The sequence below is a fragment of the Streptomyces sp. NPDC002787 genome (genome assembly GCF_053592095.1).
This window is the reverse complement of sequence record NZ_JBSFVC010000015.1, coordinates 112606-226326: the sequence shown is the minus strand read 5'-3', so window position 1 is coordinate 226326 and position 113721 is coordinate 112606. Positions and strand designations below refer to the sequence as shown.

Here is a 113721-nt window from a genome sequence, read left to right as displayed (position 1 = left end):
GCGCAGACCCGGCCGGAGCGGGCCGCCGCCACCCGGCGGGCGTGCCGCGCCTCCTCCAGGGCGCCGCGCAGCCCCTCCGCCGAGTGCACGGCCGCGCTGACGCCCAGGGTGAGCCGTCCGTCGTCGTCGAGGCCGGCCGTCAGGGGGTCCCGTACGGCCGCGAGGAGCGCGTCGGCGTGGATGCCGGACTCGGAGCCGTCGTGCTCGGAGGAGACCGCCGGGAGGGGGACGAGGGCGATGGCCTCCTCACCCGTGTGGGCTACGGCGATACGGTCCGAGGGCTCGGGGCCCGTCGCCAGGGGATCGACGAGGATCTCCTCCAGGAGCGCCTGCGTGACGGGGCCGCTGTCGGTCTCGCCGCCCTCCCACTCGACCCGGGCCACGACCACCTGCCAGTGCGGCGCCGCCCCGAGGCCGGGCAGCAGCACCGGTGCGGCGACCCGCAGCCGGGCCGCGATCTCGGCCGGGGCCGCACCCGCCTGCACCAGCTCCAGGACCTCCTGGGCGAGCCGTCGCCGTACCGTGCGGGCCGCCTCGCGCCGGTCCCGCTCGACCGCGATCAGCTGGGTGACGCCGTGGAGCAGGTCGAGCCGCGCGGCGGGCCAGTCCCCGGCGTCGGCCTCGACCGCGAGGAGCCAGTCCGACAGCACCGTCTCGCGTACGTCACGGGCCCCGCCCGGCGCGCGGCCCGTGCTGCTGATCGGGAAGAGCGAGTACGTCGTGGTGCCGACGGCCACACGGTGCGGGCCGCGTCGCCCCGTGCGCGTCGCCGCCAGGTGCTCGGCGGCCAGCCGGGCGCACAGCTCGGCGGGCAGGGCGGGGCCGGCGACCTTGGGGCCCGCGATGAGCCGGCCGGCGGGGGAGAGCACCCAGGCCCTGAGGTCCAGGTCGGAGCCGAGCAGGTCCAGCACGACGTCCGGGCCGCCGCCCGCCGGGCCGGAGGTCATCATCCGGCGGTGCCGGTCCACCACGGCCGCCAGATCCCCGGCGCGCTCCCCGGAGACCTGCCGTACGACGTGCTCGGTGATGGTCGCGAAGGCCACCGACTCGTTGACCGCGAACAGCGGCAGCCGGTGCCGGGCGCAGGCCACCACCAGGTCCTCCGGGATGTCGCCCAGCTCGGCCTCCCCGGCGGCCAGCGCGGTGACCCCGGCGCCGGCCAGGAGCCGTACGAACGGCTCGGAGTCGGCGGCGTCACGACGCCAGGCGAGGCCGGTGAGCACCAGCTCGCCGCCGGAGAGGTAGCGGCTGGGGTCCCTGAGGTCGGTGGTCATCACACCACGCACGGTGCGGTCCAGCTCGTCCTCGCCGCCGAGCAGCCGCAGACCCAGCGCGTCGGTGTCCAGTAGTGCGCGCAGGCGCATTCTCGTCGCCGCCGTTCTTGTCTAGAAAACAACGTTCGGTTCTGCCCGGGAGGCGTGCCCGTGACGTCTGGAGGAGGGTGGTCGTGGAGGCCGCGGGCCCCCGCGTGTGTGCGGGATGTTTCCAGCCGAAAACGAAGAGGTTGCTGATGGCCTCCGTTCATACGAATCTACAAGATGAGCCCCCTGGCCAGCCAACTCCTTCATGGTTTCCGTGACTGACCGGGGTGGAGGAGTGCGCTGTGTACTGAAGCTCGACCCACGTGAACAGCGCATGAACGAGCCGGGCCCGCCGCACACGATCTGGCTCGAACAGAACGACTCGAGACGAAGAAGAGAGCCGGTCAGATGGACTTCCTTCGCCCCGCCAGCTGGGAGGAGGCGCTCGCCGCGAAGGCCGAGCACCCCACCGCTGTGCCGATCGCCGGCGGCACCGATGTGATGGTCGAGATCAACTTCGACCACCGTCGGCCCGAGTATCTGCTCGACCTGAACCGCATCGGCGAACTCTCCGAGTGGGAGGTCGGCGAGGACACGGTCCGCCTGGGTGCGTCCGTCCCGTACACCCGGATCATGGAGAACCTCCGTCCCGAGCTGCCCGGCCTCGCCCTGGCCTCGCACACGGTCGCCTCCCCGCAGATCCGCAACCGCGGCGGCGTCGGCGGCAACCTCGGCACCGCCTCACCGGCCGGCGACGCACACCCGGCCCTGCTCGCGGCGGGCGCCCAGGTCGAGACGGAGTCCGTACGGGGCTCCCGGCTCATCCCCATCGACGACTTCTACACCGGAGTCAAGCGCAACGCCCTCGCGCCGGACGAGCTGATCCGGGCCGTGCACATCGACAAGGCGGACGGCCCGCAGCAGTACTCGAAGGTCGGCACCCGCAACGCCATGGTCATCGCCGTCTGCGCCTTCGGGCTCGCCCTGCACCCGACCTCGCGCACCGTCCGGACCGGCATCGGCTCGGCCGCGCCGACCCCCGTCCGGGCCAAGGCCGCCGAGGAGTTCCTGAACGCGGCGCTCGACGAGGGCGGCTTCTGGGACAACGGCAGGATCATCACCCCGTCGGTCGCCAAGCAGTTCGCGGACCTGTGCGCCGGCGCGTGCAACCCGATCGACGACGTACGCGGCACCGCGAGCTACCGCCGCCACGCGGTCGGCGTCATGGCCCGCCGGACGCTGATGTGGACCTGGGAGTCGTACCGCGGCACCGACCGTGCCTCGCGTGAGAAGGGGAGTGCCGCGTAATGCGCGTCAATTTCACGGTCAACGGCCGTCCGCAGGAAGCCGACGACGTGTGGGAGGGGGAGTCCCTGCTGTACGTGCTGCGGGAGCGGATGGGGCTTCCGGGCTCCAAGAACGCCTGTGAGCAGGGCGAGTGCGGATCCTGCACCGTCCGACTGGACGGCGTGCCGGTGTGTTCGTGTCTGGTGGCCGCCGGACAGGTGGAGGGCCGCGAGGTCGTCACCGTCGAGGGACTGGCGGACTTCGCCCAGCAGCGTGCGCAGCTCGGCGGCTGCGCGTCGGGTGCGTGTGGCACGGCCGACGCGGAGGCCGGGACCTCGCTCGACGAGGCCCAGCGGTGGGCCGCCAAGGGCACCGACTCACAGACGGGTGAGGGAGGCGAACTCGCCCCGATCCAGAAGGCGTTCATCGACGCCGGTGCCGTCCAGTGCGGGTTCTGCACGCCCGGACTGCTCGTCGCCGCCGACGAGATGCTGGAGCGCCACCCGAACCCGAGCGACGCGGACATCCGCGAGGCGCTGTCGGGCAACCTGTGCCGCTGCACGGGCTACGAGAAGATCATGGACGCGGTCCGCCTCGCGGCCGCCCGGCAGTCCGAGGGGCTCTGATCATGGGAACCACCGGCCTGCCCACCAACATCACCCAGGGCTCCCGCACCAAGGGCGGCATCGGCGAGTCCACCCTCCGCCCGGACGGCACCCTCAAGGTCACCGGCGAGTTCGCGTACTCCTCCGACATGTGGCACGAGGACATGCTCTGGGGCCAGATCCTGCGCTCCACGGTCGCCCACGCGGAGATCGTCTCCATCGACACGGCCGAGGCCCTCGCCACCCCCGGTGTGTACGCCGTGATGACGTACGACGACCTGCCGACCGAGGTGAGGCACTACGGCCTGGAGATCCAGGACACCCCGGTCCTCGCCCACGGCAAGGTCCGCCACCACGGCGAGCCCGTCGCGATCGTCGCCGCCGACCACCCGGAGACCGCCCGCCGCGCCGCCGCCAAGATCAAGGTGGACTACCGGGAACTGCCGGTCATCACCGACGAGGCCTCCGCGACCGCGCCGGACGCGATCCTCGTCCACGAGGGCCGCGACGACCACCACGTCGGCCACGTCCCGCACCCGAACATCCTCCACCGCCAGCCCGTCATCAGGGGCGACGTGGCGGCGGCCCGCGAGCGCGCGGACGTGATCGTCGAGGGCGAGTACGTCTTCGGCATGCAGGACCAGGCCTTCCTCGGGCCGGAGTCCGGGCTGGCCGTGCCCGCCGAGGACGGGGGTGTGGACCTCTACATCGCCACCCAGTGGCTCCACTCCGACCTGCGCCAGATCGCTCCCGTGCTGGGCCTGCCCGAGGACAAGGTCCGGATGACGCTGGCCGGCGTCGGCGGTGCCTTCGGAGGACGCGAGGACCTGTCGATGCAGATCCACGCCTGCCTGCTCGCGCTGCGCACCGGCAAGCCCGTGAAGATCGTCTACAACCGCTTCGAGTCCTTCTTCGGCCACGTCCACCGCCACCCCGCGAAGCTGCACTACGAGCACGGGGCGACGCGCGACGGCAAGCTCACGCACCTCAAGGCCCGGATCGTCCTGGACGGCGGCGCCTACGCCTCCGCCTCCCCGGCCGTCGTCGGCAACGCGGCCTCCCTCGGCGCTGGCCCGTACGTCGTCGAGGACGTCGACATCGAGGCGATCGCCCTCTACACCAACAACCCGCCCTGCGGCGCCATGCGCGGCTTCGGCGCGGTCCAGGCGTGCTTCGCGTACGAGGCCCAGATGGACAAGCTGGCGGCGAGGCTGGGCATGGACCCGGTGGAGTTCCGGCAGATCAACGCGATGTCGCAGGGCACCGCCCTGCCGACCGGCCAGGTCGTCGACTCCCCGGCCCCGGTCGCCGAACTCCTGCGCCGCGTCAAGGCGATGCCCCTGCCGCCGGAGCAGCAGTGGCTCACGGCGGGCGAGGCGGCGGACGTACGACAGCTGCCGGGCGGCCTGTCCAACACCACGCACGGCGAGGGTGTCGTCCGGGGCATCGGCTACGCGGTCGGCATCAAGAACGTCGGCTTCTCCGAGGGCTTCGACGACTACTCGACGGCGCGGGTGCGGATGGAGGTCGTCGGCGGTGAGCCGGTGGCGACGGTCCACACGGCCATGGCGGAGGTCGGCCAGGGAGGCATCACCGTCCACGCGCAGATCGCCCGCACCGAGCTGGGCGTCACCCAGGTGACGATCAACCCGGCGGACACACAGGTGGGTTCGGCCGGTTCGACGTCCGCGTCCCGCCAGACGTACGTCACGGGCGGCGCGGTCAAGAACAGCTGCGAGCTGGTGCGGGAGAAGGTGTTGGAGCGGGGCCGCCGCAAGTTCGGTACGTACCATCCCGCCTGGGCCACGGCCGAGTTGGTGCTGGAGGGCGGCAAGGTCGTCACCGACGGCGGCGAGGTGCTGGCCGACCTGGTGGACGTCCTCGGCGACGAGGCCGTCGAGGTCGAGGCGGAGTGGCGTCACCGGCCGACCGAGCCGTTCGACCTCCGTACCGGGCAGGGCTTCGGCCACGTCCAGTACTCCTTCGCCGCACACCGCGCGGTCGTCGAGGTCGACACCGAGCTGGGCATGGTCAAGGTCGTCGAACTGGCCTGCGCCCAGGACGTCGGCAAGGCCCTCAACCCGCTCTCCGTGCTCGGCCAGATCCAGGGCGGCACGACCCAGGGCCTCGGCATCGCCGTCATGGAGGAGATCGTCGTCGACCCCAAGACCGCGAAGGTCCGCAACCCGTCCTTCACGGACTACCTGATCCCCACGATCCTCGACACGCCGACCATCCCCGTCGACGTGCTCGAACTCGCCGACGACCACGCGCCGTACGGGCTGCGCGGCGTCGGCGAGGCTCCCACTCTGTCGTCGACCCCGGCCGTGCTCGCGGCGATCCGCTCCGCGACGGGGCTGGAGCTGAACAGGACGCCGGTACGGCCGGAGCATCTGACCGGTACGGCGTAGGAGCCGGACCGGTACGGCGGAGGAGCCGCCGGGCGCCTATGAGCTCGGGCGGTCCGGTTCGTGGGCGGGTGCGGGTCCGGTGGGGCTTCTCGCGCAGTTCCCGGCGCCCCTGAAGGCCTGCGGCCTTCGTGCCGAAAAGCGGGGGCGAAGCCCCGGCTTTTCAGGGGCGCGGGGAACTGCGCGACCAGCCCCCACCGGACCCGCACCCGACAACGCTCCACCCGGCCCCACCCACCCGCACCCACCGCGAGTACCGTCCGTACGCGCCACCGTTGCCTGTGAGGAGACCGAGAGATGCTGGACATCGCCGAAGAGCTGCACCGGTGGGTCGGGCAGGGACGCGACTTCGCCGTGGCCACCGTGGTGGCCGTCGGCGGCAGTGCCCCCCGACAGCCCGGCGCCGCCCTCGCGGTGGACGCCGACGGCACGGCGATCGGCTCGGTCTCCGGCGGTTGCGTGGAAGGCGCCGTCTACGACCTGTGCGGGCAGGCGCTGGCCGACGGCGAACCGGTCCTCGAACGCTTCGGCTACAGCGACGAGGACGCCTTCGCCGTCGGCCTGACCTGCGGCGGAATCATCGACATCCTCGTGACGCCGGTGCGGGTCGGCGACCCCGCACGCCCGGTGGTCGCCGCCGCGCTCGCCTCCGCCGCGAGCGGGGAGGCCGCGGCGGTGGCCCGGATCGTCTCCGGCCCGGTGGACCTGCGGGGCCGCGCCCTGCTGGTCCGCCCGGACGGCTCGTACGACGGCGGCTTCGGCGCCCACCCCGAACTGGACCGCACGGTCGCGGCCGAGGCCCGCGCTCTCCTGGACGCCGGCCGCACCGGCACCCTGGAGATCGGCGAGCAGGGCTCGCGCTGCGGAGCACCGCTCACGGTCCTGGTCGAGTCGTCCGTCCCGCCGCCCCGGATGATCGTCTTCGGCGCGATCGACTTCGCCTCGGCCCTCGTCCGCGTCGGCAAGTTCCTCGGCTACCACGTCACCGTCTGCGACGCCCGCCCCGTCTTCGCTACCCGCACCCGCTTCCCGGAGGCCGACGAGATCGTCGTCGAGTGGCCCCACACGTACCTGGAGCGCACGTCGGTGGACGCCCGCACCGTCCTCTGCGTCCTCACCCACGACGCCAAGTTCGACGTCCCCCTCCTCCAGCTCGCCCTACGGCTCCCCGTCGCCTACATCGGCGCCATGGGCTCCCGCCGCACCCACCTCGACCGCAACGACCGGCTCCGCCAAGTCGGCGTCACCGAACTGGAGTTGGCGCGGCTCCGCTCACCCATCGGCCTCGACCTCGGGGCGCGCACACCGGAGGAGACGGCCCTGTCCATCGCCGCCGAGATCGTCGCCGCCCGACGCGGCGGCAGCGGGGTCTCCCTGACCGGGGCACACACGCCGATCCACCACGATGTGCCGGCGGGGGGCGTGCGGCGGATCGGGTCCGTGGCCTGAGCTTGTCCTGACCTCTGGGCCCTTGAGCTGGTCTGCGTGCGGTGGCGCGGCGTCAGCGACGCGGTGTCGTGGGCGACACCGTGTTGCTACGTGCGGCGAGGCCGTCGAACGGGGTTGTAAGATCCACTGCTCCGCGGTGATGCCGCTGGTCCGGGTGGCCCGTGCTGCTGGTTCCATGGCGACCGCCTGTCCTCGGATGTATCCGAAGAGGGTGACAGCGTGCATACGGGTCTCCGCGTCCAGCCCGAGGCCGTCCAGGGAGGTCAGGGCCCAGTCGATGTGCCGCATGCCGTGCGGCACGAGCAGGAGCCGCGTCGGCAGCGGCTCGCTCGCGAAGGCCGCGTCCACCATCAGAGCGATGAGCTGTTCCTTGTTCACGACGTGCCGGTAGAGCGACATCGTCGGCATGCCGAGCTCCGCCGCGACCCGGCGCATGGTCAGACCGCCGTCCCCTCGGCGTCGGCGGGAGGCCTGGCCGAGCGCGCCTGCGGCGCGGTGTCGGCGACCACGGTCCCGTTCCCGGAACGGCCCTCACCAGGCCGAACGGTTCGCCGCGGAGGGCTGGGAGATCCCACGCCTGCTTACGGAGATGCGGCAGGCCGAGGACTTCTGGTTCGACGCCAACGCCCAGGTGCTGATGGCTACCTGGGCCGACGGCCGAGTCGTCCTGCTCGGCGACGCCGGTTACAGCGCGGGCCCCACCGGGGCGCGGCACGGTAGGACGGGCCGGCCGCCACCGCGGCCGGGCAGGGAAGTCTCTGCGCCCTTGTACCGTTGGCCGGCCGGGGGCGGCACACTTGTCCGGTTGGAGCGCACTGGGCGTCGGTACGGCACGAGTACACCGGGGGCGGGAAGTTGGGCGGATCGACAACCGAACAGGCCGTCACCGAGGGCGAGAGCCCGGACGGCGGCGCGGGGACCGGCGAAGCCGTGGACCACGACGGCGCCGACACCCACGAAAGACGGCCTCTGTCCACGGCGGCCACCACCCTGCTGGGCCTCTTCCTCCTCGCCGACGTGGTCTTCGTCTGCGGGGCCCTCATCACTCTCTGGCCGGTGGTCCTCGCGACGGTCGAGCCCGGGGCGGACCCCACGGCCACCGCGCGCTGGTCCCCGTTCGGCCTCGGCGACTGGGCGCTGACCGCCGACGCCGCGATGCTGCTCGCCGTGGTCGTGTGCAGCGCGCTCGGCAGCTTCGTCCACGCGGCCACCTCGTTCGCGACCTATGTCGGCAACCGGCGGCTCTACGCGAGCTGGCTGTGGTGGTACGTACTGCGCGCCGGCATCGGCGTGGCCCTCGCCCTCCTCGTCTACCTCCTGCTGCGGGGAGGCCTGTTCGCCGGCAGCTCCGGCGCGGGGGCGACCAACCCGTACGGCTTCTCCGGCATCGCGGGGCTCTGCGGACTGTTCTCGAAGCAGGCCACCGACAAGCTCCGCGAGATCTGCGACACCCTCCTCAGCACGACGGGCGACGGCGACCGCGACCGCCGCGACGGCCTGGCCACGGCCCGGGACGGTGACCCGGGCGCGTCCTGACCGGGCCCCAGGCAGTGCCCGGTGGTTCACTCCGGCTTGCGCGCCAGCACATAGGCCTGCGGCGTCTTCTCCTTCGGGCCGTCGGCCTCCCGCACCAGCCGTGCCGTTTCGACGAACCCGGCGTCGCCCAGCAGCTCGGCGATCCTCTCCGGTGGGAAGCGGTAGACGTCGAGGTCGAGGGGGTGGCCGTAACCGTGCGAGAGGTGTACGGACTCGTCGCCGACCTTGTACGCCAGTGCGAGCAGTCCGCCGGGGGCCAGGACCCGGTGGAACTCGCCGAACATCACCGGGAGTTCGGCGGGCGGCGTGTGGACCGTCGAGTACCAGGCGAGGGCTCCGGCGAGGCAACCGTCCTCGAAGTCGAGCGCGGTCATCGTGCCGACGTCGAACCGGAGTCGGGGGTGGGCCCAGCGGGCCACGGCCACCATCTCCGGTGAGAGGTCGATGCCGCAGACGTCGAGCCCCAGCGAGGCCAGATGCCCGGTGACCCGCCCCGGACCGCACCCCAGGTCCGCGACGCGTCCGCCCCCGGCCGCCAGCACTCGCTCGGCGAACACACCCAGCATGGCCCGCTCGAACGGACTGTTGGCCAACTCGTCTCTCAGCAGCTTCTCGTAGTCGGCGGCGACGGTGTCGTAGGAGGCCCGAGTGGCGTGCAGGTGATGAGCGGTCATGGGGCGGGACAGTAGCCCGAGGGTCTGACATCGCCCGGGGACAGCCAGCCGGCCAAGGTCAGAGGTCCGGGCGGGCGGTCATGCCGGGGCCGGGGCCGTAACGCTCAGGACGTGCCCTGATCGTCGGCCGCCAGCAGCCCGTCCATCGCCCGCCCGAACATCCGCCGCGCCAGCCACCCCAGCGGGCGGTCGCAGCACCCCGGCAGCCATCGCACCCGCATCTCCTCGCGCCACACCACCCGGGACGCGCCGTCACCGTACGGATGGACCTCGAACTCGGCCCACCCGGTGACGAACGAACCCCGTTTGACGAGGCGGCACTTGCCCGCGCTCGCGCCCTCCGGCGGCCGCCAGACCACGACCTCCATCGGGTCGTCGAAGGCGAGCGGGCCGATACCGCTGCGGGGCACGAACACCGTGCCCTCGCCGGTCGGCGGGGGCGTGCGGACGGTGACGCGGGTCAGGGGGACGACACCGGCGTGCCGGGGCCAGTCGGTGAGGCGCCGCCAGGAGAGGTCGGCGGCGAGTGGGACGGAGCGTTCCAGGACGAAGAGGACCACGAAGGTGATCGTAAGTGAACGATCAAGGGCGGGGCGGGCGCACCGGACGGTCGTCGTGACCACCTTTCCCACAGGGGGCGAGCGAGCCCGCCGCGTTCGCGGTCCAGCCTGCCGTTCCGTGCGCACCAACGCCCCTGGCCGCTCCCGCCGCCCAACGCCCCTGGCCGCTCCCGTCGCCCAACGTCCGTGGTCGTTCCCGCCGTGCCCGACGCCCCCGGCCGCGACCGTCGCCCAACGCCCCGGCCGCTCCTCCTCGCGTCGGCGCTCACTCGTCCAGCAACTCCCGCGCCCGCACCGGTGCCCCCGTCTCCAGCGACCGGTTCGCCGCCAAGCCCGTCACCAGTGACCGTGCCCCGTCCACCGCGTCGGCCGCCCGCCCCAGCCCGTCCGGGACGCGCTCGCCGAACAGGTCGGTCAGCATGCGCACATCGCCGCCGCCGTGGCCGCCCTCACCGGTCGCCACCTTCACCTCGCGCGGCCGCTCCCAGAAGCGGCGGACCAGCAGTTCCGTCCGGCCGGCCCCGTCCTCGGCGTCCACACCGTGCAGGACCGGGCTCGCGCCGGTCGTACGGACGTGGGGACGCGTCCAGGTGGACTCCTCCACCAGCAGCTCGATGCGGCCCTCGCTGCCGTTGAAGGCGATGCGGTAACCCTCCCAGGGGGCGTACGCGGTGAGGTGGTACGTCAGGGTCGCGCCGGACGCGTAGCGGACGAGGACCGCCATGTCGTCCTCGATGGTCACACCCGGCCCGAAGACGTTCTGGTCGCGGCGGTAGCCGTCCTCCCGTTCGGCGTCCAGGTACAGCGAGGTGAGGACGGGGGAGTCCGCCAGGTGGAGGGCGAAGGGGTCGCCCTCGGCCGCCGGGGAGCCGTGGGCGCGGGTGTAGTTCCGGGCGAGGCCTCGGCGGCGGCCCGCCTCGTCGCCGTAGAAGAAGAGGCCGCCCTGGGCGAAGACGGTCTCGGGGCGGGTGCCGAGCCACCAGTTGACCAGGTCGAAGTGGTGGGTCGACTTGTGGACCAGTAGCCCGCCGGAGGCGGCCTTCTCCCGGTGCCAGCGGCGGAAGTAGTCGGCGCCGTGCCGCAGATCGAGCAGCCACTCGAAGTGCACCGAGCCGACCTCGCCGATCTCACCGGCCGCGATCAGTTCCCGTACGGCCGAATGCACCGGGTTGTAGCGGTAGTTGAAGGAGACGCGCACCTCGCGGCCCGTACGCCGCTGGGTCCGCAGGATGCGGCGGGCGCGCTCGGCGTCGGTCGTCATCGGCTTCTCGGTGACGACGTCGCAGCCCGCCTCCAGGGCGCGGACGATGTAGTGGTCGTGGGACCGGTCCACCGTGCACACCACGACCAGGTCGACCCGCTCGCGGCGCAGCATCTCCTCGAACCCCTCGGCCGCGTACGCCGGTACGGGCGCGCGGCCCGGGTGGTCGGCCGCGATCCAGGCGTTGTGGACGTCCATGCGGTGCGTGTTCGTGTCGCAGAAGCCCACCAGGTCGATCCGCTCCGAGAAGGGCCCCGTCAGCGCCTCGGTGAACATCCGGGCCCGCGCCCCGAGCCCCACCACGGCGGCGCGGCGGCGTCGTACGGAGGTGGTGCAGGGGTCTTGTCGTGACATCCGGACCTTCCCTAGGGTCATGCGGGGGGTGGAAGCGCTTTCTAGTGAAAGAGGTGACCCACTCATGCCCCGAAGCAGGACGAGGAAGTCCTGGAAACCCCGTGCGGCGGCCACCGCGCTGGCGCTCTGCGCGCTGCTCACCGGCTGCTCCGGACCGGACGGGTCGGGCGGTGTCGGCGGCCAGGTCGTCCTGCGGTACACCTGGTGGGGCAACCCGGACCGGGCGGCCAGAACCCAGACGGCCGTCGAGCTCTTCGAGAAGAACAACCCGGGGATCGACGTACAGACCTCCTTCGCGGGCTACGAGGCGTACAAGCAGAAGCTCGCCACCCAGGCCGCCGGCGGCGACGCGCCCGACGTCATGCAACTCGACTACCGGATGATCGACCAGTACGCCTCCGGGGGCGTGCTCCTCGACCTCGCGCAGCAGCGATCGGCCCTGGACACGGGCGAGTTCGAGCCCGGGCTCCTCGCCACCGGCAAGGTCGACGGCAAGCAGTACGCCGTACCGCAGGGTCGCGGCACCGAGACCATGGTGTACGACACCCAGAAGTGGAAGGCCGCAGGTCTCGAACCGCCCCGCGTGGGCTGGACGTGGAGCGAATGGGCCGACGCCATGCGGAAGGTGGCGCAGAGGACGGGAGCGCCCGGCGGCACCGACCCCGGTCAGAGCGAGGACGCCTTCGAGATCTGGCTGCGCGGTCAGGGCAAGGCCCTGTACACCGAGGACCGCCGACTCGGCTTCGACGCCGACGACCTGACCCGCTGGTGGACCTTCACCGACAGGCTGCGCCGCGAGGGCGCCGTCTCGCCCGCCGAGCAGACGACCCAGCTCGACGGCACGGTCGAGAACACCCCGCTCGGCCGGGGCAAGGCCGCCTCGGACGTCAACTGGGACGCCCCCGCGAGCGGTTACCTCGCCCTCGTCCCCACCGGGATCTCACTCGCCCCCATGCCGGCGGGCGAGGACGGCACACCCGGCCAGTACTTCAAGCCCTCCATGTTCATGGGCGTGGCCGCCGACTCCGAACACCCCGCGGAATCCGCCCGGCTCGTCGACTTCATGCTCAACGACAGGGAGGCCGCGAAGATCCTCGGCGCGACCCGGGGCATCCCCGTCAACGAGTCGATCCGCGAGGACATCGCCGCCGGCCTCAAGGACTTCGACAAGACCATCTACGACTACCAGGCCACGGTCGAAGGAAAGCTCGACCCGCCTCCCCAGGCGCCCCCTTCGGGCGACAGCGCCCTGCAGACCACCTTCCAGCGCGACTACGACCAGGTCTCCTACGAACGGATGTCCCCCCGCGAGGCCGCCGAGAACTACATCACCGAGGCGAAGGCGGAGCTGAGGTCATGACCACCACGCACGTACCGACGACCGCGAGCGGAAAGGGCGTCGCCCCGCCCGTCCGGCCCGCCCGGCCACCTCGGCGCGAGGGCGCCGCCTGGGTGTTCCTGTCCCCCTGGGTGCTCGGGGCCTGCGTCCTGACCCTGCTCCCGATGGCCGTCTCGCTCTACCTCTCCTTCACCGACTACGACCTGTTCAACGCCCCCAGCTGGGTGGGCCTGCGCAACTACACCCAGATGTTCACCGAGGACCCGCGCTACTGGCGCTCGGTGGTGACGACCCTGATGTACGTCGTCATCGCCGTACCGCTCCAACTGGGCCTGGCCCTGCTGGTGGCCCTGGCCCTGAAGAACATGAAACGCGGCCGGGCCTTCTACCGCTCCGCCTTCTACGCGCCCTCCCTGCTCGGCGCCTCCATGTCCATCGCCCTCGTCTGGCGGGCGATCTTCAACGACGGCGGCACCGTCGACAACCTCCTCGGCACCGGCGGCTGGGTCAACCGGCCCGGCTGGGCGCTGCTCGCGGTGGCCCTGCTGACGGTGTGGCAGTTCGGCGCCCCGATGGTCATCTTCCTCGCCGGACTCCAGCAGATCCCGGGGGAGTTGTACGAGGCCGCCGAGGTGGACGGCGCGAGTGCCTGGCGCCGGTTCCTGTCGATCACGGTGCCGATGCTGTCGCCCGTGATCTTCTTCAACCTGGTCCTGCAGACCATCCAGGCCTTCCAGGTCTTCACCCCGGCCTTCGCGGTCAGCGCCGGTAAGGGCGGCCCCGCCGACTCCACCCTCTTCTACACCCTCTACCTCTACGACCGGGGCTTCGTCGCCTCCCACATGGGCTACGCCTCCGCCATGGCCTGGGTCCTGCTGCTTTCCATCGGGGTGGTCACCGCGATCCTCTTCCGCACCTCCCGCTCCTGGGTCTTCTACGCCTCCGAGGGGGACCGATGACCACCACCACGCCCGCAACTCCTGCCGTTCGTAAGACAGTCGCCTGGCGACGCGTGGCCCTGCACGTCGGCTGTCTCGCCGCGCTCCTCGTGATGCTGTACCCGCTGGCCTGGCTCCTCGCGACCTCCGTCAAGCCGGCGAACGAGGTCATCGCGAGCCTCGACCTGCTGCCCGGCCGCCTGGAATGGTCCAACTACGAGACGGCGCTCGACGGCGTCAACGACGTGTCGGTCGGCCGGCTGCTCGGCAACTCCCTGCTGATCGCCGGCGGGGCCGTCGTCGGGAACGTCCTGTCCTGCTCCCTGGCGGCGTACGCCTTCGCCCGTCTGCGGTTCCGCTTCCGTGGCCCGCTCTTCGCCTTCATGATCGCGACGATCATGCTGCCGCATCACGCTGTGCTGATCCCGCAGTACATCATCTTCAACCAGCTCGGCATGGTGAACACCTACTGGCCGCTGATCCTGCCGAAATTCCTCGCCACGGAAGCCTTTTTCGTCTTCCTCATCGTGCAGTTCATGCGGGGGCTGCCCAGGGAACTGGAGGAGGCCGCCCGGATCGACGGCTGTGGACCGTTCCGGAGTTTCTTCTCGGTGATTCTTCCGCTGACCCGGCCCGCCCTGATCACCACCGCGATCTTCACCTTCATCTGGACCTGGAACGATTTCTTCACCCAGCTGATCTATCTCTTCTCACCCGAGAAGTTCACCCTCACCCTGGCCCTGAGGTCCTTCGTCGACGCGTCGAGCACCTCGGCCTTCGGCCCGATGTTCGCCATGTCGGTGATCGCCCTCCTGCCGATCGTGCTGTTCTTCCTCGCCTTCCAGCGGTTCCTGGTCGAGGGCATGGCCAACTCCGGGATCAAGGGGTGAGGGGATGAGCGCCGTGCGCACGAACAAGGAAGCGGGCGAGATCTTCGGGCCCCGGATGACGCTGTTCGCGGACGTGCTGAGCGTCGGGGTCGCCGTGGCGGTGGTGAGCCTCCCCCTGGTGACGCTGCCCGCGGCGCTCTCCACGGCCTGCGCGGTCCTGCGGGGCGTACGGGAGGATCGCCCGGCCACGGCCCGGCGGTTCCTCGCGGAGCTGCGGCGGCGGCTGCGGCCCGGCGACCTGGCCGCCGGGCTCGTGGCCCTCGCGGGCCTGGTCCTCGTCCTGGCCGATCTGGCCCTCGCCGGCGCCGGACTCCCCGGCGGGGCCGCCTTCGCCCTGGTCGCCGCCGTGATCGGCACCTGCGCCGCCGTGACCGGCCTGCGCGCCTGCGGCCGCCCCGAGTCGGTCGAGGACTGGCCCGCGGCGCTCCGGGGCGCGGCCCGGGACACGGTGCGCGATCCGGGCGGCAGCGGGCTGGTCGTACTCGCCGTCGCCACGGCCGCGTTGAGCGCCTGGATGCTGCTGCCGCTCGCGTTCCTCGTACCGGGGCTGCTGGCGATGGCGCTCACCGCCGTCGACGTACGCGGAAAAGAGGTCGCTCCTCGGGAAGGCGTGTGATGGGCTGGCGGCCCGGGTGTCTTGGCGGCCCGGGTGTCTTCGCGGAGGGTGAGCGCAACGGTGAACAGGCGGCGGCGGAAGAAGCTGTCCCGGCGGCTGGTGTGGGCAGCGATGATCGGTGACACCGCCGAGGTCGACGCGCTGCTGCGCGCCGGGGCTCCCGCGGAGACGACCGACGCCGAGGGGACGACGCCGCTGTACGCGGCGTCCGTCCACGGCGCGGCCGACACGGTCCGCCGGCTGCTGGCGGCCGGGGCCTCGCCCGACACCGAGAGCGGACACGGCGCGCAGGGCACACCGCTGTGCGGCGCCGCGTGCTGGGGGCACACCGAAACGGTGCGCGAACTGCTGGCCCACGGCGCCGACCCCGACCTCCGCGAGGACCACGGCACGGGCCGCTCCCCCCTCGACTGGGCGGCCACCGGCCCCTACCCCGAGACGACGGCTCTGCTGCTCGCGGCGGGGGCCCGGCCTTCCGGGACGTAGAGACGCTCAGAACGCGTACGGCCCGAACCGCCCCCAGGCCACCACGGCCGCCAGGACCAGCAGTACCAGGCTCGGGACCGTCTCCTTGGCCTCGTCGCGGCGGAGGTGGAAGACGACCGCGCCGAGCATCGTGACGGCGAGGCCGGTCGCCGCGAGCGGGACGAACACCGGGGCTATGTCGAGGACGGCCGGAAGGATCAGTCCGACCGCGCCCAGGCCCTCCAGCGCGCCGATGGTCTTGACCATGCCCGGGGAGAACGCGTCGACCCAGGTCATGCCCGAGGCCGCCAGCTTCTCCTTCGACTGGGCGGTCTTCATCAGGCCGGCGGCGAGGAAAACGGCCGCGAGGAGGCTCGCGATGATCCAGAGGGTGACGTTCATGGCGACTCTTCCAGACGATGAGTTGAAAGTTCAAGGGAAGTGGCGGCTTCAACGTAGGTGGTTCGACTTGAATGGTCAAGTCATCGTTCGCTTGATCACTTGAAGCGGCACGTAGAGTGGGCGCCATGGAGACACCGCAGCAGTCGCCTTGGCTGACCGATGAGGAGATGGAGACCTGGCATGCACTGGCGGGCGTGATGGTCAGACTGCCGAGCGCGCTGGACACGCAGCTGCAGCGGGACGCCGGCGTCAGTCACGTGGAGTACCTGGTGATGGCACTGCTCTCCCAGACGGAGGGACACACCCTGCGGATGAGCGACCTGGCCGGGTACGCCGGTTCCTCCCTGTCCCGGCTGTCCCACCTCGTGAAGCGGCTGGAGAGGAGCGGCTGGATACGCCGCGAGCCGGACCCCTCCGACGGGCGCTACACGCTCGCCGTCCTCACCGACGCCGGACACGCCAAGGTCGCCGAGAGCGCGCCGGGTCACGCCGACGCCGTACGGCGCTATGTGTTCGACGCGCTCAGCAAGACCCAGCAGCGGCAGCTGCGGGAGATCGGGCGGCGCATCTGGCAGACCGTCGCCCCGGACGACCACTGCCTGCCGCCGAACTGACGGCTCGCCGCCCAGGCGGACACGTGGCCCTCGACTGACGGCTCAGTGGTCCGTCGGCGGGCCCGTCGTCCCGCGGACCTCCAGGGTGGGTGTGGTCAGGACGACCTTGGCGGGACGGGCCGGATCAGCGATGCGGTCGAGCAGACACTGGGCGGCGCGGCGGCCGACGTCGTGGCTGGCGTTGTCCACGGTGGTGAGCCAGAGGTGGCGCAGACGCGAGACATAGGTGTTGTCGTAGCCGACGAGGGAGAGGTCGCGCGGCACCTTCAGGCCCAGCTCCTCGGCGGCGGACAGGGCGCCCACGCAGGCCATGTCGTTGAACGCCACGATGGCGGTGGGGCGTTCGGGAGCGCTGAGCAGCCGGACCGTGGCGCGGTAGCCGCCCTCCTCCGTGAGGTCGCCGCGCTCGACGGCCGCCGTGTCGGTCAGGCCGTGCTCGCGCATGACCGCCTCGAAGCTGCGGCGGCGCAGCGCGCCGACCACGCCTTCCCCCGCGATGTGCGCGATGCGCCGGTGCCCGAGGCCGATGAGGTGCTCGGTGGCGAGACGGGTCCCGTGCTGGTCGTCGCCCGCGACGACGTCCACATGGGGGAGGGCGGGCTCTCGGGCGCCCGCCACCACGGTCGGGATCAGACCGGCCGCCGTGCGCAGTGCCTCGGACGGCGGCAGGGTACCCACCGCGATCAGCCCGTCGACCCGGAGCTCGGTGAAGGTGCGGGTGAGGTCCTCGCCGAGGCGCCGGTTGAGATGGCCGTCGGCCAGCAGCATGCGCAGACCGTTGTCGTGCAGCCGGGAGTTGAGACCGTCCAGCAGCTCGACGAACCAGGGGTTGCGCATGTCGTTGAGGAGGACGCCGACCGTGCGGGTGCGGCGCTCGCTCAGGCTGCGCGCGGCGGCGTTCGGCCGGTAGCCCAGCTCGTCCACGGCCGTCAGCACGGCCTCCCGCTTCTCGGCGCGCACCTGGTCGGAGCCGCGCAGCACCAGGGAGACCAGGGACTTCGACACGCCGGCCCGCTCGGCGACATCCCGGATCGTCGGGGGTCTCATGGCGTGGACCGTTCCACAGGCGGCGCGCCGTTGTCAAAGGGGTTGACAGCGCTGAACACGGCCCCGCATGGTGAGCGGCGAACGTTCTGGAACGGTCCAAAACACGGGTCCGGGAATTCCAGTGAGGGTCCGAAGAAGGGCAGTCATGGTGCGTGCGCTCGGTGTCGCCGTCGTGGGGTTCGGCTGGATGGGACGGGTGCACACCCAGGCGTACGCCCGCGTGCCGCACCACTTTCCGCAGCTGCCCCTCAGGCCTGAGCTGGTCACCGTCGTCGAGGAGGTGCCCGGCCGTGCCGAGGAGGCGGCCCGGCAGTTCGGGTTCGCGACGACCGCCCGGGACTGGCGTGAGGTGGCCGCCGACCCCCGCATCCAGGCCGTCAGCATCACCGCGCCTAACTTCCTGCACCGCGAGATCGGCGTCGCCATGGCCGAGGCCGGCAAGCACATCTGGATCGAGAAGCCGGTAGGGCTCACCGCCGCCGACGCCCGCGCCGTCGCGGACGCGGTCACGGGGGCCGGCGTCCAGGGCGCCGTCGGCTTCAACTACCGCAACGCCCCCGCCGTCGACGCCGCCCGTGAACTGATCGCCGCCGGGGAGATCGGCACGGTCACCCATGTCCGCATCCGCCTCTTCAGCGACTACGCCGCTCACCCCGAGGGAGCCCTGACCTGGCGTTACGAGCGCGAGCGCGGCGGCAGCGGAGTCCTCGGCGACCTCGCCTCGCACGGCGTGGACCTCGCCCGTTTCCTGCTCGGCGACATCGCCTCCCTCACCGCCGACACGGCGATCTTCGTCCCCGAGCGGGCCCGGCCCACCGGCGCCACCGCCGGCCACACCCGCGCCTCGGGCGGCGAACTGGGCCCCGTCGAGAACGAGGACTACGTCAACTGCCTGCTCCGCTTCGCCTCCGGAGCCCGCGGCGTCCTGGAGGCCTGCCGGGTCTCCGTCGGCGAACAGAACAACTACGGCTTCGAGATCCACGGCACCGAGGGCGCGCTCTTCTGGGATTTCCGCCGCATGGGCGAACTGGGCGTCAGCAAGGGTGACGCCTACCAGGACCAGTCCGTCCACACCGTCTATGTCGGCCCCGACCACGGGACGTACGGCGCCTTCCAGCCGGGCTCCGCCAACGCCATGGGCTACGACGACCTCAAGGTGATCGAGGCGTACAACTTCCTGCGCTCCATCGCCGAGGGCACCCCGTACGGCACCACCCTGGCCGACGCCGTGCACAGCGCCACCGCGCTGGACGCCATGAGCCGCTCGGCGGACTCCGGGGCGTGGGTCACCCTCTGAACGGCTGCTGACCGGCCCTGAACGGCCCCTGGAGGGCGATCAGTTGCGGACGAGCAGCTGGAAGTCGAAGGAGTAGCGCGAGGCCCGGTAGATGTGGGTGCCGTATTCGACCGCGCGGCCGGTGTCGTCGTACGCCGTGCGCTGCATGGTGAGGAGGGCGGCGCCCTCCGGTTCGCCGAGGCGTTCGGCCTCCTCGGGGGTGGCGATCCGGGCGCCGACGCTCTGGTGGGCGCTGTGCAGGGTGATGCCGGCGTTGCGCATCATCCGGTACAGGCCCGTCGACTCCAGGCGTTCGGTGTCGAGGTCCAGCAGCCCGGCGGGGACGTGGTTGGACAGGAACGCCACCGGCTGGCCGTGGGTGAGGCGCAGCCGCTCGAAGAGGTGCACCTCCGCGCCCTCGGCGATGCCCAGCGCGGCCGCGACCTCGGCGGAGGCCTGCCGGATCTCGCTCAGCAGCACCTTGGTCGTGGGCTGCTGGCCGGCCGCCTCCAGGTCGTCGTAGAGGCTGCTCAGCTCCAGGGGCCGCTTCACCTGGCTGTGCACGACCTGTGTGCCGACGCCCCGGCGGCGTACGAGCAGGCCCTTGTCGACGAGCGACTGGATGGCCTGCCGTACGGTCGGCCGGGACAGGCCGAGGCGGCCCGCGAGCTCGATCTCGTTGCCCAGCAGACTGCCCGGACCGAGCTCACCGTGCTCGATCGCCGACTCCAGCTGGCGGGCCAGCTGGTAGTACAGCGGCACCGGGCTGCTCCGGTCGACACCGAGGCCGAGGCTCTCTGTACTCCCCGTAGTCGCGCTGGTCACGCCCATGAGGGTATCCGTCCGTCCGGATGACAGGAACCCCTGTCATCGCATTGTCCTTACATGACCTCGGGATGGGGGTAGGTCCCGACGGCTCCGCCGGGGCCGTCCCACCGACCTTCCGTCAGAGGTGACGGCGCTGCTTGGCCACCTCGCGGTCGTACGCCACCCGGGCCTCGACGGCGGCCGGGCGGGAGGCCGTCTCCGCGACCGGCACGTCCCACCACGCCTCCGCCGGGGGAGTCGTGGGCGTCGGGTCGGTCTCCACGTACACGCAGGTGGGCCGCTCCGAGACGCGGGCCGCCGCCAGGGCGTCGCGCAGTTCCTTCACGGTCTTGGCGCGGATGACGTCCATGCCGAGGCTGGCCGCGTTGGCCGCCAGGTCCACCGGGAGCGGGGCGCCGGAGAACGTGCCGTCGGCGGCGCGGTAGCGGTAGGCGGTGCCGAAGCGCTCACCGCCCACCGACTCGGAGAGACCGCCGATGGAGGCGTAGCCGTGGTTCTGGATGAGGACCAGGTTGACGGGCAGGCCCTCCTGGACGGCCGTCACGATCTCCGTCGGCATCATCAGGTACGTGCCGTCGCCGACCAGCGACCAGACGGCCGTCCCCGGCGCCGCCTGCTGGACACCGATCCCGGCCGGGATCTCATAGCCCATGCAGGAGTAGCCGTACTCCAGGTGGTACTGGCGGGGGCCGCGGGCCCGCCACAGCTTGTGCAGGTCGCCGGGGAGCGACCCGGCCGCGTTGATGACCACGTCCTCGTCGCCGACGACCGCGTCCAGGGCGCCGAGCACCTGGCTCTGGGTCGGTACGGCGTGCTCGTCGGCCGGGGTGTAGGCCGCCTCGACGATCCGCTCCCAGCGCTCCTTGCCGGCCCGGTACTCGGCCTCGTACGGCTCGCTCACCCGGTGGTCGGCGAGGGCGCCGGTGAGCGCTTCGAGACCCGCTCGCGCGTCGCAGACCACCGTCCGGGCCGCCAGCTTGTGGGCGTCGAACGCGGCGATGTTGAGGTTGACGAAACGGACGTCCGGGGTCTGGAAGAGGGTGTGGGAGGCGGTGGTGAAGTCGGTGTAGCGGGTGCCCACGCCGACGATCAGGTCGGCGGTGCGGGCGATGTCGTCGCAGACCGCCGTGCCCGTGTGGCCGATGCCGCCGAGGTCGGCCGGGTGGTCGTACCGCAGGGACCCCTTGCCCGCCTGGGTGGACGCGACCGGGATGCCCGTGGCGTCGACCAGCGCTTTCAGGGCGTCCTCGGCCTCGCTGTGGTGGATGCCGCCGCCCGCGACGATCAGGGGCCTTCGCGCGTTGCGGATGGCCCGTACGGCCTCCGCCAGCTCGACCGGGTCGGGCACGGGACGCCGTACGCCCCACACGCGCTCGGCGAAGAACTCCTCCGGCCAGTCGTACGCCTCCGCCTGGACGTCCTGCGGCAGGGCGAGGGTGACGGCGCCGGTGTCGGCCGGGTCGGCGAGGACCCGCACGGCGTTGAGGGCGGCGGGGATCAGGGCCTCGGGGCGGGTGACGCGGTCGAAGTGGCGGGAGACCGGGCGCAGGGTGTCGTTGACCGAGACGTCGGCCTCGGTCGGGTGCTCCAGCTGCTGGAGCAGCGGGTCGGCGGTGCGGGTCGCGAAGTAGTCGCCGGGCAGGAGGAGGACGGGCAGCCGGTTGATGGTGGCCAGGGCGGCGCCGGTGACCAGGTTGGTGGCGCCGGGGCCGATGGAGGTGGTGACGGCCTGGGCGGAGAGGCGGTTCAGCTGGCGGGCGTAACCGACGGCGGCGTGCACCATGGACTGCTCGTTGCGGCCCTGGTGGAACGGCATCGTCTCCTCACCGGCCTCCAGGAGGGCCTGGCCGAGCCCCGCGACATTGCCGTGGCCGAAGATGCCCCACGTCCCGGCGATCAGCCGGTGGCGCACACCGTCGCGCTCGGTGTACTGCGCGGACAGGAACCGCACCAGCGCCTGGGCGACGGTCAGACGACGGGTGGGCTGGGACATCGGGACCTCACAGGGCGAAGGGGTCGTGGCGGGGGCGGGGCTTGGGTGGGGGTGAGGCTTCTCGTGCCGGAGCCTCAGAGAGACTTCCCGGAGGGCCCGACGCGCGTGACTGGGACGCCGGTCTGCAACGGATCGAGATCGATTCCGAAACGGCCCATGGCGATCGGATCGAACGATTCGGCGGACTCGGGCATGCGCGTCGCTCCTCGGGTGGGGGATGCGGTCACCGGGAGCCCCTCGCGCACGGGGATGGGCACACTCGGGTCCGGATGTATCCCAGGTGTAGGACGCGGAGTGACCTTCTGTCAAGGATTTGTACAGACATTCGGACCTGCTCGTGAAATGATGTCTTAACAAAGTCTTGACAGGCGTGTGGGGGACGGGTTTGTATCCCGTCCCAACGAAACAGCGCAGACGGCCTACCGGCACAATGATCCGGACTTCAATGTCCGGGCCCGCGCGGGCACTCCGCCCGACGCTGTCCCGTTCCTTTCCCCCTGTCGCACAGTGAGGTGCAGGAAAGATGGACCGCACGTTTCACCCCCGCTCACGCAGAGTGGCCCCCTTCTTCGCCATGGCCGCGGCGTCCGCGCTGCTGATAGCCGGCTGCTCCAGCAGTTCCGGCGGCAAGGAGGCCGAGGAGAGCGGGGCCGACGGATCCGCGGGCAAGGCGGACACCCCGAAGATGACGGTCGCGATGGTGACCCACGCCGGCCAGGGCGACACCTTCTGGGACATCGTCCGCAAGGGTGCGCAGACGGCCGCCGACAAGGACAACGTCGAGCTGGTCTACTCCAACGACCCGAACGCGGCCAACCAGGCCAACCTCGTCCAGAACGCGATCGACCAGAAGGTCGACGGCATCGCCGTCACCCTCGCCAAGCCCGACGCGATGAAGGACGTCATCGCCAAGGCGGAGAAGGCCGGTATCCCCGTCGTGGGCCTCAACTCCGGTATGGACGTGTGGCAGGAGCAGGGGCTGCTGTCGTTCTTCGGCCAGGACGAGACCGTCTCCGGCGAGGCCTTCGGCAAGAAGCTCAACGAGACGGGCGCGAAGCACGCGGTCTGCGTCATCCACGAGCAGGGCAACGTCTCCCTGGAGGCGCGCTGCGCCGGCGTGAAGAAGACGTTCGAGGGCGAGACCGAGAACCTCTACGTCAACGGCACGGACATGCCGTCGGTGAAGTCCACCATCACCGCCAAGCTCAAGCAGGACACCTCCATCGACGAGGTCGTCACCCTCGGCGCCCCGATCGCCCTGACCGCCGTGCAGTCCGTGGACGACGCGAGCAGCAAGGCGAAGGTCGCGACGTTCGACCTCAACAAGGAGCTGACGGACGCCATCAAGGCCGGCGACATCGAGTTCGCCGTCGACCAGCAGCCCTACCTCCAGGGCTACTTGGCCGTGGACTCCCTGTGGCTCTACAAGAACAACGGCAACTACAGCGGCGGTGGCGAGGAGCCGGTGCTGACCGGTCCGGCCTTCGTGGACAAGGACAACGTCGACACGATCGCCTCGTTCGCCGCGAAGGGCACCCGGTGATCCGACCATGACCCAAGCAACGGCACCGGCGGCGGGTTCCTCCTCGCCGCCGGCTCCGCCGGCCGCCCAGAAGGACGGCCGTACCGCTGAACGCTCCCTGGGCCGACGCCTGTTGGCCCGCCCCGAGGTCGGCGCCCTCATCGCCGCGATCGGCGTCTACGCGTTCTTCTTCGCCGTCGCCCCGTCCTTCCGGGAGGCCGGCTCCCTGGCGACCGTGCTCTACCAGGCGTCGGTGATGGGCATCATGGCCCTGCCGGTGGCCCTGCTGATGATCGGCGGCGAGTTCGACCTCTCCGCCGGTGTCGCGGTCACCACCTCGGCGCTCACCGCCGCGATCATCAGCTTCCAGCTGACGGTGAACGTGTGGACCGGCGTGATCGTCGCACTGATCGTGTCGCTGGCGGTGGGCGCGTTCAACGGCTGGCTGCTCATCAAGACGGGTCTGCCGAGCTTCCTGGTGACCCTGGGCTCGTTCCTGATCCTCCAGGGCTCCAACCTCGCCGTGACGAAGATCTTCACCGGCAACGTCGCGTCCGACTCGATCGCCGACATGGACGGCTTCGACCAGGCCAAGAGCATCTTCGCCTCGGAAGTCGGCATCGGCGGCGTCGACTTCAAAATCACGATCTTCTACTGGCTGGTCTTCGCGGCCATCGCCACCTGGCTGCTGCTGCGCACCAAGTTCGGCAACTGGATCTTCGCCGTCGGCGGCAACAAGGACAGCGCGCGAGCCGTGGGCGTGCCGGTGAACTTCACGAAGGTCGCGCTGTTCATGGGCGTCGGCGCGGGCGCCTGGTTCGTGGGCATGCACCTGCTGTTCTCGTTCAACACGGTGCAGTCCAACGAGGGCGTGGGCAACGAGTTCCTGTACATCATCGCCGCGGTGATCGGCGGCTGCCTGCTGACCGGCGGCTACGGCTCCGCGATCGGCCCGGTCATCGGCGCCTTCATCTTCGGCATGGTCAACCAGGGCATCGTCTACGCCAACTGGAACCCCGACTGGTTCAAGGCCTTCCTCGGCGTGATGCTCCTGATCGCCGCCCTCGTCAACTTGTGGGTCCGCAGCCAGGCGACCCGGAGGTGAACCACCCCATGACCGACACGAACCAGACCGACGCCGCCGGCATCACCGGCACCGCGCCCGAGGGCGAGACGCCCGTGGTCGAACTGAGGAACACCGGCAAGGCCTACGGCAACGTCCGCGCCCTGCACGGCGTCAACCTCAGCGTCCATCCCGGCCGCGTCACCTGCGTCCTCGGCGACAACGGCGCCGGCAAGTCCACCCTCATCAAGATCATCTCCGGGCTGCACCAGCACACCGAGGGCGACGTCCTCATCGACGGCACCCCGGTCCGCTTCTCCACCCCCCGCGAGGCCCTCGACGCCGGCATCGCCACCGTCTACCAGGACCTGGCCACCGTGCCCCTGATGCCGGTCTGGCGCAACTTCTTCCTCGGCTCCGAGATGACGAAGGGCCCCTGGCCCGTCCGCCGCCTCGACATCGACAAGATGAAGCGGACCGCGGACGCCGAGCTGCGCAACATGGGCATCGTCCTGGACGACCTCGACCAGCCCATCGGCACCCTCTCCGGCGGCCAGCGCCAGTGCGTCGCCATCGCCCGCGCCGTCTACTTCGGCGCCCGGGTCCTCATCCTGGACGAGCCGACCGCCGCGCTCGGCGTGAAGCAGTCCGGCGTGGTGCTGAAGTACATCGCCGCCGCCCGTGACCGGGGCCTCGGCGTCATCTTCATCACCCACAACCCCCACCACGCCTACATGGTCGGCGACCACTTCAGCGTCCTGCGCCTGGGCACCCTCGAACTCTCCGCCGCCCGCGACCAGGTCAGCCTCGAAGAACTCACCAACCACATGGCCGGCGGCACCGAACTCGCCGCCCTCAAACACGAGTTGGCCCAGGTCCGTGGAGTGGACGTCGAGGAACTCCCCGAGGAGGACGACCTCACCGCACCCGCGGTCCCCTCGAAGGACGGGGCCGTGTAACGCACGGCGGCCGCTCCCCGCGGGCAGCCACGCCGCCGACGACGGCCGGGTCGTCAGGACGACTCTCCTGCCACGACGGCCCCTTCCCCGAAGGGGCGTCCAGGAGGGGCTTCCTGACGATCGCGGCCGTTCGCCGTCGCGCCTCAGCGGTGGTCGCCGCCCGGCTCGGGGCGATGCACCCCACGCGGACGGTACCCGAGGCTGTCCGATCGCCCCACCAGGTCTGCCAGGAGCCAGATGATGGCCAACCACATCTCCGTGCCCTGCAGGCCCGGTTCCGGTCCCGGGCCCGCCGTGCCCGGTCCGAAGACGAAGCCCTTTCCGTCCTGCCAGCGGGACAGGGCGGCGGTGAGCTGCTGTTCGGCCCAGGTGCGGATCTCGGCTGCCCGGTAGCTGTCGTCGCCTCCGGCGCGGCCGCCCAGCTGTCCTGTGCACAGCCAGAGCGGATGGGCGACGTCCAGGACGTTGCAGGCGTTCTCACGCCCCGCGCCGAAGTAGCGGGTGTCCCGGCTGTGGTCCAGTACGGCGTCCACGACCCGCTCCGGGTGCGGAACGGGCACCCCGAACTGCGCGAAGGAACCCCGTGTGAGCCGGTAGTAGCCGTTGACCACCTGGAGGCGGCCGGTGGTGGTCGAGGCGGTGCCCCACATGCCGGTCCAGGGGTCGGCCCGGGTGAGGAGCCAGCCGAAGAGGGCTTCCAGGGTGCCCCGGGTGAGACCGGCGGTGTCGGGGTGGCGCAGGTTCCAGTGTGCGGCTGTCGCCCAGGAGTCGATCCATGCTCCGGCGCCCCACGCGCCGTCCCGCCAGGGCAACCCCTCCAGGCGGGTGATCAATTGATCGGGCGTCATCTTGCCTACACTGGTGGGGGGTTGGGGGAAGCGTGATCCCAGGAGGTCCAGGGCGTAGCCCACCGACAGGACGTGGTACAGGGCTGGGCCCTCGCCGATGAAGCCGTCCGCGTCCGTGAGGGGCGGTTGGTCGCCGAGCTCGGGTATCAGGCCGGTTTGCCGGTCCTGGAGGGCCGTCAGGCGCTCGATGTGTTCCGCCGGGTCGAGCTGCTCGGGAGCGGACGACAGCAGCAGGTCGGCGAGCTCCACGGCGTCGCAGTGCGCTCGCACGGTGGGCGCGGCGCCGGGGCGGTCGGTGTAGTGCTCGCCGTTCCAGCGGCGGGCGATGATGTCCGCGGCCTGGGTGCGGGCGGTGTCGGCGAACCGGGTGAGGACGTCACCGCCGACCGAGGATTTCGTCTCACGCCGGTCCCGGATCCTCCTCGCCGGGTTCCCCGCCGCCACCGTCCACGCCGGCACATCCTTCGTCACCACCGCCCCGGCACCGATGACGCAGTGGTCGCCGATGGTGACGCCGTCGACGACGACCACGTGGGAGCCGATCCAGACGTCGTCGCCGACGGTGATGCCCCGGCTGGTCTGGGGCTGGCGGAAGACCGGTTCGTCGGGCGCGGTGGAGTGGTTGAAACCGAGGAGCGAGGTGTGGGCGCCGATGCGTACGCCGTTGCCCAGGGAGATCGTGCCGCGTACGACGGTGAACGGGTTGAGCGTGCAGTCCGTGCCGGTGGTCAGGTCGCCGGTGACGTAGGCGTGGGCGGCGATGTACGAGTCGTCGCCGAGGCGGAGGAGGTCGGGGAAGACCGCCGCCGACTCGGCCACGTAGCAGCGCTCGCCCACTTCGCTGTCTCCGCCGAGCGACCGTTGCCGATCCCGCTGGGTGGCTCGCTGCTCCTCCGTCGCCTCCTTCTCGAACAGCCAGGGGCAGTGGTCGAAGTGCTTCACGGGCGGCTGCTGTCGATGATCCATGACGCGCACGCTAAGCAGGCGTACGCCATAGGAGGAAGAGGGCCCTCGCGTAACGGGCGGGCGCCACGCGGCGCGTAACAGGCGGGCGTAAAAGGCGGGCGTACTGAGCCGAGCGGGTGGTGGAGGGCTGCGGGGCGGCGCGGTTGCCCTCCGAGCCGCAGTCGGCATCTCATCCTTTTGTCTCTTTAGAGGCTTTTCGTCTTCCGTTAGAGGCTTTTCGTCTTCCGCGTTCGGGATGGGTCCATGCGTATTGGTTCGAACACCGTTCCCGTCGTCGCCCCCGTCACGACTGCGGCGGCCACCAAGGCGTCGGCACTCGGTCCCGTCGCCGCCGTGGCCGGCGCCTTCACGCTGGCCCAACTCCTCCTCGTCCCACCGGGAATGGGACTCGGCTGGGACGAGTCGGTATACGTCAGTCAGGTCAGCCCGCACGCGCCGTCGGCGTTCTTCAGCGCTCCGCGCGCCCGGGGCGTGTCGCTGCTGGTCGCGCCGGTCGCCGCGTGGTCGTCGTCCACCGTGCTGCTGCGGGTGTATCTGGCGGTGCTGTCCGGGCTGGGGCTGTATCTCGCCCTGCGCGTCTGGCGGGGGCGATTCCCGGCGCGGGTGCTGGCGCTCGGCGGCGCGCTGTTCGCGTCCTTGTGGGTGACCCTCTTCTACGGACCGCAGGCCATGCCCAACTACTGGGTCGCGATCGGTGCGCTCCTCTGCGTGGGGTGCTTCCTGCGGGCGCGGAACGATCCCCTGGACCGGGCGGCGTTGTGGGGCGTCGGCGCCGGTACCGCGCTGATGGCGTGGATGCGGCCCACGGACACGGTGTGGGTGACTCTTCCGCTGTTCGTACTGCTGGTGGGCGTACGGAGCCGGCGGCGGTCGCGGCCGGCGCTCGCGATGCTGGCTGGGCTCGGCAGCGGGGCGGGGGCCTGGGTCGTCGAGGCGTATCTCCAGTACGGCGGTCTCGCGCGGCGGCTCGCCGACGCGTCGCGGATCCAGGGCGGGCTGGGCTGGAACATCGCCGTCGACGACCAGCTGCGCAGCCTCGTGGGCCGCACCCTGTGCCGCCCCTGCACCGGCGACATGCCGCACCCGGTGGTCATCGCCTGGTGGTTCGTGCTGCCGGTGCTTGCCGTGCTCGGGCTGGCCGTCGCACTCAGGGCCGGCCAGGCGGCACCCACGGTGGTGCCGTTGGCCTGTGCAGCCACGGCCGCCGTCCCCTATCTGTTCCTCATCGGGTACGCCGCGCCGCGCTTCCTGCTGCCCGCGTACGCCCTGCTCGCGCTCCCCGTCGCCGACGCCCTGCTCGACCTCGTCACTGGGCCGGGCGGGGCCTGGCGGCCGGTCGTGGGGGCGGTCGTGGCGCTCGGGCTCCTCGGACATCTGGCGGTGCAGTACGCGGTACTGGCCCGCACCGTCGAGCGCACGACCGCGTTCCATCGCGACTGGGACCGCACCGCCGCCGAACTGCGGCGCCTCGGCGTACGGCCACCCTGCTTGCTGACCGGTGACTACGCCATCCCCATCGCGTACTACGCCGGCTGCGCCTCCGCCCACACCCACGGCAACAACGCCAACATCACCCGGGACGGCATCCTGCGCACCGCCGAACGCATTCCCGTGGCCACCCTCGTCGCACCGGGCGGCGGCCCACCCGAGTACGCCCGGGCGTGGCCCGCCCACGAGGTCGCCGGGTTCCGGCTGCACGTGGCGCCGACCGGGGCTCGGGCGCCCACGGGTCCCGGGGAGGGGTGATCGGCCCCGCGGATCCCGCCGGGGAGAAGGGGCTCAGGAGACGCCCGTGACGACGGGGGGAAGGGGCTCAGGAGACGCCTGTGATGAAGCCGTCCCTGGCCTTGTCGAAGACGGGCCGGTAGGTGTCCCAGTCGGCCTCCGGGGCCGAGAGGTAGATGTCGTACTCCCGCTCGCCCGCGCGGCCGTAACCGAGGTCGATGGCGCGGAAGGCGCGGGCCCGGCCCTGGAAGGTGAACTCCCACACGGCCGCCGGCTGCCCACGGAAGGTGGTCTGCTGCATGCGCAGCCGCCGGTACGAGCCGGGATAGTTGACCTTGGTGTTGGCCTCGATGTCCTTGAAATGGGCCATGGGGTCCGAGCCGGCGGGGTCCACGATGCCGATCGTGAGCCCGGCCAGTTTCGTCTCATCGGTGTAGGTGACCGACTCGGCCGTCCGTTTGTCGGCCTTCCAGCCGTCCGGGACGGGGAAGGAGATGCCGAGGGTCCTGTCCGTGACCAGGTGGAAGCCGTCGGGGACGGGGGAGGGGGAGGAGGACGGGGTGGCGCCTGCGGAGTTGCCGCCGCCCCGGGGGGCGGCGTCCCCCTCGGGGTCGGACGTCAGGTAGAGCGTCGCCCCGGCGACCGTGGCGGCCACGGTCACGGCGACGACGAGCGGGACGAGGACACGGCGCTTTCCCCGGCCGCGACGCGCGGACCCGCCGCCTTCCGGACCCGCACCGCCCGGGGGGCCGCCCCGGGCGCCGTCTCGGCCCGCACCGCCCCGGCCAGGGTCGCGCTCCGCCTCCTGACCGGCCGCCCGCCAGGCTTCACGGTCGGTGCCACCGCCTGTGCCACCGCCTGTGCCACCGCCCCTGCTCCGGCCTACGCCCCAGTCCGCCGTCTCCGTGTACGCGCCCGAGACCGTTCCCTGGCCCTGGCTTTGGTCCGTGTGCCGACCACCGGTGTCCCGCCCGTCGTACGAGCCTTCCGCGTACGAGCCGCCGACGGCCGTGCCGCCGCCGTACGAGCCGCCCGTGGACGTGCCTCCGCTGTAGCCCCCGATGGACGCGCCCCCGGCGACCCCGCCCCCGTTGACTTCGCCCCCGGCGCCCGGCGTCGGCAGGGCGATCGTCGTCGAGCCGGACGCCACGGCCCGCAGTGCCCGTTCCGTCTGTTCGACGCAGGGGCGGTCGGCGGGGTCCTTGGCGAGGAGGGCCTCGACGAGGGGTGTCAGGGCGCCGCCCTGCTTCAGGGGCTCCAAGGGGTCCACGGCGATGGCGTACGCGGCCTCCATCGCGGTGAGGCGGCGGAACGGCGGGCGGCCCTCGACCGCCTGGTAGAGGGTCGCGCCCAGGGCCCACAGGTCCGACGCCGGGCCGGGCTTCTGTCCGCGGATCCGCTCCGGGGCCATGTAGTGGATGGACCCGACCATCTCGCCCGTCTTGGTCAGGGTCGAGGCCTCCGCGGTCATCGCGATGCCGAAGTCGGTGAGGACGATCCGGCCCTCGGCGCCGAGCAGGACGTTCCCGGGCTTGACGTCGCGGTGCAGCACCCCGGCGGCGTGCGCGGCGCGCAGCGCGGCGACCATGCCCAGACCGATACGGGCCGCCTCCTCGGGCGGGACGGTCCGGCCCTCCGAGAGGAGATCGGCGAGGGTGGGCGCCGGGACGTACTCCATGACGATGCAGGGCCGCCCGTCACCGGTGCCGCCCGCGCCGTCGTCCACGTGGTCGTCGACGACGTCATGGACGACGATCACATTCGGGTGCGCGATGCGGGCCGCGCTGCGGGCCTCGCGGCGGGTGCGCTCGTACAGGGTGACGAGGTCGTCGGCGGACAGGTGCGGCTGCACATGCAGCCGCTTCACCGCGACCTGGCGGTCGAGGACCTCGTCCCCGGCACGCCACACCGTGCCCATGCCGCCGCGGCCTATCTGCTCCGTGAGCCGGTAGCGCCCGGCGATGAGCCGCCCTACGTCCGACACCACGTGCCCTCCGCCAGCCCTGCGTACGTTCGATTCGCCTCGTCACAATAACCGGCCCGAGGTAAGGGCCGAGGAGGCGGACGGGTCACAGGGGGCGCGGTGAGCAGCCGCAAGCCGTTCTGAGCACCCGACCGGCCGGGGAAGTGAGCGGTCGGCGAAGCCCCTCGCAGTCCTGACCGTCCCCCGGGGCCGGTCCCCCGAGAGCTCAACTCCCCGAGCAGTACGCCCGCTTCCCGTACACCGGTGTGAAGGTCGATGATCCTCGCATGACCGCCACACCGTTCAACCCGCGTGCACTGCTGGCGAAGAGCCGGCTCGGCGTCCTCGCCACCCTCAAGTCCGACGGCCGCCCGCAACTGTCCCCCGTCATGCCCTTCTACGACGAAGAGGCGGGCGTCATCCACATCTCCACCACCGAGGCCACCGCCAAGACCGCCAACCTGCGCCGGGACCCGCGCGCGGCCCTGGAGGTGACCAGCTCCGACGGCATGTCCTGGGCCACCGCCGAGGGCACGGCCCACCTCGTCGGACCGGGCACGGACCCCCAGGGCCCGGAGGTCCAGGCGCTGGTGGACTACTACCGTGCCGCCGCCGGGGAACACCCGGACTGGGACGAGTACCGCTCGGTGATGGTCTCCGACCGCCGCGTCCTCATCACCCTCGCGGTCGACCATGTGTACGGTGCAGCGATCGGCTGACGGCACCGGCCCCTGATCATCGACCACCACGTGAACCGTTTCCTCCGGGGGACGGCGGACCGGGCGGGCCCACGACAGGGCGTACGCGCTTGTTCGGCGTACCGTCGTGACTGTGGACTCCACGGCTGACGGTCTTGTGTCCCGTGTCGCGCGCGAGCTCGCCTTCAGAACGGACGAGTTGATCGCCGAGGTGGAGCGGTGCCTGCGCCGTGAGGCGCCCGAACTGTGGGAGCACTCCGGCGCCATGACGTCGGAGAACGTCGCCGCACACATCGTCGCGGTGCTGAGCGGCCTCGCCCACGGGGTCGACCCGGGCGGCATCGGGGCGCCGGCCGCCGAGCTGGCCCGCGTCCGCCGGCTGGCCCGGCACGGCGTCCCCATCGGCGCCGTGCTGCGGGGCTTCCGGGTCGGCCAGAGAGTCCTCCTCGACCGCCTCCTCGAAGAGATGTCCCGGCGCACCGATGACGCGAACCTGATCAGCGAGGCCGCGCGCGGCCTGATCGTGACGGCGACGGCGTACGTCGACCGCACCTCCGAGCAGGGCGTCGTGGCGTACGAGGAGGAACGGGACCGGCGGCTGCGGTGGCGGCTGTCGATGGTGAACGAGGCGAGCATGCGTATCGGCACCACCCTCGACATCGGGCGCACCACCCAGGAGCTGGCCGACTTCGCCACCGAGAAGTTCGCCGACCTCGTCACCGTCGACCTGCTCGACTCCGCGCTCAACTCCCGCGAGGCCCCGGCGGACGACCCGCCCACCTCGCCCGTACTCCACCGGCTCGCCCAGCGCTCCGTCGTCGAACCCGACCCGGCGCCCACGAGCCCCCGCCGCCGCCCGCACACCTACCCGCCCGATTCACCCCTGGCCCACGCCCTGACGACAGGCCGACCGACCCGACACCGCCTCGACGGCGGGGCCCGGGGGCAGGAGGGGGCTGCGGGGGCGTCGGCCGGGGGGTGTGCCTGGGAGAGAGGCCGGGCCGGGGGCGGCGGAGAGGGAGAGGGTGGCGGCGCGAGTGCTGCGGATGGCGGGCGTGCCGGGGACGTCAGGGGTGATGTGCACGGTGGCGGTGGTGTCGGTGGCGGTGGTGCTGTGAGTGGTGGCGGCGCCGGGAGCGGTGGCCCTGCCGGTGGCGTCGGCCGGGTTCACTCCACGCTCGTGGTGCCGTTGCGGGCCCGGGGGGCCACGCTCGGGGTCGCGCAGTTCTGCCGGCACCGTAACCCCGACGCGTTCGACGACGAGGATCTGCTGCTCGCCCAGGAGATCGCGGCGAGGGCGGCGGTGGCCGTCGACAACGCCCGCCGCTACACGCACGCGCGCACCATCGCCCTGACCCTGCAGCGCAGCCTGCTCCCGCGCCGCACCCCGAAGCAGTCCGCCGTCGACGTCGCCTTCCGCTACCTTCCCGCCGACGCCCAGGGCGGCGTGGGCGGCGACTGGTACGACGTCATCCCGCTCTCCGGAGCGCGGGTCGCCCTCGTCGTGGGCGACGTCGTGGGCCACGGCATCCATGCCGCCGCCACGATGGGCCGCCTCCGGACCGCCGTACGGACCCTGGCCGACATCGACCTGCCGCCCGACGAACTCCTCACCCACCTGGACGACGTCGTGATCCGCCTGGCCGCCGAGGCGGAGAGCGGCACGGAGGACGAGCCCGACCCCACCCCGACCACGCCCGCCGCGCCGGCCGAGGCAGCCACCCCTCCCGACGCGACCACACCCGTCACAACGAACGGCCTCATCTACGCTTCCGACACGCCCGTCACCCCCGACATTCCCGACCCGGCCGAACCCACCCCCACATCCGAGGTCGCCGAAGGTACGGAAGGCGTCGGAGCTATCGGTGCCACCTGTCTCTACGCCGTGTACGACCCCGTCTCGCGCCGCTGCACCCTCGCTCGGGCGGGGCACGTGTTGCCCGCCATGGTGTCGAGGGACGGGCACGTCGACATTCTCGACCTGCCACCGGGCCCGCCGCTCGGCCAGGGCGGGCTGCCGTTCGAGGCGGCGGAGGTGGAGCTCCCCGAGGGCAGCCTGCTCGCGCTCTACACCGACGGACTGATCGAGGCGCGGGACCACGACATCGGCGTGGGCCTGGACCGGCTCCGCGACGCCCTGGCCCGGCCCGCGGACTCCCTGGAGGCCACCTGCGACGCCGTACTCGACGCCCTGCTGCCCGCCCGGCCACCCGACGACGTCGCGCTGCTCCTGGCCCGGACCCATGCCCTCGGCGCGGGCCAGGTCGCCACCTGGGACATGGCGGCCGAACCCGCCGCCGTCGCCCGGGCCAGGGCGAACGTCTCCCGGCAGCTGGGCGCATGGGGCCTGGGGGAGCTGGAGTTCACCGCCGAGCTGGTGGTCAGCGAACTCGTCACCAACGCCATCCGCTACGGCCGGCCCCCCATCCGGCTGCGCCTCATCCACGACCGCACCCTCATGTGCGAGGTCTCCGACTCCGGCGGCACCACCCCGCTCCTGCGCCGGGCCCGTGTCTTCGACGAGGGCGGCCGCGGCCTCCTCCTGGTCGCCCAACTCGCCGAACACTGGGGCACCCGCCGAGCCCGCCAGGGCAAAACGGTCTGGGCCGAACTGAACGACTCCACCCCCACACCGTTCCCGGACCTGGTCACCCTCTAGTCCGCCCCCGGCGACGGGCGTTCCCGAACCCCGGCTCGGTCTTCTCCGCAGCTCGGGAGCTGATTCTGAACCCCGGACCAGCGTTCTCCCCCTTCGCCCGGCTCAGCGAACCGGTCAGGCCTGGCGCAGCGGGACCGTGTCCAGGAGTTCGAGGGCCATCCGCCTGGCCGGCTCCCTGGTCTGTTCGGCGACGCGGTGGAAGGTCTCCTCGGCGGCGCGGGCGGGCCAGTCGGGGGGAAGGTGGCGGGTGGGGAGCCGGGGGTCGGTACGGATGGTCCACAGCCATTCGCTGACGAGCCGTAGCCGGGTGCCGAGTGGGTCGACACCGGTACCGGTACCGGGGCCGGGGCCGGGGCCGGGGCCGGACCCGGACGTGGAACCAGAGCCGGAAGCGCTCCCGGAGCCCGTGCCCCCGTGGGCCGTCCAGCGCTTGTCGAAGGTGACGTAGCGGGCGGCGATGCTGTCCAGGTCCCAGGTGTCGCGGATCATCAGCTCGATGTCGGTGGCGACGTTCGCCCGCGCGTGGAAGATCTTGACGTGGGCGGTGAGCCCGAGTTCCGCGACGACGGCGACGACATCGACGTCCCCGGGGGCGATCCACAGCCCGCTGTACAACGCCCCGAACCCTGACCAGGTGAGCCGGGAGCGCAGGTCGTGGCGCTGGCGCTTCCAGGCGTCGGGGAGGGAGAAGCCCAGGAGGGTCCAGGTGCCGTCCCAGTCGTCGTTGACGGCACCCTGTTTCCAGATGCGGGTGCGGCCGTCCCACAGGACACGCGTCGCCTGCGGGGTGAGGCCGAAGTACATCCTGCGCCCCTCGCGCTGGCGGCGCAGCAGACCCCGGTTGACCATGCGGGTCAGCGTGGAGCGTACGGCCTGTTCGCCCACTCCGACGCGGCCGAGCACGTCGATGACGCTGCCCGAGTACACAACCAGATCACGCTCCCCCTCCTCCAGCACGTGGTTGCCGAAGAAGGCGAGCATGAGCGACTGCGGGCGCGGCTGGCGGCCGTCCGGGGCGGCGCTGTCCGGGGTGTCCAGGATGTCGTAGTCCTCCACGGGGCAAGCGTACGGCCGCCCGCCGACGCGTCCGCGGGCGGCCGTACCAGGTCACTGGCCCCCTGACCCCCTCGCTGTCGCGAGGGCGCGTTACGACACGATGGGGACTGATGAGGAGTGATGAGGACTGTCGAGCCCCTTCCGGCAGGCCGGGCCCTCGCGAGTGACCGCCCCATGAGAAAGCAAGGACGCCATGACCACCATCGCCGTCATCGGAGCCGGGCCGGGTCTCGGCGCGGCCGTCGCCCGTCGCTTCGGTCGTGAGGGGTTCGCCGTGGCGCTCGTCGCCCGCGACCTTGAGCGGACGAAGGCACTCGCCGCCGACCTGGCCGACCAGGGCGTCACGGCCCGGGGGTTCGCCGCCGACGTACGCGATCCGGAGGCCCTGACCGCCGCACTCGTCGCGGCGGACGCGGCGCTGGGGCCCATCGAGGTCCTGCAGTACAGCCCGCTGCCGCACCGGGACTTCATGCTGCCGGTGCTGGAGACCGGCCACACCGACCTCGTCGGCCCGATCGAGTTCTCCGTCTACGGCTCGGTCGCCGCCGTACGGCAGGTGCTGCCCGGCATGCGTGCCCTCGGCCGCGGCACCATCCTCTTCGTCAACGGCGGCACGGCCGTGGTGCCGCACCCCGACCGGGCGGGTACGTCCATCGCGTTCGCGGCGGAGAGCGCCTACGGCCACCTGCTGCACGACACTCTCGCGGCCGAGGGCGTCCACGTCGCCCAACTGATCGTCCCCGGCGCCATCGTCCCGGGACACGAGAGGAAGGACCCCGCCGTCCTCGCCGACACCCTCTGGGGCCTCCACCGCGACCGCCACGGCTTCCGTCACTTCGCCGACGACCTCGACGCCTCGTAGCCGACGGGCGCCAGGGCCCACACCCGCACAGCGGCCGACGCGCGGGCGGTGAGGGTGGGTGTCACGCTGAAATCGCAGGACGAAATCACAGGATCCGCGAATGCGAAGGGGTACCCCGTGATCACCACTGACCTGACTCCCGGCTCCCCCTGCTGGCTCGACCTCGGTGCCCCCGACGTGCCGGCCGCCGCGGCCTTCTACGGCGCGGTGCTCGGGTGGGAGTACGAGCCCATGAGCGACGAGGGCGGGGGCGAGGGGGAGGACATGGAAGGGGAAGGCGGAGCCTTCCGGAAGGACGGCAAGATCATCGGCGGGCTCGGCAAACTCACCGAGGAGGGCGCGCGGTCGGCCTGGATGATCTACTACGCCGTCGAGGACGCGGACGCCACGACCCAGGCCGTGGAGCGCGCGGGCGGCACGGTGCGGGTGGCACCGAGGGACCTCGGCGACTGGGGGCGGATGGCACAGTACAGCGACCCGCTGGGCGGCCAGTTCGCCGTCTGGCAGCCGGCGCAGAACCAGGGTTTCGAGCTGGCGGACGAGCCGGGCTCGCTGTCCTGGACCGAGCTGTACACGACGGACGCCGCGGCCGCCAAGGAGTTCTACGGCGGAGTCTTCGGCTGGCAGTTCGGCGAGATGCCCCTTCCGGGCGGTGGAGGCGCGTACACCCTGATCACGCCCGCCGGACTCCCCGAGGAGCGGATGCAGGGCGGCCTCATGCAGCTCCGCGAGGAGGACCTCGCGCTGGCGAACGGCCGGCCCTACTGGCACCCGGTCTTCGCCGTCACGGACTGTGACGCCGCGGTAGCCGCGGTCACCGAGAACGGTGGCAGTGTGCAGATGGGACCGGAGGACGCGGAAGGCGTCGGCCGCCTGGCCGTCTGCCTGGACCCGTCGAACGCGGACTTCGTGGTCCTCAGGCCCGCCCAGAGCTGACGCCTGCCCAAGCTGACCCCGCGGCTGACCCGCACAGACGCGGAGCCGGCCCTCAACACCCGGAGTTGACCCGCACCGAGCCGCCCCTCGCCGCCGGCTGACCCACGTCTGGAGCCGCCCCGCGAAACCCCGCCCGCGCTGACCGTTGCGCAAAACAGGATTGGCGTCCATTATCAGGAATCCTGTTAATGGAAAGTTGTAGCGACGGGCGGGACCGATCATGTCGTTCAGTGCCAGAATCCAGGCCAGAGGGGTTCAACTGCTGCTCAGCGGCGTCATGACCCGAGTCCACGAGGACCTGCGCTTCACCGACATCCCGAAGCGGACGGAGACCCTCCGGGTGGAGACCGGCGCCGGACCGGTGTCCTGCACCGTCTACCGCCCGCCGGCCGGCACGGCCACCCCCGCTCCCGTGTACGTCAACTTCCACGGCGGCGGCTTCGTCGTGGCCCGTCCCGAGCAGGACGACCACATCTGCCGCTACATAGCCGCCGAGGCGGGCTGCGTGGTGATCAACGTGGACTACGCCGTCGCCCCGCAGCGGACGTTCCCCGTCCCCGTCACGCAGGCGTACGACGTCACCGAGTGGATCGCCGAGAACGGCGCCGCGCACGACTGGGACGGCTCACGGGTCGCCGTGGGCGGACACAGCGCGGGGGCCAACCTGACCGCCGCCGTCTGTCGTACGGCCCGCGACCGAGGGACCTTCACACCCCGGCTCCAGATCATCGACTCCGCGCCGCTCGACCAGGTCGCCGACCCGGCCACCAAGCTCTCCCGCATCGCCAAGCCGCTGCTCGGCCCCCAGCTCATGCGGATCTTCACCGCCGCCTACGTCCCGGACCCGGCCGACCTCGCCGACCCCCTGGTCTCGCCCGGACTCGCCGACGACCTCGAAGGGCTGCCGCCCGCCCTCGTCATCACCGCCGAGAACGACCGCCTGCGCGACGAGGGCGACGCCTACGCCAAGGCCCTGGAGGCAGCGGGTGTCCCGGTCACCCACCACGTCTTCGAGGGCGTCGACCACTACTTCACCCACACCGGCCCGGTCCCGGCGGGCAAGGAGGCCATAGAACTGATGGCCACCACCCTGCGCACCGCCCTCGCCCCCTGACATCGCCCACTTCGACGGGTCCATGAGGTCCCTCGACGGCCGGCTCTGACCGGCGTCATCGCCGACACGACTGGCCGATATGTCCCGAATTGGCATGTATAGGTGGCGCCCCTTCGGATACCCGGGCGCCATGATGCGGACGTTGAAACGGCACGGAGCGCATGGAACGCATGGAGCGCATCGAAGGCACGGTGGGCACGGCGCCGACCACGAGGCCGGAGCCGAGACCGAGGCGGAGGCCGCGCGGTCCTCGCATGCCGGGCCGGACGAGCAGGTGGAGCGGCGGGCGCCGGACAGCCCGACGGACCTGCCCAAACGCTCCTGGGGAACGGTGCTCAAAGGCACCCTGAAGGAGTTCAAGAAGGACGAGCTGACCGACCGGGCGGCGGCGCTGACCTACTACGGGATCCTGGCGCTCTTCCCGGCTCTCCTGGCGCTGGTGTCCCTGCTCGGGATCGTCGGGCAGACGGCGACGCAGGAGGTGCTGGACAACATCCAGAAACTCGCCCCCGGCGCCGCGCGAGACGTCCTCACCAACGCCGTCCAGCAGATGCAGGGCAACGCCGGCCTCGGCTCCGTCATGGCGATCGTGGGCTTCGTGCTCGCGATCTGGTCGGCCTCCGGCTACGTCGCCGCGTTCATCAGGAGCTCGAACGCGGTGTACGACGTCCCCGAGGGGCGCCCGGTGTGGAAGGTACTGCCCGTCCGGGTCGGCGTGACGGTCGTCCTGATGGTCATGGCCGTGATCAGCGCGCTGATCGTGGTGTTCACCGGCGGCCTCGCACAGGAGGTCGGCACCGCGCTCGGCGTCGGCGACACGGCGCTCACCGTGTGGTCCATCGCGAAGTGGCCGGTGCTGGTGCTCCTGGTCACCATGATGATCGCGATCCTGTACTGGGCCACACCGAACGCGAAGGTCCGCGGCTTCCGCTGGATCACACCGGGCAGCTTCCTCGCCCTGCTGATCTGGATGCTCGCCTCGGCCGGCTTCGCGTTCTACGTGGCGAACTTCGGCTCCTACAACAAGACCTACGGCACGCTCGCCGGTGTGATCGTGTTCCTGGTGTGGCTGTGGATCACCAACCTGGCGGTCCTGCTGGGTCTGGAGTTCGACGCGGAGCTCGCGCGCCAGCGCGCCATCGCGGGCGGCCACCCGCCGGATGAGGAGCCGTACGTCGAGCCCCGCGACACCAGCAAGTGGGACGAGGAGGACCGCCGCCGTCTCGAATCCTGAGCCGGCTGCTGCCGATTATTCGGGTGCGGGCTACGTCGGCCCACCCCTAGGCTCGCGTTCCCAGGACTGGGCCGGCGGGAGCCCGCCCGCGCACCGCGCTGCGGCCGAAGCGACAGTCGTCGGTCAGCGCATCGACGATTGGCGGGGGAATGACGTCTCACCTGTTCGCGGTCTGCTTCGACGCGAGCGAGCCGCAGGCACTCGCACGGTTCTGGTCCGGGGTCCTGGACCGGGAGCTGGTCGACGATCCGCGCGACGGCGTCATGCTCCTGCCCGGCGACGACACCGGCTTCCGTATCCGTTTCGTTCCGGCCCGGCAGGCGAAGACCGTCCCCAACCGGATGCACTTCGATCTGACGAGTACGTCCCTGGAGGACCAGCAGCAGACGGTGGCCAGGGCGCTGGCACTCGGCGCACGCCACATCGACATCGGCCAACGCCCCGAGGAGGGGCACGTGGTGCTCGCCGACCCCGACGGCAACGAGTTCTGCGTCGTCGGGCCGGGCAACAAGTTCCTCGCCGACTGCGGATTCATCGGGGCGCTGGCCTGCGACGGTTCGCAGGAGGTCGGGTACTTCTGGAGTGCGGCGCTCGGTTGGCCGCTGGTCTGGGACCAGGACCAGGAGACCGCGATCCGCTCCCCGCACGGCGGCACGAAGATCACGTGGGGCGGCCCCCCGGTGCTGCCGAAGTCAGCCGATGAGCGGGTGCGTTTCGACCTCGCTCCACCTGCCCACGCCGACCGGCAGACAGAGATCGACCGTCTCGTCTCCCTCGGGGCGACCCGCGTCGGCACCGGTCAGACCGAGGACGGCCGGGTCGTGCTGGCCGACCCCGACGGCATCGAGTTCGGTCTGCTCACGCCCCGTTGAACCGGGCGAGGTCAGGAGAGCGGCCGGGCCCGGTGGCAGGGAAGCGGCAGTTCCGTCAGCCGACGGTGGCGGGACGTGGGGTGCCCTGGAAGACCTGACGGGTGTGCCAGGCGAGGTGGTCGGCCGCGATGGGGCGTGTGCCCGGCTGGGGGCCCACGAGCGGTCGCCCCGCGAGCGCTACGACATGGTCGCGGGCAGCGGGGCTGTGGCCGACGAAGCGCTGCGAGACGAGAATCCGGTGCCCCTCCCCGACCCCGAGGACGCCCTTGTCGAAGAGCTTGTGATGCAGCGAGCACAGGCACAGCCCGTTGTCGACGACGTCCGGTCCTCCGAAGGCCCACCAGCGCACGTGCGCGGCTTCCAGCCCGACAGGCGTCACCCCGATCCTGCCGTCGTAGCCGCAGAACGCGCACCGGTACTCGTAGGCGGTCAGCACCAGATCGCGCATGCGCCTGTCCCGCTGCCGCCCCACGGTCACGAGGTGCACGGTCTTGGCCGGCTCCAGTTCCAGCCCGGCGGCTTCGCACAACTCGGTGTGGAGGGAGGGCGGGAAATGCAGGTCGAGCAGCAACCGCGCCATCCGGCCCAGCAGTTCGGGTTCACGTCGCAGCGCGGTTCGGAGTTCCGGCGCGAGCCGCCCGGTGGCACCCGTTTCCCGCAGATCGCGTACCCCGCTCCCGGGGCTGCCGTGCCCGAGGTCGGTGCGCACTTCCCACACACCGTCACTGATCAGATGGTGGAACGGGTAGGCGGGCGTCGTCCTGTGGGGCGGGCCGTACTCGTTCAGCAGACGCTGCAGGTCCCCCTCCACCAGGCTGTACCGCAGCTCGCCGTCGGGGTCCCGCTGGAACCGGCCGAGGGCGTGGAGGAGCAGCAGCGGCTTGTGCGGAGCACGCGTTCCGTTCCTGCTCCACTGCCTGAGTCCCGCGATCCGCTCCAGCCAGTCCATGGTCGATGATCGTAGTGAGGTACCGCCGGTGATGGACCGGTGACGGTGACTGGCTGATCGGCATGGGTATGGGCCCCGACCTGTACCACACCGCCTCACAGACCGGCGACGGCCGTGGTCAGCCGTCGTATCGCTTCGTCGACCGTGGAGCGTGGGCAGCCCAGATTCACCCGCATGTAGCCGTGGCCCTCGATCCCGAACTTCTGGCCCTTGTCCAGCCACAGGCGCGCCGTGGTGAGCAGGAACGAGTCGAGGGCCTCCGCGTCCATTCCCAGGCCCCGGCAGTCCATCCACGCCAGGTACAGGGAGTCGGCCGGCAGCACCCGCACCTTCGAGGTGGCGCCGTTGACCGCCTTCGCGAAGTGCTCGTGGTTGCCGCGCAGGTAGGTGAGCAGCTCTTCGAGCCAGGGCTCACCGTGGGTGTAGGCCGCCTCGGCCGCGACCGCCCCCAGCGTGTTGACCAGGGGGAACAGGTTGCGCTCGTACTGCCGGGCCAGTTCCTCGCGCAGCCCGCGGTGGGGGACGAAGACGTTCGCGCACTGCAGTCCGGGGAGGTTGAACGTCTTGCTCGGAGCCGTGCAGGTGATGCTGTTCCGGGCGAACTCCTCGCCGAGGGAGGCGAACGGGACGTGCTTCTTGGCGGGGTTGATGATCAGGTCCTGGTGGATCTCGTCGGAGACGACCAGGACGCCGTGCCGGGCGCAGATCTCGCCCATCGTCGTCAGCTCCTCCTCCGACCAGACATTGCCTGTCGGGTTGTGGGGATGGCTGAGTATGAACAGCTTGGTGTCCGGCCGTATGGCGGCTTCGAACGCCCGGGCGTCGAAGCGGTAGCCGTCCTCGGTGCGTTCCAGGGGTGCGAAGGCGAGCCGGCGTCCGTTGAGCAGGACGTCGTCGTGGAAGTGCACGTACACCGGAGGCTGGATCAGCACCGAGTCGCCGGGCGAGGAGAAGGCCTGCACCACGGTCTTGAGCGTGGTGATGATGCCGGCGGTCTGGAGCACCCACTCCCGCGATGTCTCCCAGCCGAACCGCCGGGCCTGCCAGCCGGTCACGGCGTCGAGGTAGCTGTCGGTCGCACCTCCGGGATACCCGAAGACACCGTGGTCCACGGCTTCGTGGAGGGCGTCGATCACGGCCTGGGGCGCCTTGAAGTCGGTGTCGGCGACCCACATCGGGAGCGGGTCGGCGGCCGCCTCGTCCGGAGCGAGGAAATCCCCGGCGCGGGACCACTTCATGGAGTTGGAGTGCTTCCGGTCGACGACCTCGTCGAAGACCGAGTCCTGCGGGCCGCCGGTGGAGTCCGGTGGGGTCGTGGGGAAGATGGGGGAGTCGCTGGTCATATCGGGATGCTAACCAGGACGGGCGGCGACGAGTTCGCGCGTTCTGCCCGTATCGGCGGACGGCGCCATTCGCGGCTACAGCGCTCTCGTCGACGGTGCGGCCTGGGATCTACGGGCTCGGCTCTTTCCCCGGCCGACCACCACGTGAGCTGCCGCTCAGGGGCTCCGCAGGCGGACCTCAGGATCTCCCCGCCGGAAACACCGCCCCTACCTCCCACCCGGCGCCACCCCGCGGGCCGGCGTGCAGTTCGCCGCCCAGTGCGGTCACGCGCTCCTTCAGGCCGACGAGGCCGAAGCCGCCGCCGTGCGCCGCCGGCGGGAGCTGGGTGCCGCCCCGGCCGTCGTCCGCCACCGACACCGCCAGGCGGCCGGCGTCGTCCCACAGGCGGACCTCGATGTGCGCGGCGTCGGCCGCGTGGCGACGGATGTTGGTCAGCGCCTCCTGGACGACCCGGAAGGCTGCGGCCTGCACCTCGTGGGGGAACTGGTCGGACACGGCGGGGTCACGGTGGAGGACGACCTGCTGGCCCGGCGTCGCGAAGCCCTCGATCAGTTCGGCGATGCCGTTCAGGTCGCCGACGGGGCGGCGGTCGGCCGCCTCCTCCCCGGTGTCGCGCAGCACGCCGACCGTACGGCGCATCGAGGCGAGGGCCTCGGTCGCGGCGCGTTCGATGCCGGCCAGGACAGGGTCCAGCTCCCGCGGCTGCGTGGTGGCCATCATGCGGGCGACCTGGGTCTGCACGAGGATGCCGGTGACATGGTGGGCGACGAAGTCGTGCAGGTCGGCCGCGATGGCGAGGCGTTCGCTGCGACGGGTCTCGGTGACGGCGACGGTGCGGCGGTAGTCCATGGAGCGCAGATAGCCCGCGAGTCCGGCGATGAGGCCGATCAGCAGCAGACCGACCATCGCCAGGCCGAACACGTCATCACTCGGCGACACGTCGCCGCGTACCGGCAGGGTGAGGAGCGCGCCCGCGTCGAGGGTGCCGCACACCATGGCCCAGCGCGGAGGGCAGTGCCGCACCGCGACGAAGAGCAGGCTCAGCAGGATCAGGATCTCGCCCGGGCCGAACACGAGCGGCCCCCGGATCAGGAGCGACGCGGCCGTGAGGAGGCCGGTGGCGAGAGCCGGCACGGCCGTGCGCACCTGCGGCGTGAGCCACTCGGGCCGCCGCCCGGCCGGCCACAGCACGGCGGCCAGCCCGACGAGCACCACGGCCAGGGTCGGCCAGACGGGGCCCGCCAGCGGCAGGACGCTCGTTCCGTCGGCGCCCGCGTAGAGAACGTCGACGACCGACGCGGCCAGCAGGAGGCCGACGGCGAAGCCACGGGCGCAGCCCCGGGCGGAAACGGAGTTCATGCCGAGCACCGTAGGGCAGCCCCCGGAGCGCGGGATCGGCCGAACGGTCGAGTGACCGGTCCACGATCCCGACCGTTCGGCCGAGGCGCGCGCCCGGGCCCCCGGGCGAAGGTGGGGCCCCATCCTCACCGGACGTCAGGAGTACACGATGCGGCGCAGCACATTCCTCGTCGGTGTCGTCGGCGGTGCGACCGCCGTGGTCGCGTTGGGCGGCCTCGCCACGTATCTGCTCTCCGGCACCGAGTCGACCACCGGGCTCGACGAGCACAACACGGTGTCGGTCGACGGCCACCAGGCACTCGCGGCGAACATCGTCGAGGGCCGCACCGAGGGCAAGTACCACCCGCTGCCCTGGATCGGGGAGAAGCTCTCCGGAGTCACCTGCCCGACCGGCCTCAAGGCCGTCGCCGGAACCACTCTCACCTGCGCCGGAACGAACAGCGACGGCGAACGTGTCGAGATCCCCGTCCGCGTGACCAAGGCCGACGCCAAGACGGTCACCTGGAAGTTCGAGCGCTGACTTCGTCTTCCAGTTCGGCCAGCTGCTGACGGAGCTGCCCGCCGAGGAGAACGTGGCCCTGCCTCTGATGCTGGGTTGTTCCGTTTGTTCTCCGGGGCTGGTGTGGCGGGGTCAGCGGGCCTGGGTCAGCTGCTCGACCCGGTTGTGCAGGTGTTGGACATGGTGTTCGGATTCCGGCTTCATCAGGACGCTGCGGAGGATCCGGGCGCCGTCGGTGTCTGCTGTGATCTTCGGGTGGCGGGCGGTGAACCCTTCGTGGCCTGCTTTGAGGGTGCTGAGGTAGATGGGGTCTGAGCTGGTCATGCCGTCGGCGAGGACGCGGGCGGAGGCTGCGTCGATGCCGGTGAGGGTCGCGGGGGCGACAGCGGGGAAGTAGGTGACGATGTCCAACTGCGGTGGCTGGTAGAGCTCCAGGACGTCGGACGCCTCGATCAGGTCCGCCCACTTCAGGGCCGCTCGCCGACCGGCTGCCAGGACCTGGCCCAGGCCGTCGAGGGTGGGCGGCAGGAGTTGGAGGGTGAGCCACAAGGCGGCCGCGGAGGCGCCGGCGCGGGAGCATTCCAGGCTGATCTCGCCGAGGTGGAGCTCGGTGGAGGTGAAATAGGTGTAGGGCGAGTCGTGAAGGTAGAAGCGGCCCACCTCGGGGTCGCGGAAGAGGACGGCTCCGCAGCCGTAGGGCTGCAGGCCGTGCTTGTGCGGGTCGACGACGACCGAGTCGGCCCGCGCGATGGCCCGCCAGGGCTCGGGCGGAAGCCCCTCGGGGCTGTCGGCACCGGCCAGGAGCGTGAAGAAGCCGCCGTACGCGGCGTCGACGTGGATGCGGACGCCGTACCGTTCGGCCAACGGCAGCACGTCGTGGACGGGGTCGACGGCGCCCAGTCCGGTGGTGCCGGTGGTGAGGACGACGGTGCCCACCTGTCCGGTGCGCAGTACGTCCTCCAGCGAGTCGAGGTCCAGGCGGCCTTGGCTGTCGGCGCGGACGGGGTGGCTCGTCAGGCCCAGGACGTGGCACATACGGCCGTGGGTGTAGTGGGCTTCGGCGCTGTGGGCGATACCGCGGCCGGGGTGGAGTTCTCGGGCGACGAAGAGGGCTTCGAGGTTGGCGATCGTGCCGCTGGTGGTGAGGTGGCCGAGGTGGGTGTCGTAACCGAACATGGTGGCGAGCTGCGCGACGACCTCGCGCTCCATCACGGCGGTTGCGGGGCCGCCGTCCAGGGCGTGGTTGTTGGGGTTGATCAGCATGGCGGTGAGGTAACCGACTACCGCGGCGGGGTGCGGGGGCTTGAGCATCTGGCCCGCGTAGCGCGGGTGGAAGAAGGGGTAGTTGTCCTGCAGTCTCCCGGTGAACTCCGCGAAGACCGAGGCGAACCGGTCGTCGTCCACGTGGAGGGACGGGTGCTGCTGGTAGGGGCCGAAGGTGTCGGCCCAGTTCTGTATCGCGTGGGTGGCTCGGCCGAGCCAGTGCTGCAGATCCACTGATCTCCTCTCGGTCGTGGTGTGCGACCACCATAGGATTTAATTGACGAGTCAGCAATTGATTGTTCAGCAATTGAGATGGCAGTAGGTGCGGGGGCAGTAGACTTGGCGGCGATGAACCCCACACCTCAGCACACCGAGGAGGCCGTCGCCCGCGCCGCCAACAGCCGGCTGGTGCGGGATTTCGGCCTCCTGATCAAGTCCGCCACCCGCCTCGAGCAGCGCATCGACAGCGCGCTGCGACGCGAGTGCGGGATCAGCCACACCATGCTGGAGGTGCTGATACGGCTCTGCCGCCGGCCTGGCGAGGAGGTCTCCCAGCGGCAGCTGGCCGACGACCTGACCCTCACCAGCAGTGGCACCACCCGCCTGATCGACCGCATGGAAGAAGCCGGCCTGGTCCGCCGCGTCCCGTCCCCCGAAGACCGGAGGGTGGTCCTGGTGGAACCGACCGCCGAGGGACGTACGGCGTTCCTGCGTGCGGCGGCCGTCCACGCCGAGGTGGTGGAGAAGTACTTCGTCAAGCCACTGGCAGCCGACGACTACGCGCAGTTGACCGGCGCACTGAGCGAGATCGACAAGGCACTTCGCGAAGACACCCGGTGAGAGAACCCGTCAGGGAATTGCCTGGAGGACCTGACCGGTCGACTGGGTGAGGCGGCGGGGCATCAGGGTGTGGCGGCCCAGGTGATCGGGGCCTCGCTGTGCTGCGGGAGGCGTTCGTGGTCGCGGACCGGGCAGCGGGCGTGCGTGATCCAGCCCAGGCTCCGCATCACGACCCAGCGCCGGGGTAGGACGACGAATCCGGTCGCGTCCTTGGGCCGGGAGACCGCACGAATCGTCAGGTGCGGCAGCGGCAGCCCTTTCGTGTCCAGTCCAGACGGGCCTGCTGGTCGGCGGCACACTGATGACGGTGCTGATCGCCGCCGGCATGCTGGTGTCCCAGATCGAGCAACTGTGGGAGCGCAGGCGCCTGTTGTCGGTCCTGGTGGCGTTCGGTACACGACGCTCCACACTGGCCTGGTCGGTGCTGTGGCAGACGGCCGTCCCGGTTTTCGTCAGAACTGTGCTCGCTTCCGCGGGCGGCCTGGCGCTGGGCCGTGTGATGCTCGACATGGTGGGAAAGCCGGCCCAGGACTGGTGGGTCTTCCTGCCCTGCACGGGGGTCGCCGTGGGGCTGGTCCTCCTCGTGACCGTCAGCCTGCCGCCGCGAGGGCTTGCCGCCGACCGACAGGTTTCCTTAGCGTTGTGACGTGAGCAGCGCGCGCGTGGGAAACCTGCCGGCGGCCTTCACCACGTTCGTGGGCAGGCGGGCGGACATGGCCGAGATCCGTCGCCGACTGGGCGCGGCGCGGCTGCTGACGCTCACCGGAGTGGGCGGGGTGGGCAAGACGCGCCTGGCGCTGGAGGTCGCGGCGGCCGCGCACAAGGGCTTCGCCGACGGCGTGTGGCTGGTGGACCTGGCCCCGGTGCGGGAACCGGCGGCAGTCGCGGGAGTCACCGCTACCGCCCTCGGAATCCCCGATCTCTCCGCCCGGCCCGTCGTCGAGCAACTCGTGGATCATCTGGCCGAGCGCCAGTGCCTGATCGTCCTCGACAACTGCGAGCATCTGGTCGACGCCTGCGCCGGCCTGGTGGACGCGCTGCTGTCGGCCGCTCCCGAACTGCGCGTCCTGGCGACCAGCCGGCAGACTCTCGGCATCTCCGGCGAGCACGTCTTCACCGTCGCACCCCTGTCCGTACCGGACGAGGCGGTGCGACTGCTGCGGGACCGGGCGGTCGCGAGCCGGCCGGAGTTCGAGGTCACCGATGCCAACCGGGCCGCCGTGACCCGGCTCTGCACGCGTCTGGACGGGCTGCCGCTGGCGATCGAACTGGCCGCCTCCCGGCTGCGCACCCTCACGGTCGAGCAGGTGACCGAGCGGCTGGAGGACCGCTTCGCCCTGCTCACCGGCGGCAGCCGGGCCGCCCGGCCCCGGCAGCGCACCCTGCGCGCGTTGATCGACTGGAGCTATGAACTGTGCACCCCGGCCGAGCGGCTGCTGTGGAACCGGCTGTCGGTGTTCGCGGGCGGGTTCGGCCTGGACGCGGCGGAGGGCGTGGGGGCCGGGGACGGCATCGAGCGCCGCGAGATCCTGGACCTCCTCGACCGGCTGGTGGCCCAGTCCGTGGTGCTCATCAACGAGCGCGAGGGACAGCCGCGCTACTGGATGCTGGAGACGATCCGCGAGTACGGCAAGGAACGGCTCGACGAGTCCGGCGAGGAGGAGCGGGTTCGGGCCCGGCACGGCGACTTCTACCTCCGCCTCACGGAGGGGATCGCCGACGGCTGGTACGGCCCCGGTCAGGAGGAGGGCCTGGCACGGCTGCGCGCCGAACACGGAAACCTCCGCGCGACGCTGGAGCACAGCGAGCCGCAGACCGCGCTGGCGCTGGTCACCGCGCTGCGCTTCCACTGGTGTGCCGACGGGTTCCTCGGTGAGGGCCGCCGGTGGCTCGACCGTGCCCTCGGGGCGGCCCCCGAGCCCACCGTGGCCCGGGCCAGGGCGCTGTGGGTGGCCGCGTGGGCGGCGCTGCTCCAAGCCGATCACCCGGCGGCGGACCGGTTCCTGGCCGAGGCCGGAGCGCTGGGCGCCGCGCTGGACGATGCCGTGGTGTCCGCCTACGTCGAGGGCTTCCGGGGTACCTCGGCCCTCTTCCGGGGGCACCTCACCGAGGCCGTGTCCCACTACCAGCGGGCGGTGGCCGCACACGACGCGGCCGGCGACAGCCCGGGCGCCCTGTTCTCCCTCTTCCAGCTGGCCGTGGCGCAGGCCCACACCGCCGACCCGCGCGCCGAGCGGACCGGCCGGCAGGTGGTGGCGACCGCCGAGGCTCACGGGGAGCGGTGGATCCGCTCGTACGCGCTGTGGGCGCTGGGCCATGAGGCCTGGGTGCGGGGCGATCCGGAGTCCGGAGCGGCGCTGACGCGGGACGGGCTGGACATCCAGCAGGGATTCGACGACTACGTCGGTACGGCGTTGATGATGGAGCTGCTGGCCTGGATCACCGCCTCCCGTGGTGATCACCAGCGGGCCGCGCGTCTGCTCGGGGCGGTCCGGTCCCTGTGGCGGCACGTCGGCACCACCATCGCGGCGTTCGGCCCCCATCTCGCCGAACGGCACGACCGGTGTGAGCGGTCGGTGGCGGGAAGCCTGGGCGAGGATGTGTACCGGGCGGCGCTCACCGAGGGAGAGAAGCACGACCGGCCGGTGCGGGCGATCGCCTACGCGCTGGGCACCCTGCCGGAGTCGGCGCCCGTGACCGCGGCGTCCGGGGCCGGCCCGCTGACCCGCCGCGAGCGCGAGGTGGCCGCGCTGGTGGCGCAGGGGATGAGCAACCGGAGGATCGCCGCCGCGCTGGTGCTGTCCCCGCGCACCGTGGACGGTCACGTGGAGCACATCCTGGCCAAGCTGGGCTTCAACTCCCGTACGCAGATCGCTGCCTGGGTGGCGGAGCACCAGGTACCCACCCCGTAGGAGCCGGGGAAAATCAGGTACCCACCCCGTAATTCCCCCCATGGTTCCCGGCGGGCCCCGCGCCGATGGTGGCCACATGGTGCACATCGAAGTGGACGAGGGCCGCTGTGACGGCTTCGGATTCTGCGAACAGGCCGCGCCCGAGGTCTTCGGCCTCGACGACGAGGGCGTCGTCACCGTCCTGCTGGACGACATCCCGGACGCGTTGGCCGAGAAGGCCGAGGCGGCCACCCGGGCCTGCCCGGTGGCGGCGTTGCGGATCGGCCGAAGGTGAAGCCGGTGAAGTCGGCGAGGCAGATGAGGGCGGTCGTGGTCGGCGGCTCGCTCGCCGGGGTGACCGCCGTGGACGAACTGAGGCGGCGGGGATGGGACGGTGCGATCACCCTCGTCGGTGACGAGCCGCAGGCCGCGTACGCCCGCCGCCGCTGTCCAAGGGGGTGTTGAAGGGAAGCGAGGACGCCGACTCGGTCGCGCTCCCGGAACTCGGCGGCGACATCGAGGTGCTGAGCGGCGTGCGCGCCACCGGCCTGGACACGGACGCACGCCGGGTGCGGGTCGAAGGCGGGGAGGAGATCCCGTACGACAAGCTCGTGATCGCCACCGGCGCGCGGGCCCGCACACTGGGTGACCACGCGCTCGTCCTGCGCACGCTGGACGACGCCCTGCGCCTGCGCAGCCAACTGACCACTGCTCGCAGCCTGTTGGTGATCGGCGGCGGCTTCCTGGGTATGGAGATCGCCTCCGTCGCCGCCGAACTCGGACTCCACGTCACCGTCGTCGACGTACGCGTCCCGTTCGTGACGACTCTGGGCCCCTTCCTCGCCGTGCTGTTCGAGGCAGCCGCGCGGGAACGGGGTGTGCGGATCGTCGTCGCCCCCGACGGCGTGACCCCGCTGCCGCACGGCGCCCGGCTCGCCGACGGCACACGCCTGGAGGCCGATCTCGTCGTCACCGCCGTCGGCTGCCGGCCCAACACCGACTGGCTGGAGGACTCCGGCGTGTCCCTGTTGGGCGGGGTCGTCGTCGACGAACGCTGCCGTACGACCGTCCCGGACGTCGTCGCCGTCGGCGACGTCGCCGCCTTCCCCACCGGCGACGGCCGCTTCCGGCGCACCCCGCACTGGGACGCCGCGATCGGCCAGGCCCGGGCCGGCGCCGCGGCCCTGCTGCTCGGCGACGAGGCACGGCCGTACACCTCACGGCCGTACTTCTGGACCGAGGCGTTCGGCCTGGCGATCAAGCTCGCCGGAGATCTGCCCGCGGCCGGGGAGCCGACCGTGCTGAAAGGGTCACCGGCCGAGCGCCGCGCGCTGCTCCGCTGGGACCACCCCACCCGTCCGGTCGCCGCGGCCCTCAACCACCGCATCCCGGTCGCCCGCCTACGGGCGCTCGCCGTCTGACACGGCACACCCATCGCTTCCCACCATCACGTTCCCGACGGTCGAAGGAGATCGCCATGACCACCACGACCCCCCTCAGCTCCGACGTCGACCTCTTCAGCGACGAGGTGCTCGCCGACCCCTACCCGTACTACAGGCAACTGCGTGACCTGGGCCCGGCCGTCCATCTGTCGCGCCACGGCCTGTGGTTCGTCTCCCGCTACGAGCAGGTGCGTTCGGCCCTCGGTGACTGGGAGACCTTCTCCTCGGGTCAGGGCATCGGCCTCAACGCCGGCTTCAACGACGCCTGGGCCAGCGCCCTGATCAACCTGGACCCGCCCGCGCAGACCGAGCAGCGCAAGCTGTTCACCGACCGGCTCTCGCCGCGCGCGCTGCGTCCGCTCGCCGAGGACATCGACCGCCGGGCCGAGCGACTCGCCGACGAGCTGATGGAGCGCGGTTCCTTCGACGCGGTCACGGACCTGGCCCAGAACCTGCCCGTACACGTGATCATGGACCTGATCGGCTGGCCCGAGGAGGGCCGGGACCAGCTGCTCGACATGGCCGCCGGCTGGTTCGACTCCGCCGGACCGCTGTGCCCGCGTACAGCCGCCTCGGTACCGCGGGTCGAGGCCCTCATGGGCTACCTGGCCGAGGTCGTGGCGACGGAGACCCTGGTACCCGGCGGCTTCGGCTGGACCGTGCTGGAGGCACACAAGGCGGGGCGAATTCCGGTCGAGGGCGCGATCGGACTGCTCGCGGGCTATGTGGTGGCCGCCTTCGACACGACCATCAGCACCATCTCCAACGGCGTCTGGCTGCTGGCCCGCCACCCCGGACAGTGGGACCTGCTGCGCTCGGACCCGTCCCTGGTGCCCTCGGCGTTCAACGAGATCGTCCGCATCGAGAGCCCCATCCAGGTCTTCTCCCGGGCCACCACCCGCGAGGTGGACCTCGGTGAGGGAGCACTGATCCCGTCCGGCGCCCGCGTGTTGCACGGCTACGGCGCCGCCAACCGCGACGAACGCCACTTCCCCGACCCCGACCGGTTCGACGTCACGCGCAACCCCGTCGACCACCTCGGCTTCGGCTACGGCAACCACGCCTGCGCCGGCCAGGGCCTGGCACGTCTCGAAGTCCACGCCGTCCTCAAGGCCCTGACCGCCCGAGCCGAGCGGATCGAACTCACCGGTGAACCGGTCCGAGCGCTGAACAACATCACCCGGGGCTTCCGGAGCCTGCCGGTGCGCGTCAACTGAGGCAAGCGAACGTTCGACGCGCTACTCGGTGCCGAGGCCGGGAGTCGTCTTCTGCAGGACAGGGGCGGGGTGTTCGCCCGAGCCCCGGACGATCAGCCGTGTGGGGACCGTGATGGTGCGGGCGCGGGAGCGGTCGCCGTCGAGGCGGTCCAGGGCCGCGGTGGCCGCCGTTCGCCCGATCTCCTCGGGGTCCTGGGCGACGACGGTCAGGGCCGGTTCGAGGGCGTCGGCGAGGGCCACGTCGTCGAAGGCGACGACGGCGACGTCCTTGCGGCCGCCGCGGGCGAGTTCGGTGACGATGCCCAGCGCGACGATGTTGTTGCCGGCGAACAGGGCGGTGGGGGGATCGGCCAGGCCCAGCAGTTGGGCGGTGGCGGCGGAGGCCCCGTGCTGATCGTGGGCATTGGTGACCAGCGAGCGGTCTGCGGGGAGACCGGCTTCCTGCAGGGCGGAGCGGTAGCCGGCCAGACGCTCCCGGCGGGTGTAGAGCCTGGTGGGCAGGTCACCGATGAACCCGATGCGCCGGTGGCCGTGCGCGATCAGATGGGCCACGCCGTCGTGGGCCCCCGTGCGGTTGGTGCTGACGACGCTGTCCGTGGACAGGCCCACTCCCGGGCGGTCGAGGAAGACGACGGGCAGACCGGCGGCGCGCTGGGACTTGAGGTGGGAGTGGTCGGCGCCGACGGACGGCACGACCATCAGGATGCTGACGCGACGGGCGAGGAACTTGTCCGTCAGCGCGCGTTCGCGGTCCGGGTCGTCGGCGGAGGAGCCCATGAGCAGGGTCAGGCCGCGGTCGCGGACGGTGTCCTCGATGCTGCTGGCCACGGCTCCGAAGAAGGGGTTGCCGAGGTCGGGGATGACCAGCCCGATGGTGGTGTCGGGTCCGCCGACACGGATGTTGCGGGCCATGAGGTTCGGCTGGAAGCCCAGCTTGGCCACGGCGGCGAGCACCTGTTCCCTGGTCTGTGCCGAGGCGGGCCCGTCTTCGTTCAGGACGCGGGAGACGGTCTTGGCGCTGACCCCCACTTCTCGGGCGACGTCGGCCAGGGTGGGGCGGCGGTTCGCTGCCATGGAGGAACGGTCTCCTGTGCTCGTCGGTTCCGGCCTCGGCCTCGGCCGGAACCTGTGAGTGCTTCGGTCCTGTCGTCAGGTGGCCTGGACTCCCGCGGCCTTCGCCGCCTCGGAATCCGCTACGACAGTATCTCCGGCCGCGTCCACGGTGAGCGCGCCGGTCATGATGGCGACGACCTCCGCCATGGAGTAGTCGGAGGGCTTGATCACGGCGGCGCGGCGGCCCAGCCGGTGGACGTGGATCCGGTCGGCGATCTCGAAGACGTGCGGCATGTTGTGGCTGATCAGGACGACCGGCATGCCCCTGTCGCGGACGCGGCGGATGAGGTCCAGGACCTGCCCGGACTCCTTGACGCCGAGGGCGGCGGTCGGCTCGTCCATGACGACGACGCTGCGCGCCCAGGCCACGGACCGGGCGACCGCGACGGCCTGTCGCTGCCCGCCGGAAAGGGTCTCGACCGACTGCGTGAGCGAGCGCAGACCGATCTTCAGGTCGGCCATGTGCTCGGCGGCCTCCTCGCGCATCCGCTTCTTGTCCAGCATGCGGAAGACACTGCCGAGGACGCCGGGGCGGCGCAGCTCGCGTCCGAGGAACATGTTCGAGGCGATGTCCATCGAGGCGGCCACGGCGAGGTCCTGATAGACCGTCTCGATGCCGTGGGCGCGCGCACTTTGCGGCCCGGAGAACTGGATCGGCTTGCCGTCCAGTCGTATCTCGCCCGCGTCGGGGACCAGCGCACCGGTGAGGGCCTTGATCAGACTGGTCTTGCCGGCTCCGTTGTCGCCGATGACGGCGAGGACCTCGCCGGGCAGCAGGTCGAAGTCGGCGCCGTCGATGGCGGTGACATGGCCGTAGCGCTTGACCAGACCGCGGGCCTGCAGCACGGGGGTGGGGGAGGAGGTGGTGGTCATCGGGCCTTCTTCCGGGAGAGCTGGTCGACGGTCACCGCGAGGATCACCAGGACTCCGGTGATCAGGGTCTGGTAGATGGAGGCGACGCCCATCAGCTGCAGGCCGTTGCGGAAGACACCGACGATGAGGACACCGATGAAGGTGCCCAGGACCGAGCCGCGTCCACCGAAGAGGCTGGTGCCGCCGAGGACCACGGCGGTGATGCTGTCGAGGTTGTCGGTCTGGCCGGCCTGGGGGTCACCGACGCCGGTACGGGAGATGAGCAGCAGGGCGGCGATGCCGTAGAGGAGGCCGGCCACGGTGTAGATGCCGATGGTCAGGCGGGAGGTGCGGATGCCGTTCAGGCGCGCGGCCTCCTGGCTGTTGCCCAGGGCGTACACGTGTCGGCCCCACCCGGTGCTGCTCAGCGCGTAGGCGAAGAGGAGGAACAGCGCGATGGTGACCAGGGAGCCGTAGGTGATGTCGGTGTTGCCGAGCGGGAAGGTCTGCCCGAGGGCCGTCAGCGGGCCGGGCAGGTTGGTGACCGTCTGCTCCTCGGAGTAGATGTGGGTCAGCGCGAAGGCCACGTTGAGCATGCCGAGGGTGACGATGAACGGCGGCAGCGGGATCTTCTGCACCAGCAGACCGTTGAGCAGCCCGAAACCGCCGCAGACGACCAGGCCCAGGGCGATGGCGGCGAGCGGGGGCAGGGAGCCCTCGGCGGCCATCTTGGCGATCATGATGCTGCCGAAGGCCATCACGGCACCGCACGACAGGTCGATGCCCGCGGTGAGGATGATCAGGGTCTGTCCGATGGCGAGGGTGCCGACGACCATGACCTGCTGCACGATCAGCGAGAAGTTGCCGCCCGTGAGGAACTGGTCGGTCGAGAGGGAGAAGAAGGCGCAGGCCAGGAGGAGGGCGACCAGGGGGCCGGTGGTCGGTGCCGTGAGCAGTCTGCGGGCTGTGGTCGGTGCCTTGAGCTCGGCGTACGGCGAGGACGTGCCCGGGGGCGTGGTCGTGGCTGTCATGCGAAGTCCTTGTCGGAAGACAGAAGTCCTGGTGGGAGGACGGGAGGGGCGGCCGTCCCCGGGCGGGGAGGAGGAGACGGCCGCCCCGCCGAGGGGGTGTCGAACGGCGGCTCGGGGGCGGCGGCTCAGCCCCAGCAGTTCTCCAGGCCGTAGGCGGTGTCCTTGGACGTGACCCCGTCCTGCGCCTTGTCGGTGATCAGGGTGACGCCGGTGTCGGTGTAACCGGAGGCCTTCTTGCCGTCCTTGGCGTACGTCACGACGGCCTTGACGCCCTCGGCGGCCATCTTCAGCGGGTACTGCTGCGACGTGGCGGCGATCTTGCCGTCCTTGACCGCCTGGGTCCCGGTGCAGCCGCCGTCGACGGAGACGATCAGGACGTCCTTCTCCCGGCCCTTGGCCTTGAGCGCGGTGTACGCGCCCAGCGCGGCCGGCTCGTTGATCGTGTAGACGACGTTGATGTCGGGCTCCTTCTGGAGGCAGTTCTCCATCGCCGTCTGGCCCTTGGCCTGGTCGCCGCCGGTGTCCTGGGAGCAGACGACGGAGGGGTCGCCCTCCTTGATGCCGAAGCCCTTGAGGAACCCGTTGTGCCGCTGGATGCCGACGGACACACCCGGCGCGAGGTCGAGGGTGGCTATCTTGGCGGACTTGCCCTGCATGGCGGCCTTGGCGTACTCGCCGATCAGCTCGCCGGCCTTGAGGTTGTCGGTGGCGAAGAGGGCGTCGACGGCGCTCTCCGGCTCGGTCGGCGTGTCCAGGGCGATGACCAGGACGCCCTTGGCCTTCGCCTTCTCGATCGCGGGCACGATGGCCTTGGAGTCGCTCGGCGTGATCAGGATGCCCTTCACTCCGGCGGCGACCATGTTCTCGATGGCCGTGACCTGACCGGCGTTGTCGCCGTCGAACTTGCCGGCCGCGGTCATGAGCTCGACGCCCTCGGCCTTGGCGGACTTCTCCGCGCCCTCCTTCATCTTCACGAAGAACGGGTTGGTGTCGGTCTTGGTGATCAGGCCGACCTTGACCTCGCCCGAACCGGAGCCGGCGGACGTCGATCCGGAGCCGGATCCGCAGGCCGTCAGCGTGAGGGCCGCGATGCCCGCGACAGCGGCTGCTCTGAGGAGGGAGGAGGACGGACGAGTGGTGCGAGACATGATCGACTCCTGTGGGATAGCCAGCGGCACGGGGCCGGATCCAGAGCATCCGCCCGAGGTGTCATCGTTGACTTATGTCATCGTTGACACCGCATGGCGAGGATGATGGACTCCGTCTCCCGGAAACGTCAATGCCCCGCACCCGTCACAAATCGGCAACGCGAGCGGCCCCCGCCCCTCCGTAGCCGTCCGGCGGCCGTGCCGCGACGCGTCCGGATTCGCCCCTACGTTCGTGAGAGAAGAGCAGCCCATGAGCCCGCGTCAGATCACCGTCCTGGGGGAGTGCGTCGCGGACGCGTTCACCGAACCCGCGAGCACCTCGAACGAACTCGCCCTGCGTGTGCTGCCGGGCGGCGGACCCGCGAACACGGCAGTGGCCCTCGCCCGCCTCGGCACCCCGGCCCGCTTCCTCGCGCGCCTGTCCGGCGACGTGTTCGGCCGTCTGTTCCGCGCCCACCTGGAGGCGTCGGGGGTCGACCTGTCGTCCGCCGTCGCGGCGGCGGAGCCCAGCACACTGGCCGTGGCGGAACTGGACCCCCAGGGGCAGGCGGCGTTCTCCTTCCACGCGCAGAACACGGCCGACTGGCAGTGGACCGCCGAGGAGTTGGCGCGCGTGGACCTGTCCGAGGCGGCCTGTGTGCACACCGGGTCCCTGGCCCTGGTCCGGGAGCCGGGCGCGGCGGTGGTGGAGGACTTCCTGGCGACGGCCGCTCCGCGGGCCACCATCAGCATCGATCCCAATGTCCGGCCGCTGCTGGTGCGTCCCGAGGTCTACCGCGCCAGGCTGTCGCACTGGTGCGCCCTCGCGGACGTGCTGCGGCTGAGCGAGGACGACCTGGCGCTCCTCCTGCCCGGGACGACGCCCGAGAAGGCGTGCGACGTCTGGCACGCGGCAGGGGCGCGGCTCGTCGTGATCACGCGCGGCGCCGAGGGCGCCCTGGCCTCGCTCGACGGGGAGCGGGTGCGGGTGCCCGCGGTCACCACACGGGTGGCCGACACGGTGGGCGCGGGGGACTCCTTCACCGCCGGCCTGCTGCACCACTTCGGCACCCGCGGACTCCTCGGCGGCCGACTGACCGACCTCGGTCTCGGCGATGTCGAGGAAGCCTGTCTGTTCGCCGCTCGGGTCGCGGCTCTGACCTGCTCGGTTCCCGGCCCCAATCCGCCGTGGCAGAGCCAGTTGGCGCAGCTCGCGACCGCCGACGGCGCCTGACGGCCGGGGCGGGCCGCACCGGGGAATCCAGCCCGCGCCGTTGACGTACGGGCCGGACTGCGCCCATCATCGGGCCACTCGATGTCATCGATGACACAAGTCAACGATGACACCCCTGGCGCGAGGCGTGGACGACGTCGCCGACCAGGGGCCTCACTTCGGTCCGTCCGTTCACGCGAGGGCCGCAGGCCTCGCCGCGGGGACGGCCGCAGCACAGGAGACCGCATGAGTTCTGGACGTGTATCCCGGCATGCCCGCGCCCGGCTGACGGCGGCGGTGGCGACCGTCTGCGCCCTGTCCGCGACCCCGCTCGCCCCCCAGGCCGTCGCCGCCGACACCCCGCCGTACTCCGAGACCTATCGCCCCCAGTTCCACTTCACCCCGGAGAAGAACTGGATGAACGACCCCAACGGCCTCGTGTACTACAGGGGCGAGTACCACCTCTTCTACCAGTACAACCCCAACGGCAACTCGTGGGGCGACGTGTCCTGGGGGCACGCGGTGAGCAAGGACCTGGTGCACTGGAAGGAACTGCCGCTCGCCCTGTCGCACGACGCCGAGGAGATGGTCTTCTCGGGCAGTGCCGTCGTGGACTGGAACAACACCACGGGTTTCGGCACGAAGAAGAACCCGCCGATGGTGGCGATCTACACCAGCGCCTACAAGAACGGCGGCAAGCAGGCCCAGTCGCTCGCCTACAGCACCGACCGCGGCCGCACCTGGACCAAGTACCAGGGCAACCCCGTCCTCGACATCGGTTCCACCGAGTTCCGCGACCCCAAGGTCCAGTGGTACGCGCCCACCAGAAGTTGGCTGATGACGGTGTCGCTGTCCACCGAGCACAAGGTGCGGTTCTACTCCTCCAAGAACCTCAAGGACTGGAGCCTGCTCAGCGAGTTCGGGCCGGCCGGTGCGACGGGCGGCGTGTGGGAGTGCCCCGACCTGTTCCCGCTCGCGGTCGACGGCGACGAGAACAACATCAAGTGGGTCCTGGTCGTCAACATCAACCCCGGTGGCATAGCCGGTGGTTCGGCAGCCCAGTACTTCATCGGCGACTTCGACGGCAGGAAGTTCACCGCCGATGACAAGGGCACCTACACCCCGCCCACCGGCACGGTCATGCAGGACTTCGAGGGCACCGACTTCGGTACGTGGACGACCACCGGCACCGCGTTCGGCGACGCACCCGCGGCCGGGGCGCTGGCCGGGCAGGGGACCGTCGAGGGCTTCGACGGCAAGGGCCACGCCAACAGCTTCCACTCGGGTGACGGCACCACCGGCACCCTCACCTCACCCGAATTCACCGTCAACAGCCCCTACCTGAACTTCAAGATCGGCGGCGGACGGCACCCGCACGAGGCCGGAACCGTCATGGAGCAGGGACCGCCGCCCGCAGGCACGGTCCTCGCCGACTTCGAAGGCGGCACCTACGGAGACTGGACGAAGACCGGAGACGCCTTCGGCACCGCCCCGGCCACCGGCACCCTCCCCAACCAGCAAGAGGTCTCTGGATTCCTGGGCGAGGGCCTGGTCAACACCTACCTGAACGGCGACTCCACCACCGGCACCCTCACCTCACCCGAATTCACCATCGACAAGAACCACATCAACTTCCTCATCGGCGGCGGGAACCACCCCGCCGGCTCCGACAACCCCACCGCCCTCGAACTCCTCGTCGACGGCCAGGTGGTGCGCAGCGCCACCGGAAAGGACGCCGAGGCGCTCAACTGGGCTTCCTGGGACGTCGGCGACCTCGTTGGCACGAAGGCGCAGATCAGGATCGTCGACGACAACACCGGCGGCTGGGGCCACCTCAACGTCGACCACCTCATGCTGTCCGACACCCGGGCCCGGCCGGTCTCCCAGGAGACGTCCGTCAACCTGGTTGTCGACGGCCAGGTCGTCCGCAGTGCCACCGGCGCCAACAGCGAGACCCTGGACTGGGCCTCCTTCGACATGCGTCCCTACCTCGGCAAGGAGGCGCGGATCCAAATCGTCGACATGAACAAGGCCGGCTGGGGCCACATCCTCGCCGACCGGTTCACCGCCGCCGACAAGCCCGCCCTCTCCGTCGTGCAGCGCGCCGACTGGGCCGACTACGGCAAGGACTACTACGCGGCGGTGTCCTGGGAGAACGCCCCGGGCGGCAAGCGGTACATGGTCGGCTGGATGAACAACTGGGACTACAGCGGCGCCGTCCCCACCTCCCCGTGGCGCGGCGCGCAGAGCGTCCCCCGCGAGATGGCCCTGCGCACCGTCGACGGCCGCGTCCGGCTGACCAGCGAGCCGGTGGACAGCCTGACCTCCCTGCGGCAAAAGCCCCCGGCGTCCGCGACCGGAATCACCGTCAAGAACACCTCACAGCCCCTGATCGGCCCCGCCGCCCGGGGCAAGGCGCTCGACATCGAGGCGACCTTCTCCCTCAAGGACGCCGAGCGGTTCGGCCTGAAGGTCCGTACCGGCGCCGGGGGAGAGGAGACCGTCATCGGGTACGACACCACGACGCAAGAGCTGTACGTCGACCGCACCCGCTCCGGCGCCGTGGACTTCAACAGCACCTTCCCCGGCGTCCAGCGCGCACCGCTGAAGGCCGAGAACGGCAAGGTGAAGCTGCGGATCCTCGTCGACTGGTCGTCCGTCGAGGTCTTCGGCGGCAGTGGCGAGGCCGTGATCACCGACCAGATCTTCCCCGACCCCGACAGCCAGGGTGTGCGGGTCTTCGCCGAGAACGGCTCGGTGAAGCTGGACCGGGCCCGCGTCTGGCACGTCGGCTCCGCCCATGACTGACGTCGGCTCCGCCCATGACTGACGTCGGCTCCGCCCACGACTGACGTCGCCCCCGCCCATGACCGACGTCGCCCCCGCCCATGACTGACAAGGACACGAGACCGTGAAGAAAACCCTGCTCGCCGAGTTCACCGCCCGAGAGGGAGCGGAGGACGAGGTCGCCCGCCTGATCCGGGACTACGCCCGGAAGGTGCGCGAGGAGGACGGCAACCTCGCTTTCGACGTCTACACCAAGGCGTCCGCCCCGCGCGCCTACTGGATCTTCGAGGTGTACCGGGACGAGGACGCCTTCCAGGCCCACCTGAAGGCCCCGTACGGCGGCCCGTTCAACGCAGCGCTCTCCCCGCTGATCGAGGAGGACGCCTCTGTGCTGACGTTCCTGGATCCGGTGGCCTGACACATCGGCCGGGCTCCTCTCGCGGGGCCGGCCCGCACCGCGGGGCTAGTAGTCGAGTGCGGCGAACGGCGAAGCGCCCGGGTCCGTCGGAGTGACGGATCCGGGCGCCTGCTCGCCGCATCGGTGGCGCGGTGGGCGCACGCCGGCGGGCAGCGGGCGGGAGGCGGTGCCCCGCTACCCGGACCGCGCGCGCGTCACCTCGCCGCCGGCGGCCCTCACTTCATCGCACCTCCTTCGCGTAGGGCGCGACGGTGATCCGGTCGATCAGCGGCGCGTAGCGGGAGCGGAGCAGCACGCCGGGGAAGGTGTCCGAGGCGTAGGTGGTGCCGTCGAAGTTCGGGAGTTCCTCGGAGCGGAAGGTGATCGTGTTCTGTCCCTTCATCAACTGGACGGGGACGGTCAGCTCCCAGAAGTTGTTCTGGTGGAAGGTGTGCGGGAAGCCGACCCGCCGCGTCTCGCCGCCGTTGACGGCGATGTCGGCGTGGCGGGCGAGCGGGTCCGGGTTGTAGTGGGTGGCCGGCGACTGCTCGGGGTTGGAGTAGCGGATGCGCAGCGCGTGGGTGCCCGCCTTGTCCGCGGTGACGGTGAACGTGGCGGTGTTGCCGTTGCCCGGATCACCGCCGATCCCGGTGATCGCCGTGCCGTCCGTGGCCAGCGAGAGCGGGGTCGACGCCGCGGTGCCGGCGAGCTCGGCGTCCTGAGCCTCGTACGTACGCGTCTTGAGGGTGCCCTCGGTCGGGGTGACCGTCAGCCGGTCGACCAGGGTGGTGTCCGAACCCCCGGTCACCGTCACCTTGTTGACGCCGCCCGACAGGGAGACCGCCACGCTTCCGCCGTTCCTGCCCAGGCGCAGCACGTTCCGGCCGTCGACGGAGACCCGGGCGCCCGAACCCTTCAGGGTGTCGACCGTGAGCGTGGCCTCGCGGTCGGCGGGGGAGTAGACCCAGAACGTCGCGGTCCCCTTCTTCGCCAGCCGGGCCGCGCCCGAGCCGGTCGCGGGAGACTTGGTGCCCTTGGGCAGGTCGTAGACGGGGCGCGCTCCGCCGCCCAGCCAGGCCAGTTCACCCTCGTACACCCGGGTGTCCGCCGATGCCTCGGGGAGGGTGAGGGTGAGCCGGTCGACGATGGCGTCGCCCTTGGTGGCCCTCTTGCCGTCGGCGCTCTTCGCGGCGAGCGTCAGGGTGTGCTTGCCCTTGGTGAGGTGGATCTTGGTGTCGGTGTGGTCCCACACCACCCACTTGTAGCCGAGCGGCAGGTGCAGCTCCTGCTCGCTGTCTGCCTTTCCGTCCACGCGCAGGAAGACGTTCGTGGGGCCCTGGTCCTTCACCTTGTCGAAGGTGTTGAGGGAGTTGGCGAAGACGCTCAGGTCGTAGGTGCCGTCCTCGGGCACGTCCACGGTGAAGTCGAGCGTGACGTCCGAGCCGGTGCGCAGACCGCCCACGTTGTAGCCGCCGGAGGTGTAGAACTTCGACACGTCGCGCGGGGAGCCCTCCGGGCCGTTCCTCGAGTAACCGGACCCGGTGTGGGCTGCGTCCTCCGCCTCGTACGAGCCCTGCCAGCGCACCGGCGCCTGCTGGGTGCTCTTCGCCTTGCCGGCCGGGGTGAGGACGATCTCGTACGCCGACGACTCCTTCAGCCGCGGCAGCCCGCCGTCGCCGAAGGCGACGGTGACGGTGCCGTCGTCCGCGATGTCCAGGTTGGTCTCGGTGAGCAGTTCGGGGCCGGAGTTGTCGCCGACCTGTCCGCTCCACTCGATCTCGCGCACCCAGGCGTGCACGCGCTTCCCGAAAAGTTTCTCCGGGACGTTGTCGAACGTGATGTGTCCCTTGCCGGTGGATCCGCCGAAGATCAGCCGGGCCTGCTTCTTCTTCTCGTCGAGCGTGCCGACGCCCTGCATGGTGTAGTTCTCGCCCGGGAACGGCGGGGTCACCGTCACCGTGTGCCCGCTCATCGAGGCGTACGAATTGAGCAGCCACCACTGGCCGTTGCCGCGGTTGGACTGCACCGCGGAGTCGGAGAGGTTGCCGTCGATGTTCCAGTACGCGATGTCGGCGTCCACCTTGGACTCCTCGATCGCGGAGACCCACTGGATCATCTGGCCGGGGACGGAGGTGTGGTAGTTGAAGGCGTACTCGTTGATGTTGATGGGGAGTTCGGTGCCCTCACGGTCGGTGCCCCTGAACAGCTCCTTCTCCCAGCCCCGGTACTTGGCGACGCTGTCGCGCACCGCCTCCGGGTGGCTCAGCTCGTGCCAGGTGATGACCTCGGGGAGCGTGTCGGCGGCCAGCGCGTGGGCGAGGAAGCCCTTCACCTGGTCGTACAGGACGCTGGTGTTGGGGCCAGCGATGCGGGCGTCCGGCATCCTGTCCTTGATCAGCTTGTAGGCGTCGTCCCAGGCGGCGAAGAAGTCGTCCGGGTCGTTCAGCCAGCTGACCTTGTTGTAGCTCCACTCGCCGGTGCCGAACATGTTGCCCTCGGGCTCGTTGAACGGCACGAAGACGATGTTGTCCTGGTACTCCTCCGGCAGCCGCAGGACCTGGTCGACCTGGTCCGCGATCTTCTCCTTGTAGAGCTTCAGCTTCTCCTCGGGGGTGTCGCCGGGCCACTGGTACGGGAAGCCGCGGTGGATGTCGGTCATGTAGATGTACACATCCCCGCCGGTGGAGTCGGCCAGCGGCTTCACCACCTCCAGCGCGTCGGCCCCCGGGTGCTGCGGGCCGTCCTGCGCCTTCGTGGAGACCGTGCGCAGGCCCATGCCCTCCATCAGGTTGTTGGTGGGAACGTCCGGTCCGTACACGCCGTAGAGGGTGCCGGAGGCGCCGCCGTGGAACGCGCCGGTGTCCGAGCCGAGGTCGACGGTGAGCTGTCCCTCACGTACCACCGTGACGGTCGCCTTCACCTCGCGTCCGGCCGCCTTTCCGGCCACGGTGAACGTCCCCGGCCGGGCGTACTTGTCGGACGGTACGGCGTCCCAGGTGACCGGCGTGTCACGGTCGTAGCCGTCGGAGAAGGACGAGCGGACGGCGGCCGGGAGGGACGGGGCGGTCCCCGCCGTCGTACGGACCTCGAACGACGTCTTCGACAGCTCCTGGACGGTCGGCACCTGCCCGACCGTACCGGCCACCTGGTCGGCGCTCAGCGCCGAGTGCCACACGGCGAAGTCGTCGATCGCCCCCTTGAGCAGGGGGTCCGGCCAGAAGGACTTGCCGATGTAACCGGCGGCGGTGGCCGAACCGTCCAGCATTTCCTTGGCCTTGATGCCGGTCGCCGCGGAGGAGACGGCCACGCCGTCGAGATAGGTGGTGAGCCGGCCGGCCGCGGTGTCGAGGGTGACGGTGACCGTGCGCCACCCGTCCGAGGGAAGCATCGCGTAACCGCGGACCTGCGCCTCCGCACCCCCGCCGCCGGTGGTCACGGAGGTCTGGAACAGCCCGCCGCCGTTGTACGGGGTGCTGAAGAGGTACTTGGTGGTGTTGGTGCCCAGGTCGAAGATCCGCTGCCAGGACGACTTGTCGCCGCTCCACTTCACCCGGGCGGAGACCGTCAGGTCGCTCGCGTCGCCGAGCACTTCGCGGGGCAGCCGGACGTACGCGCCGTCGGAGGTGGGCGCGCCGCCGGGCAGGGACAGTGCCCTGCCGCCGGCCGTGCCCTCGACGGAGCGGGCGGTGGAGCCGTTGACCAGGGTCGCCGTCAGGCCGTTGCCGGAACTGTCGGCGATCCTTCCGGAGGTGAGGTCGTCCTGGTCGAAGGTGTAGTGGGCGACCGGCTGGGGCGGTTCGGCCGCCTGTGCGGGGACGGCGGGCGCGGCCAGCAGGCCCGCGCCGAGCGTCAGGGCCACGGCCGCCGGAGCTCGGCGCCGGGCGGATCTGTCAGCGGATGGCATGGATTGCGTCCTCAATCCTTTGAGTAACGGGTCCCGACCGGTTCGCCCCGGCCGACTGCTCGTCCGCATGCCGTTACCGGTGGCGAGTCCCGAGGCGACGCGTTGCCGAATCGGTTCGATCACATGCGCCCCGGAGGCAAGGGGCCCACCGAGGTGGCGTGCGGTTGCCCCGCACGCCACGGGCTGCGCGGAACGAGCCCCGGTCGCCGGAAGGATCACTTCATCGAACCGGTTCGCAGGAAGCTAACACCGAGGAAATCTCTCAGCAATACCTAGGGCGCAAGCGAAGTTCACGATCATCCGGATTGCCGTGCTGTTACGAGAAGGGTCGTTTCGGGGTGTTGACAGCCGCCCGACTTGTTCCTACCTTCACTTCACGCGAACCGGTTCGACAGCCGGTGGCTGTTCTCTCCACATCCCAGTACCTACGAGGTTCGGACGCTCTGCCCCGCAGAGGTTTCGAACCGGTTCGACTAAGGAGTGCCGTGAACATCGGTGAGATCGCCCGGCGGGCCGGTGTCTCGCGGAGCACCGTGTCGTACGCGTTGAGCGGCAAGCGACCCGTGTCGGAGGACACGCGGCGGAAGATCCAGCGGGTCATCGACGAACTGGGCTACCGGCCCAACGCCAGTGCCCGCGCCCTGGCCAACGGCCGGACCAGCACGATCGGTCTGGTCTTCCCGCCGGCCGGCAACCACTACACGGGAATGCAGCTGGACTTCATCGGCAGTGTGGTGGAGGCCGCCGCGGCCTACGACTACGACGTGCTGCTGTCGCCCAGCGGCGTGGACAGTGACCGTTCGTTCCAGCGGTTGCTGGGGGAGCGGCGGGTCGACGGGGCGATTCTGATGGAGATCAGGCTGGAGGACGACCGGGTCGATCACCTGGCCGAGCTGGACTTCCCGTCCGTCGCCATCGGCCGCACGGCGCACCCTGAGGGAACCTGGTGGGTGGGCCTGGACCACACCGCGTTGGTGGAGGCGTGCGTCCACCACCTCGCGGACCTCGGACACCGCAGGGTCGCCTTCGTCAACCGTCCCGAGCAGCTGCTGCGGGCCGGCTACGAGTCCGCACATCGCGGCCTGGACGGCTTCACGAAGGCCGCGGCCGAGCGTGGACTGACCGTGGGGATGTACAACTGCGGGGACGACGCCGCGTCGGGGCAGGCGTGCCTGGACCGGATCCTGCACGACGACCCGGCCACCACGGGCCTGGTCACGCTGAACGAGGCCGCCCTCGGCGGCCTCTACCGGGGGCTGGCCAAGGCGGGCCGCCATGTGCCGCGCGACTTCTCCGTCACCGGAGTCGTGGCCGGCCGGTGGGCGGAGACGGTGACCCCGCGGCTCACGGCGGCGGATGTACCGGCGGAGGAGATGGGCCGTCTCGCCGTCGACCTCCTCGTCGAGCGGCTCGACAACCCCCACGCGTCGGCCCGGCACCACCTGCTCGCCCCGCCGATCTCACTGCGGGCCAGCACCGGGCCCGTCTTCGGCACCTCCTGAGGCCCGAGGCCTCGCCCCCCACTCCGTCACACTCCGACCACGACACACGGGCATCTCCCTGCCAGCGCACCGAGCACCCGTACCCCTCACCGACGCCGTTCGGCGTGCTCGGCTCTCCCCCGTCACCCCTCTCACGGCACACCTGTGCCAGAAATCGAAGGGCCCGCCATGCACAGCACCTCCAGACGACGCCGTCTGACCGCCGCCGCCCTGACCGTCATGGCCGTGGCCGTCAGCGCCACCGCCTGCTCCTCCGGATCGGGCGGCTCCGCGTCGAAGGACGCCGACAGCGCCACGTACACCATCTGGGACCCCTACCCGCAGTTCGCCAAGGGCTCGGCCTGGACGAAGCTGCTGGACAAGTGCGGTACCGAAGCGGGCGTGAAGATCAAGAGGACCGGCTTCGACACCAGCGACCTGGCCAACAAGACGCTGCTGGCGGCCCAGCAGGGCAACTCGCCGGACGTCCTCATCGTCGACAACCCGGTGGTCTCGACCCTCGCCGAGGCGGGCGTGCTCACCACGACCGACGAGAACAAGCTGGACACCTCGAAGGCGGACCCCAACCTGCTCGCGGCCGGCCAGTCCGGTGGCAAGACCTACGGCACGCCGATCGGCGCCAACACCCTCGCCCTCTATTACAACAAGGACGTCCTGAAGGCGGCCGGGGTGGACATCGCCTCGGTCAAGGACTGGAAGTCGCTGACGGCGGCGCTGGAGAAGGTGAAGAAGGCCGGGAAGAAGGGCATCACGTTCTCCGCCATCGGCACGGAGGAAGGCAGCTTCCAGTTCCTGCCCTGGTTCTGGGGCTCGGGCGCGCAGCTCACCGAACTCGACTCCGCCGCGGGCGTCTCCGCGCTGTCCCTGTGGAAGGGCTGGCTCGACAAGGGCTACGCCCCCAACTCGGTCATCAACAACACCCAGACCACCAGCTGGCAGGAGTTCGCGAGCGGCGACTACGCGTTCGCCGAGAACGGCACCTGGCAGCTCGCCAATGCCGAGAAGGCCGGCTTCGACTACGGCGTCCTGCCCATCCCCGGCGCGGACGGGGGCAACGCCGCGGCCCCGACCGGCGGCGAGTTCGTCACCGTCCCGGTCCAGGACGACACCGGCCGCTACGCCACGTCCCAGAAGCTGGTCACCTGTCTGACCAGCACCGCCAACCTCTACGACACCGACACCACCCTGTCCTACGTGGCTCCCACCAGCGAGGTGCAGGACAAGCAGGTGGCCGCGAACGCCGAGCTGAAGCCGTGGGTGGACGCGGTCAAGGCGGCCAAGGGACGCACCAGTGACGACCTGGGCACCAAGTACCCGAAGATCTCCGAGCAGATGTGGAAGGCCGTCCAGTCCGCCCTCAGCGGTGCCGAGTCGCCGAAGGACGCGCTGGCCAAGGCCCAGTCGGCCGTCAAGTAACGAGGGATTCGCGGTCCGCAGATGAACGACACGAAACAGTCCTCGGATCGCCGGTCCGCGTACGACCGGAGCGGGGCGGCCACCGCCGCCCCGCCCCCGGCCCTCATGCGGGCACGGAGCCGTCCGACCTCCCCACAGTGGGCCGCCTGGGCCTTCCTCGCCCCGGTCACCCTCTACCTCGTCCTCTTCTACGCCTATCCGCTCTACCGCAACCTCGACCTCAGCCTGCGGAACTACACCGTCCGCTCCTTCGTCCAGGGCGACGCGCCCTTCACGGGGCTGGAGAACTACCAGAAGATCCTCGACGATCCGACCTTCGCGCCGGCCCTGCTGCACACCGTCGTGTTCACCGCCGTGTGCCTGGTCTTCCAGTACGCCATCGGTCTGGCGCTCGCGGTCTTCTTCAACCAGCACTTCCGGCTGTCGGCGACCCTGCGGGCCCTGTTCCTGGTGCCGTGGCTGCTGCCGCTGATCGTGTCGGCCTCCACCTGGTCGTGGATGCTCAACAGCGACTCCGGTGTCGTCAACGCCGCCCTGCACGCCGTCGGCATCGACCCGGTCAACTGGCTGACCTCACCGTCCTGGTCGCTGGCCTCCGTGATCATCGCGAACATCTGGATAGGTGTCCCCTTCAACCTGGTGGTGCTCTACAGCGGCCTGCAGTCCATCCCGGGATCGTTGTACGAGGCCGCAGCCCTGGACGGGGCGAACGCCTGGCAGCGCTTCTGGCGCATCACCTTCCCGCTGCTGCGCCCGGTCTCCGCGATCACGCTGCTGCTGGGCCTCGTCTACACCCTCAAGGTCTTCGACATCATCTGGATCATGACCAAGGGCGGCCCGGCGGACTCGTCCACGACCTTCGCCACCTGGTCCTACCAGCTCGGCTTCGGCAACCTCCTGCCCGCCTTCGGCCCGGGCGCGGCCGTCGGCAACCTGCTCGTCGTCGCGGCCCTGGTGTTCGGCCTGATCTACGTCCGAGTCCAGCGAAAGCAGGCGCTGTCATGAAAGCAGGCGTTGTCAGCAATACAGGCGTTGTGAGGAAAACAGGCGCTGTCAGGAAAACAGGCTGGAAGACTGCCATCGGCCTGCTGCTGACCGGGATCATGCTCTTCCCGGTCTACTGGATGGTCAACGTGTCCTTGACCCGCGACCAGGACATGCGCAAGAGCCCTCCGGACCTGTTCCCGACCCACGGCACCCTGGCCGGCTACCGCACCGTCCTCGACGAGCAGCTGCCCTACCTCGGCACCAGCCTCGCCGTCGCCCTCGGTACCGTCGTGCTGACCGTGGCCCTTGCCGCGCCCGCCGGCTACGCCCTGGCCAAGCTGCGCCCACGCGGCGGCGGTCTGCTGAGCTTCGTCCTGCTGGCCGCCCAGATGATCCCCGGCATCATCATGGCGATGGGCTTCTACGCCATCTATCTCCAGCTCGGTCTGCTCCAGTCCGTCCCCGGCCTGATAGTCGCCGACTCCACCCTGGCCGTCCCCTTCGCGGTGCTCATCTTCACCGCGTTCATGTCCGGCATCCCCGGTGAACTGCTCCAGGCCGCGCAGATGGACGGAGCGAAGGCCCTGCGGACCTTCTGGTCGATCGTCCTGCCGATGAGCCGCAACGCCGTCGTCACGGTCTCGTTGTTCGCCTTCCTGTGGTCCTGGTCCGACTTCGTGTTCGCCAACACCCTGGTCAACGGCGGCGCCCACGAGCCGATCACCCTCGGCATCTACCACTACATCGGCAACAACAACCAGGAGTGGAACGCCATCATGGCCACCGCCGTCGTCGCGTCCCTGCCGGCCGCGGTGATCCTCGTCCTCGCCCAGCGCTATGTGGCGGCCGGTGTGACCACGGGCGCCGTCAAGGACTGAGCCCCCAATCCGCCACGACGGCCGGTGCGTTCACGCGCCGGCCGGCCCCCCTGCTCCAGAAACGAGTCACACCGCATGACCGCCGCCCTTCCCGGCCCGACCTTCTCCGTCCACGACATCCCGTTCAGCGCGTACGGATCCTGGTTCGACATCTCGCCCGTGGTGGCGGAGAAGACGTACGCCGAGGACCTTCACCTCGTCTCGCACCAGAACGGCATGCACGCCGTCCTGCGCCTGGTCCCCCTGGACACGGCGAGAGGCGAGCGGGCCGAGACCCGCGTCGAGGCGACACCGGGCCTGCTCGGCTGGATCGGCGAGAGCGGCCGCGTCGAGCTCGCCTACGAGGCGCCGGACACCGTACGCCTGCGGGGCAACGGCCTGGACTTCGCGATCCTCGCCGCCGCGCAGACCCTGACCCCGTTCAGTGGCACGTACTTCTTCCACGACCCGGCGACAGACGGGCATGTGTTCACGTCGTACGAGACCGGTCGCCGTTACCGCGTCACCGTGCTGTCCGGCACCATCGCGGAGACGGTCGGAGACCAGGCCCTGGGCCGGTCCGACCGCGGTCTCACCGTGACCGCGCAGGCGGACGGCGTCTGGGAGCTCGCGATCGAGGAACTCGACACCGCACGCCCGGCCTACGTGTCCTCGGCGATCTTCGACGACATCGTGGCCAAGGCCCAGGAGGCCTTCGCGGACTTCGTGGACGCCGTCGCTCCCTGGCGCTCGGCCGCCACCCCGGCCGCCGAACTCGCCGCCTACGTCGTCTGGTCGGCGACCGTGGAGGCGAAGGGCCTGGTCACCCGCCCCGGCGTGCTGATGTCCAAGCACTGGATGGACAAGGTCTGGAGCTGGGACCACTGCTTCAACGCCCTCGCCCTGGCCCCGGCCTCACCCGAGCTGGCCCTGGACCAGTTCCACCTGCCCTTCGACCACCAGGACGAGAGCGGCGCCCTGCCGGACTCGGTCACCCACTCCGAGGTCCTCTACAACTTCGTCAAACCGCCCATCCACGGCTGGGCCTTCGGCCACCTGCGCCGCAGGCTGCCGACACCCCTCGACCGGGCCGAACTGACCGAGGTGTACGAGCGGCTGGAACGCTGGACGGAGTTCTGGCTCACCGCACGGCGCGCCCCCGGCGCCGCCCTGCCCCACTACCAGCACGGCAACGACAGCGGCTGGGACAACGCCACCACCTTCGACCCCGGACGTGTGGTCGTCACCGCTGACCTCGCCGCCTTTCTCGTCCTCCAACTCCACCAACTGGCCGACATCGCCGGTGAACTGGGCAAGCCGGACGAGGCCGACCGGTGGGCGCGCACCGCCGAGGAGATCCGGACGGCGCTGCTGGACCAGCTCTGGACCGGGGACAGGTTCGCCGCCCGGTCGGCCGGCACAGGGGAGACCTGGAGCAGCACCAGCCTCCTCGACCTGATGCCCATCGCGCTGGGTGAGCATCTGCCGGACGAGATCGCCACCGTACTGGCCGACCGCATCAGGGCCCATCTGACCCCGTACGGCCTGGCCACCGAACTCCCCACGTCACCCCACTACCTGGCCGACGGCTACTGGCGCGGCCCGATCTGGGCGCCGTCCACCGTTCTCGTCGAGGACGGCCTGCGCCGCGCCGGTCACCACCGGCTCGCGGACGAGATCAGCGCCCGTTTCCGCGCCCTGTGCGAGGCCCACGGCTTCGCCGAGAACTTCGACGCCCTCACCGGTGAGGGCCTGCGTGACCGCGCCTACACGTGGACCGCCGCCGGCTACCTCCTCCTCGCCGAAGCCCACGAGCTCCGGCACACCGCGCCCGCCGCGCACGCAGGCGGCTGACAGACCCCCTGGGCGCCCCGCCCAGGCAGCATCACTCCATCCCCGGGAGATCCGCCATGCACCACGTACCCCGCCCCCTTCCCCGCGTCGGACGCAGCGGCAGACCCGTCCGGACGGGATCGCACCCGCGTACGGCCACCGGGCTCGCCGCACTGCTCGCGTCCGTTGCCGCCGCTGTCGTCCTCCCCGGCACGCCGGCACACGCCGCCGACACCTCCGTGGCCGTCGACTTCTCCACCGCCGGCGGCGCTCCCGCGTACGGGGCCTCGGGGACGATCTACGGGATGACCCCGGACGCCGCGCTGCCGCAGGACCACTTCTACAAGGACATCAAGTGGAAGTTCATGAGGGCCGGCGGCGCCCAGCTCAACAGCGGGGGCTACGGCACCAGTCTCGCCGACTACCAGACCCGCTGGAACTCCACCCTCGCCCAGTACAAGCGGACCGTCTCCCTCGGCGGCACCTTCGTCCTGCTTCCGCACGACCTGTGGGGCGCCGACAGCACCACCACCCAGGGCTGGCCGGGTGACAACGGGAACTGGACCAGATTCGACGCCTTCCTCGACCAGCTGATCGGGGACGTCAAGGCGAACAACATGACCGTCGACTGGGACATCTGGAACGAGCCGGACAACACTCCCTTCTGGGGGCGGACGCAGGCCCAGTACCTGGAGATGTGGAAGCGGTCCTACCAGAAGATCCGGGCAGCGTTCCCGAACGCGGTCGTCGTCGGCCCCAGCACCTACCGGAGCCCCGGCGGCGCCTCCTCCGGCTGGTGGAACACGTACCTCGACTACGTCAAGGCGAACAACGTCCAGCCGGACATCTACAGCTGGCACACGCTGCCCGGCGACCCCGTCGCCGATGCGAGCGCCGTCCGCTCCAAGCTGTCGGCGCGGTCCATGACGACCAGCCGCCCGTTCCAGATCAACGAGTACGGCAACACCGACGAGCAGACCCCGGGCCGGGGTGGCTGGTACATCGCGCGTCTGGAGCGTGCCGGTGCGGACGGTCTGCGGGCCAACTGGGCCATGGGCAGCAGCCTGCACGACAACGAGGCGAACCTGCTCACCAAGAACAGCGCCGGCCAGTACCTGCCGCTGGGGGAGTGGTTCCTGTACCGCTACTACGGTTCGCAGACGGGAAACATCGTGAACTTCGTCCCGGGCACCGGCACCGACGGCCTGGCGACGAAGGACAACTCGGCCCGGAACGCGAAGATCCTGCTGGGCAGTAACGGCAACACCGGCACGGTCACCGTCAACCTCAACCGGCTCGACACGACCTCGACGGTGGAGAACGGCCGGGTCCGCGCGATCGTGCAGCGCATCCCGAACAACGGCGGCGGCGCCGTGAGCGGTCCGGTGACCGTCTCGGACCAGACCCTGACCGTGAGCGGCACCTCGGCCTCGGTGAGCGTGCCGTGGACCAATGCCTCGGACGGCTACACGGTCACGCTGCTGCCGCCGTCGAACACCACGGTGTCCACGGTGGCCGTGGCGCAGCACAGTGGTCAGTGCCTGGACGACACCAACCTGTCCACGGCCAACGGCACGCAGTACCAGCAGTACCACTGCGAGGGCGGCTACCAGCAGATGCTGGACTTCAAGCCGGTGACCGGCCGGGCGAACACCTACACGGTGGTGAACGAGCACAGTGGCAAGTGCCTGGACGTCGCCGGGGCCTCGACGGCCGATGGCGCGGCCGTGGGGCAGTACACGTGCAACGGCCAGACGAACCAGATGTTCATCCTCAACCCGGTGACCGCGCTCGGCAACAGCAAGGACTACCAGTTGGTCGCCGCCCACAGCGGCAAGTGCGTCGACGTCAGCGGGATCTCGACGACTCCCGGGGCGAAGATCCACCAGTGGACCTGTGACCCGGCGAGCGCCCTGAACAACAAGAGGAACCAGATCTGGCGCCTCCAGGGCATGGGCTGATCCGACACGCCGACCACACGTCGGAGCCCCGGGCGGGCCACCCACTCCGAGAGACTCGCGCCTCCCCCCCCGGCCTGACCTCTCCCTGGGCCTGGCCCGGCCCCTCCGCCGCCTTCCCCCACCGGCTTCCCTCCGCCGCCTTCCCTCACCGGCTTCCCTCCGCCGCCTTCCCTCCTGCGGGCGGCACCCATTGAACCCGGCACGCCGCTCCAGCCAGGAAGACGGCTGCCGAGGCCACCTGAGCCCCGCCGGTGCCCACGGCACCACCACCTTCTCGGGAGATCACATGCGTATGCCCCGCACCCTCGCCCCGACCAGACGCAAGGGGCAATCCAGCTCCGCAGGACGCCGCCCAGGCAGGACCACCGTGGTCGCCACGCTCTGCGCGTCGGTCGCGGCTGTCCTCCTCCCCGGCACGGCGGCGCAGGCCGCCGACACCACCGTCGCGGTCGACTTCGCCACCGCCGGGGGCGCCCCCACCTACCGCGCCTCGGGGACGATCTACGGAATGTCCGAGAACGGCTCCCTGCCCCAGGAGCACTTCTACAAGGACATCAAGTGGCAGTTCATGCGGGCCGGCGGCGCCCAGCTCGACAGCCCCGGCGGCTGGGTCGTCGGCAAGTACGACCGCCGGTGGAACTCCACCCGCGCCCAGTACCAGCGCACCAAGGCGCTGGGCGGCACCTTCGTCATCCTGCCGCACGACCTGTGGGGTTCGGACGGGACCGGCAGCAGCAGCCCCACGTTCCCCGGTGACAACGGCGACTGGTCCCGCTTCGACGCCTTCTACGACCGCCTCCTCGCCGACGCGAAGGCGGCCGGCATGACCGACATCCAGTGGGACATCTGGAACGAACCCGACTGGTATCCCTTCTGGGACCGGCCGCAGGCCCAGTACCTGGAGATGTGGAAGCGGGCCTACCAGAGGATCCGGGCGGTCTTCCCGAACGCGGTCGTCGTCGGCCCCAGCACCGCCGGCAAGCCCGCGTCGGGCGGCTCGTCCTGGTGGAACACGTACCTGGACTACGTCAAGGCGAACAACGTCGAGCCGGACATCTACAGCTGGCACGACCTGCCCGGCGACCCGGTCGTGGACGCGGGCGCGGTCAGGTCGAAGCTGGCGGCCCGGTCGATGACCACCAGTCGGCCGTTCCAGGTCAACGAGTACGCCAACCCCGACGAGCAGACCCCGGGCCGTGGCGGCTGGTACATCTCCCGTCTCGAGCGGGCCGGCGCCGACGGCCTGCGCGCCAACTGGGCCTCCACGAACAACCTGCACGACTTCCAGGCGAACCTGCTCACCAAGAACAGCGCCGGGCAGTACCTGCCGTTGGGCGAGTGGTTCCTCTACCGGTACTACGGCTCCCAGACCGGCAACATCGTGAACTTCGTCCCGGGTACCGGCACCGACGGCCTGGCCACCAAGGACAACTCGGCGAGGAACGCCAAGATCCTGCTCGGCAGCAACGGCAACACCGGAACCGTGACCGTCGCCCTCAACAGGCTCGACACCACGTCCGTGGTGGAGAACGGCCGGGTCCGCGCGGTCGTCCAGCGCATCCCCAACAACGGTGGCGCCGCGGTGACCGGCCCGGTCACCGTCTCCGACCAGACCCTCACCGTCAGCGGCAACTCCGCGTCGGTGAGCGTCCCGTGGACGGACGCCAGGGACGGCTACACCGTCACCCTGCTCCCGCCGTCGAACACCACGATCTCCACGGTCGCCGTCGTCCAGCACAGCGGCCAGTGCCTCGACGACACCAACTTGTCCACCGCCAACGGCCCGCAGTACCAGCAGTATGACTGCGAGGGCGGCTACCAGCAGATGCTCGACCTCAAGCCGGTTTCCGGCAAGGCGGACACGTACACGATCGTCAACGAGCACAGCGACAAGTGCCTGGACGTGTCCGGCGCCTCCACCGCCGACGGTGCCGCCGTCGGCCAGTGGACCTGCAACGGCGGCACCAACCAGCAGTTCACGCTGCGCCCGGTGACCGCGCTCGGCAACGGCAAGGACTACCAACTGGTTGCGGTCCACAGCGGTAAGTGCGTCGACGTCAGCCAGATCTCCACCGCGGTCGGCGCGAAGATCCACCAGTGGCCCTGCGACCCCGCGAGTGCACTGAGCACCAAGAAGAACCAGATCTGGCGACTGCTCGGCAAGAGTTGACCCCGACAGATCGCGCGAGCTCGCCGACACGTGCGTCCGTCCGGCGTCGTTGCCGGACGGACGCTCAGGAGCGCGGATGACGTGCGGTCGTGACGCGGCCGGTGACGGGGAGGTGGCCGGCCGTTCAGGGTGACCCGGATGGCGGCGAACCCCTGACGACGGGTGTTGTCTTCGGGCGGACGGCGGGTCCCTGGTCCTGACCCGGGACGATCTCTCCTGGATCCGCGAAGCGACGATCCTGCCGGTGGTCGTCAAGGGCATCAGTCACCCCGACGACGCCCGCAAGGCCATCGACCTCGGTGCCGACGGCATCTACTACTCGAACCACGGCGGTCGTCAGGCCAACGGAGGCATCCCGGCGCTGGCACGGACGTCGTCAAGCCGCTCGCCCTCGGTGCGACGGCCGTGGGCATCGGCCGGCCCTACGCGTACGCCCTCGCGGTCGGCGGTCCCGGCCAGGATGCTGAGCAGCGCACTGCGGCGCTTACTGGACGGTCCCGCTGGCGCGCAGCGGTGCCAGGAGAGGAGTGCGCCGGCACGGTGCTCCTCAAGCCGAGCGAGGACGGGCCGATCGCCTGCGGACTGCTCGTCGCCGACGTGCTGCGGGAGGCCGGGCTGCCGGACGCGGTGCTGAACATGGTCTCACGCTGGCGGGCCATCACCGGCGCCCGCGCAGACGGAGCGCGGGACCTGCCGGCTGTGGGCCGGGATCCGCGCGAGCACGGCTGGGTGGACCTGGCGACCCCGGGGCCTTTCCCAGAAGCCGTGCGCCGGTCAGGAGTGGGTGACCTCGATGCGGGAGATGCGGACCTCGCCGTAGTTGTCGTCGGCGCACGGCTCGGAGTTGTCGCAGTTGGCCTGGGTGTAGGCCCCTGCCTTGAAGTAGTTGGTGTCGCCGTCGTGCGCGATCGTGGTCTCGAGGCGGCCGTTGTAGTACACGTCGATCGCACCGTCCTCGGCCACGAACCGGGCCTCGAACTCGGTGCCCAACTCGTAGTCGTCGGTGACGAGGTGGTGGTGGCGGTCGTCGCCGTCGGTGATGTAGATGCTGCTGCCTTCGAGTCGGAAGACGGTGACGTCGTCGTCCCCGCCGTGTACCTGTGCGCCGACCAGGTACGGCCGTTCCTCGGGCAGTGCCGTGAACGCCTCCCTGACCACGAGCGTGTGGGTGCCGTCCGTGGTGGACCATTCGGCTTCGTCCTCGCCGCCGTCGGTCATCTCACGCAGTTCGGCGCGCGGGTAGCTGGAACCTCCGGTCGTCACACCGTTGACGGCGGCCCGGAATCTGACCGCGTCGCACTTGGACTCGGCCCGGAACCAGGGCTTGGCCGAGAACGTCGCCAGCTCGGGCTGGGTTATCTCGGTGGGGTCCTCGTCGTCGCCGGTGGGCAGGGTGAGCTTCCAGTTCGTCAGGTCGAGGACCTCGGAGGGGTACGTGCAGTCGGCGACCGCCGGCTTACGCACCGCCAGGGCGTCGGCGTGCGCGGACAGCGTGAACGTGGCGGTGGAGACGGCGGCGGTGACGCACGCCAGCAGGACGGTCCGGGTGCTGGGCATGGAGGGGTGCCTCCCTGTGGGGGTGTTCGACGGGTGCCGGCGCATACCGTAGGCGCCGTTCACGGGAGGGGTCCCGGAACCCCTGAGCCGCTACGCATGCGTGCGACTGATGAAGGGTCTGGGTAGACACTGCGTACGGTCCACAGTACGCAGTACGTTTGACCGGCGCGCACGGCTCGGGCCTTGTGTGTTCCGGACTCGACCGATGGGGGGAAGACCAGTGCGTTCCGGGGACGAGTTCGCCGACCGCTATGTCCTCAAGGAAGTCATCGGCGCGGGGCGGGGCGGCGACGTGTGGCTGGCCCACGACAAGGTCGTCGGCCAGGACGTCGCACTCAAACCCGAGCGGACGGACGGCGAGGGCGAGACCGCGGTGCGGCGGCTGCTGGGCGAACCGCGCGCCATGGCCAAGTTCCGCGACCACCCCCACGTCGTGACCCTGTTCGACGTCGTCACCGTGCCGCCGGGCGGGGACGGGGCGGACACGTACTGGTTCGTCATGGAGTACGTGCCCGGCGGCGGGCTGGACCGGCAGCCGACGGTCTCTCCCGCGCGGGCGGCCCGTATCGGTGCCCAACTCGCCGACGCGCTGGCCGCCCTGCACGAGGAGGGCATCGTCCACTGCGACGTCAAGCCCGCCAACATCGGCCTCACCCGGCGCGGTGACGCGAAGCTGCTGGATTTCGGGGCCGCCTACAGGGCCGGCGGCAGCGAGACCATCACGGTCAACGGCCCGTACAGCTACACCCCGGACTACGCCGCCCCCGAACTGGCCCGGGGCAACGTTCCTCGGCCGGCCTCGGACGTGTTCTGCCTGGGCGCCACCCTCCACGCCCTGGTCACCGGTGTGCCGCCGCGTGGCAGCGAGCCCGAGGAGGACGACGACCGCCAAGAGGCCCCGGACTCCTGGGAGAACACCGAGCGGCTGAGGCACCAGCGGGCCGAGCAGGGCTTCGTCGCGATGGATCCCGACGCCGTGGGAACGCTGTACCCCGTGCTCACCGCCATGCTCCGGCGCGACCCTCGGCAACGCCCCGACGCCTCCGAGGCCAAGCGGTTACTGGAGGAGCTCGCCGGAGCCGAGCCGAAAGCCCCTCGGACCACGGCCGCCACCGTCACCGGGCGTCGGCGCCGGTCCCTGATCGCGGCCGCGCTCGGCGCGGGCGCCGTACTGGCTCTGGGACTCGTCGTCATCCCCGACGACGGCGCCGGCGGGGCGGCCACCCCCGGGCCCGGTCAGAGCGGGTCGGCGCGGACGCGGACCCTGATCGGCGATCCGCGCACGGCGGACGTGTGCGCCCTGGCCGACCCCGCCGCTCTCGACCAGTTCGGCGGCCGGGACGGAGAGGTCCGCGTGGACGTGGACTACGGGAACTTCGACCGCTGCGACGTGCTGGTGGGCATCGACGACAGGACCCGGATCGACGTGTCGGTCCGCCTCCTTCGGGGCTCGCCGCCCGAAGGGTCCAGGCCCTTCCGCACCGTCGGGCAGATCGGCATCCGCGAGGACGAGGCGGAGAGCGACGAGTGCAAACGGCTGCTGACCGCCGGCGGCGGCAGCGAGGACGCCCTGGTCGAGGTCCGCGCCAACATGGGCAAGGGCTCGGTGACCGGCGGCAACGCGACGCTGTGCACGGTCGCCGACAAGGCCGCCACGAGCGCGGCCGAGGTCTTGGACCGTGGTCCGGTCCCGCGCCGTTCACCGGCCTACCCACAGCGGTCGCTGGCCTGGGCGAACGCCTGCGAGCTCCTCGACGCCAAGGCGCTGTCCGTCGTACCCGGCCTCAAGGTCGACGTGCCGGACGTCGGGGTCGCGAACTGGAGCTGCGAGTGGTCGAGCGACGTCGACGAGCTGGATGCGGAGGTGAGCTTCTTCCGCGACCAGCCCAAGTCCGCCCAGGACGGCACGGCCCTCACTCTCAGCGGATACCGCACCGTCGTCGAACCGAACGACGCCGGCGACACCTGCACCGCCTTCGTCGAGGACCACAGGTACAGCGGCCAGGGCGCCGAGACGGCCGCCGAGATGGTGCGCCTGGATGTCGGCGGCGGGCGGCCCACGGACGAGCTCTGCGGGATGGCCGAGGATCTCGCGGCCTCGGCCGCCGCCGGACTCCGCGCGCGATGACACGGGAGGCGTCGCCGCATCTGGTCTCCCGTCCAAGGGAAGCTTCAGCCTCCTTCTCCCCCTGCGGAGCTACCTCGTACTGAACTCCAGTACGGCGCCCTCCTTGTTGACCGCGGTGGCGTCGACGGTGGTCTCCTTGCCGCCCGCTGTGGAGAACGCGGCTTCCCCGCCGTCGCCGAAGCTCACATAGCCCAGGAATCCCGAGGAATCGAAGCGCATGAGGGTGACTGTGGAGTACTTCACGATCACGTGCAGATACCCGTCGCCGATCACGACGTCCACCGGCTCGGTGACGAGGATCTCGCAGTTCCCGTCCTTGCAGGCTCCGGTGTCCTCGCCGTCCTCGGCCTTGGGCAGCGGGCCGGTCGGGGACGGGCTCGAGGACGCGGGCTCGGCGGGCTCAGCGGGCTTGGTGGGTTTGGAGGCGCTGGGCGACGGCTTGGCCTCGGATGTGGCCGTGACCGTGTCCGTGTCCCTGTCCGACGAACAACCGCCGACGGCCAGTACACCCACGACCACCACCACCATCGCCGTCGCGACGCGCTTCACTCGTGCAGGCACGTCCATCCCCTCACTTGTCATCAACGGGATCCAGGACCAGAACCACGACCAGCCGCTCCGGCGCCGAGCCGGTGGCCGGCCTCAGCACGGCCAGCCACGGTCCGCGCCGCCGCTCACCGGACGACCAGCGGCTTGAAGGCGGACCGCACATCGGACTTGGACTCCGTCACGTACTCGCTCGTCGAGTTCGCGGAGGTGTAGATGGACCACGGGCAGCTCTCGCCGCTGATCTGGATCGTGCGCTTGGCGACGAGCTTGCCCGTGCGCAACTCGTACACCTTCACCGGGACCGCGATCTTGTGGAAGGTCACGTTCGCGGAGGCGCCGGAGGACCCGCTCTTGTAGTACGAGCAGGTCTCGACGGAGCTTCCGTAGGTCTGCTCGCCCATGCAGACCACCAGGGTGGCATCAGCGGCGCCGCCCGCCTTCCAGGACCCGGGGAGCTGCTCGGAGAAGTCGGTGTTGTACTCGTCGTAGGCATAGAACAGCGCGCGGTTGGTGCCCTTGCCCATGGGCTTGGCACCGCTGTACTTCGCCGGGCTGGAGCAGTACTCGGGCTGTGAGCCGGACCCGCCCGCGAGCAGGTCCTGGACGTTGGCCAGCTCGATGCTCAGTGTCGCCTTCCTGGCGCCCTTGCGGGCCTGGTCCGCGAGGCCGTCGTCGGGGTATCGGTCGAGCAGTTGGTTGTAATGCGTGCGGGCCGCCTCCCAGCTGTCCTTGGCCATGAGGTCGTCGCCGCATCCGACGAGCGCGGCGGGCTCGGTCCGTTCGACCGTGTCGGCGGTCCGGTCCAGAACGTCGTCGCCGCGCTTGCGATCGCGGAGCCAGTCGGTGACGGTGACGGTGTCGCACGGATCCTTGGCGGGCAGGCCGCGGAGGAATCCGTTCAGGGTCGTCTCGACCGTCTTGTCGTTCCCGGGCTCCGCGAGCACCGAGGCGAGGGTGCCGAAGCCGTCTTCCAGGGCGTCGGTGTCCCCGGTCAGCGCGGTGGACAGCTCGGTCCGGGCCGTCTGCAGCCGCTCGCATGCCCGTACGGCTTCGTCGCCGCGGGCGGCGAGTGGCGCGTCGGCGATGCGGTGCCCGAACCCCACCTCGTCCTGGCCGCTCAACACCCCCGCGCAGTCGCCGCGCTCACGGGCAACGGTGACGCTCTGCCCGATCCGGGAGGCGTCGTACCGCAGGAGCCCCAAGGTCAGCAGCACCGGCAGCGTGACGCCGAGCGCTACCAGACGCTGACGGCGCACCGCGACCCGGTCGGCGCCTCTGCCGGCCAGGTACCACCCGTGGATGACGACGGCCGCCCACCACACGAGCACGGCGATCTCGTACGACGCCGCTTCGGTCGAGACCAGCCGGGTGACCAGCACGACCGTGCCGGCCACGGCGGCGACGGCGAGTCTCCACCGCCGCATCAGCAGATAGCCGACGCCGAGCAGGGAGGCGTTGCCGAGGGCGACGGCCACTGGGTCGTAGGCCCTGCCCTCGGCCGGTGTGGGCTCCGGAACCACCGGGCCGGCGGCGTACGTCGGGTCGCTCATGCTGATCTCCCCCGGTCGCGAGAACGGTCTGGGTACCCGCATGGTGCGACCCTCCGTCTGGGAGGGGTCCCGGAGCTTCGGACGGACGAACCCGTGCAGGCCCCCGAGCGCCCCGTACACGTCAACGCAGCCGCCACGCTGCGGATCCTTTCCGCCTTCCTCGCCTGCACCGTCGCCGTGCACGACCCGGTGATGAGTTGGAGATCACCGTCGCGGACGACGCGACGGTCACGCTCACCGGGACGGCCGTGCCGGCAGGGGAGTTCGTCGTACCGACGGCACCTTGGAAGCCGTCATCAGTGAGTACGACAGGTCCCGCTCCAACCAGCCCTGGCTGACCGAGGCAGGCCCGCGCCTACGGCCGCCCGTATCGGCAGGAGGGCCGACACCGGGGTGACGGGCGCGCGGGACCCCTCCCGGACACCCGCCTATAGAACGGTCCCATGACCACACCGGAATCATCGGCCCGCCGCCGTACGGCCAGGCTGTCCGCGGCGCGCGGTACGGCGGGGACCGTCTGCGCCCTCCTGGCGCTCGCCGCCGCGCTGACCGGCTGCGGCTCCGACTCGGGCGACGACGCGGGGGCGCCCACGCGAGCCACACCGTCGCGTTCGGCCGAACCGTCGCCCGCCTCGCCCACGCCCACGAAGCCCTCCTCGTCGCCGTCGCCTTCGCCGACCGCGGTGAAGCCGATGACGCCGTCGACACCGGCCGAGCTGGGGGCGTGTGCGGACGGGAGCTGCACGGTCGTCGTGACGAAGGGCACCGAGATCCCGCGCGCCGCCGGCCTTCGGGCGGGACCGTTCACGGTGAGCGCCGTCGGCGCCGAGGGCGTGGACCTCAGCTCGGTCGACGCGAGCGGATTCACCTCCAACCTGCTCGGGCAGCGCCCCGACCAGGGCGGGCCCTCGACCGTCAACGAGCTGTCGATCGCCGTTCTCGCCATCGCGGGGGACACCGCGAAGCTGCGGCTCTTCCCGGCCAAGTAGGACGAGCGTCGTTTCGGCGGCCGCCGAAACGCCCCGGGCCCAAGACTGACCAGGACGTGGACGATGGCCGCGAACAGCGTCTCATCAGGCGTGTCCTGCGTTCCGCCACCCTGTGGTCGCACTCTCGACGGAGGGATCAGCGGCTTCGCGTCTCCCATAGTCCGTCCGGAACAATCCACCTCCACGTACCGAGCGTACGGAAGATCCTGACCGGTCCTGATCTGACCACCCGGCTCAAGCGCATGGGAGCGAAGGCCACCGGACGGACCGTCACCCTCGATCACAAGCCCGGATACGCCGGTGCGGTGCTGCTCCGACTGTGGCAGCAGCACGGCCATCTCCCAGCAACGGCGAAGTCGAGGGCCCGACTGCGCGCCGGAGGTGAGGCCCGGAGGCCGGTTTGTCCCTTGACCGCAGCATGGTCGGCCACCGGGCAGGCGCTTGCACTTGCCGGATGCCAAGCCGCCGCTCCACAGGTCCCGGAGTTACATGCACGCCATCGGGTCGGCGTGGGTGACGGCCGTGCCTGTAGGCCCGCCGTTGCGGTGTGCACGCGCACGAGCGGCACCCTTTGGTCTGCTCGTGCGGCGGCGTCCTCACGGTCCGGAGCTGCGGGTCTGCCCGCGTGCTTCCTCGGTCGTGGTCTGTGCGGACTGACGGGCCTGCTCGGTGACCTGCCCGGCTTGCTCCTTGGCCTCTTCCCTGGTGGCACGGGCGGCCTCGGCCGTGGTGTCCTTGACCTCCCGAGCCGCCTCCCGGCCCGCCTGGGCGGCGTCTTCCTTGAGCTCCTGGGCGGACTCCACCGCGGCCTGCTTGACCGGCTCGACCGCCGGGCCTGCCCGGTCCGCGATCTGGGTCGCCGCTTGCTGCTCGGCCTGGGAGCTCGGCAGGAGCGATGCGGTCAGCAGTCCTGCGCCGAAGGCGATCAGGCCGGCCGCCAGCGGGTTGCCCTGGGTCTGCTGCACCGCCTGCTGGGGGGCCTGCCGTGCAACCTCCCCCGCCTGCTCGACGGCCTGCCGGGCAGTGTCGGTGGCGGTCCCTGCCGCCTCACGTGCCGTGTCCGCGGCCTGGCCGGTGGTGTCCTGGACCGACTGGGCTGCCTGCCGTGTGCGGTCGGTGACCTGGCCGGTGACCTCCGATGCGGTACCCATCACCCGCTCCCGCATCCCCGACAGTGCGCCGCGGACCCGGCGGGTGCGGCGCCGCACCATCCTGCGGGGGCGGGCATGGTCGGCCAGCCGGTATACGTCTTCGGACAGCCTTGCCCGGGTGGATTCAATATCGGCTCTTACCTGGTCGGGTGCCGTGCCCATTGCGCGTCCTCCTTGAGTGTCTCCAGGGTCTGTTCCGGCTTCGGTGACACGCCGCGCATCCGCTGACGGCCCCGGCGGTAGAGAATCAAGCCGATCACCGACCACAGCGCGGTGACGATCAGCGCGGCCCAGGCGAGGTCCATGACGTTGCCCAGGCCGAACATCGCCGCGAGCGTCACCAGCAGGGCCACCATGTATCCGGCGAAGCCGGCACCGCCGTACATCCCGGCCGCTTTGCCCGCCTTGTTGGCCTCCTGCTTGACCTCGGCCTTGGCCAGTTCCACTTCCTGCCGGAACAGCTGCTGCACATCGGATGTCACTGCGGACAACAGCTCGCCCACCGAGGTGTCCTGGTCGTCCTGCGCCCGTGGCCGCTGGAACTGCGGCGAGAGAGACGACATCTCACACCACCTTCCGCTCAGCCCGGCAGCTCTGGCGGCACGTGCGCCGCTTGCAGGCTCTTATCGCCCGCAGCCGGGGGCTGCGCCGAGGGACCGGGACGCGGGCCGTCTGTCTTGCTGCCCGCCTTGGCCAACCGTCCGACGGCGAACCCGGTCAGCGCCGCACCACCCAGAAAGGCGCCCGGCCGCCGACGGGCGAAGTCCTGCACATCCCCGACCAGCCCCTCCACACCCTGCTGGTCCACGTAGTCGGCGGCACGCCGACCGCGCTCGGCCACCTCGGCGATCAGGCGCTGTGCGGGGGAATCGCTGTCTGCTTTCTCCGCAAGACCGGCCAGGTCGTCCGCCCACTGCCGCACATTCGCGGCTCCGCGCTTCGCCTGGCTGTCGGCCTGCTCGCTGACCCGCTCGCGCAGATCGCGGACAGCCGCACCAGCTTGTTCCCTGGCCTGACCGGCTACGGTCTTCACCTGCTCGGTGGCCGTGCCGGCGATCTCACCGGCCGCCTGCTTGACCTGGCCGGCCGTGGCCGACGCCTCCTGCCTGGCTGTCTGCCCAGCCTGCTGGGCACGCCCGGTGTTGACCATGTCACTCATGGGGTCTCTCCTTCTCCGGGGCGCCGCCCACCGCGGGCCTCGGTTGACAGCTGGACCCTCTGCGGCTTCAGCTCATACCCCACCGCGGGGCTCTGCGCCCCCGGTGCTCGGTCTCATTGCCCGCCTCTAAAGCCGGGTTCTGGCCTACCTCCCTCGACTAACCAGCGCCCCGTTAACGAAACGGCATAAAAGCGAGCAAACCGGTTGAATTGCGAACGGGGTGGCAAGCCACCTTGACCCGATCGCCCCGGCGTAACCGCACCCGGTGCGTCCTTCCGTGCCGCATGCCCGCCACATACCGCAGTCCGCCTTCCCGCCCGGCTCCGCGCATGCTGGAAACACCGCACGTCGGCGCCCGGCACGTCTCTGCGGGCACCCACGGCCAAGGAACCGGCAGTGGCCGACCCGGAGGTTTGTGACACCGCACGGCCAGGCGGAGCCTGGCACTGTACGTCTGCCCGACAATCCGCACCCAGGTGAGGAGGCGGGCCGTCATGAGCACCATCGCCGACCGCATCACCACGCTGTTCCGGGCCAAGGCGAACAAGGCCCTGGACGAGGCAGAAGACCCCCGCGAGGTGCTGGACTACTCCTACACCCAGCAGGTGGAGTTGCTGCACAAGGTACGGCGCGGCGTGGCCGATGTGGCCACCAGTCGCAAGCGCGTGGCTGCTGCAGATGCACCACCTGCAGCAGTCCTCCGACAAGCTGCAGGCACAGGCACAGCAGGAGCACTGGCCGCAGGGCGCGAAGACCTCGCCCGGGAGGCGCTGACCCGGCGTACGGCCGCGGCCTCCCAACTCGCCGATCTGCAGGGCCAGCCCGCATCACTGCAGGCGGAGGAGGCCAAACTCACCTTCGCCTCGCAATGCCTGCAGACCAAGGTGGAGTCGTTCCGCACCCGCAAGGAGACCATCAAGGCCACCTACACCGCGGCCCAGGCCCAGACCCGCATCACCGAGGCCGTCACCGGTATCGGCGAGGAGATGGGCGATATCGGAATGGCCATGCAGCGAGCACAGGACAAGACCGAACCACTGCAGGCTCGCGCGGGCGCCCTGGACGAACTGATCGACTCCGGCGCACTGGAGACGCCACCCTCCCCGCCGGCCGTGACGACATCCAGGCCGAACTGGAGGCCATCACAGCCGGCGGCGACGTGGACAGGGAGCTGGCCCGGATGAAGGCCCAGCTCACCTCGTCCGCCGCCCCGCCAGCCGTGGAGAGCCGCGATCCGCACCGTCCCTAGGGGGAAACCATGATCATCCGAATTCTGGGCGAGGGCCAGTACGAAGTCGCCGACGCCCACATGGACGAGCTCAACAAGCCGGACACCTCGTGCTGCCCGACCAGGCCACGAGCATGCACCAGGTAAAGGCGCTGCTGACGGACGAGGGCCTGATCCCCGGATGAACACCCTCGATGGGTGTGATGACCCATCACATTCCCAACCCGCAGCACAAGCACGATCTTTGCAAGGAGGGCGCCATGGACACGGAGGAAAACAGGGCCGGGACCCATACGGCCGGGAAGACCACGCAAAACGCCCGCCCGATGGTGGCCGAATTCTTCGGGACGCTGATGCTCGTGCTGTTCGGGGTCGGCTCCGCTGTCCTGGCGGCCCTGTCCAGTCCATCGGCGCCGTGAGCATCGCGCTGGTCTTCGGACTCACGTTGCTGGCGCTCGCCTACGCGCTGGAGCCGATCTCCGGTTCCCACGTCAACCCGGCGGTCACCCTGGGCATGCTGCTCGCGCGCCGCATCCCAGTGCGTACGGCCGTCCAGTACTGGGTAGCACAACTGCTCGGCGCCATCGCCGGCGCCGCCCTGCTCCTCCTCGTGCTGGCAGGCTTCGACGGACTCTCGATCGGTGTGGCCCTCGCGGTGGCCAACCTCGTCGGCCTTCCACTCACCGGCGCCTCGGTGAACCCAGCACGCAGCCTGGGACCGGCGGTGTTCGCCGACCCGGCCACGCTCACACCGATATGGCTATTCCTGATCGCACCGCTGGTCGGTGGTGCGATCGCCGCGGCGGTGCACCACGGCACGCACCCCACCGCCCTCCCCGTAGGTAGGGCCTAGAAATCCGCAGGGGCCGCCCCCTGAGGCGCATGTGCACCGCCGAGTTGCATGTCCAGCCGTCCTCGGCAGAGCAGCCACAGGTTGCCATCACGACTCCACGGGCCATGTCGATGACCGGGCGGCTCTCCAGGGCCTGTTGAGCTGCTCACTCTCGTGCTGAAGCCGGTTTGCTCGCTCGGACGTGCACACCTCCGCCGCACCGGCGCCCGACGACGCCTGCGGGTTACCGCATGGAATCGCAGACGGTGCGTCTTCGGTGCGGCCGCGTCGATGTAACTGGGGCTGACAGGGTCGCATGCACCACGCCTGCCCTGCTCGCTGTCCGGCACACCGCGCTGCTCGCCACACCCCCGCTTCGTGTCTACGTCCGCCGGAACGGTTGTGATGGCGAACAGGACGTCGGTGATGATTGGTCCGACGCCCACAACCGGCAGTCGCTCGGGGATCGCGGTGGTAACGGCCTGCACCCCGGCCGTTTCAGCCCCGACAGTGCCCCTGGACACTGGCGTGCGCTCGGTGACGGTCAGGTGTGGGAGAGGGCGAAGGAGACCAGGAAGCCGCTGACGGTGATCAGCCCGATGGCCAGGTGGGCGTCCTCGAACGCTTCGGGGATCATCGTGTCGGCGATCATGGCGAGGATGGCTCCGGCGGCCACCGCGGTGACGGCGGCGATCACGGATGGCGAGAAGCCCCCGACCACGCTGTAGCCGAGGACCGCCGAGACGGTACTGGCCGCGGCGATAGCTCCCCACACACCGAAGACGTACCCTTTGCCCCGCCCGGCCTTCTTCATGCCCGCAGAGCTGGACAGTCCCTCGGGGACGTTGCTGATGAACACCGCTGCCACGGTCACCAGGCTGACCGCACCGCCATCGAGAAGGCTGATGCCGATGACCGCGGACTCGGGAACACCGTCGAGCAGCGCACCGAGCGCGAGCGCCATCCCGGATCCGCCCTGATCGGCCTCGGACGGCTGGGCCTGGTCATAGCCGGAGCGTTTCCTGTGACGTGCCCCCCGGCGGGCCAGCCATACGTTGCCCCCCGTGTAGGCCACGGCGCCGACGAGCGTGCCGACAGCTGCCGGAGCCAACCCCGCCTGCGCGTACGCCTCACCGACCAGCTCGAAGGAGACCGCCGACAACAGCACACCAGCACCGAACGCCATCACCGTGGCGATCACCTTCTGCGGCACCCGCAGCCCGTAACCGAGCGCGGCACCGAACAGCAACGCCGAACCCGCCACCAGTCCCCACAGTCCCGCCTGCACCACTTCAGCCATGACGCCCCGACTACCCGCCCACTCGGCGCTACTCACCTTGCGTGACGGAGTCGACAAGTCACATGTCGTCGGCGGGTGCGGGAACACGGATCAGACGTGCCAGGATGCCGCGGTCACAGAGCGGGCGCCTCACCCAGCACCGCTCGGCGCATCTACGCAGAAGGAGGCAGGAGATGAACGGGCTGGCCCGGATACTTCGCGACGCGATACGTCGACAGCACCGGAGTGTGGCGACCATCGCGTACGCCGCCGGCATCCGAGAGCCTCGCGTCAGGGCCTTCATCGAGGACGGGGCGGCCGGCCCCATCCGGCCGACACCGGAGGAACTGATGGAACTCTCACGAGTGTTGACTCTCAGCCAGGCCGCAGTGCTGGAGGCGAGCCGCTCGGATCTCCAGCAAGCCGGTGCTCGTCGGCGTGTCAGGAGTGAAGCAGCGGCGGCTTGAAGACGACTCTCGCCGATCCACGCAGACAGAACACAGACCGCGGTTGTGCGTGGCGACGTGATCCACAATATGACGGACGGCCGTCGGGCGGCTCGGCACAGGCACTCCTCTGTCCTCAGTGAGTCGATCCGCGGTTCCCCAGTAGACTTCCCGCCCCGTCAGGCCGTTGCCCGTCGCGTGGCCAGACCGCACGCGAGGATCACGGTTCTGCGGCGACCAGATGGTTGGCCAGGCGGTGGGCTTGGGCCAGCAGTGTGCCGTACGTGGCGACTTCGTCGGGGTCGCTGGGCGCCGAACGGGTCAGATGGTGACGCAAAGCGTCGAGCGTGCGGTGGAGTTCCTGTACGGCCTGGCGCAGTTCGCGATCGCTGCCGTGGCCGAAACGGCTTTGGCTGTCGAGCCGGAGCACTTGGGCGGTCTGGCGGAGGAACTCGGCGTAGCGGCGGGTGAGCGCGGAGTGGGGCCGGGCGGTTGCCCGGTCTTCGGCCGCGGCCTCGAGGACGGTGCGGGTCACGCCGGCGGTGTGCACAGCGGCGTACTCCAGGACGGCGACCGCGTCGTCGTCATCCTTGCCCGGAGCGGGCCTTGCACCGGTGCGGCGGCGCAGGTTGACGCGCGGGTTTTCCCGGCTGCGGCTGAGGGCGGCTCGATCCTGGTCCACGAGGCGTTGCAGACGCAGGGCGCCCTCGTGCCAGGTGCCCGCCTCGTCGGGGTCCCACCGGTCGTCGGCCAGCCCGTCGGCCACGGCGTGGAGGATGCCGTGGGCCTCGTGGGTGGCGTCCATGCGGATCCAGGCGAACTCATCCTGATCCAGCACAGCGAGACGGTCCAGGGTGGCCTGGCATCCGCCGTCCTCCTGCCGGCAGTCGATCCGCCGGCAGTCGATCCGCTGGCACTGCCCGTCCGCTCCTGTCAGATCACACACTCCATGCCCTTTCGGATGCTTCCGTCACCGGATTCCATGCGTGGCTGTCGCCGTGCGGAGTCGGTACAGTCGGGCCAAAACGGCTGGCGATCATCTGGCCCCATCGGCGGCCGAGTGGCGTAGGCCGACGCTCCAGGGTTACCCGACGGGCATGGAGAGGCTGCATCTTCCAGGCCGGAAAAACCACCATGACAGCGACGAGGCGCAGGCACCCGCGGTGCCAGCCCCGGAGGAAGTCGGGCCCGGGCCCGGGGTGGAGCAGCGGGCCCCGGACGCGCCGACGAAGCTGCCCAAGCGTGCGTGGGGCGCGGTGCTCAAGGGTGCGGTGCGGGAGTTCAAGGACGACGAGCTGACCGACCGCGCGGCGGCGCTGACTTACTACGGGGTGCTGTCTCTGTTCCCGGCGCTGCTGGTTCTGGTGTCGCTGCTGGGCCTCACCGGCAAGTCGGCCACGGACAAGGTGCTGGACAACCTCAAGCAGCTCACCCCCGGCTCGGCCCGCGACATCATCACCCGGGCTGTGGAACAACTGCAGGGCAACGCCGGCACCGGCTCCGTCATGGCGATCGTGGGCGTGGCGCTGGCGCTGTGGTCGGCATCCGGGTACGTGGCGGCGTTCATCCGTGCGGCCAACCGGGTCTACGAGATGCCCGAGGGCCGCCCGGTGTGGAAGATCCTTCCGGTGCGGGTCGGCTTGACGGTCGTGCTGATGGTGCTCGCGGTGGTCAGCGCCCTGATCGTGGTCTTCACCGGCGGCATCGCCCGCCAGGCCGGCACCGCTCTCGGCATCGGGGACGCGGCGCTGACGGTGTGGTCGATCGCCAAGTGGCCCCTCCTCGTCGTCCTGGTGACGGTCATGATCGCTCTTCTGTACTGGGGGAGCCCGAACGCGAAGGTGAAGGGCTTCCGGTGGATCACTCCGGGCAGCTTCCTGGCCCTGGTGATCTGGATGGTCGCCTCCGCCGGGTTCGCCTTCTACGTGGCGAACTTCGCCTCGTACAACAAGACCTACGGCACCATGGCCGGCGTCATCGTCTTCCTGGTGTGGTTGTGGATCAGCAACCTGGCGATCCTGCTGGGAGTGGAGTTCGACGCGGAGACCGTACGGCAGCGGGCGGTCGTCGGCGGCCTGCCGCCGGACAGGGAGCCGTACACCGAGCCGCGTGACACTCGGAAGTGGGACGAGGAGGACGTGCGCCGGCTGGACGAGGCGTGAGCACCCTGCGGCGGGCGAGAGGCTGATCTTGGGGACCGGCTGCTTACCTGGTGGCAGTACGGGATACCCGCAGTACATGAGGTTGTTGACGGGGACGAGTGACGCCGACCGGGTTCTGACGCAGCAGGCGGCCTCCCGCATCCCGCCGCGGGCCGGCAAGGTGCTGTCGGCGGTGGAGGAGATGGCGGAGAGCACGAAACTGTGGTGCGGCGCCGCGGCGGCGATGGCGTTTCTGGGCGGTCGGCGCGGCCGGAAGGCCGCGGCCACGGGCCTGGCCGCCCTGGGGGTGGCCCAGTTGATGTCCAACGGTGTGTGCAAGCAGGTCGCCGACCGGCCCAGGCCCCCCAAGGAGTGGATCCCGCACGACGACGTGGAGGACCGCCCCGACTCCTCCTCCTTCCCCTCCGGACACACCGCTGCCGCGGTCGCCTTCACCGCCGCCGTCGCGCCCTCCTGGCCGCTGGCCGGTGCCCTCTGCACGGTGCCTGCCGCCATGGTGGCCGTCGAGCGGGTGCAGTCCGGGGCCCACTATCCGAGCGACGTGGCCAGCGGTGCCGTCATCGGCCTGGCCAGCGCCTGGCTCACGCGCAGCGCTCCGCGCCTGCTGCTGAAGCACTGGCTGATGCCGTCCTGACCGCCCCGACATCAGCGAGGTCGAGCATGAGGTCACCCGACACGGGTAGGCGATGCCGGCCGCGCACACGCACGGGCCGGCCCGCTCGAACCTGGAGAGCGGGCCGACCCTGCGCGCCGGGCAGCCCCAACCACCGAGCGCACACGGGACAAGCCGGCCAGGCCGCCGCCACGACTCCTTCAGGCCGCACCGTGCGCATAACCCGGAAGCGGCGGCCCAACCCTCGAAGTGCCGACACGGCATCCGTTGCGTCGCGGCAGGGGTCATCAGGCGCGCAGCTCCCGGCGAGGAGCTCTGGCTGTGCTTGTCGGCAGTCGCGTCCCACCCTCTGTCTCGTCACGCTGCCGGCGAACCACTCGAACAAGGGCCACACCCACTGCCCTGAACTGGGCGGCTCGGGGTACCCGAGTGTCTGCCCGAGGACCGGGACGCCGCGAGGCGGACCCGCGAGCAGGACGAGACGGACGGGAGGTGATCGCCATGTCGAGTACGCAGCCGCACCACACCGCGCCTGGGCGAAAGGCGCCCAGCGCTGACCAGGAGCCGGTGAGTGAGCTGGTGCAGCGGGCCTCGCAACAACTCACGGAGCTGGTGCGCGGCGAACTGCACCTGGCACAGGCGGAGATGAAGGAGAAGGGCAAGCGCTACGGCAAGGGCGGGGGACTGTTCGGCGGCGCCGGAGTGGTCGGGTTCCTGACCTTGCAGGCCCTGGTGGCCACCGCGATCGCCGCGCTGGCGGTGCCATTGCCGGTGTGGGCGGCGGCGCTGATCGTGACCGCGGTGCTGGGTGTGATCGCCGCGGTGATGGCGATGAGCGGAAAGAAGCAGATCGACCAGGCCGCTCCGCCGACGCCGGAGCAGACGATCGAGAACGTGAAGGCCGACGTGGCCGAGATCAAGGGGAGTGCCCACCGATGACGCAGCCGCCTCACGACGAGAAGACCGCATCCAGCCCCGAGGAGCTGCGTGAGCAGGTCGAGCAGACCCGCGAGGAGCTCGGTCAGACGGTCGAGGCGCTCGCGGGCAAGGCCGATGTCAAGGCCCGCGCCCAGGAGAAGGCGACCGAAGGCAAACAGCAGGCCACCGCCAAGGCCGGCGAGCTGAAGGAACAGGCCGCCGTCAAGGCCGGGGAACTGAAGGAACGGGCCGCCGACCTGGCACATCAAGCACAGGACAAATTGCCTGATCCGGTCAAGGACATGGCCGCCCAGGCCGCCGAGCAGGCCCGCGCGAAAGCCGCTCAGGCGGGCCAGGTATGGGAGGACAAGGCACCGGAGCCGGTACGGCAGAGGACGGCCCAGGGGGCGCAGCTGGCACGGGACAACCGCCCCCTGCTGCTGACGGCCGTCGGTGTCGCCGTCGTGGTGTGGCTGGCCTGCCGCCGCAAGGGGTGACACGGGGAAGGCATCGAAGATCGCCTACAAGCCGGTCGGTCTGGCCCTGGGCGCCGTCAGCGGCATGCTCGCCGGCGGTATGTTCAAGCAGGCGTGGAAAATGCTCGGCCACGACGAGGACGCCCCCGACGCCACCGACGAGAACCGCACCTGGAGCGAAGTGCTCCTCGCCGCCACTCTACAAGGGGCGATCTTCGCCCTGGTCAAAGCCACCGTCGACCGAGGCGGCGCCACCACCCGCCAGCTGACCGGCACGTGGCCCGGCTGAACCGGCGCGCCAAGGGGTGCCGGTACTGGCTTGGATACCGGCCCCCCTCCTTTGCACTGCTCCCCGCTCGGAGAGATCAACACGGCCGTGTCTGCTCAGCACGTGATACCCGCCTTGGCCGCCGCAGCGGCCGTCGGCATCGTCCTGACCGTCCGACTGGTCGCCACCCGCCGACATGACCGACCACACGGTGCCGGCGCAGATTTCCGGCGCTGGCACCATAGCGCCCCATGCTGCGACGATCGTGCGGAACAAGTGGCGGCCTCCGCAGCCGTAACGCCGGATGATGCAGCCCTTCTCGCCGTCCGGGATGCCGAACATCATGTCCACCATTGCTGGCAGCGAGTCCAGACACACCCCGATCCTCCCGACTGAGAAGGGCCATCGAAACACCTTGTGCATAGGGCACTTGTACGGCGATGTTCGGCAGGGCAGGGAGGGCGTCACCGACCAGCCGACGGCCACGAGCCCGCCGGTAGCCACCCACGTAGGAGACGGCGGTCAGCAGATCCCGCGCTTGGTAGGGGTTTGCCACCACCCGCGGTCACGGTGTAGTGGAGCGCGTGCGCCGGCACTTTGCGCTTGCGGCGCACCGTCTCCATCATCGCCTCGCCGCCGTCCAGCTTGCGGCGCAACGACTCCAGCACATCACGCGCCAGGACCGGACCATGCAGGTCGACCAACGGCCGGGGCGCCTTCGCCACCCACTGAGCGGTGTGCATGGTGAAGATGCACACCGCTCGTTGGGGCTTGGGGAGGGCACCAAACGGCGCTCGACGCGGCAAGAGGCGGTCTCCTCGGGCGGACCTTGATGCCCTGAGCCGGCCAAGCCGTACGACCAGGCTGCTCCGATGTCGGCGCGCAGAGCGAGTGGTTGAGGGAACTTGTTCTTTCCCCGGTGGGCGCCCCTGCGCCCACCGACGGTGGCTATTCGCCAGGTGTGCCGACGGGGCCGTAATACGCCGCTTGCATGATCTCCTGCAGGTCGTCGAGCATCGGCATCCGCGGGTTGGCGGGCGCGCACTGGTCCTCGTAGGCGTTCAGGGCCTGCTGGGGCAGTGCCCGCACGGCGTATCCACCGGTGAGAACCAGTGGGTTCGGCGAACCGAGCGCGATTACATCCGCCAGGAGCCGCGTGTGCAGCTCCGGCATGTCCGTCACGCGGCTGCCCGGGTACGGGAGGCGAGCTGGGGGAAGGCGTCCTCCCATACGGTGCGCACGGTGCGACCGATGAGGGTGCGCAGCACCGGCCACAGCTGGAGGAGCAGGTCCTGGTTGAGGTAGCGGGACAGGTCGTCGCGCAGGCCCTCGTGTGGGACGGTGCGGTACAGGCCCATACGCTGGCGCGGCTTGCCCAGGTCGTACGAGGTCATCCCGGACCAGGCCATGTGCAGCGGCAGATGCACGAGACCGCGGGTCGGCCCGTGTAGCTCGTCCAGCGACTCCGGTAGACGGCGCCGGAACTTTTCCCGGTACAGCGCGAGGTCCTCGGCGTCTGCACTCGAGAGGTCCTCGGCCCGGGTGCGGTGTGCTGCGGGTGGGAGGCCATGCCCCCATTATGACGGCCGCCAAAGCGGTGGGGGTCGTGAGCGAGCAGGACACGCGCTGCCGACCGCATACGCACTCGACCTTGCACGCGCCGTCGGAGGCCGTTCCTGCACATGCTGACGTCGACTGCCTTCGCGGGCTCGAGAGGGACGGGCGGATTGGCGCCGGCATCGGGAGCCCACACAGGGACGGGGGCTTGTGGCTCCATTCATGGCGCCAATGTCACTGTCTGTTGTCCGTTGCGGGTGCAGCAAGGTCGGCCGGCGAGATGCCGGGCGGGGAACGGGGCGGGGTCGAAGTTGCAGGCGCGGGACCTGTGTCGTCAGCCGATTCTCCCCAATGGCTTCAGGAGAGTAAAAGACCTGGTCAGAGGCTTAACTGAGGCAGGTAGACGAGATCCTTTGCATTACTTCTCCCCAGGGACTCCCCAGAGCCGATTCTGGCCCGATCCGTACCCGGTGCGAGAGCAAAGGCCGCAGGAGAACTGAGCTCGGCAAGGGGGACTCAGAGCCAGTCCCGCCGCTTGAAGATCACGTACAAACTTGCGCAAACCACCCCCATCAGGCCGATCGCGAAGGGGTATCCGAAGCTCCAGCCCAACTCAGGCATGTGCTCGAAGTTCATGCCGTAAATCGTTCCCACCAGCGTGGGAGCAAACAGGATTGCCGCCCAAGACGAAATCTTCTTGAAGTCATCTTCCTGGTGGCCCTGACCTGCGGCTACGTGGTCCTGAGCGGTCCTGACCTGCGCTGATGCTTCCTTCATTGCCTTTCAGGTTGGTGCGGCGTTACGCAGCCGATTCTCCCCACGCGCTCCCCAGCGCGGCCGAAACTCCCCAGATTCTCCCCAGGGGAGTCCTCTCGGAGGCGAGATTCGCTTGGGCAAAGCGATCACAGTAAGTGATGCGTGTATGCGCTGACATGGCCGTCGAGTGATTGTGTCCTTGGCGGTGTAGGTGGCGAAGTGCCCAAGCGTCCCGTTCTGCTGGGGCTGCGTCCGGTCAGCGCAGTTGGCGCGCTGCCTGTGTACGCCGAAGGGCTCTGCGGCGTCGGGCAAGGCTGGGGGCGTGGGCGCGTGAGTCTGTCGGTCCGTACCTTCTGGGACTGGTGGCTGAACCTGGCTGGTACTGCGGGTGTGTCCATCCTCGGCGGCGGACAGCTCCAGCCCATGGCAGCGGCCTCGTCCATCGGCGGTTGCTCAACTGCGGCGGGGAGGGGTCCCCGTAGGGACGGCCTACCGTGCTCGTCGACGTCGGCGACGGCATCATCTGCTACATCGCCGGCTTCGCCCCGACCATCACCTGGGAGGTCGGGGTCGTCGCACTCGTGTGGCTGCTCATGATCGTGCCGATGCTGGGCGTCTTCGTACGCAAGTTGCACGACACCGGCCGGAGCGGCTGGTCGTGGTTCTGGTCCTGGATCCCGTTGATCGGGCTCATCGGGCTGTTCGGGTTCCTCTGTGAATGCGGCGGCCCGAAGACCAACAAGTACAGCCGCCTGCGGGGCACGAAGGTGGATTGGTGAGAGGCGAGGGGATGGATATGCCTGCACGAGTGAAGCGCGTCGCGACGATGGTGGTCGTGGGCGTACTGGCCGTCGGCGGTTGTTCGTCGGCCAAAGATACGGACACATCCGAGGCCAAGCAGTCACCCAGCGCCTCCAAGCCCGCTGAGCCCTCCACGCCCTCCAAGCCCGCTGAGCCCGCGTCCCCGAGCCCGTCCCCGACCGGCCCGCTGCCCAAGGCCGAGGACGGCAAGGACACCGGATCCTGCAAGGACGGGAACTGCGAAATCCTTGTCACCGAGCCGATGGACGTCGTGATCGGCGACGGGTATATGCACGTGACCGTGCAGTACTCCACAGTCACCCTCATGCGCTTCGAGTCCTCGGAATTCCTGGGCTATGTGAGCTTCGGCGACGGCGGGGAAGCCACGTTCTCCACATCGGGCGGCAAGGAGACCACCGTCGACGCCACCGCGGTCAACAAGGACGGCGCCGTACTGAAGTTCAGTACGAAGTAGCTCCGCAGGGTGGAGAAGGAGGAGCAATGCTCAGGACTTGTGGATCGGCTCCCCGGGAGCGCGCGAAGGGCGTACCTTCCCGGCTGATTGATCGACCAGTCACCGAGTAGGCCCGCGTTCGCAGCGCGGGTCGGGAAGGCACGCCCGTGCTCAGCGTAGTGAACACTGACGGCACCACCGAGACCGGCTCCCTGATCGACGAGATCGTCCGCGAGGGCGCCCGCCGGATGCTCGCCGCCGCGCTGGAGGCCGAAGTCAACCATTACATAGCCGAGTTGGCCGCCGAGACGGACGAGGCCGGGCGCCGCCTGGTGGTCCGCACTACCACTGGTTCCGCGCCCGCCTCGAACGCGGTGTCCTGCACGTGCACGACCGCCCGCTCGATGCCGCACAGGCGGGCAGGATGCCCGGGGCCGAGGGACGTGCCTCTGCCGAGGGGGCGCCTGACGTGCTGCTGCACAGCCTCGTCCAGCGCGCCGACAGCCGCGAGGACGCCGTCCCCGACTACCACCAGCGCCGACCGGTCATGTGGCAGATCGAACTCTCCAGCAGCGGCGACAGCGAGCCGCTGATCATCGATCTGCGCCCCGCCACAGGGGACAGGCCACGGCAGGTCACCGCCCCCTACACCGGCCGCTCCGGTAGGACCCCGCCGCCGTGCCCGAGCCGCGGAAGAAGCAGCGGCGCAAGGAGTCGCGCCTCGATCCCTACAAGCCTCTGATTGACGGGATGCTGCGGGCCGACCTGGACGCTCCGCCCAAGCAGCGGCACACCACCCAGCGGATCTACGACCGCCTGGTCGAAGGCCATGACGCCGACGCCATCGGAGCAACGGGGTCTCACTTCCCTGACCTTGATGCGCCAGCCAGGGCCCGCTGGACCTCAGCCGCGGGGAAGGGAGTGTGCTTGCTCTGCGTAAGCAGTCGATGATGGAAGTCGTCCAGGACGATTGCGTGCGGAGCGTGACGGTCGATGATCGCGACAATGTCGGGCGGAACGTCGGCGGGTTGGCGGCCGTCGACCCATTCGCGCAGGAAGGCCCCGTGTTCGGTGCCACCACGCACGTCGTCCGGCAGGTGGTGGCGAAGCAGGTGGTTCGGTGCGTAGGAGCGGTCGTACACGAGGTGATCAACGAGGAAATCGCGCTCTTCCGTTGAGAGCTCAAAATCGCGGCTCAACGCGAGCCCGAAGTCCGCGAAGTACACCCGCTGGCCGTCGGTGAGCAGATTGGCGAAGTGCGCGTCAAAGTGGACCAGTCCGCGCGCGCTCATGAACTCTGTCCCCCGCAGCAGCGCATTCTCGACCCATCGATAGGGCGACTCGCCTCCCGGACCCGGCGGGGCGGCATCACGGCTATCGCCGAGCCACTCGGCGAGCGTCTGTGGCACATGCTCCAGGAAGAGCACCAGGCTGAAGGAGGACCTTCCGATGGCCTCCAGCCGACGGCGCACGGCCAACGAGCCCTCCCAATGCGCCACGGCCCCCTCAACGCCGCCGAGCCCGTCAACGAAGCCGGCAGGGGGACTGTCAGGCAATACCCGCCAGTGATAAAGCAGCGGGAAACCTGCGTACTCGTTCTTCAGTGCCCAGCCTGTCGTCATGATGTGCGCGGCCAGCTCACGCCAGGCACCGAACCCCGCCGACCCCACCCCGTACTGGTAGAAGAGAGGAAGATCGAACACGTTTGCTGTCGACCGCACGTGCTCCGGCTGCAACTCGATGTCCGTCAGCGGGACCCGCTTGACGAAGACGCGTATCCCCTCGACCTCCATCTCCGCCGACCTACCGCCGATACCGGAGCCGAGACTCGGCACGGCGGACACCGCATCCTCAAGCCGACGGTCGCTGAACAGGGACAGCCGTGCTCCCACGGCCGCGTAAGCGGACACTCGCGCGGCATGCCCTGACTCGGTCACACCCATCGGCGGCTCCAGCTGACATCAGAACTGACTTCTGTTGATCATGCCAGGGCAGTGAACGCGAGTCCCGAAGTCGTCGACAAATGACTCCCTAAAAAACCTCCACAGCCATGAAGCGGCGTTCCCCGGAGAGGAACGGAGTTGCCAGGTCTTCTGCCCTGGGCGGGTTCGCGCCGGGGACGGAGCAGGTCAGGGCGGCGACGTGGGCGGCGAACGAGCAGGCATCGGCGACGTCTTCGAGGCTCAGCCGGTCGAGTCGTCCGCCGAGGTGGCCGAGGGCGGCGAGGCGGTGCAGCAGGCCGGCGGTGAAGGAGTCTCCGGCGCCGACGGTGTCGACGATGTCGATGGCCGGGGTCGGGACGGTGGCGCGGTGGCCGTCGAGGGAGGCGAGTGCGCCGCGTCCGCCGAGGGTGATGACGACGAGGCGTGCGCCGGCGGTGTGCCAGGTGTCGCAAGCCTCTTCAATGCCGGCACCGGGGAGGAGCAGGGCGAGGTCGTCCTCGCTGAGGCGGAGGATGTCGGCGAGGGCGCACCAGCGAGGAAGCCGCTCTTGGTAGGCCGAGGGCGGTACGAGCAGGGGGCGGACGTTGGGATCGATGGATACGGTGGCGTGCTCGCGGGCGCTGGCGAGGTGGTCCTCGATGTGGCCGGCGCCGGGTTGGCGTATCAGGGCGAGGGATCCGGTGTGCAGGCAGACCGCGTGGTCCTGCTGGGTGGCGGCGAGTTCGGCGGCGGTCCATTGCCAGTCGGCGGCGCTGTCGGCGTAGAAGGTGTAGGTGGCCTGGCCGGTCTCGTCGAGGTCGGCGACGGCGAGAGTGCTGGGCTCGGGGGCGCTCACGCTGCCGGTCAGGTCGACGCCGGAGGCGCTGAGGCGGTCTCGGAAGAGGGTGCCGAAGACGTCGTTGGAGAACCGTCCGAGGAAGCGGGTGGGCGTGCCGAGCCGGGCAAGGGCGACGGCGGTGTTGGCCGGGCCGCCGCCGGGCAGGGCGCGCAGTGCGAGTTCGCCGAGGCTGGACCGGCCAGGGTCGGCGAAGGTGTCGGCGACGCACTCGCCAAGGACGGTGACACTGCTGGGGGAGCCGTGTCGGGTCATGGTGACTCTCTGCCTTTCTGAGGGAGGGAGTGGGGCTGCCGCTCCCGTGCCTGGTCCGGCTGGTACGCCGAGGTCGACGGGTAGGTCGACGACGGTTGCCGTCCTCACCCGCTTCGAGGTGAGGACGGCGTTTTGAGGACACGTAGGACAGGCGGCGCGTTACGCGTCCTGCCCTTGGCTCGCCAGCAGCGGTTCCTGACGGATTCCGCCCGGGGTCAGGTTCCATGCCTCGACGGTGAAGTCGCTGCGGCCCGTGCCTGTCGTGCGGGCCTGGAGTCGCCAGGGTCCCTCGGCCAGCGGATAGAACCTGAGGGTGAGGACCCGGCCGTCCCCGAGATAGACCTCGGCGATCGAACGGTCCACGATCACGCGCAGCTCCACGGGGGTGCCGGCCGTCGCGGCTGGGCACGGGACGGCATACGAGCCTCCCCGCGCCCTCGCGTCCAGTGACGCGTGGCCGCGGTCCACGGTGAGCTGGCCGGTGGTGGGATCGAGGCTGATGTCGAGGTACTCGGTGTCGTCCGCGGAGGTGACCAGGCGCAGGCCGCTCGTGCCGGTGGCGTCCGGGGTCAGGACGGCAGTGAGGTCGAAGGTGCGGCTGACCTGGCCAAGTTCGGCCGCCCCGGACTGTGTGACGTGCCCGGTGCGGTGCAGTACGCGTTCGCCACGCAGCGCGAGCAGTTCGCGAGCGGGGCGCTGGACCACCGTTCCGTCGGCGGCGAGGGTCACCTCGCGGGGGAGGGTGAGGGTGCCTGCCCAGCCTGCTTCATGCGCCCAGGCGTCGTCGCGGGCCTCCCACGCCCAGCCCCACAACAGCCAGCGGTCCTCCCCCGGGGCCCTCAGCAGCGCGGGGGCGTAGAAGTCGGGGCCGTGATCCAGCGGCACCGGGGCCGCGGCCGCCGTGAAGCGTCCGTCCTGCTCGCGGCCGGTGTGGACGGTCGTGTGGCTGGGGCCGCCCTGCGGGGTCCAGTCGCTGATGATCAGGACGCCGCGGTCGCCGAAGGTCGCGTACTGGGGGCACTCCCATCCGACCGGGCCGGAGCCGGCCGCGGCATCGCTGGCATGGAAGGGGCCGCGGTACTCCCAGTGCTCCAGGTCGTCGGACTCGTACAGCTGCGCCGCGGCGCGGTTGTCGGCGAGGGCCGAGCCGACCAGCATGCGCCAGCGGCCGTCCTGCTGCCAGACGTAGGGGTCCCGGTACATGGTGGTGTCGGCGGGCGGCTCGGGGATGAGCAGCTCCGGGCGCTTGGCCCAGGTGATTCCGCCGTCGTACGACTCGGCGGTGGTCACCGGCTGCCACCAGCGATCGTTGCGGTGGGCCGAGTAGAAGGCCACCACGCGGCCGTCGTCGGAGACCGCGTTTCCGGAGAAGCAGCCGTCGGCGTCGTAGCCGCCGGGAGTGGGGGCGAGGGCCACCGGGAGAGGTTCCCAGTTGATCAGGTCGGGGCTGCGGTAGTGGCCCCAGTGCACGTTCGAATGCCGCGGGCCGTACGGGTTGTACTGGAAGAAGACGTGGTAGTGGCCGTCGTGGAAGACCAGCCCGTTGGGGTCGTTGATCCAGTTGCGCGGGGGGCGCAGATGCACGGCCGGAAGGTGGGGGTCAGCAGGCGGCGTGGACACACGGGGCCTTTCTCGGGGTGCGCGAAGCACAGGGGAAGAGCAGGAGTGGAGACGCGGCGCGTGGCGCGAACGTGCGGGCTCAGCCCTTCACACCCGTCGACGCGATGCTGCCCACGAACGACCGCTGGAACGCCACGAACAAGGCGAGGATCGGCACAGTGATCAAGGAGGAGTACGCCATGATCTGCCCCCAGCCCACGTTCAGCTGGAAGAAGTAGGAGAGGCCCACCATCACCGGGCGCAGTTCCTCGCTCTGTACCACCATCAGCGGCCACAGGTAGGAATTCCAGGAGGGCAGGAAGGTGAGGATGGCGACGGTGGCGACCGCCGGGCCGGACAGCGGCATGACGATGCGGCGGTAGATGGTGAACCAGCCGGCTCCGTCCATGACTGCTGCCTCGTCGATCTCCTTCGGGATGCTCTGGAAGTACTGGTGGAAGAAGAAGATCGAGAAAGCGTTGGCGACCAACGGCAGGATCTGCACCTGGTAGGTGTCCATCCAGCCGGTGGCCCACTCCAGGTGGAAGCCGTTGACGCGGAGCAGCGGCAACTGGTTGATCCACCACACCAGCGGTACGGCGAAGGTCTCGAACGGCACGATGAGGGTGGCGATGACGGCGGTCAGGACCGCCTTGCGGCCGGGCATGCGCATCCGGGACAGGGCGAAGGCGGCCATGCTGTTGACGACGATGCCGAGGACCACGGTGATCGACGAGATCAGCACGGAGTTCAGCAGGAAGCGTGCCGCCGGGACGCGGTCGAACACACCCGTGTAGTTGTCGAGCGACAGGGCGCCGACCGGCACGAAGGCACGCCAGGAGCCGAGGTCGGCGAAGATCTGGTCGTCCGGCTTGAACGACGAGACCACCATGAAGACGAGCGGGAGTGCGAAGACCAGGGCGAGGACGACGCGGCCTGCGTGACCGCCGAGGTGCTTGAGGAAGGAGGTCATGGTCAGTCCTTCTCCCGGGTCAGGAAACGCTGGACGAGGGACACGGTCAGGACGAGCACGAAGAAGACCAGTGAGATGGCCGCGGCGTACGCGGTCTGCTGCTGCTCGTAGCCGGTGCGCATCGCCTGGTAGACGACGGTGGTGGTGGAGTCGAGCGGGCCGCCCTCGGTCATCACGTTGATCTGGGTGAAGAGGCCGAACGCCTGGATGGTGATGGTGACCAGCACGAAGGTGCGGGTGGCGCGCAGTCCGGGCCAGGTGACATGGCGGAAGCGGTGCCAGCGGGTGGCGCCGTCGAGGTCGGCGGCCTCGTACAGCTCGGCGGGGATGGTCTGCAGGCCCGCCAGCCAGATGATCATGTGGAATCCGACGCCCTGCCACACCGACATCAGGATGATGGCGGGCATGGCGGTGGCCGGATCGCCCAGCCAGTCCCGTCCCTCGACATGGCCGAAGGTGAGCGCGGAAAGGATGTGGTTGACCAAGCCGTCCTGCCGGTAGAGGAAGGTCCACAGCAGGGACACGACCACCATCGAGGTGACGACCGGCAGGAAGTAGACGGTGCGGAAGAAGTTGACGCCCCGCACTTTCGCGTTCACCAGCAGCGCCAGCACCAGGGCGAGCCCGGCCTGGAGCGGGACGACGACGGCGGTGAAGTACACCGTGTTGCGCAGGGACTTGAAGAAGACCGGGTCCTCGAAGAGCCGGGTGAAGTTCCTGAGGCCCGCGAAGCGGGCCGGGGTGGGCGAGACGAGCCGCGCGTCGGTGAAGGCCAGGGCGAAGGTGAGGGCCAGCGGTACGAGGACGAAGACGATCAGCAGGACGACGGCCGGGGTGGCCATGCCGAGGGCGGTGAGGCTCTCACGGCGACGGGCGTGAGTCGTTCGGGTTCGCCGCACCGGCCGCAGCCGGGCGAGGGCTGCGATCATGGTGGTCACGGTAGCTCCAGGGGGGTACCGGTCCGGTTCGGGCGCGCGGGGAAGGCGCGGTCGGGCCCGAACCGGACCGGAGCGGGTCAGCCGGTGTAGTAGTTGTTCGACTTGAGGTCGTTGTCGATGTCCTTCGCGGCCTGCCCGAGCGCCTTCTGGGGGTCGGCCCCGGACAGGATGTCCTGGGTCGCCTTCTGGAACTCGGTGGAGATGTAGGGGTAGGCCGGGGTGACCGGACGCACTACCGCGAACTTCCTCGCGAACTGGACGAAGACGTTGAACTTCCCGCCCGGCTGGTAGTCGGCGACCTGCTTCGCGGCGGCGTCGGTGGCCGGGATGGTGCTGGTGGCCTTGGCGTAGTCGACGAAGTACTTGGTCTGGCGGGAGAACTTCAGCCACTCCTGCGCGCCCGCCTTGTTGGAGCAGGTGGAACTCATGGCCCACTGCCAGGAGGCGCCGCCGATCTTGGGGCCGTCGCCGAAGTCGACCGGCGGGATGATCGCGAGGTCGTCGCCGAGCTTCTCGGCGTTCTTGGTCGCGTTCCAGCTGCCGTCCCACTGGATGGCGCTCTTGCCGGCGAGGAAGTCCTTGTTGGGGTCGGCCCCGGACTTCTTCGACAGGTACCCCTTCTTCACGAGCGAGCCGAGCCAGGTCGCCCACTCCACGGACTTCTTGCCGTCGAGGGTGCCCGCGGCGGTCTTGTAGCCGTCGCGGTTGATCAGGTCGCCGCCGAAGCTCTGCAGCTGCGGGGAGTACGCGTACGGGTACCACTCGCCGAGGCTGCCGGTGCCCATCTCCAGCGGGTACTGGAACTTCCCGCTCTTCTTCAGCTTGGCCAGCGCGGAGTCGAACTCGGCCTTCGTCCAGGGCTTGTCGATGGTCGGGATGCGGATGTCGTAGTCGTTCAGCACCGACTTGCGGGCGAAGTAGGTGAGGGAGACGTCGTAGAAGCCGAACGCGTAGACTTTGTCCTTGTAACGGCCGACGGTGCTGGGCAGCTGGTCGGACAGCGGGACCTCGCTGCCGGAGACGTCGATCGGGGACAGATATCCGCCCCAGGCCCAGTTCGGCACGTTGGGGCCGTCCACGTCGAGCAGACAGGGGAGCTTCTTGGCGGAAGCGGCTGCCATGACGGAGTTGTTGTAGTCGCTCTGCGGGAACGCCTGGAGCTTGACCTTGTACTTGCTCTGGGAGCCGTTGAAGTCCTTGATGATCTTCTTGACGACGTCGAGCTCGGTCGAGTTGCCGGCGTTGTGCGTCCACAGGGTCAGCGTGTCGCCGTCGGCTCCGGACGTGCTGCCGCCGCTGCCGGTCGCGCATCCGGCGACCAGCGCGGTCGCCGCTGCCACAGCTACACTCGCACCAGCGAGGCGCCTGGTTCTGAACACCACGAGGGTTCCTCCATCTCACTGAGGCGGGTCTTGCAGGACCCGCCTGGGCGACCGGTTGCAGCGGTCGCTGTTCTTGGTGGTCGTCCCGCCGCCCGGGGGTCTTCGCTCCGGGCGGCGGGACAACCGTCTTTCGGGTGCCAGGTCTCAGCTCCCGGCGGGAGCGCCGATGGAGGCACGTTCCCGCAGCGGCATGGGCACACGGTGGACGACTGCTTCGAGCGGTTTCTCGCTGAGGATCAACTCCACGGCGAGGCGGCCGAGTTGGTAGTGGGGCAGTTTCAGCGTGGTGAGCGCCGGGCGCAGTACGGACGCGATGTCCTGGTCGTCGAAGGAGACCACCGACACGTCGCCGGGCACCGACAGGCCGGCCTCGCCGAGTGCCTGGTAGGCGCCTAGGGACACCCGATCGGCCAGGCACACCAGCGCCCGGGGGCGGTGGCCCGCCGCGAGCAGGGCGGAGACCTCCCGGTAGCCGTCCTGTGTGTCCCAGTCGCACTCGATGACACCGTCCAGGCGTGCGCCGCCCTCCCGCAGGACCTCTTCCAGGCCGCGCATGCGCTCGTTGCCGGCGATGATCCCCTCGGGTGTGGCGGGGACGGCCTGGTGGCCGCCGATCGCCCAGATGCCCTGGGTGTGGCCGGCCGCGAGCAGGGCGTGGGCCGCGTCCCGGCCGGCCTGGAGCTCGTCCGGGACGACGGACGGCGCGTCGAAGCCAGGGGCCAGGCAGTTCAGCAATACCACCCGGCGCCCGAAGAGCTCCTTGGGCGGTGTCACGTACCGGGTGAACATGGAGGCGTAGATCACCGCGTCGACTTGGCGGTCCAGCAGCGCGTGGACCAGCGAGGACTCGGCGTCGCGGTCGCCGCCCGCCTCCGTGATGAACAGCAGGTTGTCCCGTTCGCGGGCGGCCTCCATCGCACCGCGAATCACGTCGCCCGCGAACGGGGTCGTGGTGATCCGGTCCGAGACGAACCCGATGGTCTGCGTCGACTTCGTCCGCAGGCTGCGCGCGGTGACGTTCGGGCGGTAGCCCAACTCCTTCGCAGCGTCCAGCACCTTCTGGCGGGAGGCATCGGAGATACGCATGTCGGTGCGACCGGACAGGGCGAACGACGCCGTCGTCGGCGAGACGCCCGCATGGCGGGCGACATCGGCCATGGTCACACGACGTTCAGACATCTGCCGCTCAGCTCCGTTGTTAAATCGGATTAGCAAGTTGCGAAGAGATTGATGCGCCCGTGGCCAGATGTCAACACCGCAGACATCTCGAATAAGAAAAGTGGAAGATATGTGCCGATTTGCCCGCCTGTCTTGTAACTCCCAGGTAAAACGGTATGCATTAGCTCTTGCGTTAGCAGGAGCGGGGCGCGAACGATGCCGAGCCATCTCGCTTAAACCGATTTGGCAGAACGTCAGACCTGCCGCGCGCCACCCAGGAGCCCGCCCATGAGGAGAAGAACAGCCCTCACCGTCGTGTCCGCCGCCATCGGCGGGGCCGTCGTACCGCTCTCGTTCGCTTCCGCTTCCGCCGCCGCGGAGGGCCGACGCGGCCCCCAAAGTCCCACCGCCCGCTGGGACTTCGACGAGCGCGGCGGCACGGTCGCCCGGGAGGCGGTCTCGGGCTCCGCAGACCCCATCGACTACGTCTTCGAAGACGCCCGCTACAAGCCGGACACCGACCCCGTGCGGCGGCGCGGAGTGCGCGGCCGGGCGCTGTACTTCGACGGCTACTCCACCGTCGTCACCGCCAAGGGCCCCGGCAAGCTGGACCCCGCCCAGGGCCTGACCATCGACGCGTGGATCGCCCCCTATGCCTACGAGCACGGCATCGACGGCAAGCCCCAGGCCCTGGTCAACCAGCACAACCCGGACGCGAAGACCGGCTTCCTGCTCGGCCTGCGCCGCTTCGGGCAGATCGTCTTCCAACTCGGCTTCGGCACCGACCTGATCGAAGTCAAGGGAGACGCGGACAAGCCGGCCTCCAAGGGCCGATGGACCCACGTCGCCGCCAGCTACGACCCGGCCGCACACCAGCTGCGCCTCTACCGCGACGGCCGCCTCATCGGCACCGCCACCACTCCCAACAAGGGCCCCCAACTGGCCCCCAACGAGCCGCTGTTGATCGGCCGGCACAACAGGCCCACCCTGCTCAACGGCGAGTTCCACGCCAACATGTACATGGGCCTGATGGACAGCCTCGTGATCCGCCCGGGCACGCTGGGCGACGCGAAGGCGCAGCGGGAGCACTCCGACACGATCTCGGCGCTGCCCGGCCGTCGTGTTCCCCGCCCGGACCTGACCCCGAACCGCTCCCGTTTCGACGGCGACCGGCACCGTCCCCAGTTCCACATGGTGCCGCCCTGGCACTGGATGAACGAGCCGCACGCACCCGTGTACTTCAAGGGCAAGTACCACATCTTCTACCAGCACGATCCGCTCGGCCCGTTCTGGGGCCAGATCCACTGGGGACACGCCGTCAGCACCGACATGGTGCACTGGCGGGACATGCCCATAGCCCTCGCCCCGGCAAGGGACTCGGTCGGGCCGGACGGGATCTGGTCGGGCTCGGCGTACGTCGACGGCGACCGAGGGCCGGTGCTCTTCTTCACCGGCGGCGACGACCGGCTGCCCTACCGTCAGCGCACCGGGATGGCCGTTTCCTCGTACAAGACCGACCGCGACACGGACCTGCCCACCTGGACCATGAAGTCCGAGCCGGTCACCGAGGCCCCGGCCGGTCTCCCCGCCGGCCCCGGCACCGCGTGGGCGGAGAACTTCCGCGACCCGTTCGTCTGGGAGGAGGACGGCGTCTGGTACCAACTGGTCGGCAGCGGCATCGTCGACTACGACGGCACCCGGGTCACCAAGAAGCACGGCGGAACCGCACTCGTCTACACCGCGCGCAGGCCCGAGGGACCCTGGACGTACCGGGGGCCGCTGCACTGGAACGACCTCGCGAAGGTTCCCGAGCCCGGAGAGGTCTGGGAGCTGCCGGTGCTCCTCCCGCTCCCCGGACCGAAGGGCAAGCGCACCGGCAAGCACATCCTGCTGGTCTGCCCCTGGTGGGAGGCGTTCAATCCGAACGCGGTCAAGCACACGTACTACTGGATCGGCACCTTCGACAAGCGCGCGTGCCGCTTCGTGCCCGACCACGAAAAGCCCCGCGAGTTCGACTTCGGCGAGCACTTCACCGGCCCGTCCGGCTTCGTCACCCCCGACGGCCGCTCGGTGCTTTTCAGCATCACCCAGGACCGCCGCAGTGAACAGCAGCACGCCCAGTCCGGCTGGGCCCACAACGCCGGCATGCCGGTCAGCGTCTCGCTGCGCCAGGACAAAACCCTCGGTGTCGAGCCGATCGAAGAGGCGGCCGGACTGCGGGGCCGACGACTGGTCAAGATCCGCCAGGCTTCGGTGAAGGAGGCCGACCGCCGACTCGCCGACGTCTCCGGCGACATGCTGGACATCGAGGCCGTCATCGAGCCCCGCGACGCCACCACCGTCACCCTGGCCGTCCGGGCGAGCGCCGACGGCAGTGAGCGGACTCTGCTCTCCTATGACACGAGCAAGCACCGCTTCTCCATCGACCGCGGCCGTTCCAGTCTCGACCCGGACGTCCGCAAGGGGGTCCACGGCGGCACGGTCGAACTCGTCGGCGGACAGCTGAAGTTGAGGGTCCTGCTCGACCGTTCGATGCTGGAGGCGTACGTCAACGGCACCAACAGCCTCACCAGCCGCGTCTACCCGACCCGGAAGGACTCCACCGGCCTTCGGCTGACCAGTGAGGGCGGCTCCGCCCGGGTTCTCTCCCTGGACGTCTGGCGCATGAACGGCGCCTACGACACGTCCGTCGCGCCCGCCGCCTACGACCCGCCGCGCCCGACGAACGTCGACGCCCTGCCCAACCACGATTTCGCCACCGGCGACCTCACCGGATGGACCGTCGTCTCGGGCACCACCTTCAGCGACGCCAACGTGACCACCCGCACCGACTGGGGCTGGGGCGGACCCTTCTACCAGGCCGAGACGGAGGACGACCCGGCCGGCCACCACCTGTGGGGCTTCAACCCGAACGCGGGCGGCGATGACGCCACAGGCGTGGTCCGCTCCGCCACCGTCGTCCTCGGCGGAGACGGCGTGGTCGACCTGCTCGTGTCCGGCGGCAACGACCTCGACCGGCTCTACGCCGCCGTTGTCCGCGCAGACGACGGCAAGGTGCTGGCCAAGGAGACCGGGCGTGGTGGCGAACAGTACCGCCGTGTCGTCTTCGACCTGTCCGAGCACATCGGCGAACGGATCTATGTCGAGGTCGTCGACAAGGCGACGGGCGGCTGGGGCCACATCAACGTCGACGACGTCAACGTGCCCGTCCAGCGTTCCTGACCACCGTCCCATCCACGTTCCACGCTCCCGGGGGCCCTGTCGTGGGCCCGCGACCAGGAAACGCACTGATCAGCCTGCTCAACACACCTCACCACATCACCGGAGGTATGCATGCGCACGCGTTCACCAGCGACATCCAGGACAGGGCCCCCGGGCAGCCTGCTACGCATACTGCTCGTCCTCGTGGCATGTCTCGGCATGACGACACCCCTCCTGTCGGGGCAGGCCGGCGCGAGCGAGAGCACCCTGTCCAACCCCGGCTTCGAGACGGGCGACCTGAGCGGTTGGAGCACCACAGGAACCGCCTTCAACCGATCAGTCACCAACCAGCCGGGCTGGGGATGGGGCTGCTGCTTCAACCAGCAGGGCACCTACCACCTGTGGGGATTCGCGGGCGGCGGCGATGCCCCCACGGGCACCGTCACCTCCGAGCCGTTCACCCTGACCGGCACCGGAATGGTCAGCGTCCTGGTTTCCGGCGGCCGTAACGACGACCAGCTGTACGTGGCTTTGACGACACTGGACGGCACCGTCCTGCACAAGGCCACCGGCACCGACGACGAGGCGTACCGCCGCGTCACCTGGGACGCCCGAAAGCACCTGGGCGAGCAGTTACGCATCACGGCGGTCGACCAGGCCACCGGCGGCTGGGGACACATCAACCTGGACGACGTGAGAGTCGGCCTGGACAAGGCTCCGGACCCGGGCCTTGCGGGACTCGCCGCCTACTGGGACTTCGCCGAGGGCCAGGGCACCGCGACCACGGAGCGGATCAGCCAGAGCGCGGACCCCATCAGCTACGTCTTCAACAACGCGGTCTACAAGCCGAACAGCGACCCACTGTGGCGTACCAAACGGCAAGAGGACGGCGTTCTCTCCGGCGCCCTTCTCTTCGACGGCTACTCCACCTGGGTCACCCGCGCCGCATCGCAAACACAGCTCCCCACGGACGGCATGACCGTCGAAGCCTGGGTCGCACCGCGCGCCTTCGAATGGGGTGACGAAGGCAAGCCCTCGGCCATCGTCAACCAGCAGGACAAGGCAGCACGCCGAGGATTCTCGCTCGGCGTCGGCCGACACGGCATGTGGCAGTTCGGCATCGGCACCGGTGACGCCTGGTACGAGACAGCGGTTCCCCAGGCGGCAGCTCTGGCCGCGGGCAAGTGGGCGCACATCGCGGCGGTCTTCGCTCCGAGCGAGGGCACCATCAGCCTGTACCTGAACGGCGAGCGGGTCGCCCGGACAGCCATCCCCGCCACGGCCCGCCTGGCCAAGGCCGACGTTCCCCTGCTCATCGGCCGCCACAACCAGCCCGCCATCATCAACGGCACCTTTGCCGTGAACATGTTCAACGGCCTGGTCGACGAGGTGAAGGTCCACACGGACGCGCTCACCGCCGAATCCGTGCGAGCCGGCCACAAGCAGGACATGCGGACATTCGCCGGGGGCAGCATCCCCGAAGCCCGTATGGCCATGGACCGCTCACGCTACGACGGCGACCGCTACCGCCCGGGCTACCACTTCTCGGCCCCCAACCACTGGATGAACGAGCCCCACGCCCCCATCCAGGTCAACGGCAAGTACCACCTGTTCTACCAGCACAACTCCCACGGCCCCTACTGGCACAACATCGGCTGGGGGCACGCGGTCAGCGAGGATCTGGTGCACTGGCGCGACCTGCCCGTCGCCCTCGCCCCCACCGCGGGGAGTGTGGCACCCGACGGTGTCTGGTCCGGCGACACGACCCTCGACGAGAACGGTGTCCCCGTCCTGCTGTTCACGGCCGGCAACGATTCCCAGCGCCCCAATCAGGCAACCGGACTCGCACGCCCCGTCGACCCCGGCGACCCGGACCTGGTGGAGTGGAAGATGCACCCGACCCTGGTGACCAGCCAGAGCGCCGATCTGGACGTCGGCGCCGGACGGAAGGTCCGCTTCGGGGACTTCCGCGACCAGGACGTGTGGAAGGAGGGCGACACATGGTTCCAGTTGGTCGGCTCGGGAGTCCAGACCACCTCAGGCCAAAGTGTCGGCGGGACGGCGCTCCTCTACACCTCCAAGAACCTCACCGACTGGACCTACTCGGGGCCTCTATGGTCGGTGACGTGGCGGCCCACCCCAAGACCGGCCAGGTCTGGGAGCTCCCCACCTTCCTCCCCATCGGCAAGGACGACCAGGGACGCCAGCGACGGGCACTGCTCGTCAACCCGTCCTTCCCCGACGGCCCCGCCGACTACAGCAGCAAGTACGTCTACTACTGGGTCGGCACCTGGGACGCCCAGGCCCGCCGATGGACACCCGACACCACCGAGCCCAAGCTGCTCGATTACGGCGATCACTTCACCGGGCCCAGCGGAACGGTCGACGACAAGGGGCGCTCCCTCGTCTTCAGCATCGCGCAGGACCGGCGCACCGAGCGCGCCCACTACGACGCCGGCTGGGCCCACAACGCCGGACTCCCCGTCCAACTGTCCACGCGACCTGACGGAGACCTGGGAGTCGGCCCGGTCGAGGAGGTCTCCCGGCTCCATGTGGGCGAACCACTCCTCAACATCAGCGAACCGGCCTCCGTCGCCGACGCCAACGCGCGCCTGGCAGACATCAAGGGGGACATGCTCCACATCAAGCTGACCCTGGAACGGGGCAGCGCCGGCACCTTCGGACTCGACGTGCTGCGCAGCCCCGGTGACGAAGAACGGACCCGTCTGTTCTACGACTCCCCGGCCGGACAGCTGGGCGTCGACCGAACACGATCCGGAAACAACTCCAGCGTCGACGCCAACCTGGGCATCCAGAAAGGTCCGCTGACGCTCTCCAACGGAGAACTGTCACTGGATGTGTTACTGGACCGCTCGATGATCGAGGCATACGCGAACGCGCACAAGTCCATCACCACCCGCGCCTACCCCTTCCGGCAGGACTCTCTCGGCCTGCGGCTCTTCGGCGACGGCAGTGTCGTCAAGTCCATGACCATCTGGAAGATGGGTAACCTGACCGACTGACTCAGCGCAGTCCCCGCCCGCCGGCATCATCGACCCGGTCGGCACGCCAGTCGTGCCGACCGGGTCGATGAGTTTCTGGCTATCCGATAGCTCCTGCCGCTCGGGTCGCCGTGTCGCCAACAAGCGGTTCCGGCGGTGTCAGATCCCATGCCCCGACCGTGTACGCGGCGGAGGCCACGTTGCCCTCTTCCCGACCGCTCCGGGGTCCAGGGGCGACGCCGGCCAGGCCCTGTGGCTCCCATCTGCACGTGCCAAGGGCCGTCGCCGACGAGGTAGACGGGCAGGGTGAGGGTGCGGCCGGAGGCGGTGAAGATCTCCGCGACCGGACAGGCAGCGCCTTCCCCGCAAGGCGGAAGGCCCCAGCATAGCGGGCCTCCCGGCGGCCGACCGGACCGGGCTCGACCCGCTGCGCCGACAGATGTACGAGCAGCGCGACGCCCGCATGGCCGAGTTCACCGCGCAGCGAGACGAGTGGTTCGAGCGCCGGGCCGTCGAATCCCGCCAACGCGCCGCCAAGAACAGGAAGTTCGCCGCTGAGGTGCGCGCCAGGTTCCTCGCCCGCACAGGGGGCTGATCCCCCCCAGGGCATCCACGGCAACACCTCCGATACAAGCAAGTGGATCGAGGTATGGCCCCCTCCGGTCGCCGGCCCGACGGGGAATTCATTCGCGGCCCTGGACGGACGCTTCTAGTCTGCGTCAGGTGATGACAGCTGACGACGTGTTGTTCGTTCTGACCCTGCTACGACAGGCGCAGGCCGGCGTCTGGATCGGTGGGGGATGGGGGATCGACTCTCTGATCGGCGAGCAGACGCGAGACCACCGCGACCTGGACTTGATGCATCGGCAGGACCAGGAAAACGCCGTGTTGGCAGCCCTCCATGAGGCTGGCTTCGTTGAGACCCTGAACTGGAGGCCCATCCGATTCGTCGTGACGGCACCGGACGGACGCGAGATTGACCTCCACCCGCTGGTCTTCGCCGACGACGGCTCAGCAGTGCAGGCATCACCCGAACCCGAGCGTCCATTCACCTACCCGTCCTCATGCTTCGTGACGGGCACCATCCATGGGACGTCAGTCCCGTGCTTGTCCGCCGAACAGCAGGTCTACTTCCACCAGGGCTACGAGCCCTCGGAACGCGATCGTCACGACATGGCACAACTCCGCCGCGTTTTCGGCATCGCTACACACTTTTGATCCACGTCAGCGGGCGGAGACCTCCTCACGCTGAGTGACTGCTCGGGGTCTCCGAGCCGCCAACTGTCAATCAAAGGACCCGCCAACCAGAGATCAAAGGCGTTACGTGACCAGCAGGTCCGGCTGCGGCACCCGCCAATTACCGATCAAAGTCACAGTGGATTGATGTCCCTGGGGCGCTGCGGCAGCCGTCAGAGCCCCAGGGGCGGATCATCGCTCTCGACGTGAGAGGGTGCCAGCAGCTCCTGCCCCAGTGTTCGTTGAAGTGGGTTGCACGAGAGGCGGGTGCCCGGTCCCGCTCATCCTGACCACGATGTACGGCAATGCCATCCGCGCGAATATCTTCAACGTCGACGTTTGGGAGCCTGCCCTGGCGGCTGCTGGCGTCATCCCCATGAGGGAGAAGGACGAGCGCTGGAAGGCGTCCCGCAAGGACGGTTTCCACGTGCTCCGGCACACGTACGCCTCGATCATCCTCGAATCGGGCGAGTTCGTTGTCACCCTGGCCCGCTGGCTCGGCCACTCGAGCCCGACCATCTCCCTGGACTACTACGCCCACTTCATGCCCGAGGCCGGTGGTAAGGGGCGTGGTGCCATCGACGCCCTGCTGGGCCGCCCTTCTGAGGTCGCTGTGGCCACATAGAAGAAACGATTACTCGAAGCCCGCGAGAAGGAGGGGCGCAGCATCGCTGCGTCCCTCCTTGGCATTCCGCCGTCCGGCAAGCCGCTTACTCTGAGTGACAATCGGTGCTTCCAGTGGCTGGGGCTGCGTGAAGACCTGATCGAGGCTGGCGCTGCCAGCGGGGGAGGAAACGGCGAAGCGGAGCGCGTTTGATTCTCCCCAGATTCTCCCCAGCGCTCTCGGAGGCGTTCGAGATGTCCGCGATCGGGGGTCTCCGATCTATGGAGTGGGCACTCACCCGGTGGTTACTCAGAGCCAATCTCGCCGCTTGAAGATGAAGTACAAACTGGCACAAACAAGCCCCATTAGGGCGATCGCGAAAGGGTATCCGAGCACCCAGTGCAACTCCGGCATGTGCCTGAAGTTCATCCCGTAGATCGTCCCGACC

At 70.2% G+C, this 113721-nt stretch carries 98 protein-coding genes and 12 pseudogenes (2 of these 110 cut by a window edge); 66 read left to right on the top strand and 44 right to left on the bottom strand.

Annotation, left to right across the window (positions count from 1 at the left end; all coding sequences use genetic code 11):
• Positions 1-1364 carry the 5' portion of a PucR family transcriptional regulator gene (locus tag ACWD26_RS22620; RefSeq protein ID WP_451272715.1) on the bottom strand. The gene continues 310 nt to the left of window position 1, outside the view, so the window shows 1364 of its 1674 coding nt (coding positions 1-1364); its start codon is at positions 1362-1364; its stop codon lies beyond the left edge, outside the window.
• Between the two features lie 345 nt (positions 1365-1709).
• Here ACWD26_RS22620 and ACWD26_RS22615 point away from each other — a divergent pair, with 345 nt between their 5' ends.
• The 5 genes from ACWD26_RS22615 (at position 1710) to ACWD26_RS22595 (ending at position 8586) form a co-directional block, all read left to right on the top strand.
• A complete protein-coding gene (locus ACWD26_RS22615; RefSeq protein ID WP_451272713.1) occupies positions 1710-2609 on the top strand; it encodes an FAD binding domain-containing protein in 900 nt (299 codons plus the stop codon).
• Positions 2609-3214 (top strand): (2Fe-2S)-binding protein, encoded by a 606-nt coding sequence (locus ACWD26_RS22610; RefSeq protein ID WP_451272711.1) that lies wholly within the window; start codon positions 2609-2611, stop codon positions 3212-3214. The genes ACWD26_RS22615 and ACWD26_RS22610 overlap by 1 nt, the downstream gene beginning before the upstream one ends.
• Positions 3215-3216: 2 nt before the next feature.
• Positions 3217-5604: a xanthine dehydrogenase family protein molybdopterin-binding subunit gene (locus tag ACWD26_RS22605; RefSeq protein ID WP_451272709.1), complete on the top strand. Its 2388-nt coding sequence runs from the start codon at positions 3217-3219 to the stop codon at positions 5602-5604.
• 294 nt (positions 5605-5898) lie between these two features.
• A complete protein-coding gene (locus ACWD26_RS22600; RefSeq protein WP_451272707.1) occupies positions 5899-7050 on the top strand; it encodes an XdhC family protein in 1152 nt (383 codons plus the stop codon).
• Positions 7051-7905: 855 nt separating this feature from the next.
• A complete protein-coding gene (locus ACWD26_RS22595; RefSeq protein WP_451272705.1) occupies positions 7906-8586 on the top strand; it encodes a hypothetical protein in 681 nt (226 codons plus the stop codon).
• A gap of 26 nt (positions 8587-8612) precedes the next feature.
• Here the strand turns inward: ACWD26_RS22595 and ACWD26_RS22590 are convergent, their stop codons facing one another.
• The 3 genes from ACWD26_RS22590 to ACWD26_RS22580 all read right to left on the bottom strand — a co-directional run bounded on the left by ACWD26_RS22590 (position 8613) and on the right by ACWD26_RS22580 (position 11435).
• On the bottom strand, positions 8613-9260 hold the full coding sequence (locus ACWD26_RS22590) for a class I SAM-dependent DNA methyltransferase (RefSeq protein ID WP_451272703.1): 648 nt from the start codon (positions 9258-9260) through the stop codon (positions 8613-8615).
• 104 nt (positions 9261-9364) lie between these two features.
• Positions 9365-9820 (bottom strand): SRPBCC family protein, encoded by a 456-nt coding sequence (locus ACWD26_RS22585; protein WP_451272701.1) that lies wholly within the window; start codon positions 9818-9820, stop codon positions 9365-9367.
• A 265-nt stretch (positions 9821-10085) separates the two neighbouring features.
• Positions 10086-11435, bottom strand: a complete 1350-nt coding sequence (locus ACWD26_RS22580) for a Gfo/Idh/MocA family protein (protein ID WP_451272699.1) — start codon at positions 11433-11435, stop codon at positions 10086-10088.
• Positions 11436-11499: 64 nt separating this feature from the next.
• Between ACWD26_RS22580 and ACWD26_RS22575 the strand changes: the two genes are divergently transcribed.
• The 5 genes from ACWD26_RS22575 to ACWD26_RS22555 are packed head-to-tail and all read left to right on the top strand — an operon-like array spanning position 11500 to position 15704.
• The gene (locus ACWD26_RS22575) at positions 11500-12795 is read left to right on the top strand and encodes an ABC transporter substrate-binding protein (protein WP_451272697.1); all 1296 of its coding nucleotides are present in this window, start codon (positions 11500-11502) and stop codon (positions 12793-12795) included.
• Complete coding sequence (locus ACWD26_RS22570; RefSeq protein WP_451272695.1) at positions 12792-13733, top strand: carbohydrate ABC transporter permease; 942 nt, start codon at positions 12792-12794, stop codon at positions 13731-13733. Before ACWD26_RS22575 ends, ACWD26_RS22570 begins: the two co-directional genes overlap by 4 nt.
• Complete coding sequence (locus tag ACWD26_RS22565; RefSeq protein WP_451272693.1) at positions 13730-14602, top strand: carbohydrate ABC transporter permease; 873 nt, start codon at positions 13730-13732, stop codon at positions 14600-14602. Before ACWD26_RS22570 ends, ACWD26_RS22565 begins: the two co-directional genes overlap by 4 nt.
• 4 nt (positions 14603-14606) lie before the next feature.
• Positions 14607-15218, top strand: a complete 612-nt coding sequence (locus tag ACWD26_RS22560) for a hypothetical protein (RefSeq protein WP_451272691.1) — start codon at positions 14607-14609, stop codon at positions 15216-15218.
• Between the two features lie 60 nt (positions 15219-15278).
• Positions 15279-15704: an ankyrin repeat domain-containing protein gene (locus ACWD26_RS22555; protein WP_451272689.1), complete on the top strand. Its 426-nt coding sequence runs from the start codon at positions 15279-15281 to the stop codon at positions 15702-15704.
• A 6-nt stretch (positions 15705-15710) separates the two neighbouring features.
• Here ACWD26_RS22555 and ACWD26_RS22550 read toward each other — a convergent pair whose 3' ends face one another.
• Complete coding sequence (locus ACWD26_RS22550; RefSeq protein WP_451272687.1) at positions 15711-16085, bottom strand: DoxX family protein; 375 nt, start codon at positions 16083-16085, stop codon at positions 15711-15713.
• 125 nt (positions 16086-16210) lie between these two features.
• Here ACWD26_RS22550 and ACWD26_RS22545 point away from each other — a divergent pair, with 125 nt between their 5' ends.
• Entirely contained in the window at positions 16211-16699 is a 489-nt protein-coding gene (locus ACWD26_RS22545) for a MarR family winged helix-turn-helix transcriptional regulator (protein WP_451272685.1), read from the top strand.
• Between the two features lie 42 nt (positions 16700-16741).
• Here ACWD26_RS22545 and ACWD26_RS22540 read toward each other — a convergent pair whose 3' ends face one another.
• Positions 16742-17746, bottom strand: a complete 1005-nt coding sequence (locus tag ACWD26_RS22540) for a LacI family DNA-binding transcriptional regulator (RefSeq protein ID WP_451272683.1) — start codon at positions 17744-17746, stop codon at positions 16742-16744.
• A 145-nt stretch (positions 17747-17891) separates the two neighbouring features.
• On the opposite strand from ACWD26_RS22540, the gene ACWD26_RS22535 reads away from it, so the two are divergent.
• The gene (locus ACWD26_RS22535) at positions 17892-19043 is read left to right on the top strand and encodes a Gfo/Idh/MocA family protein (RefSeq protein ID WP_451272681.1); all 1152 of its coding nucleotides are present in this window, start codon (positions 17892-17894) and stop codon (positions 19041-19043) included.
• A gap of 39 nt (positions 19044-19082) precedes the next feature.
• Here the strand turns inward: ACWD26_RS22535 and ACWD26_RS22530 are convergent, their stop codons facing one another.
• Both ACWD26_RS22530 and iolD read right to left on the bottom strand, forming a co-directional pair.
• Positions 19083-19853, bottom strand: a complete 771-nt coding sequence (locus ACWD26_RS22530; RefSeq protein ID WP_451272679.1) for a GntR family transcriptional regulator — start codon at positions 19851-19853, stop codon at positions 19083-19085.
• A 115-nt stretch (positions 19854-19968) separates the two neighbouring features.
• Complete coding sequence (iolD, locus tag ACWD26_RS22525) at positions 19969-21843, bottom strand: 3D-(3,5/4)-trihydroxycyclohexane-1,2-dione acylhydrolase (decyclizing) (RefSeq protein ID WP_451272677.1); 1875 nt, start codon at positions 21841-21843, stop codon at positions 19969-19971.
• Positions 21844-22366: 523 nt separating this feature from the next.
• On the opposite strand from iolD, the gene ACWD26_RS22520 reads away from it, so the two are divergent.
• From ACWD26_RS22520 to ACWD26_RS22510, 3 genes are read left to right on the top strand one after another with little or no spacing between them, the layout of a single operon-like run.
• Entirely contained in the window at positions 22367-23386 is a 1020-nt protein-coding gene (locus ACWD26_RS22520) for a sugar ABC transporter substrate-binding protein (protein WP_451272675.1), read from the top strand.
• Positions 23387-23393: 7 nt separating this feature from the next.
• Complete coding sequence (locus tag ACWD26_RS22515) at positions 23394-24470, top strand: ABC transporter permease (protein WP_451272673.1); 1077 nt, start codon at positions 23394-23396, stop codon at positions 24468-24470.
• 8 nt (positions 24471-24478) lie between these two features.
• Entirely contained in the window at positions 24479-25387 is a 909-nt protein-coding gene (locus tag ACWD26_RS22510; protein ID WP_451272671.1) for an ATP-binding cassette domain-containing protein, read from the top strand.
• A 143-nt stretch (positions 25388-25530) separates the two neighbouring features.
• Here ACWD26_RS22510 and ACWD26_RS22505 read toward each other — a convergent pair whose 3' ends face one another.
• Positions 25531-27201: an acyltransferase gene (locus ACWD26_RS22505; protein WP_451272669.1), complete on the bottom strand. Its 1671-nt coding sequence runs from the start codon at positions 27199-27201 to the stop codon at positions 25531-25533.
• A gap of 243 nt (positions 27202-27444) precedes the next feature.
• On the opposite strand from ACWD26_RS22505, the gene ACWD26_RS22500 reads away from it, so the two are divergent.
• Positions 27445-28947, top strand: coding sequence for a hypothetical protein (locus tag ACWD26_RS22500; protein WP_451272667.1), 1503 nt, complete (start codon positions 27445-27447; stop codon positions 28945-28947).
• 67 nt (positions 28948-29014) lie between these two features.
• On the opposite strand, the gene ACWD26_RS22495 is transcribed toward ACWD26_RS22500, so the two are convergent.
• The gene (locus ACWD26_RS22495; RefSeq protein ID WP_451272665.1) at positions 29015-30913 is read right to left on the bottom strand and encodes a protein kinase domain-containing protein; all 1899 of its coding nucleotides are present in this window, start codon (positions 30911-30913) and stop codon (positions 29015-29017) included.
• A gap of 263 nt (positions 30914-31176) precedes the next feature.
• Here ACWD26_RS22495 and ACWD26_RS22490 point away from each other — a divergent pair, with 263 nt between their 5' ends.
• Together ACWD26_RS22490 and ACWD26_RS22485 are read left to right on the top strand one after the other, a co-directional pair.
• A complete protein-coding gene (locus tag ACWD26_RS22490; RefSeq protein WP_451272663.1) occupies positions 31177-31608 on the top strand; it encodes a PPOX class F420-dependent oxidoreductase in 432 nt (143 codons plus the stop codon).
• Between the two features lie 112 nt (positions 31609-31720).
• Entirely contained in the window at positions 31721-34246 is a 2526-nt protein-coding gene (locus tag ACWD26_RS22485; RefSeq protein WP_451272661.1) for a SpoIIE family protein phosphatase, read from the top strand.
• A 114-nt stretch (positions 34247-34360) separates the two neighbouring features.
• On the opposite strand, the gene ACWD26_RS22480 is transcribed toward ACWD26_RS22485, so the two are convergent.
• Positions 34361-35302, bottom strand: a complete 942-nt coding sequence (locus ACWD26_RS22480) for a PaaX family transcriptional regulator (protein ID WP_451272659.1) — start codon at positions 35300-35302, stop codon at positions 34361-34363.
• A 193-nt stretch (positions 35303-35495) separates the two neighbouring features.
• On the opposite strand from ACWD26_RS22480, the gene ACWD26_RS22475 reads away from it, so the two are divergent.
• From ACWD26_RS22475 to ACWD26_RS22455, 5 genes are all read left to right on the top strand, one after another.
• Complete coding sequence (locus ACWD26_RS22475) at positions 35496-36164, top strand: SDR family NAD(P)-dependent oxidoreductase (RefSeq protein WP_451272657.1); 669 nt, start codon at positions 35496-35498, stop codon at positions 36162-36164.
• 117 nt (positions 36165-36281) lie between these two features.
• Positions 36282-37100, top strand: coding sequence for a VOC family protein (locus ACWD26_RS22470; protein WP_451272655.1), 819 nt, complete (start codon positions 36282-36284; stop codon positions 37098-37100).
• A gap of 220 nt (positions 37101-37320) precedes the next feature.
• Entirely contained in the window at positions 37321-38214 is an 894-nt protein-coding gene (locus tag ACWD26_RS22465) for an alpha/beta hydrolase (protein WP_451272653.1), read from the top strand.
• 130 nt (positions 38215-38344) lie between these two features.
• The gene (locus ACWD26_RS22460; protein ID WP_451272651.1) at positions 38345-39448 is read left to right on the top strand and encodes a YihY/virulence factor BrkB family protein; all 1104 of its coding nucleotides are present in this window, start codon (positions 38345-38347) and stop codon (positions 39446-39448) included.
• Positions 39449-39597: 149 nt separating this feature from the next.
• Positions 39598-40320, top strand: coding sequence for a VOC family protein (locus ACWD26_RS22455; protein ID WP_451272649.1), 723 nt, complete (start codon positions 39598-39600; stop codon positions 40318-40320).
• 55 nt (positions 40321-40375) lie between these two features.
• On the opposite strand, the gene ACWD26_RS22450 is transcribed toward ACWD26_RS22455, so the two are convergent.
• From ACWD26_RS22450 to ACWD26_RS22440, 3 genes are all read right to left on the bottom strand, one after another.
• Positions 40376-41269 (bottom strand): phosphorothioated DNA-binding restriction endonuclease, encoded by an 894-nt coding sequence (locus ACWD26_RS22450; RefSeq protein ID WP_451272647.1) that lies wholly within the window; start codon positions 41267-41269, stop codon positions 40376-40378.
• Positions 41270-41364: 95 nt separating this feature from the next.
• On the bottom strand, positions 41365-42612 hold the full coding sequence (locus ACWD26_RS22445) for a MalY/PatB family protein (RefSeq protein ID WP_451272645.1): 1248 nt from the start codon (positions 42610-42612) through the stop codon (positions 41365-41367).
• Positions 42613-42790: 178 nt separating this feature from the next.
• Complete coding sequence (locus tag ACWD26_RS22440) at positions 42791-43972, bottom strand: sensor histidine kinase (protein ID WP_451272643.1); 1182 nt, start codon at positions 43970-43972, stop codon at positions 42791-42793.
• Positions 43973-44120: 148 nt separating this feature from the next.
• Here ACWD26_RS22440 and ACWD26_RS22435 point away from each other — a divergent pair, with 148 nt between their 5' ends.
• Complete coding sequence (locus tag ACWD26_RS22435) at positions 44121-44492, top strand: DUF4333 domain-containing protein (protein ID WP_451272641.1); 372 nt, start codon at positions 44121-44123, stop codon at positions 44490-44492.
• A gap of 1 nt (position 44493) precedes the next feature.
• Positions 44494-44565 (top strand): annotated as a pseudogene (locus ACWD26_RS22430) (ABC transporter ATP-binding protein); the annotation flags it as partial.
• A 38-nt stretch (positions 44566-44603) separates the two neighbouring features.
• On the opposite strand, the gene ACWD26_RS22425 reads toward ACWD26_RS22430, so the two are convergent.
• On the bottom strand, positions 44604-45968 hold the full coding sequence (locus ACWD26_RS22425) for a pyridoxal phosphate-dependent decarboxylase family protein (RefSeq protein ID WP_451272639.1): 1365 nt from the start codon (positions 45966-45968) through the stop codon (positions 44604-44606).
• A 114-nt stretch (positions 45969-46082) separates the two neighbouring features.
• Between ACWD26_RS22425 and ACWD26_RS22420 the strand changes: the two genes are divergently transcribed.
• A complete protein-coding gene (locus tag ACWD26_RS22420) occupies positions 46083-46574 on the top strand; it encodes a MarR family winged helix-turn-helix transcriptional regulator (protein ID WP_451272637.1) in 492 nt (163 codons plus the stop codon).
• Positions 46575-46613: 39 nt separating this feature from the next.
• Here the strand turns inward: ACWD26_RS22420 and ACWD26_RS22415 are convergent.
• Positions 46614-46816, bottom strand: a pseudogene (locus ACWD26_RS22415) (IS5-like element IS4811 family transposase); the annotation flags it as partial.
• Between the two features lie 26 nt (positions 46817-46842).
• Here ACWD26_RS22415 and ACWD26_RS22410 point away from each other — a divergent pair.
• From ACWD26_RS22410 to ACWD26_RS22385, 6 genes and pseudogenes are all read left to right on the top strand, one after another.
• Positions 46843-47220: pseudogene (locus tag ACWD26_RS22410) on the top strand (FtsX-like permease family protein); the annotation flags it as partial.
• Between the two features lies 1 nt (position 47221).
• Positions 47222-49486: an ATP-binding protein gene (locus ACWD26_RS22405; RefSeq protein WP_451272635.1), complete on the top strand. Its 2265-nt coding sequence runs from the start codon at positions 47222-47224 to the stop codon at positions 49484-49486.
• A 76-nt stretch (positions 49487-49562) separates the two neighbouring features.
• Positions 49563-49760 carry a ferredoxin gene (locus ACWD26_RS22400; protein WP_451272633.1) on the top strand — a complete coding sequence of 66 codons (198 nt, stop codon included), beginning with the start codon at positions 49563-49565 and terminating at the stop codon, positions 49758-49760.
• 5 nt (positions 49761-49765) lie between these two features.
• On the top strand, positions 49766-49930 hold the full coding sequence (locus ACWD26_RS22395) for a hypothetical protein (protein ID WP_451272631.1): 165 nt from the start codon (positions 49766-49768) through the stop codon (positions 49928-49930).
• Positions 49927-50886 carry an NAD(P)/FAD-dependent oxidoreductase gene (locus tag ACWD26_RS22390; protein WP_451272629.1) on the top strand — a complete coding sequence of 320 codons (960 nt, stop codon included), beginning with the start codon at positions 49927-49929 and terminating at the stop codon, positions 50884-50886. The genes ACWD26_RS22395 and ACWD26_RS22390 overlap by 4 nt, the downstream gene beginning before the upstream one ends.
• A 56-nt stretch (positions 50887-50942) precedes the next feature.
• Complete coding sequence (locus ACWD26_RS22385) at positions 50943-52124, top strand: cytochrome P450 (RefSeq protein ID WP_451272627.1); 1182 nt, start codon at positions 50943-50945, stop codon at positions 52122-52124.
• Positions 52125-52145: 21 nt separating this feature from the next.
• On the opposite strand, the gene ACWD26_RS22380 is transcribed toward ACWD26_RS22385, so the two are convergent.
• The 4 genes from ACWD26_RS22380 to ACWD26_RS22365 form a co-directional block, all read right to left on the bottom strand.
• Positions 52146-53198: a LacI family DNA-binding transcriptional regulator gene (locus ACWD26_RS22380; RefSeq protein WP_451272625.1), complete on the bottom strand. Its 1053-nt coding sequence runs from the start codon at positions 53196-53198 to the stop codon at positions 52146-52148.
• 75 nt (positions 53199-53273) lie between these two features.
• Positions 53274-54110 (bottom strand): ATP-binding cassette domain-containing protein, encoded by an 837-nt coding sequence (locus tag ACWD26_RS22375; RefSeq protein ID WP_451272623.1) that lies wholly within the window; start codon positions 54108-54110, stop codon positions 53274-53276.
• Positions 54107-55120, bottom strand: coding sequence for an ABC transporter permease (locus ACWD26_RS22370; RefSeq protein WP_451272621.1), 1014 nt, complete (start codon positions 55118-55120; stop codon positions 54107-54109). Before ACWD26_RS22370 ends, ACWD26_RS22375 begins: the two co-directional genes overlap by 4 nt.
• 125 nt (positions 55121-55245) lie before the next feature.
• Complete coding sequence (locus ACWD26_RS22365) at positions 55246-56268, bottom strand: substrate-binding domain-containing protein (RefSeq protein ID WP_451272619.1); 1023 nt, start codon at positions 56266-56268, stop codon at positions 55246-55248.
• 250 nt (positions 56269-56518) lie between these two features.
• On the opposite strand from ACWD26_RS22365, the gene ACWD26_RS22360 reads away from it, so the two are divergent.
• The 3 genes from ACWD26_RS22360 to ACWD26_RS22350 all read left to right on the top strand — a co-directional run bounded on the left by ACWD26_RS22360 (position 56519) and on the right by ACWD26_RS22350 (position 60665).
• Positions 56519-57481: a carbohydrate kinase family protein gene (locus ACWD26_RS22360; RefSeq protein ID WP_451272617.1), complete on the top strand. Its 963-nt coding sequence runs from the start codon at positions 56519-56521 to the stop codon at positions 57479-57481.
• A gap of 225 nt (positions 57482-57706) precedes the next feature.
• Positions 57707-60268, top strand: coding sequence for a GH32 C-terminal domain-containing protein (locus ACWD26_RS22355; protein ID WP_451272615.1), 2562 nt, complete (start codon positions 57707-57709; stop codon positions 60266-60268).
• 103 nt (positions 60269-60371) lie between these two features.
• Positions 60372-60665 (top strand): putative quinol monooxygenase, encoded by a 294-nt coding sequence (locus ACWD26_RS22350; RefSeq protein WP_451272613.1) that lies wholly within the window; start codon positions 60372-60374, stop codon positions 60663-60665.
• Positions 60666-60885: 220 nt separating this feature from the next.
• Here the strand turns inward: ACWD26_RS22350 and ACWD26_RS22345 are convergent, their stop codons facing one another.
• Positions 60886-64548, bottom strand: a complete 3663-nt coding sequence (locus ACWD26_RS22345) for a LamG-like jellyroll fold domain-containing protein (protein WP_451272611.1) — start codon at positions 64546-64548, stop codon at positions 60886-60888.
• 485 nt (positions 64549-65033) lie between these two features.
• Here ACWD26_RS22345 and ACWD26_RS22340 point away from each other — a divergent pair, with 485 nt between their 5' ends.
• The 9 genes and pseudogenes from ACWD26_RS22340 to ACWD26_RS22300 all read left to right on the top strand — a co-directional run.
• On the top strand, positions 65034-66050 hold the full coding sequence (locus tag ACWD26_RS22340) for a LacI family DNA-binding transcriptional regulator (protein ID WP_451272609.1): 1017 nt from the start codon (positions 65034-65036) through the stop codon (positions 66048-66050).
• A 168-nt stretch (positions 66051-66218) separates the two neighbouring features.
• A complete protein-coding gene (locus ACWD26_RS22335) occupies positions 66219-67466 on the top strand; it encodes a sugar ABC transporter substrate-binding protein (RefSeq protein WP_451272607.1) in 1248 nt (415 codons plus the stop codon).
• Positions 67467-67487: 21 nt separating this feature from the next.
• Positions 67488-68471 carry a carbohydrate ABC transporter permease gene (locus ACWD26_RS22330; protein WP_451272605.1) on the top strand — a complete coding sequence of 328 codons (984 nt, stop codon included), beginning with the start codon at positions 67488-67490 and terminating at the stop codon, positions 68469-68471.
• Positions 68472-68569: 98 nt separating this feature from the next.
• The gene (locus ACWD26_RS22325) at positions 68570-69331 is read left to right on the top strand and encodes a carbohydrate ABC transporter permease (RefSeq protein WP_451272771.1); all 762 of its coding nucleotides are present in this window, start codon (positions 68570-68572) and stop codon (positions 69329-69331) included.
• A gap of 75 nt (positions 69332-69406) precedes the next feature.
• Positions 69407-71164, top strand: a complete 1758-nt coding sequence (locus tag ACWD26_RS22320; protein ID WP_451272603.1) for an amylo-alpha-1,6-glucosidase — start codon at positions 69407-69409, stop codon at positions 71162-71164.
• A 56-nt stretch (positions 71165-71220) separates the two neighbouring features.
• Entirely contained in the window at positions 71221-73104 is a 1884-nt protein-coding gene (locus ACWD26_RS22315; protein ID WP_451272601.1) for an RICIN domain-containing protein, read from the top strand.
• Positions 73105-73390: 286 nt separating this feature from the next.
• Positions 73391-75274, top strand: coding sequence for an RICIN domain-containing protein (locus tag ACWD26_RS22310; RefSeq protein WP_451272599.1), 1884 nt, complete (start codon positions 73391-73393; stop codon positions 75272-75274).
• A 196-nt stretch (positions 75275-75470) separates the two neighbouring features.
• Positions 75471-75724 (top strand): annotated as a pseudogene (locus tag ACWD26_RS22305) (alpha-hydroxy-acid oxidizing protein); the annotation flags it as partial.
• Positions 75725-75787: 63 nt separating this feature from the next.
• A pseudogene (locus tag ACWD26_RS22300) lies at positions 75788-75931 on the top strand (aldehyde dehydrogenase family protein); the annotation flags it as partial.
• Between the two features lie 117 nt (positions 75932-76048).
• Here ACWD26_RS22300 and ACWD26_RS22295 read toward each other — a convergent pair.
• Positions 76049-76831 (bottom strand): polysaccharide lyase family 7 protein, encoded by a 783-nt coding sequence (locus ACWD26_RS22295; RefSeq protein WP_451272597.1) that lies wholly within the window; start codon positions 76829-76831, stop codon positions 76049-76051.
• Between the two features lie 220 nt (positions 76832-77051).
• On the opposite strand from ACWD26_RS22295, the gene ACWD26_RS22290 reads away from it, so the two are divergent.
• Complete coding sequence (locus ACWD26_RS22290) at positions 77052-78959, top strand: serine/threonine-protein kinase (protein ID WP_451272595.1); 1908 nt, start codon at positions 77052-77054, stop codon at positions 78957-78959.
• 69 nt (positions 78960-79028) lie between these two features.
• Here the strand turns inward: ACWD26_RS22290 and ACWD26_RS22285 are convergent, their stop codons facing one another.
• Together ACWD26_RS22285 and ACWD26_RS22280 are read right to left on the bottom strand one after the other, a co-directional pair.
• The gene (locus ACWD26_RS22285) at positions 79029-79520 is read right to left on the bottom strand and encodes a hypothetical protein (protein ID WP_451272593.1); all 492 of its coding nucleotides are present in this window, start codon (positions 79518-79520) and stop codon (positions 79029-79031) included.
• A gap of 113 nt (positions 79521-79633) precedes the next feature.
• The gene (locus ACWD26_RS22280; RefSeq protein WP_451272591.1) at positions 79634-81058 is read right to left on the bottom strand and encodes a tetratricopeptide repeat protein; all 1425 of its coding nucleotides are present in this window, start codon (positions 81056-81058) and stop codon (positions 79634-79636) included.
• 443 nt (positions 81059-81501) lie between these two features.
• Here ACWD26_RS22280 and ACWD26_RS22275 point away from each other — a divergent pair, with 443 nt between their 5' ends.
• A complete protein-coding gene (locus ACWD26_RS22275) occupies positions 81502-82047 on the top strand; it encodes a hypothetical protein (RefSeq protein WP_451272787.1) in 546 nt (181 codons plus the stop codon).
• 44 nt (positions 82048-82091) lie between these two features.
• On the opposite strand, the pseudogene ACWD26_RS22270 reads toward ACWD26_RS22275, so the two are convergent.
• The 5 genes and pseudogenes from ACWD26_RS22270 to ACWD26_RS22250 all read right to left on the bottom strand — a co-directional run.
• Positions 82092-82291 (bottom strand): annotated as a pseudogene (locus ACWD26_RS22270) (hypothetical protein); the annotation flags it as partial.
• 352 nt (positions 82292-82643) lie between these two features.
• Positions 82644-83198 carry a DUF3618 domain-containing protein gene (locus ACWD26_RS22265; RefSeq protein WP_451272785.1) on the bottom strand — a complete coding sequence of 185 codons (555 nt, stop codon included), beginning with the start codon at positions 83196-83198 and terminating at the stop codon, positions 82644-82646.
• Between the two features lie 81 nt (positions 83199-83279).
• Positions 83280-83360, bottom strand: a pseudogene (locus tag ACWD26_RS22260) (DUF3618 domain-containing protein); the annotation flags it as partial.
• Entirely contained in the window at positions 83336-83761 is a 426-nt protein-coding gene (locus ACWD26_RS22255; RefSeq protein ID WP_451272589.1) for a phage holin family protein, read from the bottom strand. The gene ACWD26_RS22255 and the pseudogene ACWD26_RS22260, both read right to left, overlap by 25 nt.
• A gap of 17 nt (positions 83762-83778) precedes the next feature.
• Complete coding sequence (locus ACWD26_RS22250; RefSeq protein WP_451272587.1) at positions 83779-84357, bottom strand: hypothetical protein; 579 nt, start codon at positions 84355-84357, stop codon at positions 83779-83781.
• 494 nt (positions 84358-84851) lie between these two features.
• On the opposite strand from ACWD26_RS22250, the gene ACWD26_RS22245 reads away from it, so the two are divergent.
• From ACWD26_RS22245 to ACWD26_RS22235, 3 genes and pseudogenes are all read left to right on the top strand, one after another.
• Positions 84852-85541, top strand: a complete 690-nt coding sequence (locus ACWD26_RS22245) for a PspA/IM30 family protein (RefSeq protein WP_451272585.1) — start codon at positions 84852-84854, stop codon at positions 85539-85541.
• A gap of 74 nt (positions 85542-85615) precedes the next feature.
• Positions 85616-85732 (top strand): PspA-associated protein PspAA, encoded by a 117-nt coding sequence (pspAA, locus tag ACWD26_RS22240; protein WP_451272583.1) that lies wholly within the window; start codon positions 85616-85618, stop codon positions 85730-85732.
• A gap of 113 nt (positions 85733-85845) precedes the next feature.
• A pseudogene (locus ACWD26_RS22235) lies at positions 85846-86438 on the top strand (MIP/aquaporin family protein).
• Here the strand turns inward: ACWD26_RS22235 and ACWD26_RS22230 are convergent.
• Entirely contained in the window at positions 86332-86568 is a 237-nt protein-coding gene (locus ACWD26_RS22230; protein ID WP_451272769.1) for an ANTAR domain-containing protein, read from the bottom strand. The pseudogene ACWD26_RS22235 and the gene ACWD26_RS22230 sit on opposite strands and share 107 nt — an antisense overlap.
• A 393-nt stretch (positions 86569-86961) precedes the next feature.
• Complete coding sequence (locus ACWD26_RS22225; protein ID WP_451272581.1) at positions 86962-87717, bottom strand: ZIP family metal transporter; 756 nt, start codon at positions 87715-87717, stop codon at positions 86962-86964.
• A 173-nt stretch (positions 87718-87890) separates the two neighbouring features.
• Here ACWD26_RS22225 and ACWD26_RS22220 point away from each other — a divergent pair, with 173 nt between their 5' ends.
• The gene (locus ACWD26_RS22220) at positions 87891-88163 is read left to right on the top strand and encodes an XRE family transcriptional regulator (RefSeq protein ID WP_451272579.1); all 273 of its coding nucleotides are present in this window, start codon (positions 87891-87893) and stop codon (positions 88161-88163) included.
• 199 nt (positions 88164-88362) lie between these two features.
• On the opposite strand, the gene ACWD26_RS22215 is transcribed toward ACWD26_RS22220, so the two are convergent.
• Complete coding sequence (locus tag ACWD26_RS22215; protein WP_451272577.1) at positions 88363-88980, bottom strand: hypothetical protein; 618 nt, start codon at positions 88978-88980, stop codon at positions 88363-88365.
• Between the two features lie 259 nt (positions 88981-89239).
• Between ACWD26_RS22215 and ACWD26_RS22210 the strand changes: the two genes are divergently transcribed.
• From ACWD26_RS22210 to ACWD26_RS22190, 5 genes are all read left to right on the top strand, one after another.
• A complete protein-coding gene (locus tag ACWD26_RS22210) occupies positions 89240-90304 on the top strand; it encodes a YihY/virulence factor BrkB family protein (RefSeq protein WP_451272575.1) in 1065 nt (354 codons plus the stop codon).
• Between the two features lie 76 nt (positions 90305-90380).
• The gene (locus tag ACWD26_RS22205; RefSeq protein ID WP_451272573.1) at positions 90381-90938 is read left to right on the top strand and encodes a phosphatase PAP2 family protein; all 558 of its coding nucleotides are present in this window, start codon (positions 90381-90383) and stop codon (positions 90936-90938) included.
• A 546-nt stretch (positions 90939-91484) separates the two neighbouring features.
• Positions 91485-91856: a phage holin family protein gene (locus ACWD26_RS22200; RefSeq protein WP_451272571.1), complete on the top strand. Its 372-nt coding sequence runs from the start codon at positions 91485-91487 to the stop codon at positions 91854-91856.
• The gene (locus tag ACWD26_RS22195; RefSeq protein WP_451272569.1) at positions 91853-92332 is read left to right on the top strand and encodes a DUF3618 domain-containing protein; all 480 of its coding nucleotides are present in this window, start codon (positions 91853-91855) and stop codon (positions 92330-92332) included. Before ACWD26_RS22200 ends, ACWD26_RS22195 begins: the two co-directional genes overlap by 4 nt.
• Complete coding sequence (locus tag ACWD26_RS22190) at positions 92289-92600, top strand: DUF4235 domain-containing protein (RefSeq protein ID WP_451272567.1); 312 nt, start codon at positions 92289-92291, stop codon at positions 92598-92600. The genes ACWD26_RS22195 and ACWD26_RS22190 overlap by 44 nt, the downstream gene beginning before the upstream one ends.
• Positions 92601-93045: 445 nt before the next feature.
• Here ACWD26_RS22190 and ACWD26_RS22185 read toward each other — a convergent pair.
• The 4 genes and pseudogenes from ACWD26_RS22185 to ACWD26_RS22170 form a co-directional block, all read right to left on the bottom strand.
• A pseudogene (locus ACWD26_RS22185) lies at positions 93046-93358 on the bottom strand (tyrosine-type recombinase/integrase); the annotation flags it as partial.
• A 169-nt stretch (positions 93359-93527) separates the two neighbouring features.
• Positions 93528-93761 (bottom strand): hypothetical protein, encoded by a 234-nt coding sequence (locus ACWD26_RS22180; protein WP_451272783.1) that lies wholly within the window; start codon positions 93759-93761, stop codon positions 93528-93530.
• Positions 93758-94078: a hypothetical protein gene (locus ACWD26_RS22175; RefSeq protein WP_451272767.1), complete on the bottom strand. Its 321-nt coding sequence runs from the start codon at positions 94076-94078 to the stop codon at positions 93758-93760. Before ACWD26_RS22175 ends, ACWD26_RS22180 begins: the two co-directional genes overlap by 4 nt.
• 574 nt (positions 94079-94652) lie before the next feature.
• The gene (locus tag ACWD26_RS22170; RefSeq protein ID WP_451272565.1) at positions 94653-94913 is read right to left on the bottom strand and encodes a CorA family divalent cation transporter; all 261 of its coding nucleotides are present in this window, start codon (positions 94911-94913) and stop codon (positions 94653-94655) included.
• Positions 94914-95386: 473 nt separating this feature from the next.
• Between ACWD26_RS22170 and ACWD26_RS22165 the strand changes: the two genes are divergently transcribed.
• The 4 genes and pseudogenes from ACWD26_RS22165 to ACWD26_RS22150 all read left to right on the top strand — a co-directional run bounded on the left by ACWD26_RS22165 (position 95387) and on the right by ACWD26_RS22150 (position 96889).
• A complete protein-coding gene (locus tag ACWD26_RS22165; RefSeq protein ID WP_451272563.1) occupies positions 95387-95671 on the top strand; it encodes a DUF805 domain-containing protein in 285 nt (94 codons plus the stop codon).
• Between the two features lie 17 nt (positions 95672-95688).
• Complete coding sequence (locus ACWD26_RS22160; protein ID WP_451272561.1) at positions 95689-96168, top strand: hypothetical protein; 480 nt, start codon at positions 95689-95691, stop codon at positions 96166-96168.
• Positions 96169-96314: 146 nt separating this feature from the next.
• Positions 96315-96488 (top strand): annotated as a pseudogene (locus ACWD26_RS22155) (IS256 family transposase); the annotation flags it as partial.
• 128 nt (positions 96489-96616) lie between these two features.
• A complete protein-coding gene (locus ACWD26_RS22150) occupies positions 96617-96889 on the top strand; it encodes a hypothetical protein (RefSeq protein WP_451272781.1) in 273 nt (90 codons plus the stop codon).
• A 118-nt stretch (positions 96890-97007) separates the two neighbouring features.
• On the opposite strand, the gene ACWD26_RS22145 is transcribed toward ACWD26_RS22150, so the two are convergent.
• The 7 genes from ACWD26_RS22145 to ACWD26_RS22115 all read right to left on the bottom strand — a co-directional run bounded on the left by ACWD26_RS22145 (position 97008) and on the right by ACWD26_RS22115 (position 105251).
• Complete coding sequence (locus ACWD26_RS22145; RefSeq protein WP_451272559.1) at positions 97008-98090, bottom strand: protein kinase family protein; 1083 nt, start codon at positions 98088-98090, stop codon at positions 97008-97010.
• 88 nt (positions 98091-98178) lie between these two features.
• Complete coding sequence (locus tag ACWD26_RS22140) at positions 98179-99180, bottom strand: carbohydrate kinase family protein (RefSeq protein ID WP_451272557.1); 1002 nt, start codon at positions 99178-99180, stop codon at positions 98179-98181.
• 159 nt (positions 99181-99339) lie between these two features.
• Positions 99340-100764 carry a glycoside hydrolase family 32 protein gene (locus tag ACWD26_RS22135; RefSeq protein WP_451272555.1) on the bottom strand — a complete coding sequence of 475 codons (1425 nt, stop codon included), beginning with the start codon at positions 100762-100764 and terminating at the stop codon, positions 99340-99342.
• 115 nt (positions 100765-100879) lie between these two features.
• Complete coding sequence (locus tag ACWD26_RS22130) at positions 100880-101752, bottom strand: carbohydrate ABC transporter permease (protein ID WP_451272553.1); 873 nt, start codon at positions 101750-101752, stop codon at positions 100880-100882.
• A gap of 2 nt (positions 101753-101754) precedes the next feature.
• Positions 101755-102681 (bottom strand): carbohydrate ABC transporter permease, encoded by a 927-nt coding sequence (locus ACWD26_RS22125; protein WP_451272551.1) that lies wholly within the window; start codon positions 102679-102681, stop codon positions 101755-101757.
• 86 nt (positions 102682-102767) lie between these two features.
• Entirely contained in the window at positions 102768-104030 is a 1263-nt protein-coding gene (locus tag ACWD26_RS22120) for an ABC transporter substrate-binding protein (RefSeq protein ID WP_451272549.1), read from the bottom strand.
• Between the two features lie 186 nt (positions 104031-104216).
• Complete coding sequence (locus ACWD26_RS22115; protein WP_451272547.1) at positions 104217-105251, bottom strand: LacI family DNA-binding transcriptional regulator; 1035 nt, start codon at positions 105249-105251, stop codon at positions 104217-104219.
• A gap of 267 nt (positions 105252-105518) precedes the next feature.
• On the opposite strand from ACWD26_RS22115, the gene ACWD26_RS22110 reads away from it, so the two are divergent.
• From ACWD26_RS22110 to ACWD26_RS22080, 7 genes and pseudogenes are all read left to right on the top strand, one after another.
• Positions 105519-108452 carry a GH32 C-terminal domain-containing protein gene (locus ACWD26_RS22110; protein WP_451272545.1) on the top strand — a complete coding sequence of 978 codons (2934 nt, stop codon included), beginning with the start codon at positions 105519-105521 and terminating at the stop codon, positions 108450-108452.
• A 111-nt stretch (positions 108453-108563) separates the two neighbouring features.
• Positions 108564-110531, top strand: a pseudogene (locus tag ACWD26_RS22105) (LamG-like jellyroll fold domain-containing protein); the annotation flags it as partial.
• Positions 110432-110872 (top strand): annotated as a pseudogene (locus ACWD26_RS22100) (hypothetical protein); the annotation flags it as partial. The pseudogenes ACWD26_RS22105 and ACWD26_RS22100, both read left to right, overlap by 100 nt.
• 192 nt (positions 110873-111064) lie before the next feature.
• A complete protein-coding gene (locus ACWD26_RS22095) occupies positions 111065-111454 on the top strand; it encodes a GH32 C-terminal domain-containing protein (protein WP_451272765.1) in 390 nt (129 codons plus the stop codon).
• Between the two features lie 418 nt (positions 111455-111872).
• Positions 111873-112028, top strand: coding sequence for a hypothetical protein (locus ACWD26_RS22090; protein WP_451272543.1), 156 nt, complete (start codon positions 111873-111875; stop codon positions 112026-112028).
• 131 nt (positions 112029-112159) lie between these two features.
• Positions 112160-112651, top strand: coding sequence for a nucleotidyltransferase domain-containing protein (locus tag ACWD26_RS22085; RefSeq protein ID WP_451272763.1), 492 nt, complete (start codon positions 112160-112162; stop codon positions 112649-112651).
• Positions 112652-113045: 394 nt separating this feature from the next.
• Positions 113046-113294: an integrase gene (locus tag ACWD26_RS22080; RefSeq protein WP_451272541.1), complete on the top strand. Its 249-nt coding sequence runs from the start codon at positions 113046-113048 to the stop codon at positions 113292-113294.
• Between the two features lie 288 nt (positions 113295-113582).
• On the opposite strand, the gene ACWD26_RS22075 is transcribed toward ACWD26_RS22080, so the two are convergent.
• Positions 113583-113721: the final stretch of a CorA family divalent cation transporter gene (locus ACWD26_RS22075; RefSeq protein ID WP_451272539.1), read on the bottom strand. Its footprint extends 1046 nt past the window's final position; only the last 139 of its 1185 coding nucleotides appear in the window; its start codon lies off the right edge, out of view; its stop codon occupies positions 113583-113585.

Coding starts and splice junctions, on each gene's coding strand:
- ACWD26_RS22320 (WP_451272603.1), top strand. CDS start 69,407: ATGACCGCCGCCCTTCCCGGCCCGACCTTCTCCGTCCACGACATCCCG.
- ACWD26_RS22490 (WP_451272663.1), top strand. CDS start 31,177: ATGACCGCCACACCGTTCAACCCGCGTGCACTGCTGGCGAAGAGCCGG.
- ACWD26_RS22435 (WP_451272641.1), top strand. CDS start 44,121: ATGCGGCGCAGCACATTCCTCGTCGGTGTCGTCGGCGGTGCGACCGCC.
- ACWD26_RS22540 (WP_451272683.1), bottom strand. CDS start 17,746: ATGAGACCCCCGACGATCCGGGATGTCGCCGAGCGGGCCGGCGTGTCG.
- ACWD26_RS22085 (WP_451272763.1), top strand. CDS start 112,160: ATGACAGCTGACGACGTGTTGTTCGTTCTGACCCTGCTACGACAGGCG.
- ACWD26_RS22220 (WP_451272579.1), top strand. CDS start 87,891: ATGAACGGGCTGGCCCGGATACTTCGCGACGCGATACGTCGACAGCAC.
- ACWD26_RS22465 (WP_451272653.1), top strand. CDS start 37,321: ATGTCGTTCAGTGCCAGAATCCAGGCCAGAGGGGTTCAACTGCTGCTC.
- ACWD26_RS22360 (WP_451272617.1), top strand. CDS start 56,519: ATGAGCCCGCGTCAGATCACCGTCCTGGGGGAGTGCGTCGCGGACGCG.
- ACWD26_RS22115 (WP_451272547.1), bottom strand. CDS start 105,251: ATGTCTGAACGTCGTGTGACCATGGCCGATGTCGCCCGCCATGCGGGC.
- ACWD26_RS22080 (WP_451272541.1), top strand. CDS start 113,046: ATGAGGGAGAAGGACGAGCGCTGGAAGGCGTCCCGCAAGGACGGTTTC.
- ACWD26_RS22315 (WP_451272601.1), top strand. CDS start 71,221: ATGCACCACGTACCCCGCCCCCTTCCCCGCGTCGGACGCAGCGGCAGA.
- ACWD26_RS22295 (WP_451272597.1), bottom strand. CDS start 76,831: ATGCCCAGCACCCGGACCGTCCTGCTGGCGTGCGTCACCGCCGCCGTC.
- ACWD26_RS22600 (WP_451272707.1), top strand. CDS start 5,899: ATGCTGGACATCGCCGAAGAGCTGCACCGGTGGGTCGGGCAGGGACGC.
- ACWD26_RS22515 (WP_451272673.1), top strand. CDS start 23,394: ATGACCCAAGCAACGGCACCGGCGGCGGGTTCCTCCTCGCCGCCGGCT.
- ACWD26_RS22420 (WP_451272637.1), top strand. CDS start 46,083: ATGAACCCCACACCTCAGCACACCGAGGAGGCCGTCGCCCGCGCCGCC.
- ACWD26_RS22250 (WP_451272587.1), bottom strand. CDS start 84,357: ATGAGTGACATGGTCAACACCGGGCGTGCCCAGCAGGCTGGGCAGACA.
- ACWD26_RS22580 (WP_451272699.1), bottom strand. CDS start 11,435: ATGTCACGACAAGACCCCTGCACCACCTCCGTACGACGCCGCCGCGCC.
- pspAA (WP_451272583.1), top strand. CDS start 85,616: ATGATCATCCGAATTCTGGGCGAGGGCCAGTACGAAGTCGCCGACGCC.
- ACWD26_RS22275 (WP_451272787.1), top strand. CDS start 81,502: ATGACCACACCGGAATCATCGGCCCGCCGCCGTACGGCCAGGCTGTCC.
- ACWD26_RS22445 (WP_451272645.1), bottom strand. CDS start 42,612: ATGACCAGCGACTCCCCCATCTTCCCCACGACCCCACCGGACTCCACC.
- ACWD26_RS22225 (WP_451272581.1), bottom strand. CDS start 87,717: ATGGCTGAAGTGGTGCAGGCGGGACTGTGGGGACTGGTGGCGGGTTCG.
- ACWD26_RS22455 (WP_451272649.1), top strand. CDS start 39,598: ATGACGTCTCACCTGTTCGCGGTCTGCTTCGACGCGAGCGAGCCGCAG.
- iolD (WP_451272677.1), bottom strand. CDS start 21,843: ATGTCCCAGCCCACCCGTCGTCTGACCGTCGCCCAGGCGCTGGTGCGG.
- ACWD26_RS22460 (WP_451272651.1), top strand. CDS start 38,345: ATGATGCGGACGTTGAAACGGCACGGAGCGCATGGAACGCATGGAGCG.
- ACWD26_RS22325 (WP_451272771.1), top strand. CDS start 68,570: ATGCTCTTCCCGGTCTACTGGATGGTCAACGTGTCCTTGACCCGCGAC.
- ACWD26_RS22380 (WP_451272625.1), bottom strand. CDS start 53,198: ATGGCAGCGAACCGCCGCCCCACCCTGGCCGACGTCGCCCGAGAAGTG.
- ACWD26_RS22160 (WP_451272561.1), top strand. CDS start 95,689: ATGCCTGCACGAGTGAAGCGCGTCGCGACGATGGTGGTCGTGGGCGTA.
- ACWD26_RS22310 (WP_451272599.1), top strand. CDS start 73,391: ATGCGTATGCCCCGCACCCTCGCCCCGACCAGACGCAAGGGGCAATCC.
- ACWD26_RS22355 (WP_451272615.1), top strand. CDS start 57,707: ATGAGTTCTGGACGTGTATCCCGGCATGCCCGCGCCCGGCTGACGGCG.
- ACWD26_RS22265 (WP_451272785.1), bottom strand. CDS start 83,198: ATGGGTACCGCATCGGAGGTCACCGGCCAGGTCACCGACCGCACACGG.
- ACWD26_RS22090 (WP_451272543.1), top strand. CDS start 111,873: ATGTACGAGCAGCGCGACGCCCGCATGGCCGAGTTCACCGCGCAGCGA.
- ACWD26_RS22170 (WP_451272565.1), bottom strand. CDS start 94,913: ATGAAGGAAGCATCAGCGCAGGTCAGGACCGCTCAGGACCACGTAGCC.
- ACWD26_RS22440 (WP_451272643.1), bottom strand. CDS start 43,972: ATGAACTCCGTTTCCGCCCGGGGCTGCGCCCGTGGCTTCGCCGTCGGC.
- ACWD26_RS22280 (WP_451272591.1), bottom strand. CDS start 81,058: ATGAGCGACCCGACGTACGCCGCCGGCCCGGTGGTTCCGGAGCCCACA.
- ACWD26_RS22255 (WP_451272589.1), bottom strand. CDS start 83,761: ATGTCGTCTCTCTCGCCGCAGTTCCAGCGGCCACGGGCGCAGGACGAC.
- ACWD26_RS22510 (WP_451272671.1), top strand. CDS start 24,479: ATGACCGACACGAACCAGACCGACGCCGCCGGCATCACCGGCACCGCG.
- ACWD26_RS22550 (WP_451272687.1), bottom strand. CDS start 16,085: ATGAACGTCACCCTCTGGATCATCGCGAGCCTCCTCGCGGCCGTTTTC.
- ACWD26_RS22450 (WP_451272647.1), bottom strand. CDS start 41,269: ATGGACTGGCTGGAGCGGATCGCGGGACTCAGGCAGTGGAGCAGGAAC.
- ACWD26_RS22505 (WP_451272669.1), bottom strand. CDS start 27,201: ATGGATCATCGACAGCAGCCGCCCGTGAAGCACTTCGACCACTGCCCC.
- ACWD26_RS22335 (WP_451272607.1), top strand. CDS start 66,219: ATGCACAGCACCTCCAGACGACGCCGTCTGACCGCCGCCGCCCTGACC.
- ACWD26_RS22605 (WP_451272709.1), top strand. CDS start 3,217: ATGGGAACCACCGGCCTGCCCACCAACATCACCCAGGGCTCCCGCACC.
- ACWD26_RS22365 (WP_451272619.1), bottom strand. CDS start 56,268: ATGTCTCGCACCACTCGTCCGTCCTCCTCCCTCCTCAGAGCAGCCGCT.
- ACWD26_RS22375 (WP_451272623.1), bottom strand. CDS start 54,110: ATGACCACCACCTCCTCCCCCACCCCCGTGCTGCAGGCCCGCGGTCTG.
- ACWD26_RS22370 (WP_451272621.1), bottom strand. CDS start 55,120: ATGACAGCCACGACCACGCCCCCGGGCACGTCCTCGCCGTACGCCGAG.
- ACWD26_RS22345 (WP_451272611.1), bottom strand. CDS start 64,548: ATGCCATCCGCTGACAGATCCGCCCGGCGCCGAGCTCCGGCGGCCGTG.
- ACWD26_RS22130 (WP_451272553.1), bottom strand. CDS start 101,752: ATGACCTCCTTCCTCAAGCACCTCGGCGGTCACGCAGGCCGCGTCGTC.
- ACWD26_RS22095 (WP_451272765.1), top strand. CDS start 111,065: ATGCTCCACATCAAGCTGACCCTGGAACGGGGCAGCGCCGGCACCTTC.
- ACWD26_RS22565 (WP_451272693.1), top strand. CDS start 13,730: ATGACCACCACCACGCCCGCAACTCCTGCCGTTCGTAAGACAGTCGCC.
- ACWD26_RS22330 (WP_451272605.1), top strand. CDS start 67,488: ATGAACGACACGAAACAGTCCTCGGATCGCCGGTCCGCGTACGACCGG.
- ACWD26_RS22570 (WP_451272695.1), top strand. CDS start 12,792: ATGACCACCACGCACGTACCGACGACCGCGAGCGGAAAGGGCGTCGCC.
- ACWD26_RS22575 (WP_451272697.1), top strand. CDS start 11,500: ATGCCCCGAAGCAGGACGAGGAAGTCCTGGAAACCCCGTGCGGCGGCC.
- ACWD26_RS22545 (WP_451272685.1), top strand. CDS start 16,211: ATGGAGACACCGCAGCAGTCGCCTTGGCTGACCGATGAGGAGATGGAG.
- ACWD26_RS22140 (WP_451272557.1), bottom strand. CDS start 99,180: ATGACCCGACACGGCTCCCCCAGCAGTGTCACCGTCCTTGGCGAGTGC.
- ACWD26_RS22110 (WP_451272545.1), top strand. CDS start 105,519: ATGAGGAGAAGAACAGCCCTCACCGTCGTGTCCGCCGCCATCGGCGGG.
- ACWD26_RS22125 (WP_451272551.1), bottom strand. CDS start 102,681: ATGATCGCAGCCCTCGCCCGGCTGCGGCCGGTGCGGCGAACCCGAACG.
- ACWD26_RS22535 (WP_451272681.1), top strand. CDS start 17,892: ATGGTGCGTGCGCTCGGTGTCGCCGTCGTGGGGTTCGGCTGGATGGGA.
- ACWD26_RS22400 (WP_451272633.1), top strand. CDS start 49,563: ATGGTGCACATCGAAGTGGACGAGGGCCGCTGTGACGGCTTCGGATTC.
- ACWD26_RS22615 (WP_451272713.1), top strand. CDS start 1,710: ATGGACTTCCTTCGCCCCGCCAGCTGGGAGGAGGCGCTCGCCGCGAAG.
- ACWD26_RS22590 (WP_451272703.1), bottom strand. CDS start 9,260: ATGACCGCTCATCACCTGCACGCCACTCGGGCCTCCTACGACACCGTC.
- ACWD26_RS22530 (WP_451272679.1), bottom strand. CDS start 19,853: ATGGGCGTGACCAGCGCGACTACGGGGAGTACAGAGAGCCTCGGCCTC.
- ACWD26_RS22210 (WP_451272575.1), top strand. CDS start 89,240: ATGGAGAGGCTGCATCTTCCAGGCCGGAAAAACCACCATGACAGCGAC.
- ACWD26_RS22205 (WP_451272573.1), top strand. CDS start 90,381: ATGAGGTTGTTGACGGGGACGAGTGACGCCGACCGGGTTCTGACGCAG.
- ACWD26_RS22145 (WP_451272559.1), bottom strand. CDS start 98,090: ATGGGTGTGACCGAGTCAGGGCATGCCGCGCGAGTGTCCGCTTACGCG.
- ACWD26_RS22610 (WP_451272711.1), top strand. CDS start 2,609: ATGCGCGTCAATTTCACGGTCAACGGCCGTCCGCAGGAAGCCGACGAC.
- ACWD26_RS22560 (WP_451272691.1), top strand. CDS start 14,607: ATGAGCGCCGTGCGCACGAACAAGGAAGCGGGCGAGATCTTCGGGCCC.
- ACWD26_RS22385 (WP_451272627.1), top strand. CDS start 50,943: ATGACCACCACGACCCCCCTCAGCTCCGACGTCGACCTCTTCAGCGAC.
- ACWD26_RS22520 (WP_451272675.1), top strand. CDS start 22,367: ATGGACCGCACGTTTCACCCCCGCTCACGCAGAGTGGCCCCCTTCTTC.
- ACWD26_RS22195 (WP_451272569.1), top strand. CDS start 91,853: ATGACGCAGCCGCCTCACGACGAGAAGACCGCATCCAGCCCCGAGGAG.
- ACWD26_RS22245 (WP_451272585.1), top strand. CDS start 84,852: ATGAGCACCATCGCCGACCGCATCACCACGCTGTTCCGGGCCAAGGCG.
- ACWD26_RS22475 (WP_451272657.1), top strand. CDS start 35,496: ATGACCACCATCGCCGTCATCGGAGCCGGGCCGGGTCTCGGCGCGGCC.
- ACWD26_RS22500 (WP_451272667.1), top strand. CDS start 27,445: ATGCGTATTGGTTCGAACACCGTTCCCGTCGTCGCCCCCGTCACGACT.